Origin of the sequence: Occallatibacter sp. (assembly GCF_035317045.1) — a bacterium.
Lineage (GTDB): Bacteria > Acidobacteriota > Terriglobia > Terriglobales > Acidobacteriaceae > Telmatobacter.
The window spans coordinates 1-82,478 of record NZ_DATHHT010000044.1; the positions used below are offsets into that span (position 1 = coordinate 1).

An 82,478-nucleotide genomic window follows, 5' to 3' on the forward strand; every position below is an offset into this window, starting at 1 on the left:
AAAGGAAGAACTGCTGAATGCGGTGTGGGGCGACGCCGTCGTTACCGATAGCTCGCTGACGCGCACCATTGCGCAACTTCGCCGTCTGCTTGGCGATGAAATCCGCAACCCGCGTTATATCGAAACCGTGGCCACGGTCGGATACCGCTGGATGTGCAAAATCGAAGTCGCCATGGAACCCTCCAAGGATGACGACAAGCTTGCTCCCGATCCAATCGTGCCTGTTGCCGAAGAGAAGAACGAATCGAAGGGCCTCCAGTCTTCGAGGTGGGCGATTCCCAGCGCTGTCGTTCTTGCGATTCTCATCCTGGCGGGCATATGGATCGTCGGACATCGCAAAGGGACGGTCAGTTCCATTCGGTCTCTCGCCGTCATACCCCTCGACAACCTCTCCGGCGATCCACGCCAGGAATACTTCGCCGACGGCATGAGCGACGAACTCATCGCAATGCTCGCCAAGGACTCCACCCTGCGCATCACCTCGCGCACTTCCGTCATGCAGTTTAAAGGCGCTCATCGCCCGCTTCAGGAAATCGCCCGCGCACTCAACGTTGACGCCATTCTCGAGGGCATCAATCTCGCGCTCCGATAAACAAGTGCATATGACCCTGCAACTCATCCGTGCCGACACGGACGCTCACCTCTGGGCCGAAACCTACGACCGCGACCCTAACGACATAGCTTCTTTGCCTGATGATGCTGCCAAAGTCATTGCCGTTCGCTTGAATAGCTCGCCGCCGCCGCACGCCGTCCGCTACATCAATCCGCAAGCGCACGACGACTATTTGCGAGGCCACTATGATTGGGTCATCGGACGGAATGAGGATGCGCGTAAGCATTTCGAGCGCGCCGTCCAGATTCAGCCTGACTATGCACTTGGCTGGACCGGGCTTGACGAATATTACGCAATCGAGGCAATAACCGGTGAAGTCAATCCGCTTCAGGCACTGCCGCAGGCGGAAGCCGCGGCCCGGAAAGCGGTCGAACTCGACGACAGTCTCGCACGAGCTCATGCCGACTTCGGAGCCGTGATCTTTTTCAACCGAGGCGATGGCGTGCAGGCACTCAGGGAATTCACCCGGGCGACAGAATTGGATCCTCAGGATAGCGAGTCACTCCACCTGCAAGCCAAGATTCTCTGCGCTCTAGGCCGCTATGACGAAGCTATCGCTGTGCAGAAACAATCGACGGCGATCAATCCTTTCGAGCATCCCGGGGCGATGGCGGAAGTCTACGTGTGCACCCGACAGTTCGACGCCGCGATCCGTGATGGTGAGATGCGCTTGAAAGATTTTCCTGCCGCTCCCGATATTCTCCAGTTCCTCGCTACGAGCTATCACTGGAAAGGCAGGGACAAGGACGCTGTTGAGATGCTTACCCGCGAGCTTGCTGCTGAACACGATCTTCCTTTGGCCAATGCCGTGCGTCACGCGTATGACACCGACGGATACGCTGCTGTTATCCGCTGTCGCCTGGCAGCATTGGAGAAGAAAGCCAAGTCCGGGAGAGTTTCTACATTCGATCTCGCGGAATTGCATGGCATGCTTGGCGAACAGGACAAGACGTTGGCCCTGCTGGAACAGGGAGCACGTGAAAGAGATCCCCAATTGCGGATCTGGATTCAAGCGGATCCGGCATTCGACTCTCTCCACGCCAACTCTCGCTATCGCTCCGTCATCCAGACCATGGACCTTCCGCCTTCATACTGAAGAGATCAAAGCTCCCGGCAGTTCACGAACCTAAAACTGATTCCCCCGGAGCGCCGAGGAGACTTTTCAAAATGCCCCTCACCCGCGTATCCCGATCACGCTCATCATGCGCCCGGCATGGCCCTGCGATGCGCGATGAGAGAAGAACAAATCTGTATGGCAACTGGTGCATCCGCCCGTCACGCTAATCGCTGAGGCCTTCACTCCCGCATCGAGGAGTTGCCTGCGATTCGCCTCAATCAGATTAAGATGCAGCGCGGGCTCGATCGGCGAGTGCCCCGGCGCCCGTTGCGTAAGAAACAGCATCGGATACTTCTTGCGCACCGGATCGGAATCGAAAGCCTCCCGAAAAAGCTCCCGCCCATAGCTGAATTGCGATTCAAACTCAGAGACCACCTCTTCGCCGACCGCATAGCAACACTGCCCCACACCGGGACCGATCGCTGCGATCAGATCTCCCGGCCGCGATCCAAATTCCATTCGCATCCGCCCCACGCCCAGTTCCACAATCCGCTTCACCGTTCCCCGCCAGCCCGCATGGAAACCTGCCACCACTCGGCGCTTGCGGTCCGCCACCAGAACTGGAATGCAGTCGGCCGTCTGGATCGCGATTAAAAATCCCGGCTCGGCGGAGATCGCACCATCCGCCTTCCGTGGCCGCCCCCGCTCGGCGTCCGCTGCGCTCGCAACAATTACCAAATTCGAGTGAAATTGCCGCAGCGCGACAATCGGCGTAGCGGCATCGCCCGTAACAGCCTCCGCGAGCAGCCGGCGATTCTGCGCAACGGCTTCGCGGTCATCGGCGTCGGTAAAGCCCAGATTCATTTCACCGGGAGCATCCTCACCGCAATAAACCCTGCTCCTGCCGCCCCGCCGCGTACTGAACCCATGCCAAAGCCACTTGCTCACAGCTTTCCGCTCGCCCCACGCGGCAACCTGCAGCAACCCCACTCCGTTGCGCGCCAACGTTAAAGTCGGTGCTGCCACAGCCAGTTCCTGCTTCGTAGCAGCATCCTGCCGCAATGCGCGCAGCCGCGTCGTGACCCCCGGCGGAGATTTGCGCCGGTTTCGTATCAGCCCCGCATTTCGGAGCAGGTCGTCAATAGGCTGCAGGTTTTGTTCGGGTTTTACGCTTGGAGAAGGAAAAGACCGCTTCACAGGTCGATTGTAGCTGGACGCCAATCTGTCCGGTGAAGAGCAGATGGGCCCACCTTCCGGTGAGCCCGCTCGAGAGGCATTTTGTATGGAGGGAGGTCCTGAAGGGGTCGTGAGAAGGGGTCTAATTTCAGACCCTCAAAAGGAGTAGTTACCTTTCTTGGAAGGGCCAAATTCGGGGAAGCCTCTGCTAATTACTAAGTCAGATGCGCCAAGTGCCGAAACGTTGCCCTCCGGGCAAAGAATTATTCGGCGCACTCATTTATCTGTGGAAATCCCCTCCGAAAAGCCGGGCTTACCTCATCGATTCCCTTTTTTTGCCCCAAATTCAGTGCAACCCCACGCCACTCTTGCCGCAAACCCTTAATATCCGTAAATTTACTGGCTTGGACCCTTCGGCGCTTCTTCCTCCTGCTTTACTACCGGACCCTCATCCGGGAATGGCCATTTCGTGTCCAGCAACAGTTCCTTCTCGCGTTGCGCCTTCGGAACCTTGTCCACTTTCAGGTTTTCGATGAAGTGCACCCCCGTCTTGCCGGCCACGACGATATCAATGTCGCCGTCCTTATCCATGTCCTCGGTCACAAACTGCGTCCCCGTCCCAGCCGTCCCGTTCACGCTGATGGGATAGCGGTTGAATACCCCCGTCTTCCTGTCGATCTTGTAGTAGTAGATAACCAGCGGATCGTATGAGCCGGGATCTTCGCCATTGTGTCCGCGATATCGCTTCCCCGCCAGCAGTTCAGGCTCGCCATCGCCGTCGATATCCACCAGCTTCAGCGCGTGCACCTGCGAGAAAGACTCATCGATCGCCCGGCGCACCCAGTGCCGGTTGTCCCCGTCGCCGATCTGCTCGAGCCAATAGAGTCCGTAGCTGTGCCCCTGCCCGTAGATCACGTCCATCTTGCCATCGTTGTTCACGTCATAGCCGATGATCGGAAATCCCGCATCCCCCAGCTGCCAGTCAGGATGCCACTCCCAGTCATTCTTGCTGGCGTCGACCTGCTTGAGCCACCCATTCGGCGTAAGAATATCGGCCAGTCCGTCGCCGTCGATGTCGGCCACGCCCACCCCGTGCCCATCCTGCTCAGCGGTGCCAGCATGATGCACCTTCGGCTCAGGACCCGCAAAGTCAATCCAGATAATGCCCGAGTGGTTGTAATGCGCAAAAACCAGGTCCGGAACTCCATCGCCATTCACATCGGCCATCACACCGCCCTCGGTGTCATAGCTGTCGGTGATCAAGTGTTTCTTCCACATCACGCCGGGCTGCTTCGGGTTCTCGTACCACCAGATACCGTTGGTCTGCCAACCCGCCGTCACCACATCCGGCGCGCCGTCGTGATTCACATCGATCGTCCACTCGCCGCTGTCGGCAACAAACTCACCTACCGTCCCTGCCTCGCGATACTGGTGCCGTTTCCACTCGCCGCCGTTCGCGCCGGGATTCTCATACCAGTACGCGCCGCTCAGAACATCCAGATAACCATCGCCATTCATGTCCAGCGTGGTCACGCCTTCCGCGTGATCAGTTCCAAGACGATGTGCCAGAAACGTAACCTGCGGCAACGCACCCGGCCCGGCGCCCGGCGCAGTCTTCCGTTCGGATTGCGGCGAAGCCGGTGCGATGAGAGAAACAAGCACAACCCCGAGAATCGCAAAACGCACGCTGAGTGTCATGGCACAGACCTTTCGACTGCGTGAACACGGCTCCCTGCTGCCTTGAAGAAAAGGAATGTATCTCGTTCGCCATTCTCAATCGCGAAGGGGTAACTGCGCAAGCCGACCATGTGCGAAGCGCACGCCGGGACAGGGTGTATCTACATTGTCGACAGAGTAGAAAGCAGTCGCAGCAGAGTCTCGCGTGCAAGAAATGGAGTTTCGCGCAGCTGCCTCCACCGGCGTTTCCGACCGCGAGAAATGAAACGCACTGGAGGCGCACTGTTAAGAGATGAAGCGAGCCGGAAGCGAACTGTCCATGAAACGCGTTCGAGGCCCGCGTTTCGCGCGGCGGAGGCGCATTGCGAGAGATGAAGCGCGCCGGAAGCGCATTGTTCGCTGGCCCCGCGCTTCAGCGTGGGGGGAAAATCGGATCCTCCGAAGACCGCACGTCCCGTAGGGACGGTGCCTTCAGTCGATCAGCCCGTAGCGCTTCTTCACGCTCTCCAGCATCTCGGGAGTCGTAAGCCGCGCGCGCATCTCTGCTTTCCGCCGTTTATCCAGCAGGATGATCTCCGGCGTCTTGGTGCTCGCGGCGCTGCGCCTTCGGGCAGCATTCAGCGCACCAAGGCGCGCATTCTGATTCTTTTCGATGCGCAGCTTCCAGGCGGAACGCAACGCACCCCTCAGAATGTCTTCGCTCACCAAGGCAAGACGCACGTGGGTCGCACCATTGCGCCCCCACGTGCCGGAAACCGGAAGAAACACGTCCGGCTGGTCGGCAATAAAGGCCGCCTGCTGCTCGAGATTCAACATCAGATTGCCGAAGCCCTGTCTTTCGGATGCCAGGGTTGCAAAGATCCTTCCGCCGACGCGAAAATCCGCCGCCCCCATGTGCGAGCCTTCCTCGGTTCCCTCGAGCATGAGAGCGATACGACGAAAATCTGATGCAGTCACAGTAGGTACTCCTCTAAAAATCTCTTGGGGCGCTCGATTGCGGGGATTCTCAAAAGCAGTATCGATCCTGCGACCCTGCGACGCCGCGTGATGCGATTTCCCAGCCTCGACTTCCGTGCTCCAGAACTGCTTGCATAAATAGGCTTTGAAAGTGCACAGCTATCCGTGGTCCCCGCAGACGGCGGGTACCCTCTGGGTATGTCCATGGGGCGGCTTAAGTCATCCCGCAAAAGACCAATAAAGCTGCGGGCTCTTAGCCCCTGACGGATGTCCTTCTTGTTTGCGAACGAGAATTATGCGATCAGTTCCACACACAGAACGACATTGCCTTGCCGTTCAGCCTTCTTTCGGCATACGGGATTAGATGCTTGAGTCTCACATTGAGAAGCCCGGCAGTAATCAAATTCAAACGCTTTGGTAAGAGACTTACCGCACAGGCACGCGCAAACGCGGTTCGCGGCGATTTTAGAGAGCCGCAAACGGCCAGAAAGCCAGCCCGTCAACGGCCCGCTCAAAGTCATCGCTCAGCGAAATCACCAACTGGCCCCGATCCCTAGTCCCTGGTCCCTAATCCCTGCACTTCAAACTCTTCATTCAGCCACTGCGAAAACGCCGCAAACTCCTCATCGCGCCCCAGAAAATCGCGCACCATCGCGCGCCCCGGCTTCGACCCTCCCTGCTCCAGCACCAGCTTGCGATAACGCGCTCCCGCATCGCAGCCCAGCGGATCGGCCGGATCGAACTGCGCGAAGAAATCCAGCGCAATCACCTTGTCGAAGGCATACGTGTAGTAGTTCGACGAGTAGCCCGTCAGGTGCCCGAAGCTTGCATACATGCGATTGCCCTCAAGCCACGTCCACGGCACCAGCGACGTGTACAGCCGCTTCGTGATCTCGTCGAAATCAATCTGCGCCGGATCCTGATCGTGCAGATCGAGCGAGAGCGTCGTGTAATACAGCTGCGTGCGTGTCCAGTCGGCGCGGCCAAACGCTCCCGCCGTTTTCATCTTGCGAATGATCTCCGCCGGAAGCACCTCGCCCGTCTCGTAGTGCTTCGCAAAACTCTGCAGCAATTTTTCATCGCGGAAAAACTCCTCCAGCATCTGCGAAGGCACTTCGATGAAATCGCCTTCGGTCGCGAATCCCGAAACCCCCGCCCACTCCGTCTGCCCTCCAAGAATCGCGTGCATCAAATGACCAAACTCGTGGAAAAAAGTCACCACATCGCTGTACTGCAGAAGTCCCGGATCATCCGCCGTTCCCCCGGGGAAATTACAAATCAGCGCCGCCTCCGGCATGTACCGTCCCCGCACGCCCGTCACCACCGGCGCCGCGGAAAACCACTTGTCCTTCCCTTCGCGCGGATGCATGTCGAGATAGAAACGCCCGACCTGAATTCCCTCTTCAAACACATCGAAGACACTCACCGCCTTATCCCACGCAGTCGCCGACGACTTGCGAAACTCAATCTTGAACAGCTTCGCCGCCGTCTCCAGCACGCCCGCCTCGACCTTCTCGTACGGGAAATACGGCCGCACCGACTGAGAATCGAAATCAAACGCCGACCGACGGTACTGCTCGTACCAGTAGCCCCGGCTCGTGATGTCGATGGCCTTCAACCCCGGCTGCCTGCTCCGCACAAATTGCATCACCTGCTCATGCTCGCGAACTGCACCCTCCCGGCTCGCCTCCTCCAGCTTCGCCAGAAACGTCCGCACATTCGCCGCCGAACCCATCATCTGATCCGCAGTCGCCAGGTCGGCCCAACTGCGAAACCCGAGCACCGAAGCGATCTCCTGCCGCGTCGACAGCAGGTCGAGCAAGATCTGCTTGTTTTCCGGGTACGCGCGCGTGTTGTACGCCACAAACATCCGTTCCCGCAATCCGGCATTTGATGCAAAGCTCATCACCGGCTGCATGTCCGGCTGATCGGTTGTCAGTGTGATCTGTCCGCCCGCATCCGGCTGATGCCGCCCCAGGTAATCCGGTGGCAGCCCATCCAGTTCCGCCTGCGTCGCCATGATGGTCTTCGCACCGTCTTGAATGTTGCGGCTGAAATCCAGCGAATGCCGTGTCGCCTTCTCGTGGAGCGCCTGCAGGCGGTCGCGCGTCTCCTTGTCCTTGTCCACGCCAGCCAGCCGATAACCTAACAAGGTCCGCTCGACATAGTGGCGCGTAGCGGCGCTCGCGCCGGTCATGTCCATCGCAGCCAGAGCATCGTAAACGCCCCGATTCAGGCTCAGTGCGCTCCCCGTCATCGCCACGCGTTGCGCTTCCATCTGCGCCTGGTCGCGTACCGCCCTGTCCGCAGCCACTGAATTCAACACGCCAGCCTGCGCACCCGCCAGCGCAAGGTGCTCGATGGCCGCATCATAGAGCCGCAGCGTGTTCTCAAGGTTGCGCTCACCTTCAACAGCCAGCAGTGCGGCCAGCGCCGCCTCATGCGCCGCAAGCCGTGCGCTCACCCACGCCGCAAGCGCCTCCGGAGACGACGCTCCGCCTGCATCCCAGGAATGAACATCATTAGTGACTTGAGCGGCAGCGACAGTTTCAACCGGCATAGGGTGAACAATCCTCCAGTTCCTAGGTTGCCACATCCGCCCAAGATCTTTCTTGGTCGGCACAATCATTCCCAATCTCCCCGATCCACCACTCTCATTCCGAATCGACCCCAACAACACCGTCATTCCGAGTCTTCAACTCATCACCACTGTCATTCCGAGCGACCAACGTGAGTCGAGGAACCTGCAGTTGCTCTTTCACGGCGCAACCTCAACGCGAATGAAGGGCATTGCCGATGTACGACCCGGCCAGCCAACCTGGATAAGCTGGAGCCTACGTTGAACTTTTCCCCTGCCGCTCGCGTCTGTTCAGAAATGGACATTCCGATACGTCGGACGCGCATCGGTTTAAAAACCTTCGCGCTCAATCCATTTGACTTCCAGCAACATCCGATTTGGCAACCGGAATGCTTCCTTTGCTGTTGATGCCCTCGGGAGGTCTTCGTGATGCGCTCTCTCGGTCAAAATCTTCGCTTCGCTCTGCGCCAACTCGCCCGCAACCCCGGTTTCACGGTGACAGTCGTCATCACGCTGGCCCTCTCCATCGGCGCCAACACCGCAATCTTTTCCGTCGTGAACGCGCTGATGTTGAAGAGCCTTCCCTACCCGCAGCCCGACCGCATTGGAACCCTCTTTCAGCACGAACAAGGCCCTTACGCCTCCGACGATTTGCGCTGGATCGACGGCACCCAATGGGAGCACCTCCGCGACAACGTGCCCTCGCTCATCTCCGCCGTCTCCTCTGCGCTGGCCGCGGGAGCGAACCTCGAAGCCGACCACCGCATCGATTACGTCCACGACGGCCGCGTCTCTGCGCACTACTTTGATGTCCTCGGCATTCGCCCTGCTCTCGGTCGCACCTTCAGCGAAGAAGAAGACCGCCCCAGCGGACCCAAAGCCGCCATCCTGAGCTACAACCTCTGGCGCAATACCTTCGGCGCCGATCCCAACCTCGTCGGCCAGGTCATCCATCTGAAGGGCGAGCCGTATGCCGTAATCGGAATCCTGCCCCAGGGCCAGGTCACGCCGCTGAATGCCGATCTCTATACCTCACTGCAGCCCAGCCCCACCGGCGAAGGCAACGGCACCAACTACGAAGCCATATTCCGTCTGAGAGACGGCGCCACCTGGCAGCAGGCAGATGCCGAGATGAACCGCGCCTGGGCTTATCGCATATCGCAGATCGAAAGCAAAAATCCTGGAACCAAAATCCTCTATTACACCGTCCCCCTGCAGCGTGGAATGACCGCCGCGTTGCGGCCGCGTGCTGTCGCTCTCATGCTTTCCGCGGGATTCATCCTGCTGATCGCCTGCGGCAATCTCGCCGGACTCACGCTCGTCCGTATGTCGCGGCGCCTTCCTGAAATCGCAACCCGCTTGGCGCTCGGCGCCAGCCGCTGGCAGATTCAGAAGCAGCTCTGGCTCGAAAATCTCCTGCTCGCCTGCCTCGGAGGCGCTGCCGGCATCGGCGTGGGATTCGCCGCATTGCGTGGCCTGCTTTCCCTGTTGCCCAAAGGCTTTCTCCCCATCGCCAGCGTTCCCCTCGATGGTCCGGTGCTCGCGTTCACCATGGCGGTATCGCTTCTCACCAGCGTCCTCTTCGGCATGCTGCCGGCATTCGCCACCAGCCGTATCGACCTCCGCTCCTCTCTCGCCAATCGCATCTCCTCCTCTGTTCAGTCCCTCCGCATTCGCCAGATCCTTATTGCCGGCGAGGTCGCACTGACCGTTATGCTCCTCGCCGGATCCGGCCTGCTCATCCGATCGCTGATCCATCTGCAGACGCTGCCTCCCGGTTTCAATCCCAACGGCGTCATGACCGCCAAGGCCTCCCTCGACGACGCCCGCTACCATGACCCGGTCGCGTTTCGCCGCCTCATGAGCGACAGCATCTCCGCCATGCAGCGCATTCCCGGCGTCCAATCGGCCGCAGTGGGATTGACGCTGCCCTACGAACGCACGCTTAACGATGGAGTCGTCCTCCACGATGGTCCGCAAACCGGCAAGTCCGTCGGCACCGATGCTGTATATATCACTCCACGCTTTTTCGACGTGCTCCAGATGCCGATCATCCGCGGGCGCGCCTTCACCACTGCAGATTTGCCGAACACGCAACCGGTGGTGATCATCAACTCCACCTTCGCGCAAAAGTTCTTCCCGGGTCTCAATCCGGTTGGCTTCGTCATCGGCAAGAACGCTCTGATCGTAGGCGTCGTCTCTGACACCCAGCTCTCCTCTGGCCTGAATGCCACCGCCCCCATCCAGAGCGAAGAAACCATATACGTTCCCGCCACTCAGGTTGCTGCGCCGATGCTCGGCGTTCATGTCTGGTTCCAGCCGAGCTGGGTGGTCCGCACTGCAGGACCAGTGGAAGGATTGACCGGGCAAATGCAAAAGGCACTGGCCAACGTCGATCCGGCGCTTCCCTTCTCCGGCTTCTATCGTATGAGCGATCTTCAGGCCGAGGCTCTTTCCGAGCAGCGCGTCGAAGTTGCCCTGCTCGGCACTATGGCGGGTCTCGCTCTTCTGCTCAGTGCCGTGGGCATCTTCGCGCTTGTGGCCAGCCTGGTAACGCAGCGGACCCGCGAGATCGGCATCCGCATCGCGCTCGGCTCGACCATCCGCCAGGCAATAACGCACGTCTCGTCCTCCGGAGTTCGCGCTGCGGGCGTCGGCCTTGTGCTTGGCCTGGTCCTCTGCTTCCTCGTGTTGCGAACGATGCGCAGCGTCCTCTACGGCGTAGGCGTCTTCGACGCGCCCAGCCTCTTCGCAGTCGTCGTAACTCTGGCAGCTGTAACCCTTATGGCAGCAACCATCCCGGCCCTCCGCATCGCCCGAATCGACCCGGCGACCACGCTTCGCGAAGAGTAGGAGAACTGGTCCCTGCAAAACTCGGCCCGCGACACCAAATGGTGGCAAGTCCTGAATCGCAGCACCGCTAGCTAACTGGCTCAAAACAAAGGACGAATGTTCGCCCATTTTTTGCAGGTAATTTCGCCGATTAGACTAGCCTGAATCTAATGCAGAGGACCTCGACTGCTTTATCCAGTTACCAGGCCCGCCGCAGTTCCACAGATCTCTCTTCGTATAAACTACACAGGCAGAGGACTTTGCGGCGATTCACGTCGCTGTGAGCCTCTGAAATTGCCGAACTTATCGAGAGAGTATGGGTGGGGGACCCAGCACCATAGCCACGCGAGAAAGTTACGAAAGGGCCTATCTTGCTGTTGCATACGAAACCCAAAGCCATCTAAGATGCGTCAATTGAACGAGAATGCCGCAAGCCCTCGCCATTCCGCCACCCCCACCCCTTCCTCCGGCAGCTCAGCGTCTGAGAGTCGGGAAACTGTGCGTTGCCATTCAGGGCACCTCGCCGGCGGAATTGTTTGACCGGGCCGAGTCGGCTGTTAAGAACTTCAAGTTCCTCGAGCTGAGACTCGATTCCCTGTCGAAGCCCGCCAATGCCTTCTCTTACCTGAAGCAATTCTTAGGCGAACACAAAGACGCCACAGTCATCGCCACCTGCCGTCGCAAGTCGCATGGCGGAGGATTCGACGGGCCGCTCACCGCTCAGCTCGAAATCCTGACCAAGGCGGCCCAGACGGGATGCCAGATCATCGATCTGGAAGTTGAATCCGCCGAAGAAGCCAAGACAGCCCAGCTAACCAAACTGCGAGCGGCTGGCGCGGCTCTGCTGATCAGCTTTCACGACTTTAGCCGTACGAAGGGCCTGGATCAGGCAGCCGACCGCATTGAAGCCTTCAAGCCCGATTTCGTGAAAGTGGTGTCAACTGCGCGCACCCTCGCCGACAATCTTGCGGTCCTGCGAGTCATCGAAGATCACTCCCTTGCCTCCCACTTCGTGGGCATCGCGATGGGCGAAGAGGGACTTGTAAGCCGCGTACTTGGCCCGCGCGCAGGCGCAGCCTTTACGTTTGCGTCTTATTCTGAAGACACCGAGACAGCGCCTGGACAGGCGACAGCGGAGACCCTCCGCGACGTCTACCGGCTCGAGCATCTCGACCAGGCGACCCGCGTCTTTGGCGTCGCTGGAAACCCTATCGCCCATTCTCTCTCGCCTCTGCTGCACAACGCAGCCTTTCGCCGCGAAATCGTGAATGCCGTACTCCTTCCATTGAAGGCAAAGTCGGTGCAGGACCTGCTAGCCCTCGCGCTGGAACTGCCGCTGGCCGGCTGCGCCATCACCATGCCGCTGAAAACTGAGGTCTTGCCGCACCTGGCGAACATGGACCCGCTCACCGCGCGCATCGGTGCCTGCAATACCCTGCGCATGGGCGCGGATGGAAAACTCTATGGATTCAACACCGACGTAGCCGGAGTCATCCGGCCCCTGGAGCGCCGCCTCAGGCTGAAAGGCGCTCGCGTTGCGGTCCTCGGAGCAGGTGGCGCTGCGCGTGCGGCTGTCTTCGGCCTCGTCGAGCAGGGCGCGGAGGTTCTGGTCGTCAATCGCACTCACGAACACGCCGTGACTTTGGCGCGCCAGGCGAAGGCAAAATCTCTCAAACACGAGTTGCTGGCTAAACAGCGCTTCGATGTCATCATCAACGCCACACCCTGTGGCATGCCGGGGACAAAACAGGTGCTTCCCATCGCTGAAAACGAGCTGAATGCAGGCCTCGTTTTTGACATGATCTATAACCCGCTTGAAACGCCGCTTTTGAAGCTGGCGAAATCGCGCGGCATCCCGGTCATCAGCGGAATCGAAATGTTCGTACAGCAAGGTGCGCGTCAGTTCGAGATTTGGACAGGCAAACCCGCTCCCGAATCGGAGATGTTCCGCGTTGTCGAACATGAACTCCGCAAGCGCGGCTGAACCACCGTTGCGTTTCCAAAATTTCCCTAAGTCTCGTTCCGGCAACCAATTCTGCGCGGTCTGCGGAAAAATTCCAACCCTGCCAGGCACCCTTCTCGTGGCTGCGTCCGTCAATAGCTTCAGCACTGGTTCCGTTGTATTTGACTGAGACTTCCCCGCCTTTATAGGTTGTGAGTGGCTGATGAGAACTTCCCCAACGTTCGGCCGCAATCAACTGTGCTGCCAGAGCGCAGTCTTGCGACAGGTTGAGCGACGGTGGCTGTTCTCACCCGCTCACCTTCTCGTCTTTTGTCTTGCCCCTCTCTTATCCGGTTGTGGCTACTTCATCAACCCGAACGCAGTTATCCCCAGCGGACCCGGCACTCCCATCCAGAGAGGGTCTGTCACGATTTCCCCGACATATGTCGCACTTTCGCCGGGACAAAAATTCCAATTCACCGCGACCGCAGCGGGAGGCGGCACCATTGAGTGGCTCGTCAACAGTGTCGTTGGCGGAATTCCGGCAACGGGCCAGGTCGATACCGCGGGCAACTACACCGCACCGGCCGTGATCACGCAGACTGAAAACATCTCGGTCACGGCTGCGCTTGCCTCTTCACCGCAGCAGAATTTTGCGACCGCCATCGCCGCCATCGTTCCCGCTGGCCAGGTAGCGTGCCCCGACGCGACCGGAAGTCCGCTTGTGGCGGCATACACCATGAGTCTCCCCTCATCCGGCAAGGTGTCAGTTGAATTCGGGAAGACCACCGACTATGGCCTGAACACCTGGCAGGTCCCGAGCGGCGCCAGCGGCGGCCCGGTAAAAGTGCTGGTTGCCGGAATGATGGGCAAGACTCTCTATCACATGCGGGCAAAGGTCGCGCTCGATAACGGCGCGACCTACAACGATGCTGACCACACCTGCACCACCGGAACGCCGCCGCCGACCCCGGCCGTCCAGATTTCCTCTCCCAATGGCGGAACGCCTCAACCGGGCGTCGAGATTTGGAATACGGTGATCCCGTCAAACGTGATCCAGGCCTATGCCACGGATCTGCAGGGCAACATCATTTGGTCGTATCTCTACCAGGGCTCGACTGTCGATCTGATCCAGGGCATTCAGCTTCTGCCCGACGGGAACATGCTGATGCTCATTTCATACCTTTCCTCAACCACAGTGAACGGGACACTGGGCTTGGTCAATGACGTTCGCGAAGTCGACCTCGCCGGAAACATGGTTCGCGAGATCACCATGGACACGCTGAACCAGAAACTCGCTTCGTCCAATCTGCGCGATGCAGGCGGAAATGTCTACGCCTTCAAGAGTTTTCATCACAGCGTGATCGCATTGCCCAACGGCCACTGGGTGATGCTGGCCGCATATAACAAGACCTACACCAACCTTCCAGGCCAACCGGCAACGACATCGGTGATTGGCGACGCCATTATCGATGTGGACGCAAATGGCAATCCCGACTGGGTGTGGAACACCTTCGATCATCTCGACGTCAACCGGCATCCCATGAACTTCCCTGACTGGACTCACTCGAACGACATGGTCTATTCGAGCGACGACCACAATCTGCTGCTGTCAATCCGCCACCAGAACTGGATCATCAAGATCAATTTCCTCGACGGCACGGGCTCCGGCAATGTGATGTGGAGACTGGGTGAGGGCGGCGATTTCAAGCTCGCGGGCGGCGTTGATCCCACCGACTGGTTCTATGCGCAGCACGGTCTGAGCTTCTTTTCGTCGAATACTTCCGGCGTGTTTCGGCTAGGCTTGCTGGACAACGGCAACGACCGGATGTTTCCATCCGGGCCGGTGTTGTGCCAGCCGCTCAAGCCGCCCGTTCCGACCTGTTATTCCACAATCCCCGTGCTCGAGTTGAACGAAGGAAACATGACCGCGACGCTGGTAACGCACTACGAGCCGCCGCCGAGCTATTTCTCTTTCTTTGGAGGCAACGCGGATCTCCTGCCCAATGGGGACATCCATGCAAACTTCAGCGCCGCAGTGACGGGCGCGATCGTGCAGGAGCTGAACCCGCAGGCGACGCAGGTAATCTGGCAGGGCACCACCCCCAACGCCTACCAATTCCACGCATATCGGTGGCCCAGCCTGTATCCGGGAGTTCAGTGGTAATCCCTATTTCAGATGTTCACGGGCTGAAAACTGATCCGATTGCGAAACAATTTGCTGAAATCAGCATTACATTTCGATGACACCATCCGCCCCCCATGAATCTAAGAATGTCTAGAGCGATTATTTCGCGACCGAGGTAAAGCGTGACTTCTGCCTATATCAATCGCATCGCAACGTCGGTGCCGCCGCACGATGTGCATCGCCCATTCGTCGAGTTTGCCGAGGGCATGTTGCAGCAAGGAACCATGCGGTCGCTTTTCCGGCGCATGGTGCGAATGTCGGCGATTGAACACCGCTTCTCATTCTTGCAGGCGATCCCGGGCGACAACGGAACCTGGAGAGACTCTGAAGATCTGTATGCTACCGGACGCTTTCCGGGGACCGCCCGCCGCATGCAGACCTTTGAAAAGTTTGCGCCGCAACTGGCCGCGTGCGCATTGAACAAGCTTGGATTGACCGCCCAGGAGCGCGCGAAAATTTCGCATGTCATTGTCACGTCCTGCACCGGGCTTTATGCCCCCGGGCTCGACTATGACATTGTGGATCATCTTGGATTGAATCCCTCGGTGGAACGAACCATGATCGGCTTCATGGGCTGCTACGCCGCTATCAACGCCCTGAAATCCGCGCATCACATCGTACGATCGGTGCCCGATGCTCATGTTCTGATTTTGAATCTTGAGCTCTGCACCCTGCACATGCAGGAGACGCAGGAACTCGAGCAGTTGCTGTCATTCCTGCTCTTCGCCGATGGCTGCGCAGCTTGCCTGGTTAGTGCCAATCCCGCCGGTCTCTGCATCGACAGCTTTCGTGCCCTGCGCATTCCGGAGACCAGTCACCTGATCACCTGGAAGATTCGCGAAATGGGATTCGACATGCATCTTTCGGGACACGTGCCGGCCGAGATTTCCAAGGCCATGAAAGAAGTGGGACCCTTGATCACGCCAGGAAAGGACCCACTGGACATTGATCTCTGGGCAGTGCACCCCGGCGGAAGAACGGTACTCGATGCTGTCGAAAAAGGACTCGGTCTGCGCGAAGATTCTCTGCAACAATCGCGCGAAGTTCTCGCTTCCTTCGGCAACATGTCGTCTGCCACGGTAATGTTTGTCTTGCACAGCATCTTGAAGCAGGCGCGCTCGGGGCAGCACGGGTGCGCCATGTCGTTCGGGCCCGGCGTGACTGCGGAGACGATGCTCTTCCATGCCGCCTGATGCGCTCGACTTCAGCAAGCGCGCCGATCTGACGGAGCTGATGGACGCTCCATGCAGTCGGGAAGTGATGCAGGCCTGCCTCCGCGATCTCAGTAGAGTCAACCGCTGGTTTCTGGGGTACAGGCCCACCCTCAACTGGCTTGAGTCTCTTGAATTGCAGCGGTTTCAGACGCCGGTACGGATCTTGGACGTCGGCTGCGGATTCGGCGACACTCTTCGGCGAATTGAGACCTGGGCACGGGAGCAGAAGATCCGCGTGATGTTGACAGGTTGCGATCTCAATCCCGAATCGGTAGCAGTGGCTGCTGGCGCCACCCAAAAGACGAGCGCTATCGAGTGGGTGGCCTCCGACGTTTTCCGTTACCGAAACACGGGACCCATCGATATTGTCCTGAGCTCGCTCTTCACCCATCACCTGATCGAAAGTGATGTTGTCCGCTTTCTCCAGTGGATGGAGGAACACGCGCGCGTGGGGTGGTTCATCAACGACCTTTCCCGCGCACCGATTCCCTATCATCTCTTCAAGGCGTTCTCGCGACTGGCGGGTCTGCATCCCTTTGTCCAGCATGATGGCCCCGTTTCCTTCGCCCGCGCATTTGTGCCGGAGGACTGGCGAAACATGTGTGCCGCTGCCGGCCTTCCTGAGCGCGAAATCGTAATTGAAGGATTCACACCGGGTCGACTGTGCGTCGGGCGAAAGAAGCCGCACCGATGACCCGCGCTTCCGTAGAGAACCTCGTAATTGGCGGAGGCCTCGCAGGGTCAACGGTAGCGATGCGCCTTGCCGCCGCCGGCCGCGAGGTCCTGCTGATCGAGAAAGAGCGCGAGCCGCACCACAAAGTCTGCGGCGAATTCCTGAGCGCAGAGGCCATTCATTATCTGCGCCAAGCCGGAATCGAGCCCCTCGATCACGGCGCTCATACCATCCAGCGCGTGCGATTCCATTCCGGCGCGAGGACCGTTGAAGCGCGTCTTCCATTCACCGCACTGTCCCTGTCCCGGCGCATTCTGGACGAATCGCTACTCGTCAAGGCACAGGAGGCGGGATGCACAGTGCGCCGCGGCGCATGTGTTGACCGACTCGAAGCGTCCGATGGCGGCTGGTCCGTTCGCCTTCGCGGAGGAGAGGCGATCCAGGCCGCGACCATCTTTCTCGCAACCGGAAAACATGACGTGAATGCATGGGAACGCAGCGGAGCGACCCAGGCAGACCTTGTCGGTTTCAAAATGCACTGGCGCCTGGCTCCGGCGCAATCCGAGATTCTTCGCGGAACCATGGAGCTGTTTCTGTTTCGCAGCGGCTACGGCGGTCTTGCGATGGTCGAGGATGGAACAGCTAATCTATGCCTCGTAGTGCGTCGAAAAACATTGCGCCTCCTCGGCGGCTGGGAAGAGTTGTTGCAATCCATGCAGAACGAATTGCCAGCCCTTCACGAGCGACTGACAAGCGCCGCGCCACGCTGGCAGAAACCGCTGGCAATCTCTCCGATTCCCTACGGCCATCTTGGCGGCCCTGCAAATGGCATATGGCGGGTGGGGGATCAAGCGGCTGTGATCCCCTCGTTTACCGGCGATGGGATGTCGATCGCGCTGCACACCGGCGTTCTCGCAGCGGAGATGTATCTCGACGGCAGGAGCCCGGGCGATTACTTACTCCGTGTGACCGATCAGCTTCGAACGGGCATGTGGTTTGCATCGGGGCTTTCGCGAGCGATGGTAACTCCCTTGGCTCGGACCATTGCTCCCGTCCTGCTGTCGCTGATTCCCGGGACGATGAGCCGGATCGCGCTTTCGACGCGTATCCCCAACCGTGCCCTGCTAACGACACGAATTGCAGCGGCCGTGCACATAGTTCAACAACCCGCACCCATCGCGCAACGCTAATTCTCCCGCGTTGTCATTCCGACCGACCAACGGGAGTGGAGGAACCTGCAGTTGCTTTTTTTGCCGCACTGCTATCAACGTCATCGTTCTGCAAGTGCCGAGATCAACGCCGAAGTTTTGCGCACCAACCTACCGGCGCCTCTTCTTCCCCGCCGCGCCCGATTTTGATTTTTCTCCCGGCACATGCGATGTAGGGATCGCGGCCATGTCGGGGCCAATCCGGCGCACCAGGTTATCGCGCATCACGTAGGTGATGGTTCGCGGATTTACAGGCTTGGTGATTCCCGTATCTGGATCGACGGACACATTGGGGGAGCCCGAAATTCGAAAGCTGAACACAGGTTCAGTGCCACTCTGCCCCGGCTGGGTCAAGACCTTCACCGGCAGAAATCCCTGGATTGGACGGACTCGGAAGGCCGTCTCATACCGGTGATGCTTCACGCTCCACGTGAAAACGCGGATCTGGTCGAAATCGAAAGGCAATCCTGACTTCGGTGGACTCAGCGCGGTTACATATTCCGGAACCTGGTGATTGGGAACGTCTGCCTCGGCATCGTTCACGTGGGTCAGGACGTAAGCGCCCACGATGCGCTGGCCTTCAGCATATTGGCCGATCTCATCGGGCACATCGACATCCACGCGGCTCGACAGCAGCCAGCCGGTGCGCCCCTGGCCGTCGCGAATCAGCCACCAGTCTTCCATGGGGACTTCGGGCTCTTCCGCCTTCGCGACATCCCCCAAATCGCGCGCGTTCGCCGGCGTCGACGATCCGGATTTGGCTGCCGGTGCTTGCTTCGAAGTTGAACCAGATTTGAGCGCGTTCGCAGGAGGGCGAACGGGATGTTTCTTGGGCTCGATCGGTTCGCCGGGTGCTGCTTTCGGCACCGAGGCACGCACCAGCAGTTGCACCTTGTCATTCTCGGGCAGCAGATAGAAACGGTCGGTATTGCGGCCGGGACTAATGTGCAGATAGATATCGTCCCGCAGCATTCCCGTCGCGACCACCGGATCCTGTTTGTGTTCTGTTCCCATATGCGCAAACGCGTCATAGGCCTTGGAATCAATCACGGCGCGCTCTTCAATCCAGCCGATTTCGTTCTTGTCGGTCTTGACGCGGAGAAACCGGCGACCGTGTTCCAGGACTTCGAGCTGCTGCCCATTGACAACTTCTCCCACACGGTTCGATACGGCGGCTACGCGGTCTTTAAGGTACATCTGTCTGGCGGAGACGTAGACCGTCTCATGCGCCTGGCGATGTAACCGGCCGCATCCCGAGGTCAGCAGAAGAGAAACACACACGACCAGCGCGGAAATTCTTGCCACAGCGCAACGGACAGATGAGACGGAGGGATTTGGCAATCGAATGAACACAGCCAGGAGGATCTATCTGAGGATACCAGCAATGCTCGTTCGCGCGACAGGCGACCCATCAATGAAGGGCTGCAACAGCGCCGGCCTGCACCGGATCTGTCCCCGTCGCATTGGAGATCACAGGGTCAAGATTGCCTGCCTTGGTGGCGTCGAAGTTGTACCCGATCAGGTCGGGACTGCCGCCGAAGTCTGCGGCGAAAACGAACGTGTGTGTACTGTCTTCCACAAGTGCCTGGGGATTGGCGCCCGTAGCGAAGCCGCTGCTTAATGCCGTCAGGGTGAGCGCGCTGTTCGCACTCGTAATCGAGAATCCCGCGATGACTCCAGTTGCGCCGCTGCTGGTCTGCTTGCTCACCACATACACGAAATCACCGGTGGAAAGCGGCAGGATGGAAGAGGGGGCGAGCCCGCCAATCGCAAACGGCGAGCCTGTGATTTCCTTCACCGTGCTGAAGTTGAAAGCCCGCAAACCGCCGGTGTTCGATCCCGAGGTTGCCACCGTTTCTCCGATATAAAACAGCCGGGGCGCCGTGGAACCCGTAACAACCGGATCGAAGGCAACGGAAAGCGCGGCGCCGTTCGCGTTCTTGACGTTGATGGTTCCCACAGTTCCGAAAGGGTTGGCGTTGTTGGGATTGAAGGGGACTGTAGCCGTGCCGGCTGAGCCTATGGCTGCCAGGACGAATGTGTTGTCCGGAGAGATTGCAACCTGCTCGAGCGTCGTCGATGGCAGCACTACGGTTTGTTCAGTGTTCGAGGCCAGCAACCCGGTAGACGCACTCACGTGGATTGCAAATAAGTTGGAAGCTCCAGAAACACCTTCCACGAGCCACGTGCTGGTGGAATCCACCTGCATGCTTGTTGCAGGATCCGATGAGATGGGCTGGCCTGAATTCCCAATGGTCAGCTGCCCCGTCGAAGTGTCGATGTTGTACACGAAGATGCCGCCCAATGTGCTGACGTAGAGAGAGGCGTCATTCGGCGCAACCGCGATGGCGATCGGAGCAGCAGAGAGCGTGTACGGGCTTCCAGGCAGAGTCGTCAGCTTTCCGGCGTTGACGAAGAGACCGACCATCTGGCTCGTCGCGACATTCAGGACATAGATGTCGCCGCTGCTGAGAGTTGTCGTCCCCGTTCCACCACCACCGCCGCCTGTACTTGGCAACGCATCAAAAAAACCTTTGCAGCCTGTCAGGCAAAATGCCGCCACCGCCAGACCTGCCCAATAACGAGTCCTCATGGCCGTCACTCCAAAACCGGGGTTGCCCTATGCCGTTCTAAGGTTAACCTTTCCCGGCGCATCTGTCCCATTTCAGCTTAGGACAGAGTGGTCTTATTTTCCCATCTGCCAGCAAGGACGCGGGAAAAGGCTAATTCGCTCAGCCGATCCTCTGTTCCAGCCGAAAGCCGCTCCGGTTTCCATTTTTCAATGAAAGAATGTGCCTCAGTCGCGTCGAGCATAACGCCGATAACGTGGATGACGGAAGAGGATGCACACAGAAATCACCAACACTTCTGTGGCATCTTTTTGCGATGCGGATAAGACTTAGAGTGCTCAGGAAACTTCGGCCGGAGGGTCAACCCTCCAGCCGAAACTTTGGGACACTGTCATCAAAAACCTCGCAGGAATTGGGTTGGATCAGTTTCCTGTTTGCTGACCATTGTCCTGTTCTGCAATTGCGAGGGCCAGTTCGCTTCCCGCTGCGAGCTTTACAACGCTATGCTTCTTCGCGACCAAGACGCCAGAGTTCGCGTCGGCAATTTCGCTGTGCAGATCTGCGCCTGACGTTGCGTTAATTTCATCAACTGTGAGAATCTTCTCCGTCCATTCGTTTGCCTCCTCTTCACCCGGCGCCACGGCATACCCTTGAGCAGTTTGGCTCTGCGGACCCCACACGCCGACGATGGTTGCCTTCACCGGAATGGTCTCTCCGTTCTTCAGATGCGCTTGTGTAATGTTCAATGCGAACCTTGATGTTCCATCGGCTTGCACGTTGTTCGTTGCGACAGTGCCGGCAAGTTGCGTACCGCGAGGTAATTTGGGGCCGTTCTCAAGCTGGACACTTTCGCTAAGGCTCGCGATGAATGACGCGCCAGGCTGAGCGTGTTTCGAGTCGAGTTTGTTTATCAGATAAGCGCGCGCAGGCACCATTCGCGCCGCTTGCTGTGCTGCGAGATCGTCGGACTGACTAACTGAGTCTTGCGCGGATTGTGAATTCACAGTGCTCTGGGCATACGTGAGCCTGGGCAAAAGCAGTGCAATCGACAATGCTGCAACGGGGAAAGAGATGAGTCCAGTATTCTTCAACGTAGTTACTCCAATGTTTGAGTTCAATCGCGCTCTGCAAAAACAATATGCAGAGTCGGCTTACATACGATTAGACGAAATGGGCCAGGGCGGGATTCATGTTTCGAAGAAAGAGACATAGGTCGTTTTATCTCATCAATTCCTGGATGTCATCGCGGCAGCGCGGATAGAGCACGCTTATAGAAAGCGAGGCACTTCTCTTCTCCAAGAGATAACCCGCATGCAATCGATACCATAACTCGATCAGTTAGTGGTTTGCGCTCGTCTGTTGCGATTGCCACACGATACGCGCCGCGGTGATGTCTTCAATAGCCATTCCAACCGACTTGAAGACGATGCGCTGATCGCGTGGAATCTTTGCAGTTGAAGGGTCCGCAAGAATCTCTCCAATTTCAGCCCGGACCTTCGCACCCGAGAGGATCACATCGCCGGATTCCCGTTCGACGCACGATCTGCCTTCCGCAACGACATAGCTGGAAAGCATGGCTTCATCATCGAGTTCGCGCACACTCGCACCACTGGCGCCAACAGCAAGCACGAGCGCATTCGGCTTCAGCCACTTCCCCTGCAATACAGGCACAGGCGAAGTTGTAGCCGTTAGCACCACGTCGGCAGCAGCAGCCTCCTCGACGGGGACTGCGCGCGCACCCATCTCTTCCGCGAGACGCGTTGCATTCGAAGCCTTGCGGCTCGCGATGCGAATCTCACACATCTCCGGCCACACATGCCCGAGCGCGGCAATATGCGCTCGGGCCTGCACACCCGAGCCGATGATGCCAAAGCTTGTGGGCGCGGACTCAAAATGCAGCAGTGCAATGCCCGCAAACGCCGCCGCAGACACCGCCGCCGTGCGCATCTCCGTGATCAGCCGGCCATCCATCAGCGCCAGCGGCTCTCCGGTCTCGCGTCGAATGAGCTCGACGATCGCCATGTGTGTGTGAAGGCCCAGTTCATCGTTACCCGCATAGAACGTAACAGTCTTGACGCCCATCACGTCACCCGCAACGACAGGCATGACGCCGAACCAGCCATTGCGATGGCCTTCCGCATTGCCTGCGCGAAGAATCATGCGCGGCGGCTGATTCACGCGGCCCGCGGAGTAGTCGATGAGCGCCTCGCGGATCGCCGGAATCAGGGCTTCATAGGTAAGAACTGCGCGAACCTCTTGCTCGGAAACGTACATAGAGGCTGCCAGTTTACAGCGCCGGCAAGGCGCAATTCAGTTTGGGCGGTTGTTGCTTGAGTTCGATCGGCGCCGGAAACGCTCATCCACGGGCTTGCGCCCCTTGAAACCGTCCTCAACCGTATGCCAGTGCTCGATTGCCGTCTCCCCCATGCGCCAGCAGAGCAGCACCACTTGGTCATCGACACGGCAGGGGAAATCGAGCAGGCCCGTTTCGACATCCTTCACCTGCACGCCGATCGAATCGATCTCGGCAATGCTCTCGCGTACTCGCTGCAGGTGATCTTCCATCTCAGTGCGCTGCCTCCCTACCTCCGCTACATTTACGCGCATGCCTCCGGCCAGGTAGATCCGCCGTCCCAGCTCGGCAATCTGCGCTTCAATCTCCTGCGCGGCACGCTTGCCCTCAATGGCGCGCTTCAACAACGACTCCATCAGGGGCAATAGCGATTGCGCTTCGTCTATGGTGAAAGTTTTCAATAGAGTTTCCTAGGTTAAGGATACGACGGACGCGCTGGCTCGACCAGCATCTTCGGTAACCGGACTAGTCACTTTCGTCGCATCTTAAATAGCATCAAAAAATTGTGCCCCCAGTCCTGTGCGACTGCTACCCTGATCTCCCTGCTAATGCTACCGTCCGACGGAGAATCCATCATGGCCAAACTCACCCGCCTTGCACCGGAACTGCCTTCCGCAAACCTCGACGACGCCCTCACCTACTATGAACGGAAACTTGGATTCGAAGTCGTCATGCGATTACCTGAAAATGAATATGCCATCGTTGAGCGCGATGGCGTAGCAATTCACTTGTTCGCAAACTCAGTGACAAAGCCCACCGCGGTGGGTGTTCATATTTTCACCCCGGACCTCGATCAACTCTTTGCCGAATTGCAAGCCACAGGCGCGACCATCACGCAAAAAATTGAGCAAAAGCCATGGGGCAATCGCGATTTCAGAGTGCGCGACGAGTTCGGCAACGAATTGAAATTCACCGAACCGCGCGAGAACGCATGAGCGTAGCGGCCTGAGGTAGAGATCTGCTCAGCCGATCTCAAGCATCCGATCAAGCGCGACGCGGGCCCACCCCTTCACGCCAGCACGCACCTTGATGCGATTCACAACGCGGCCTTCAACCAGGTTTTCCAGCGCCCACGCCAGGTGCTGCGGGCTGATGCGATACATCGTCGTGCAAAGGCAGCCATGATCGTCGAGACTCAGAATGCGCTTGCCCTCCGCCGCAAATCGCCGTGCGAGTCGATTCACCAGGTGGATCTCGGTTCCAACCGCGAACGTCGTGCCCGTTGGAGCCTCCTCGACAATCTTGATCAGCCCTTCCGTCGACCCCATCGCGTCCGCCTTCTGGCAAACCTCCCAGCGGCACTCCGGATGCACGATCACCTTGACGCCCGGATGCTTGGCGCGAATCTCGTCCACGTGGCTCGGCAGAAATCGCTGATGAACCGAACAGTGTCCCTTCCAAAGCAGAATCCTGCTGTCGGCGAGCGTCGATGCCGACTGCCCACCCTGCAGCCCCCACGGATCCCACACCGCCATCTGCTCCAGCTTGATCCCCATCGCAAAGCCCGTATTGCGCCCCAGGTGCTGATCCGGCAGAAACAGGATGCGCTTCCCGCGCGCAAATGCCCACTCAAAGGCCGCCCGGCAATTGGATGAAGTACACACCAGTCCGCCACGCTCGCCGCAAAAAGCCTTGATCGCCGCTGTCGAATTCATGTAGGTAATGGGCACAATCTCGTCCGAAAGATGAAAGTGCGTGAGCACTTCCCAGCAGGCTTCCACCTGCGATATCTCCGCCATGTCCGCCATCGAGCAGCCGGCGTTCAGGTCCGGCAAAATCACCTGCTGATTGTCGCGCCCAAGCACGTCGGCGCTCTCCGCCATAAAATGCACACCGCAAAACACGATGTAGTTCGCGTCCGTCTCGGCAGCAACCTTCGACAGCTTGTAGCTGTCACCCGTAAAGTCGGCGAAGCGAATCACCTCGTCGCGCTGGTAGTGGTGGCCCAGCAGAATGGTGGTCGCGCCAAGTCGTTCGCGAGCCTTCGCGATCCGTTCATCCATGGTGTGGTCGGGAAGAGCCAGGTAGTTTTCCAGGCTGCAGGAATTGCCAGTCTCCGGCGCCGCCGCCGTTTCTTCGTCAATAATCAGATTCACCTTGGTCCGCCTTCAGTCCGCCCGGCTCAATAGCGCCAGCGAACGGGGATGTTGAAAGCAATCAGCGGCTGCAGCGGATGCGCATTCTCTGCGAACTTGCCCGGCAATTTCCACCAGACCTGCTCCGCAGCGACCCACCCACGGGGATGTTGCAGCCCTCTACTCAATGGATGCGCCCGGTCTCCGGCGGACTCACAATTCAGCCCGCGCTGGGCGCTACCATCGCCTACGATTTTACCAAAGCTGCATCCATGCGCAGCCGTGTCGCGTAAAAGGGATGACGCCAAACGGCGGATGTTTGTGAGTACCGTGCACATACAGTTATCATTGGCCTTCATGAGCGCATACCCTCCAATCCTGCTGGGCACCGTGTCGATGGTGGACTCCCTCATCCTCATGGTGATGGCGCTCGTGGTGTTTGGGCCCAGACGCCTGCCCCAGATCGGCCGCCAGATCGGCAAGCTCATGTACGAGTTCCGCAAAGCCTCCAACGACTTCAAGTTCCAGATGGAAGAGGAGTTACGCAACTCCGAGGAGGCCGAACGCCGCAAGAAGGAAGAGGAACGTCAACGCTCCCTGGCCGCTCTTGCAGCAACAGAACAGGCTTCGGTTTCGGCCGATCCGCCCGCAAAGTCACTTGAGCTGCCGTCTTCGACCGCCGGCTCTGAACCCGTGCTCAGCCCAACGGATACATCGGACCCAGGCGCAAGCATCGACTCCGCCCCCCGCATCATGCCGCCTTCCACTGGCGAGACAGTTGCAGCCGCGCGCCCTAACCACGTATCAGAACCGTCAGCGGAAACGCCGCCAGCCCCCTCCCCGGCAATACCGCCTCCGCCGGAAACAAGTCCTGTTGAATCGAAAACCCTCCTCAACCAATCAGCCGACCCCGCCGAGGCTCTGAACCAGCATGGTTGATGCCACCGAAGCCATCGGCAAGGCGCGCGCCGCCGTCTCCGAGCGCGCCGAACTCCCCGGCATGAGCCTGATGGAGCACCTCGACGAGCTCCGCAAGCGCATCGTCCACTCCGCACTTTACCTCGCCGCCGGATTCATAGTGGCATGGATCTTCAAGGATGTGCTGCTCAACTTGCTCCAGAGGCCCCTCCTGAAGATCGGCAAAAACCTGGTATTTACCCATCCCATGGATGCGCTCAACCTGTATCTGCAGGTTGCGCTGCTGGCCGGGGCCATCTTCGCAAGCCCTTTCATTCTCTTTCAGGTTTGGCTATTTATCGCGCCCGGTCTCTACCAGAAAGAAAAACGCTTTGTCTGGCCCTTCATGCTGGCCACAGTGGGACTGTTCATGGCTGGCGCGAGTTTTGGCTACTTTTACGTTCTGCCCGGCGCCATGGAGATCCTCATCGTTAAGATGGGGCACAACTTCACGCCCATGATCACCATTGAGGACTACAGCAGCTTCTTTCTGTCCATCATCCTCGGCCTCGGTATCAGCTTCGAGTTGCCGATTCTGATCTTCTTCCTCGCCATGTTCGGCATCGTCAGCCCCAGGTTCCTTTGGAAGAACATCCGCTACGCCATTCTCGCCGTCTTTATCGTGGCTGCTGTCATCTGCCCCAGCCCTGATCCGTGGACGATGTGCATCTACGCCATCCCCATGCTCGCGCTCTACCTTATCGGCATCGGTGTTGCATGGTGGGTCCATCCCTCGCGCAGAAAGGCCAAAGAGGCCGCGGTATGACCCCATCGCTCTGGAAGCGCATCGCGATCAGACCCTGGGTGCCCCCGGTCTCGCTTCTGACCGGGGTCCCCGGCGACAGGTCTTCGTCGCTGGGGTGGTTGAGACCGGGGAAAGCGAAGATCTGGCAATGGATCGCAGCCCTCTCCATCCTCTTCATCCCCAGCACCCTCCCCGCCCAGCAACACTTCAACGGCGGTAACGCCTACGAATACGCGCGTACCTTCGCCGCCATCGGTCCACGCTGGCCCACCGGCCCCGGCCACGTGAAGGCTGAGCAGTTCCTCAAAGCCCATTTCCAGCACGATCAGCTTGAAGAAGACACCTTCACCGCCAACACCCCCATCGGCCCGGTCATCATGCACAACTTCATCGTGCGCTTTCCCGGCAAAAAAGATGGAGTCATCGTCCTCGGCTCCCACTACGAAACCAACTACCCCCTGCGCAACATCAACTTCGTCGGCGCCAACGACGGAGCAGCAACGTCCGCCTTGCTGATGGCAATCGCCGACGAATTGCGCGGCAAAAAACTTGAAGGCTACTCGGTGTGGCTGGCCTTCTTCGACGGCGAAGAGGCCATCGAACACTGGTCCGCATCCGACTCCACCTATGGCAGCCGTCACCTCGCAGCCAAATGGAGCGGCGATGGAACCGCGCACCGCATCAAGGCCTTCCTGCTCGCCGACATGATCGGCGACAAGGATCTCGACATCCAGCGCGAAACCCGCTCCACCGGCTGGCTAGTCGATCTGGTGCGCCAGGCCGCAAAAAAATTCGGCGATGAGCGTTACTTCTTCCAGAAGGAAGAAGCAGTAGATGACGATCATCTTCCATTTGTCGATCGCGGCGTACCCTCCATCGACGTGATCGATCTCGACTACGGCCCCAACAACAGCTACCACCACACCGTGCAAGACACCATCGACAAAGTCAGCGCCCGCAGCCTCGCCATCGACGGCGACGTCTTCATGGAAACCATCCGCCTCATCAATCAGCGGTAAAACCAGCGGTTGATCCTTACACTTGTGCGTTTCCTATCGCAAGCGGCGCAGCCGACCCTTCGCGAACTAAACAAGCCTGTCATTCCGACCGACCCACAGCGCAGCGAAGGGGAGTGGAGGAACCTGCAGTTGCTTTTGACGCCCTGTGTGAAAGCAACAATCTCCATCCGTCTCCGACAAACTCCATCCGTCATACTGAGCAACCGCAGGCAGTCGAAGGACCTGCTTTTCTTCATCCCCAATGCAGTATCATCCTGAACGCAGCGTCTTGGGGGCCCCGCGAACGCAAGCGCTCGTGGGGTAAGCGGAGCGAAGGACCTGCTTCTCCCAACCAAATGGCGAATGGCCCACCCTTGGCTCACCTTCACCCTTGGGTGCCCCATCCTTGCGTAGCAAGGGTGGGAAAGCACAATGAACTTGAATCGAGATCTCTCCCCAGGAAAGGCTGAATCCGTGCAGCTTCAAGTCGTTCCCTGAGCCCCGATCTCTGAGAGGCTGCAGACGGTCGGCAGCTAACTTCAATCCGCAGAAACCTCTACAGCTAACCCCCATCGACACAGATCTTTAGCGTTACCCCTCTTGGTAATCCATGAAAAAGAGCACTTATCCCAAAGAGGCCCCATAATAGGGGGGCCTGTCAAGAGCGTTCCGATCAGGGCACGATGCCCGAACAAAAACCACCGATCCCATTCTTTTGTTCTCTTGTTGTTCTCTTGGTCCCTGTTCACTGTCCACTATCCACTGACCACTGTCCTATAGCATTCAAAGAATGATCGCCGGCGCGTCCTGGGGATGGTGGCTTGGTTTTCACGGCGCAGTCCTCGTGCTGCTGCTCGTAGACGCCCTCTTGCCGGCGCATCGGAAAGATGAGCCCCGCACACAGGCGACCGCATGGATATGGACCGGCGTCCTGGTGGCCGCAACAGCAGTGTTTGCCATCTGGATCGCTCTCGGGCAAAGCCATCACAAGGCGCTAGAATTCGTTGCCGGCTATGCGATAGAGACCTCGTTAAGCGTCGACAATCTCTTCGTCTTCCTCGTCCTCTTTCGCGGATTCCGCATCAGCGAAAAGCGGCAACACACCGCCTTGCTCTGGGGAGTCGCGGGAGCAATCATCCTGCGTGCCCTGTTCATCGCCGCCGGCGTCACACTGATCCAGCGCTTCGAATGGATCACCTGGGTCTTTGGCCTGTTTCTGCTCTACGCCGCATTCAGGCTGGTCCGCGGCGGATCCGCCCACGCAGCCATTCCAGAGTGGATTCGCAAGCTGCAGCCATCCAAGGGTTCCCTGCTCCCGGTAATTCTCGCCGTCGAGGTCACTGACCTCTTGTTCGCCGTCGATTCGATTCCCGCGGTGCTGGCAGTCTCGCGTGATCCCTTCGTCGTCTACACCTCGAACATCGCCGCGATTCTCGGCCTGCGCTCGCTCTACTTTGCACTCGCCGCTCTGCTCGATCGCCTGCGCTACCTCCACTACGGCCTCGGCGCAATGCTCGCGTTTGTCGCCTTCAAGATGCTGGCATCGCACTGGCTCGAAGTCCCCATCACGATCTCGCTCGCCATCATGGGCGCGATCCTCGCAATCTGTGCTGTAGTTTCCTGGTTCGCTGGCCCCGCCGAATCCGCAACCGGCAACCATCCGTCACCCTGACCATCCTCACAAAGACTGAAATGTGACGATTCCATCCGCCGTGTAGATCGAGTGTCTCTCAGAGAGCTCATCCTTCCGCTGCGGATAGTCACTGCGGAAATGCGCTCCCCGGCTCTCTTCCCGAGCTAGTGCGGAGCACAGAATCGCCCGAGCCACGCGCGCCAATGACCGCGCCTCGAAAAGCTGCCGACTGCTCTTCCCCTGCTGCTCGAAGTAAGCGAGACCAGATTCGCATTCCGTCTGTGCGCGCAGTCCACTCTGGAGAGTTGAAGCAGAACGCAGCAGTCCGCCGTCAACCCACATCGCGCGCCGCAAAGCGCGAACATGGTCCGCAACGAGCACCGCATCCCCAGCGTCCGGCGTCACAGTCTCAGAGACATCTCCGTCCACCGCCACTAGCGGCTGCGAATCTCCAATCATCGCCTCCGCAGCCCGTGCACCGAATACCAATCCCTCCAGCAGCGAATTGGAAGCCAGTCGGTTCGCGCCATGCACGCCCGTGCAAGCAACCTCGCCCGCCGCATACAGTCCGCGCACCGTCGTCCGCCCCATCAGATCGGTTCGAATGCCGCCCATCAGGTAATGCGCAGCCGGCCGCACAGGAATCAGATCCCATGATAGCTCCAGCGAATACCGCGCCAGAAACCGGCCGATCCCCGGGAATCTCTGCCGCAGATCGATGCCCTTCACATGCCGCATATCGAGGTAAACCGCGCGCGCTTCCCCCGCTTCACCCAACCCCTCCCGCGTGATGGCCCGCGCAACCACATCGCGCGGAGCCAACTCAAGCAGCGGATGATACCGCTCCATGAACCGCTCACCACGATCGTTGCGCAGGGTTGCCCCTTCCCCGCGAAGCGCCTCCGAGATCAAAAAGCGAGGCGCGCCTTCGAGCGAAAACGCTGTCGGATGGAACTGATAAAACTCCATGTCCGCAAGCTGTGCGCCCGCTTCCAGAGCCAGCGCGAGGCCGTCACCCGTAGCAACCTCGGGATTCGTGGTATCGCTGTAAACCTGCCCAGCCCCGCCCGATGCAATCAGGACAGAGCGGGCGCTGACCCGCTTCCGTTCCTGGCTCTCACCGTCCGCAAACTTCGCTGTAGCCAGCTCCGCGCCGATCACGCGACCATCTTCCGCCAACAGCTTCGTCACCATCGTCCACTCGGCAAAACGGATGCGCGGGTGCGCATGAGCATATGCCACCAGCGACCGACTGATCTCCGCGCCGGTAGCATCGCCATTGGCATGGAGTATGCGAGGCCGCGAGTGCGCGCCTTCCCGCGTTCGCAGCAGTCTGCCGGCTTCGCTGTCAAATTGGGTGCCCCACCCAATCAGTTCGGCAACGCGCTCCGGCCCTTCGCCGACAAGCACGCGAGCCGCCGGCTCAAATACCAGCCCGTCTCCGGCCGAAACCGTGTCTTCAAAATGAAGCTTTACGTCCGCCTGATCTTCTTGGGCGGCAACGGCAATGCCGCCCTGCGCGTAGTGGGTATTCGACTCACCGAGCGATTCTTTCGTGATCACCAGCACTTCGCCGTGATTCGCCAGTTCAATAGCGGCGCGCAATCCGGCTACGCCCGCGCCCATCACCAGGTAGTCCACTGAAGACACTGGAACCATCATTTTCGAGGCTATCATTCAACACGGCATCGACGAAGCGAGACGGAGCCGATACGCGCTTCATTCCGTTAGGATGGAAACAGCGTGCAAACCATACGAGTTGACACTCCTTCGGCAAAATACGATGTGGTAACGGGCGGCGGGCTGATCGGCTCGCTCGCTCCGCGCATTCAACGCTTAGCGGGAAAACTGCCACGCCGTGTCTTTGTGCTCACATCACCGGAGATCTGGGCACTGTGGGGCAATGCGTTTCTCAAATCATTCTCCGAGCCTCCGGTCACGCTGTTCTTGCCTGCCGGCGAAAAGCACAAGACGATGCAGAGCGTTGACCGGCTGTTGCGCCAGATTGTGGCTGCGGGCGGCGACCGCGGTTCGATGTTGATCGCCTTTGGCGGCGGCATCGTTGGCGATGTCGGCGGATTTTTGGCCGCGATTTTCATGCGCGGAATCCGGTACGTTCAGGTGCCGACTACCTTTCTCGCTCAGGTCGACTCGTCCGTTGGCGGAAAAACGGGAGTCAATCTTCCCGAGGGCAAGAACCTCGTGGGCAGCTTTCACCACCCTGTTGCCGTTTTTGCGGACATCGACGTGCTCGGTACGCTGCCTGATCGCGAACTGCGCTCCGGCCTCATGGAAAGCATTAAGGCGGGAATCATTCGCGATCGCGCCCTCCTGCGCTTTATGGAAGAACACGCCGATGCGGTTCTCGGCCGCGATCCTAAGGCCCTCGAAAAGGTGATCGCCGCTTCGATGCGCATGAAAGCCTCGGTCGTAAATCGCGATGAGCGCGAAAACGGCCTGCGCATGATCCTCAATCTCGGCCACACGGTCGGCCACGCCATCGAGCAGGCAACGCGCTACAAGGCATTGCTGCATGGCGAAGCGGTGGGCTGGGGAATGATTGCCGCACTTTACGTCGCGCATCGTCGCAAGAGCATCACCGGCGCACAGGCCGCGCGTCTTGAGAACCTCATTCACCTTTACGGACCATTGCCGACGCTCAAACTTCGCCCTGCAAAATTGATTGCGGCAACTGGCGCCGACAAGAAAAACATCGGTGGCGTCCGCCGCTTCGTACTCCCGATAGGGATCGGAGACGCCGGCGTTATCGAAGATCTGGAGACCTCGGAGTTGCAGGCCGCAGTCGGCTATATGCTTTCGCAGGCCCGGGAGCCGCGCGCGCAATGACCGTGACGGGTGCCAAGCCAATGGGAGCCGAGAACGAAGCCCATGCGGCCGAGGCCGTGCAGCAGATGTTCAACGCAATCGCTCCCCGCTACGACCTGCTCAATCATGTTCTCTCAGCGAACGTCGATCGGCTTTGGTGGTCGCGAACGGCAGCAAGATTCCGCTCTGTGCTGGTCGATCCGAATGCGGCAGTGCTGGATATCTGCTGCGGCACCGGCGATTTAACGATGGCCCTGCTGAAGCACCGCGCCCCTGAGGCACGCCCGATTCTCGCTGCCGATTTTGCGCACGGCATGTTGAGCCGCGGCGCGCAGAAATTCAGCCAACCCCGGCCGAATAAGTCTTGCGCAATCGCGCTTGAGGCCGACGCGCTTCACCTCCCGCTCCGCTCCGAATCGCTCGATCTGGTTGTCACGTCATTCGGCTTCCGCAATCTGGCGAATTACGAGGCAGGCCTGCGCGAGTTTCATCGCGTACTGAAGCCCGGTGGTCAGCTAGGGATCCTCGAATTCAGCGAGCCTGGCGGTTTCATCGGAAAAATTTACGCGCTTTACTTCCGCCGCGTATTGCCTTCAATTGGGCGCATCATCTGCGGCAACGACGGTCCGTACAACTATTTGCCTGCCTCTGTTGGCGCATTCCCCCAACCACCTGAAATGCTCGCCATGATGCGAAGCTCCGGGTACTCCAGCTGCGAATGGAAACCCTACACTTTCGGGATCGCCGGGTTGTACACGGCGGTGCGCCCGACTGTAGTCTAGGAGTCGCAATGACTTCAGCCACCGAGAGCCCCGCCGCATTCAGCCCGATAGAAAGCTCGGCTTTGAAGCGGCGCGTCGCGCTGAAGTCGATGCTGGCTGCCACCTGCATGACCACGCTGAAACTGGCGGCAGGCCTCATCTCGGGCTCACTCGGCGTAATGTCCGATGCAGTTCACTCGGGACTCGACCTCGCCGGGGCCGGTATAACATTTTTTTCAGTGCGCGTTTCCGACAAGCCCGCCGACGAGGATCATACTTACGGCCATGGAAAGGTCGAAAATCTGTCGTCGTTCTTCGAAGCCGGTCTCATGGCCATTTCCTGCGTATGGATCATCTGGGCGGCAATTCAAAGAATCCGGCATAACACCTTCGAACTCCGTTATTCCCTGTGGCCCATCCTGGTATTGCTCGTCTCGATTGCTGTCGATTTTTGGCGATCGCGAGAGTTGCGCCGTGTTGCCGAGCTGACTGGATCGCCGGCGCTTGCCACGGACGCATTCCACTTCGCATCCGACATCTGGGCATCGCTCGCAGTGCTCGCCGGATTGCTCGCAACGTGGGTGGGAATCGCATTCCATGTCGACTGGTTGCGCTACGCCGACCCGGTCGCCGCCATCTTTGTATCGCTGATGATTCTTCGCATCACCACACATCTGACAAAAGAAACCATTGGCATCCTGATGGATCAAATCCCGGCAGAGACGCGTCTCCGCGTGATTCTCGAAGCCGAGGGCGTGCCCGGTGTGCTGGCGGTTGAACAGGCGCGGGTTCGACGCTCCGGACCCAACTATTTTGCCGACCTCACACTCGCTTTGCCGCGCAGCTATACCTTTGAGCACACCGGCGAACTGGTGCGCGCGGCCACCGAAGCGGTGCATCGCGCTCTTCCTACTGCCGACGTTGTGATCCATACGGTTCCGCGACAGGCGAGGGCTGAGAGCATCTTCGACCGCGTGCGTGCAGTCGCCGCCAGAAACAATGTGGCCGTGCACGATCTCAGCGTCCAATCCCTTCACGGCAAGCTGCACGTTGAGCTCCATGTGGAGCTCGACGAAAAGATGAAGCTGCTCGAAGCACACAGCTTTGTAAGCAGTCTTGAAGCGGAGATCAAGCGCGAAACTCCGGAGATCGATTCCATCCTCACGCACATCGAGAGCGAGCCCGCCACCATCGAGCAGCCGCAGGAGCTGGTGGAAGAGGACCGCAGAATCGAAAAGGCGATGCGCGATGCCGCATCCCACTATGGAGAGATTGTCGATGTGCACCAGATCATGGTGGGACGTACCGCTGAACACATCACCCTGTCCTGTCACTGCACCCTGCCTGACGACCTGTCGATGAATCGTGTACATGAATTGATCACGTCGCTCGAGGACCGATTTAAGCTCGAATGCCCCGAGGTACACCGTGTCACAATTCATCCCGAACCGGTCACGGATAACACTCGCTGAATTAAATCAATCAAGCTGCCGGCGAAACCCGGCCACCTTCTTTGCCGTCTAAACAGGCATCACTGGAGGATGACGAATGGCCAGTTTTGTCCCGGCCAGAAACAGACAGGTTTCCGGTCTGTCGACCACACTTTTTACCGCTTCATTGTTTTGCATGTTTCTGGCCGAAGCATTCCTGATTCGGAGACTATGGTTCGGACCCGCTCCAACCGATCATCCCCATCGGGGATTCGACCTGCCGTTTCTTGTCTGGATTCCAGCCTTTTGTGCCTTCGTCTTTCTGCAGATTCTTCGCCGGCAAACGAGAGAAGGCCGCATCAATCCCGCACTTGCAGACAGTCTGTGCACAGGTCTGACGTTCCTGTTGTTGGCGGCATACCTCCTCATCACACGATTCGCCCAGATTGCGTTTCGTTAACCTTCCGCCGGGTTTTGCCTGCCGAGACCCTTGCCTTGCGCCAATGCCGGATAATGGAATCAACGGCCATGGAGGGCTGCGTTCTTGATCGCTCACAGCGAGTGGAAGCAAGACGAGGTTTTTGAGGGCATCGCCGAAAACGGCAATACCATCACAATCGATGCAGATTCCGCCCACACGCACGGACCGAGCCCGATGGAAGCCGTTCTGATGGCGCTATGCGCATGCACCTCCGTCGACGTGGTCAGCATTCTCCAAAAGAAACGCCAATCCCTGACCGGACTCCGTGTAACTGCAAACGCCACGCAGGCACCTGCTCCTCCGCGGGTCTTTACGCACATCAGCCTTACCTATGCGGTTCGCGGAAAACTCAGCCGCAAAGCGGTCGAAGACGCGGTCTCGCTCTCCAAAAACAAGTACTGCTCCGTATCGAAGATGCTCGAAAAGGCGGCGACCATCGATTACCAAATCGTCTATCCCGATGGAGTACCCGAGCCATGAGCAAAGGCTTCATCATCCGATTTTTCCGCATGGCTTCTGTCGTGATGCTGCTCGTTGCCATTGCGCTTTTATCGGCAATTACAACCATGCACTTTGCGATTCATGGCGCCGAAGTCAAGATTCCCGAATTGAAAGGCATGACCGTTGCCGAGGCACGTAGCCAGGCCGCCGGAATGGGCCTGAACCTCGATGTCGACAACCGCTATTACTCGGCAGACGTTGCAGCCGGGCATATTCTTACTCAGTCGCCCTCGCCGGGTTCTGTGGTCCGTCGCGAATGGCATGTACGCGTTGCCGAGAGCCTCGGCCCACAAAAGGTAGATGTTCCTGATACGGTCGGTACCGATGCCCGGGTGGCCGCGTTGCGGTTCCGCCGCGCCGGACTTGAAGTTGGCGTTAACGCAAAGATTCCCTGGGGCAACGCGCAAGACGGCACGGTCCTCGCTCAGGATCCGCCCGCTCACTCTCAGGGAATCGCACAGCCGAGCGTCAACATCCTGGTCGCTGGTCCCGACAATGCATTGCCCGATGGGTATGTCATGCCGGACCTCACGGGAATTCCTGTCGTCTCCGCGCAGGCAATGCTGAACAAGATTGGGTTGAAGGTGGACACTCCAGCCTATGCCGACGTATCTGTTCCTTCCGTAGGCACTGGAACCGAGCAGCCGAAACCTCCGATTCCCCCTGGGGCCATCATCGCTCAGCAACCGATGGCTGGCGCACGTGTCGACCAAACGACCATCATCAAGGTCACCGCGGCGAAATAGACGGGGTCGATACCCTCGATCGAACATCCAATTCAGAGACGCATGACGCTGGATCCGCCCAACGCTCAAGAGGAGTCGACGGCTGCACCCGCCGCCCGCGATTTTTCTCACGCCTGGCGGGCGCTGCGTCATCGCAACTTCCAACTCTTCTTCGGCGGCCAGAGCATCTCGCTTATCGGCACCTGGATGACGCGCATCGCGACCTCATGGCTTGTTTACCGGCTAACGGGGTCTGCGCTACTTTTGGGCACCGTAGGCTTCGCCGGCCAGATACCGACGTTCCTGCTCGCTCCCATCGCTGGCGTCCTTGTCGATCGCATCGACCGCCGCAAAGTTCTGGTGTGGACGCAGACGCTGGCCATGGTGCAATCGCTCGCACTGGCGTGGCTGACGCTTTCGCACCGCATCACCATCGCCGAAGTGCTCGCGCTGAGCGCCATGCAGGGAGTCATTAATGCCTTCGATATGCCGGGTCGGCAATCGTTCATGGTCAAAATGGTCGAGGACCGCGCCGATCTCTCCAACGCCATCGCCATCAACTCCTCCATGGTGAATACAGCAAGACTCATCGGCCCCTCGCTGGCCGGATTGCTGATTGCTGCGACCAATGAAGGTTGGTGCTTTCTCGTCGATGGCATCAGCTACATCGCGGTGATTGTTTCTCTGTCGATGATGCAGATCACCCCAGACCAGGCTCAGCGCGCAACGACATCCATGATCGGTCAATTGAAAGAGGGCTGGACGTACGTCGCCAAATTCGCGCCCATTCGCTCCATCCTGCTGCTGTTTGCACTCTTGAGCCTGATGGGCTGGCCCTTCATGGTGCTGATGCCTGTATTCGCAGCACAGGTTCTGCACGGCGGCCCGCACACGCTCGGTTTTCTGATGGGGGCCGTTGGCGTCGGCTCCCTCATTTCCGCGTTCTCCCTGGTGATGCGCCGTTCTGTCCGCGGCCTGACCAAAATGATTCCGATTGCGGCAATGATCTTTGGCGTCGGATTAATTTCTTTCGGCTTCTCTGATTTTTTGTGGCTCTCCATGTTGATGATGCTTGTAACAGGATTCGGCATGATGCAGGGCATGACCGCCAGTAACACTATCGTGCAAACGCTTGTCGACGAAAACGTGCGCGGACGCGTGATGAGCTACTACACCATGGCCTTCGTCGGCATGGCCCCCTTCGGCAGCCTGCTCGCCGGCGCTCTCGCCCACGCCATCGGCGCGCAACGAACGGTAATCGTGAGTGGCGTGGCCTGTATCCTGGGGTCCATTTGGTTTACGACCCGCCTCAGAGCAATTCGCAAGGAAATGCGCCCCATTTACGAACGCCTGGGTATTGTGCCGCAGCGAATCCAAGCGGAAGAGGCCACTGAGAGTTGAGCTTTACGCGCTATGATGGCAACGCGAGAGGACGCAACCGATGGGCCAAAGCGAAGACCTGGAACGAATCGCGCTGCAAGAGAAAGAACTCCCATTGCCGCGTCTAGATGCCGAGACGGCGTGGAAACTTGGATCGAAGCTGCGCGCGATGGCCGCCGAACGCGACCTCGCGGTCGTGATAGACATTCGCCGATTCGGCCAGCCGCTCTTCTACGCTGCCATGGATGGCACGACACCGGACAATGTCGAGTGGGTGCGCCGCAAGAGCAACGTCGTCGCTCGCTTCCATCGCAGTTCCTACGCCGTCGGTCTGCACGAAAAGCAAAAAGGCCAGACGATCTATGAAAGTCAGGGGCTCTCCCTCGCCGACTACGCAACCCACGGAGGCTCCTTCCCGCTGAGTGTGCACGGCGCAGGGATCGTCGGCAGTGTCACCGTTTCCGGCTTGCCCATGCGTCAGGATCATGAACTGGTGATCGAAGCGCTCTGCGCACTGCTCGGTCGAGACTACGAGACGCTGAAGCTTTCGCCGGAATAGAGCCTTCCGGAACTACGGCTTCATACGGCTTTCTGAATCATCGCCACAAAGAACCCATCACTCTCAAACACGCCCGGCAGAAGCCGCAAATTGCCCTCGGGAGTGATCGCGGTAAGTAAATCCTCCGCTCCCCCGGCAGAAATCACGCCCTCCCCGCGCAACTCCTCAATCCGCGCACGAAGCGGAACCAGTCGCACATTCGAGTCTTCCGCAAGCACTGCCGCGACAACTTCTTCGTTCTCCTCCGGCTCAAGAGAACAGGTGGAATAGACAACAAATCCGCCGGGCCGGGCGGCACGCAAAGCTGAGCGAAGAATCGCACGTTGCCGTTCTGCCTGCCGTACCAGTTCCGATAGCTTCAGCCGGTGCCGAATCTCGGGATTGCGCCCCAGCGTCCCCGTGCCGCTGCAAGGCACATCGGCCAGCACAACATCGAACTCTGCCTGCTCTTCAATCGCGGCGACATCGGCGAGACGGCTTTCGACCCGCTCCCCCAACATCGCCAGCCGCTCCCGCATTTGCGCGAGTCGCTGCGGGCTCGATTCGCAGGCCACGATGTGTGCATCCGGATTTCTCTCCGCGAGAATCAACGTCTTTCCACCCGGAGCAGCGCAGCAATCGAGAATCGCCTTGCCGCGTGGCACAAGCTCCGCAACCAGTTGCGAACCCTCATCCTGAAGCCGAACGCGGCCTTCGCAAAAGGCTAAGCTAGCTGTGACATCTCCTGAAGCCATAGCGAATACATTCGTGAGAATTCGCCCCGGCTCCAACTCAATTCCAGCAGATACTAGTTCATCTCGCGTTGCTGCGCTGTCCACGCGCACCGTGAGCTTCGGTTGGCTCTGACCATAACGACAGATTCCGTAGGCCGCATCCTCACCGTAATTGGCCGTCCAGCGCGCAACCATCCAATCAGGAAATCCGCGCAGCCAGTTTTCCTCAACCGGCGCCTTGCCCTCTCGCTGCTGACGAGATGCCGCAACTTTGCGAAGCACCGCATTCACCATGCCCGAAGCAAATCGGTGACCAGCCTGCTTCGTGATCTCGACGCTCTCATCGATCGCCGCATGCGCCGGAATGCGGTCCATGTGCAGCAACTGAAATGCGCCGAGCCGCAATGCAATCAGAACTTCTACGTCAACCTTGGCATTCGGATGTTTCAGGAGAATCCGGATGCGGTGATCGAGATTGATCTGCCAGCGCAAAACGCCGAGCACGAGAGCGGTGGCTAGGTGACGATCTGCTTCGGAAAGAGCTGAGACATTCTTGCCGCGCAGCAAGTCATCCGAATGGCCTTTGCCCTTCTCGATGGCTTTCAGAACACCGTACGCAATATTGCGCGCTGGCGAGACTTCACTCATAGCCTTAACCAAGTCGAATCCCGGAATGCAGCCCCGCGCCCCGCAGAAAATCGGAAGCTGCCATGCGCTTCTTGCCTTCCAATTGCAACTCCGTGATCTCGACCCAGGTATTGTGCGCGCAAGCAACAAGAAGACGGTGGTCTGCGAAATCAACAGTCCCCGGCATCCCTGGTGCGACTTTTTCAGCCACCTGCACCCTATGGGCAATCAGTTTCTTGTTATCGAGGGTCGTGTATGCTCCCGGCCACGGCTGAAAACCCCGCCATCGATTCCAGATCTCCGTTGCGGTGCGGCCCGCAAAATCCATGAGCCCATCTTTGCGATCGAGAATCGGCGCAAGCGTTGCCCGTGCATGGTCCTGCTGCTTCGGCACAATCGTTCCATCCTCAAGTCCGGCCAGCGTCTCGACCACAAGCGGCGCACCATCCCTCGCGAGCAGATCGAACAAGTCTGCCGCTGTCTGTTCGGGCCTGATCGCAATCTCGCGCTGCAACAGAATCGGTCCGGTATCGAGACCCTCTTCGAGAAGCATGGTCGTGTTGCCCGTAACGGATTCACCCATTGCCACAGCCCACTGGATCGGCGCCGCTCCGCGATACTTCGGCAACAAAGAAGCATGCAAATTGATGCAGCCCAACCGCGGCATCGCCAGCATCCATGGCGGAACGATGCGTCCGTAGGCCACCACGACTATCGCGTCTGGCGCGATCGCTTCAAGCTGCTGCCGAAACTCAGCATTGTTCTTGATTTTTTCAGGCTGCGTGACTTCGAGACCCGCGGCCAATGCTGTTTCTTTCACGGGAGGCGCGGTCAACACCTGCGAGCGCCCAACCGGGCGATCCGGCTGCGAAACCACCAGGGGAATCTCGTGCCCCGCTGCAATCAGCGCCTGCAACGTCGCCACGGCGAAGTGAGGCGTTCCGCAGAAAACAAGCCTCACGGTCTTACCATGTGCCTTCACGCTGCATCTTGCGAATCTTGCGCAGCACAAGATCTCGCTTCAGCGAGCTCATGCGAAAGATGAACAGCATCCCATCGAGATGATCGATCTCGTGCTGAAATGCGCGCGACAGCAGTTCCTCTCCATCCGTCTCAAACCACTTGCCCTTCAAATCCTGGGCACGGATGCGCACCTTCCCGGCGCGCTGCACCTTCTCGCGAATCTCAGGAAAACTCAGGCAGCCTTCCTCTTCGTACTGCTTTCCTTCGCGGAAGATGACCTCGGGATTGATGAGCACCAGCTTCTGCGCCGGATCCTTGCCCAGGCTCAAGTCGATCACCGTCACACGCTTCGGTACGGCCACTTGCGGCGCCGCGAGTCCAATGCCCTGCGAGGCATACATGGTCTCGAACATGTCATCGACCAGCTTCTTCAGCTCGGCATTGAATTCGGTGACCGGTTCGCCGGGTTGCGAAAGCACCGGCTCAGGATACTTGACTACTTTCAAAATCATCTCTGACTAATAGCTCCGTATCTGTTCGATGTAACCAAGGAAATTTCGTTTCATCTCGCCAGCCGAGTCGCCCCCGAACTTCTCCTGCGCAAGCCCCGCAACCGTCAGTGCCACCATGGCCTCGGCGGCCACCCCCGCCGCTGGTACCACGCAAATATCGCTACGCTCATAACTTGCGCTCGTCGCTTCGCGCGTGTCAAAGCGCACCGATTCGAGCGGACGTCGCAATGTCGAAATCGGCTTCAGATATCCACGAACCACGATGTCCTCACCGTTCGAAACGCCGCCTTCCACCCCGCCGGCATTGTTCCGCTCTCGCGTAAAGCGCGTCGGCTTGCCGATATCTTCCTTGGCGTAATGGATGGCATCGTGCACCGCCGACCCAAACGACTCCGCCGCCGTAACGCCACGCCCGATCTCGACCGCCTTCACTGCCTGCAGGCTCATGACCGACCACGCCAGTAAACCATCGAGCCGCTCATCCCAATTGGCGTAGGTTCCCAGTCCCGCCGGCGCGCCATGCACCACCACCTCAAATACGCCGCCCACGGTATCGCCGGTGCGCGACGCGTGCTCAACCTCTTCCTTCATGCGCCCTTCAGTCGCCTCGTCCACACAGCTCAACACGATCTCCGGACGCTCTGCGACAGCTGCAATTTCTTCCCAGGTGGCCGAACGCTCAAGTTCCACACGCCCTACCCGGATCACGTGGCTGCTGACCTCGATCCCCAGGTACCGCAACAGCAGCTTGGCAAATGCTCCGCCGGCAACGCGAGCCGCGGATTCTCGCGCCGACGCTCTCTCAAGCACATACCGCGCGTCAGGAAAGTCGTACTTCAGGGCGCCAGCAAGATCCGCATGGCCCGGCCGCGGCGATGCCACCGGCTGGTGTTTGGCCGGGTCCCCGGTTTCGACCGGCAGCTTCTCTTCCCAATTCTTCCAGTCGCGGTTCACAATCTCGATCGCGATCGGCGAGCCTATCGTCTTCCCGTGGCGTACTCCGGAGAGGACATGCGCCTTATGCGTCTCGATCTTCATCCGCCCGCCGCGCCCATACCCCTGCTGCCGGCGCCAAAGCTCGCGATTGATAAATTCGAGATCGACCGGCAGACCTGCAGGCAGCCCGGAGACAAGCGCAATCAGAGCCTCGCCGTGGGACTCCCCTGCTGTTGAAAAGCGGATCATGTCCTTTTGATTGTAATGGAAGCGACGCAGCCCTTTCCCGATGGCAATGCCCCCACGAGCTGCCTACACTCCGGGTCATTCTCCAGTGAGCAACCCGATCCGCCGCCTGCTTTCCGCAACACCCGCTTCAATGCCAGTCAGCTCATAAAGTTTCCCGGCCTCCTGCCACAGGCAAACAGCCTGTTCGCGGTCGTCCTGGTCCTCTTTCAGCAACGCAAAGCCGCGAATCGCATTGGCAAGATCAAGAGGAGGAGTTTTCTGGTCGTTGCGATAGATTTCCAGCGACTCGGCATACAAGAGCGCGGACTCATCCCGCTTGCTTTGCTCGCGCAGGATATCCGCCGCGTGCCGTATCGTGTGGGCTACTTTCAGAGGTCTATCTAGGCCGCGATAGATTTCGCTCGCTTTGCGGTAGTGCTGCTCCGCAGCGACCAGGTCGTCCAGGTTTCGCTCCACGTACGCCAATTCTTCGTAGATCGTCGCAACCAGTGGCCCGTCCTCGCTGTGACACTCCGACAAGGCTTCCCGGTAAGCGTTCCTCGCGTCTTCAGGGCGACGCTCGCTCTTGGCATTGCATCCCTGCTCGAGCAGCGATTCCGGAGTACGTTGCTCCATTGGGAAAGGCTAGCACGACAAATCTGTATTCAAATTCCCCATTCCCACATCCCCGCTCCCTCGCTTACGATGAACCGCATGGCCTACTTCCTCTTCAAGACGGAGCCCGGTGTCTACTCCTTCGACGACTTCCTGCGCGACAAAGAGACCAACTGGGATGGCGTGACCAATCCCACCGCCGTCAAAAACCTCCGCGAGATGAAGCCCGGAACAAAGTGGATCTTCTATCACACCGGCGATGAACGCACAGCCGTCGGAACCGGGACGGTTGTCAGTGTCGACGCCAAGGATCCGAAGGTTCCCATCGTGCGTGTGAAGGTTGGCCAACGGCTCAAGCATCCCAAGACCTTGGATGAGGTCAAGGCCGACTCCGCCTTCGCCGATTCCCCGCTCGTGAAGATCGGACGGCTCTCCGTAGTCCCGCTCACCGAGAAGCAATGGGATTGGTTCCTAAAATAACTTCCCGGGTTCAGGCCTGGCATCGCCTTTCAGCCACTCGCGTGTATTCAGCATCTGCCGCTGATCCAGTGCCCATATTCGGCCCGTCATCTCGTCAGCGGCCTTGCCTTCTCGCGCGGACTTCTCGAACTCGCTCGCGACAGCCTGCATCTTCGCATCGAGATCATCCACAAAGTTCAGCACCAGTGCCTCGGGAATCATGGGCAGCTTGGGCGATCCAAACTCAAGCTTGCCGTGATGCGAAAGAATCAGGTGCAGCACCAGCGTTCTCAACCTTGGCGGAAAATCTGGAAGACCGTCTATCGTCTTCGCGACCAGTTCAAGGCCCATCTCAATGTGGCCGAGCAAAGTGCCTTCCACCGTATATTCAAATCCGATGTCCCACGCCAGTTCGCGCACCTTGCCGATGTCGTGCAGCACAACGCCGGTGAGCAGCAAATCTCGATGCAGAATGGGATAATGTGGCGCCACGCGATCGGCCAGTGTCAGCAGGCTCACGACATGCTCCAGCAAGCCCCCGAGCCATGCATGATGCAGCTGCTTGGCAGCGGGCGCTTCGCGATACGCCTGCGCCAGTCCCGAATCAGCCAGTAGTGTATTCAGCAGCAACTTCAGATGGGTATCGGTAAAGCTCTCCACAAATCCCAGGAGCTTATGCCAAAGCTCATCCACGTCACAGGTTGTGCACGGCAGCAAGTCACTCTTCTCAACTTCACCGGCAGCGGACTTCCGAAGATGCTCGACCTTCATCTGCAATCGGTCGTCAAAGCGCGAAACACTCCCGCGGACTTTGACAACGTCTCCCCGCTCAAATTCCTTCGCAACCCGTGAGTCGCCCGGATCCCAGACGCGACCCTCAACTTGTCCCGTCTTGTCTCCAAGGATCAAGTTCAAATAAGGCTTGTTCGTCTTTGTGGTCCGCTGTTGCTTGTGCAGCACCAGAAAAAATGCGTCGAAGTTTTTGCTCTCTTCGAACCCCGCCAGATCGGCAATGTAGATGTCCTTCATGCTGCGGGAAAGCATACAGCAACCAGCGGAGCGCTTCCAAAACACCGGCCTCTCCGTGAGAACATGTGATCGTGAACGGTCATTCCGCAGAAGAATCTGCCAGTCTCACGATCCGCCCCATCGAACTGAGCGACGCGGCGGCAGCTTGCGCCCTCATTCAGCAGCTTGGCTATGAGCGCCCCTTCGACGATGTCGCAGACTGGATTGAATCACTCGCGAAAGGTGCCGAAAGCCAGGCCGCTTTTGTAGCCGAGGTCGCCAACCATGTAATCGGCTGGATTGAAATATCAATCCAGAATCGGCTGCAGTCGGCTCCTTACGCCCTGATCGGCGGCTTAGTGGTGAAAGAAGGCTTTCGCAATCAAAGAATCGGCCAACGCCTTTGTGAACATGCCGAAGCGTGGAGTTGGACGACCGGCGTTGCGATCGTTCGTGTAACCTCACGCAATACACGACTCGATGCACACCGCTTCTATGAGAACAATGGATATCGTCTGACGAAGGTCTCGCACATATTCGAAAAGAACCGGCCGGCATAGATCGGGCCGATCCATCAAGCCGCTCCATCGCATCGCGTGCAGCGCCAAAAATCAAACGGGCCCGAGATCAAGTCTCAGGCCCGCCAACTCAGGAATTATCCCGATCTACTGCGGTGGAACTGTGGGTACGCCCGATTGCGGCGGCACCGGAGTGGTTCCATTCGGAGCCTGCTGCTGCGTAGGTTGCTGCGGAGCATTCCCAAGCGGCTTGTCACCCGTATCTTCCGTGCTGTCTGAATTCTTCTTCTTCTCACTCAGACGTGTCTTGTCGCCGGTCGTTGTGTTCTTCTTTTTCTTCTTGCTTGGAGTCTGGTTCCCTCCCAACCCGAGCGCCCCGGATTGCGCCGCACGATCTGCCACTTCGGCTGCATCCGCCGCCGCGGGTGCCTCGGGATCCAACTGCGGCCCTTTCGCCTTGGGCTGCTTCGGCAGGCGCGCGCGGTCGCTAAAGCGCGACTTTTTCTCGGGCTTCGAATTGTTCAGGAGCGGGTTGTCCGGCTCAGCAGCCGCGTTCGCGGCAACCTGTTCGCCCGCACCGGCGTCTTCCGTCTGGCTCGAGGGCGCTTTCGGCAGAGTCTCTTGCGGTGCCTTGCCGAAGCGAATCTTCTCCTTTTTGCCGGGCTTCATCGATGCCTGCTCGGTCTCCTTCTTCGTCGGCGCCTTCTCAGTTTTCGCCGGAGCTGTCGTTTTCGCCTGATCCGATGTCGCCGCCGGTGCCGACTTCTGCCGGAAGCTGTGTGTCGTCTCGCGGAACCGGGTCCGCTCTACTTTCCGCTTCTTCTTCGCCGAGGGTGGCGTGTAGGCGCTGAAGGTGATGCTCGGATGTTTCTCGGCCACCGTCGCTGCGCTGTCCTCATATCCCGGCTTGACATAAATTGCAGCTTCGTCGCGCAGCTCCGCAAGGTACTGACGCATTGCCGGACCGGCTTTGGCCTCGAAATAGTTTTGTTCAACGTCGGTTTCAACATCCTTCATTTCCGGAACGCCCCCCGGAATATGCTGGATGACCTTCAGGATCACGTATCCCTGCTTTGTCCGGATCGGATCGGTAACATCCCCGGTCTTGAGCGCGAAAGTCTTCTCTTCAAAGAGCTTGTCGAGCTGCCCCCGCTTGTACTGTCCCAGGTCGCCGCCCTCAGCCGCGGTTGTGCCGTCGCTAAAGCTCCGCGACAATTGGCCGAAATCGCCCCCTGCGTGCAGCCGCGCTTCAATGTCGTCAGCCTTCGCCTTGGCGTCTGCCAGCTTTTTCTCATCATCCGGCTGCGTACCGGTCGAAATCAGAATTTCGCCCAGCTTTACGCTTTCCGGCTGCGCATATTCCTGCTTGTGCGCCTCAAAATACCGTTGAACCTCACCTGGCGTTGGCGCAATCTTGCGCCCGACCTGGTCGCGCATCACGTCCTGGGTGACAATCTGGTTGCGGATATTGGCCTTGAAGTCCTCAAACGATACTCCTTGTTCCTTCGCCGCCTTTTCCAGATCCTCCATCGTGGCCAGGTTGTACTGTTTGCGGATCTCATTGAGCCGATTAACTAATTCGGTCTCGCCGGTGATGCCAAGTTCCTTACCCTTGGCCAGCCACAACTGCTGGTCGATGAGGTTACGCAGCAAGTCCTTGTGGGCGTCGGACGTCTCCTGCATCGAGGAGCCCCGCTGGTGCATTTCCTGGTCCAGTTCGGTCTGCGCACGCTCGTAGTCAGACCTGGTGATGATCTGATCGTCCACGCGCGCAATGATCTCCTCAACCGTCGTGCCGCCGTAAGGGCTTTCGGGATTCGAGGGTCGGGCTTGCGCCAGTGCAAAGCCGCTAAGCAGGAGTGCTGTGAGCGAAACCGCTCCGGGGATACAAAGTGTTCTCAGATTCATAAATTGGCACGCTTCTGGAGGTCGGCAGACTCCCACCATAGGCATAGACGTCATTGTAAATCCCTGGGCAGCAAACGCGGCGGCAGATCAGCCGATTCCCTTGGCAAACCCAGCCTTGGCCCAGCTCACAAATCAGTCACCAAGTCTCCCCACGACAGTAACGGGCTACCCGAAGCCGTCAGGACTTCGTCAAATAACCCAGTGCTATACTTTAGCCCAGGTTTGGCCTGCGAGGTCCCTCTCAGGCGCCTGGTGCAGTTGCACTCCGGAGGTTCCTTCCGCCTATGACTCCCCCTGCCCGCAGGGCAATTTTCAGCCTCATCGTCTTTTTCGCCGTATGCGCCGTTGCCGGCACGTTTCTGCAGCGCAGGGTGGGAGCCCAGTCCTCGCAGGACGAAAGCCAGATTCGCGACAGTCTGAAGTCGTTCACTGACGTCTACGCTATCGTCGAGCAGAACTACGCTGAGCCTATACAGGGCGACAAGGCCGATACCGCCATCTACGACGGTGCCATTCCTGGCATGTTGCGCGTCCTCGATCCTCACTCCAACTTCTACGATCCCAAGTCCTATGCCAAAATGCGCGAAGACCAGCGCGGCCACTACTACGGTGTCGGCATGGTTATCCAGCAGCAGAACAGCAAGGTCTACGTGATTACTCCGTATGAGGGAACGCCTTCCTTCCGCGCCGGCCTGCGTCCAGGCGACATTATCTCCGCCATCGACGGCAAATCCACTGACGGCATGACGTCGGATGTCGTAGCTAAGAATCTGAAAGGCCCCAAAGGAACCCACGTCCAGGTCTCCGTCATTCGCGAAGGCCAGTCGAAGCCCCTCACCTTTGACCTCGTTCGCGATGAGATTCCGCATCCGTCGGTCGATCTCAAATATGAGATCCGCGCGGGAGTCGGCTACATCCACCTCACCCAGTTCCAGGAAACGACAGCCCAGGAAGTCGACGACGCAATCGACAGCTTCCCTAACCTGAAGGGCCTCGTGTTCGATCTCCGCGGCAATCCGGGCGGCTTGCTTAGCCAGGCAGTCGAAGTATGCGATCACCTTCTTGCCAAAGGCCAGAACATTGTCTCGCAACGCGGCCGCGCTTATCCTGACCAGAACTACACCGCGACCCACGGCAACGACGGCAAGACCTTCCCCATTGTGGTCCTCGTCAATCGAAATACGGCTTCGGCCGCTGAAATCGTCTCCGGCGCACTGCAGGATCACGACCGCGCCCTCATCGTCGGCGAGACCACTTTCGGCAAGGGCCTGGTGCAAACGGTCTACAACCTGAGCGAGAATACCGGTCTGGCACTCACCACGTATCACTACTACACGCCGTCGGGCCGCCTCATTCAGCGCAACTACTCCGGCGTTTCGCTCTACGACTATTACTACAACCACGCGGGAGCCAGCGCTCCGAACTCAAGCAATCGTGAAGTCAAGTTCACTGATTCGGGTCGGACCGTTTATGGCGGCGGCGGCATCACACCCGATGAAAAAATCGACAGCCCCAAGAGCAACAACTTCCAGGACGTACTCGGCCCGTTTGAAAAGAGCGCGTTTTTCCATTTCACGGCCCACTATCTAGCGAACCGCACCGTCGACAAAAATTTCCAGGTCGACGACGCTGTCCTGAGCGAATTCAAGCAGTTCCTCACCAGCCAGGACATCCAGTGGTCTGAAAAAGATATCAACGACAACATGGATTGGCTGAAAGTCAACATCAGGAAAGAGATCATCACTAGCCAGTTCGGTCAGCTCCAGGGTCTGCGTGTCATGGCCGACTGGGACCCGACGATTCAAAAGGCTCTCACTTTCCTGCCGGAGGCACAGGCACTGGAAGACACCGCACACAAGGTGCTCGCCCAGAAAGCAGAGGCCCGCAACGGAGCAACCGTCCAATAAAAGCAGCATCATCCAATAAGACACAAAAGGCCATCCGTTGAGGGTGGCCTTCATGCTTTCAGCATCCGAAATTGTACCTATCGCTGGCTAGCCTCGCCGGTCGCCACCTTGCGATTGAACTCCCCTGACTTGTTGCGCGCGACGCTGAGCGTCTGCCATTGCTCGCCGGCATAGTGTTTCGCCAGAAGAACGATCTGACCCACGTGCTGCGGATAGTGCGCCAGCTGCCGGTTGATCGCCTGCATCACCGAATGCGCCTCTCCGCGAATCGTGACCACTCGCGCCAAGTCCTCATCGGTCAGCGGTTCGATCGCGCCGAATACGCGGGCCCAGCCATCTTCCCATTCGCTCAGAAGCGCTTCGCGCGTGGCTGGCGGATCGACAAATTCGCAGTCGCGGTTGCGATCCGGCTTTTCTCCATCCGTCGTGAGAAAATCGGTCCACCTCGATCGCATGTTGCCGGTGATGTGCTTCACGATAATTGCAATCGAATTCGACTCCTCATCGAGCGATGCAAACAGTTGCGCATCCGAAACCTGCGCCATCGCCCGCTCCCCAAGCAGCTTGTACTGCCTGAATATCGCCAGTGCATCTTCAATGTGCGAGGTGGTGAATTTCAAAGCCATGCGGAAAGTGTAGATGACCCGTGTTATCGAGGCGACCCTTGCATGCGCGCGCGAGCCTCATAGCGGCCGGCTTCGTCCCCGGTCCTTCCCGGCAAAATACGCGCAATGCGAACTGACCGGGCATTCCTGGCATTTCGGCTTGGTGCGTTTGCAAAGTGTTTGCCCATGTTCCTTCAGCAGCAGATAGGCACGCTGCCGGGGGTGAAACTGCTTCGGGATCTCCGCCTCAATCAGCGACTGGGCCTCGCCATAGGTAACTGAATAGTTCTCCCGCTCCAGCCCGAGTTGAACGCGAACCAGCACATGCGGGCAGTTCGAAGGAACCGCCGCCACCGGCGCAATCTTTCCGAAAAGGAGGATCCGATCCGCCCCCGGTTCGGCGATGCCCGGAAACTTCTTCAGCTTCTTGCGAACATCTTCGATCCGGCCCACGAACGCATTGCGGAGATCGCCGCCAAATTCATTCTCTACGCGCTCGGCGATCTGCTGCAGCCGCATTGCCCTCACTTCCGGCACCATCCCGCCGGCCTTCAGTGCGTGTGCTAACTTCGCCTGCGTCGCGTTCAAAATCTGGCGTGGCTCAACTCCAACTTCCTTCTTGAGTGCAGTCCATCCCTTCGTGCAGGTCACATCGCTCGCCGGGTAACCGCAGTGCCACCAGATCAGAAACTCATATGGTTCAACCGGCCAACACGGCTTCTGAGCGCCATAAGACGCCTCCAGCTTGTCGAGCAGCGAGGGAACACTGAGAGGCTTCAAGGTCACGTCATCTCCTGCGGCAAGTGAAGGCGCGGAGAGTATATCGCCGCCCATCAAGGCTCGTCGCGGTAAATCCCCATCTGCACCTGTCCGCCTTCCACCAGCCGTGCGCGAAACATCCCAGGCGTATTGAAACTCCAGGCCAGTTGCCCATCCGGTGTTATCGCAATCACCCCGCCGTCGCCATGCAGCGCCTCCAGTTCCTTGTGAATCACCTCATCGACGGCATCCTGCAACTTCATGTGCCGGAAGTAGACGAGGTTGCAGACTTCGCGCGCGACGCCGAGCCGGATGAAGTACTCTCCGGTGCCCGTGCCCGACACAGCACACGACTGGTTCGACGCATACGTGCCCGCGCCGATGATCGGCGAGTCGCCGATACGCCCCGGCATCTTGCCCTGCATTCCTCCCGTCGATGTACCCGCAGCGATATTGCCATTCCTGTCGAGCACGACGACGCCGGTAGTTCCATGAACTCCCGAACCCTCTGACTCGTCGAGCACTGCGACCGGAATCTCCTCTCCTGCTGGCGGAACCCCCGCAGGACGCGGTGGAATCGGCAGCCCCTGCTTTTTGAGTTGCTTCACTAACCCCTGCCAACGGCTCTCGGTAAAGAAGTAGCTCGGCTCTTCCATCTTCAGGCCCACGCTCGCGGCAAACTCATCGGCTCCCCGGCCGGCAATCATCACGTGCGGCGACTTCTCCATCACAGCGCGCGCTGCACTGATCGGACTATGCACCCGCTGAACACCGGCAACAGCGCCTGCCTTCAAGGTGGCTCCGTCCATGATGGATGCGTCCATCTCGTTCTTTCCTTCACGCGTGAAGACCGCACCCTTCCCCGCGTTGAAGTGCGGATCTTCTTCGAAGACGTGAAGCGTAGCTTCCACCGCATCCATTGCCGATCCACCCTTATCCAACACCGCGGCACCGGCATGGATCGCGCGGTCCAAACCTTCGCGGTAGGCCTTGTCGCCCTCAGGTCCCAGCGCCGACTTCTCAATCACCCCCGCGCCTCCATGCACCACAATCGCCCAATGGTGTGCCGGCTGCTGCGCAAACGCCCCTGCTCCGCTCCCCGCAACCATACCCATCAACGCGCACATGCCAACCGCCATTCTCATTGCAATGACCTCCATTTGAGTTCGTGTCTCACCTATCAAATCGGACTCATCGAACATGGTATAACCCGCCAGCGCCACGTTCCTCGATTACTGTTCACAGTCCACTGTTCCCTGTTCACTGCATTTTCGTTACCATCGCATGCAATGATCCTTCGCATACGATGGCTTACCACCCTGCTGGCCCTCATCGCTGCCACAGTCACCCTCGCCGCCGCGAAGCCCCGCCCCATCCAGGTCAAGGTCGTCATCGTCGCCATGTTTGAAATCGGCGAGGACACCGGCGACCAACCCGGCGAACTCCAGTACTGGGTCGAGCGCGATCATCTCGATCGGGTTTATCCACTCCCCGCCGGTTACCACGCCGCCCGCATGAACTCGAACGGAGAGATGGCCATCCTCACGGGCCAGGGCACCGCGCACGCCGCTGCGACCATCATGGCCCTCGGCCTCGATCCCCGTTTCGACTTCTCCCACGCCTACTGGCTCATCGCGGGCATCGCAGGCGGTAATCCCGATCGCATCTCGCTCGGCTCAGCCGCATGGGCGCGCTGGGTCGTCGATGGCGACCTCGGCTACGAAATCGATCCGCGCGAAATGCCGTCGGACTGGTCCACTGGCTACGTCCCACTGCGCAAGACGCGCCCCTTCGAGGTGCCCGCTGCTCCGCTCGACGGCCAGGTTTACGAACTGAATGCCGGCCTCACCCAGTGGGCCTGCGACCTCACTCGCTCGATACCGCTCGCCGATTCCGCCGCGCTCCAGGAAATCCGCAGCCACTTCGACGGCCCCACTGCCCAGCGTCCGCCCTTCGTCACCCTCGGCGATGAAATCTCCTCATCCACCTACTGGCACGGCAAACTCTCCGACGCCTGGGCCACAGAGTGGGTCAACTACTTCACAGGCGGCAAAGGTCAGTTCGCAACCACCGCCATGGAGGACACCGGCACCCTTCAGTCCCTCAAATACCTCGCGAAGGCCGGCCGCATCGACTGGCAGCGCATCCTCGTCCTGCGCACCGTCAGCAACTTCGACCAGCAACCGCACGGCATGACCGCCGCAGACAGCCTCGCCCATCAACGCATCGGAACCTACAGCGCCTACCTGCCCTCGCTCGAAGCCGCCTATAGACTGGGTCACGAAGTCGTAAGTGCCCTGCTCCTTCACTGGCCAAGTTACCCAGCACTCGCAAACTCAGGAGGTCTTCAATGAAATTGAACCTCGCCACTCTCGCGATTCTCCTCGTCTTTGCCGTTCTGTTTATTCTCCAGGCATCCCGCATGCCGTGGACACCGGCCCATATCATCGGCATGTCCATCGCGGTCCCCGCCTTCCTGCTCCTCATCATTGCGCGCCTCCAGTTGGGCAGCGCCTTCAGTGTGCAGGCAAAAGCCTCCACCCTCGTCACCAGGGGACTCTACGCACGCATCCGAAATCCGATCTATGTCTTCGGAGCCCTATTCATCGCCGGAATCATTATCTGGGCCAACAAGCCCTGGCTCCTACTCATCTTCGTCATTCTCATCCCATTGCAAATCAAGCGCAGCCGGAAAGAAGCAAAGGTCCTTGAAGAGAAATTCGGACCGGCCTATCTTGCATACAAGCAAAAGACCTGGTTTTGATTTCTCTGGAGCTGCGTTGCGCGGCCTGCCCTTCATCTGCGACACTCAATCCACTTTTTTGGGAAAGGTTCTATGCACTCTGCTTGGTTCGGCGAATTCATGGGTACCCTCGTTCTCATCCTCCTCGGCAATGGAGTCAACGCCGGCGTCACCCTGCGCAAGTCCTACGCGGCAGATGCGGGCTGGATGGTCATCACCACCGGCTGGGCCATTGCCGTTCTTTGCGGGGTGCTTGTGGCTCAGGCCTTTGGCAGCCCCGGCGCAAACCTCAACCCCGCGATCACCCTGTCTACCGCAGTCTCCAGTGGCAACTACTCCCAGCTGCCCTCGTTATGGTCTGCGCAGATGCTCGGAGCTATCTGCGGCGCGGCTTTGATGTCGTTGCACTATGCACCTCACTGGTCGCTCACGCCCGATCCAGCGGCCAAGCTCGGCGTCTTCTGCACCAACGGCGCCGTCCACCATCCCGCAGCCAACTTCGTCAGCGAAGTCATCGGCACCATGGTGCTGGTCATCGTAGCGGGAGCGATCTTCTCCCACGGCGTCTCTGACAACGGGCCCGCCGCCGGTATGTGCCAGTGGCTCGTTGGCAGCCTCGTGTGGGGCATCGGTCTATCGCTGGGTGGCACCACCGGCTACGCCATCAATCCCGCGCGCGACCTTGGCCCGCGCCTCGCGCATGCCATCCTGCCCATTCCCGGCAAAGGCGGTTCCAACTGGAGCTATGCAGCCATCCCCGTTCTTGGACCTCTCACCGGTGGCGCGCTGGCAGGCGTGCTCCTCCACTTCGCGAAGCTTTGAGTCGGTTGCTCAGCACGGCTAAATCTGGAGTCAGCTTCAGCTGACCTCAACCATGATCTTGGTAAATCGCGCCGGATCCCGGCTCCACTCTTCCAATATCCTCGGAGTCTCTTCGAACGCCACCACGTGCGTCACCGCCGCATCGACCGGAAAGCGCTTTGCCTCGAGCATCCCGATCACCGCGCGAAAATCTTCCGGCATGGCATTGCGCGAACCGAGAATGTCGAGTTCCTTGTGCACGAAGGGCCGAGTCTCATAGGCAACATCCTCCTTGGCCCACCCGATGTACACCACCCGCCCCGCATACGCCACTTCTTCCACTGCCGCTCGATAAGTCGCCGGCGATCCGATCGCCTCAATCACCACATCCGGCCCACGCCCATTCGTCAGTTCCATCAGCCTTGCATGAACATCGCTGGTCTTCGAATTGATGACCTCAGCCGCGCCTGCCTTCCGCGCCGTCTCCAGCTTCGCGTCATCTAGATCGACTCCGATCACCCGCGCGCCTCGATACGCCGCCCCGGCCACCACGCCCAATCCCACGCCGCCGCAACCAAACACGGCCACCGTATCCTCTGCTGTCACCCGTCCGCGTCCCGCCGCGTGAAAGCCCACCGTGAGTGGCTCAACCAGGCACAACTCCTTGAGCGAGAGATTCGCTCGAAACAGCTTCTCCGCTAGCACCGTAATCCGCTCGGTCAGCGCTCCATCGCGCTGCACACCCAGCGTCTGGTTGTCGCGGCAGGCATTAGGACGGCCTCGTTCACAAGCCGCGCATCGTCCGCAGGCCGCATATGGCGACAACGTCACCTGGGTGCCCGCAGTCCACTCCTTGTGCGAACCTGGATCGATAACCGTCGCCGCAATCTCATGCCCCGGAACACGCGGATAGCTCACCAGTGGATTTTTGCCCCGATACGAATTCAAATCGCTTCCGCACAATCCAACCCTCCGCACCTGAAGCAGAACCTCGTCTTCCCTGGCCCGCGGCTCTTCAACCTCTCTCACCACCGCGCGCCCCGGCTTCTCCAGCACAATCGCCTTCATTCCCAATTCCTCTCCGCATTTGCTGCGAACCCCTGATCATAGCCGAGCACATCCCTTGAGCGGCCCCTAAGCGATATCCTTGGCAAAGGCAGATTGCTCGCATGCCTCCCTCAAGGAACTGCCCCGATGCCCGATACCGCCCTTCAAATCGATCCCCGCGATAACGTCCTTGTCGCTCTGGTTGCCCTTGCAGCCGGAACCACAGTACCCTCCGGGTCCGGTTCCTGTCCGGTCACCGAGAACATTCCTCCCAAGCACAAGCTCGCGCTCATCGACATGAAGCCGGGCGACCTGGTCATCATGTACGGCATGGTCGTGGGCGAAGCAACACAACCCATTGCACGCGGGGGTCTCCTCTCCACGCGCAACGTCCGCCATCGCACCGGCGGATATACCGCTGAACGCCATCCCGTTTCGTTCGCATTACCCGATGCCTCTTCCTGGTCCGCCCGCACCTTCATGGGCTACCGCCGCGCCGATGGCCAGGTGGGAACCCGCAACTACTGGCTCGTCCTCCCGCTCGTCTTCTGCGAAAACCGCAACGTCGATCGCATGCGCGAGGCGCTCGAAGAAGAGCTCGGCTATGGAGGTTCACATAACAGCTATCGTCCCCTCGTCCGCCAGTTGGTCTCGCAGCAGGCACCTGGAGACGGCATCGCACATGAAGCGCCCTCGCATGCCGGCCGCATCTTCCCCAATGTCGACGGCATTCGCTTCCTCACACATCAAGGCGGCTGCGGCGGCACACGACAGGACGCACAGGCGCTCTGTGGCTTGCTCGCCGGCTATATCCACCATCCCAACGTCGCCGGCGCCACCGTGCTCAGCCTCGGCTGCCAGAACGCTCAGTCAAGCATGCTCATTGACGAACTCCGCGCCCGCGACCCCGGGCTCACCAAGCCAGTCCTCTTCTTCGATCAGCAACGCTCCGGCCGCGAAACTGTTCTCATGACCGGCGCTCTCGAGCAAACCTTTGCCGGCCTCATCGAAGCCAATCGCGCAACCCGTGCACCCGCGCCGCTCTCCGCACTCACCATCGGACTCAAGTGCGGAGGCTCCGACGGTTTCAGCGGCATCTCCGCCAATCCCACTCTTGGCTATATCTCCGATATGCTCGGCGAACTCGGCGGCAAATCCATCCTCAGCGAATTCCCCGAGCTTCACGGCGTCGAACAGGAACTCATCAATCGATGCGCCACCGATGAGATCGCTCAGCGCTTCTTTGACCTAATGCAGGCTTACTCCGCGCGCGCCAAGGCAGTGCACTCCGGGTTTGAGATGAACCCATCGCCCGGCAACATCGAGGATGGCCTCATCACCGATGCCATCAAGTCCGCCGGGGCCGCGCGTAAGGGCGGCATCGCTCCCGTGCGAGATGTGCTCGACTTTCCGCAATACGCCACCACGCCGGGTCTCACCTTGCTGTGCACGCCGGGCAACGATGTCGAGTGTGTGACAGCTCAAGCCGGCGCAGGTGCAAACCTCGTGCTCTTCACGACCGGCCTCGGCACCCCCACTGGCAACCCCGTCGCACCCGTCGTCAAGATCTCCACCAACTCGCAGCTCGCTGGCCGCATGGGCGACATCATCGACTTCGACGCCGGCGGCATCGTCACAGGCGAAACGACAATTCCCGAATGCGCCGACCAACTCCTCGATTTGTGCATTGATGTCGCCAGCGGCAAACGCCACACCAGGGCCGAAGAGTTCGGCCAGAATGACTTCATCCCCTGGAAGCGCGGCGTATCCCTCTAGCATCACTGAGTCTGCGCGCGTAGCTCGCATCACTTGAACGTGGGTGCCCCGGGTCTCGATTCTGAGACCTGGGTTTTGTAAATCACTACTCCAGCATCGAAGCCACCACCGCCAGCGCCGCGATCGCTGCCGTCTCCGCGCGCAGTATCCGCGGCCCCAACGACACAGCCTGCCATCCATGCGCATCAAGCAGCGCCTCTTCCTCGGGCGCCCATCCACCCTCCGGCCCGATGGCGAGTTCCAATTCCGGCATCTCAGCACCTGCTGCTGCAATTACCTCAGCGAGAGCTCCGCGCAGAGTGGTCGAGCGCTCTTGCTCCGCCAGCACAAGGCGCTTACGGTGCGAGGTCGCCTTCACGTGATCGGTGAGCTTCGCGGGATCGTGGATCACCGGCACATCCGACCGCCGCGACTGTTGTGAAGCCTCAAGCGCGATACGTCTCCATCGCTCCACGCGCTTCATCGCAGCCAATGCGAGATGCTTTTCAGTGCGTCGCGCGATCACCGGTGCAACCGAAGCGACTCCCAGTTCCGTCGCCTTTTCGATCGCCCACTCCATGTGATCGAACTTGAAAATGGACATTACCAGCGTAACGGGCATCCCCGGCTCAGCCTCGACCTCGGCGACCAGATTGAACCTCACCTCCGCCGTCCCATCCTGTCCCTCATCCAAAATTCGAGCCACCACCGAATGGAACACCCGACCCCCTGCAACGACGTCGGCTTCCACTCCCGGCAGAGTTCGCAGCACGCGAATCATGTGTTCCGCTTGCGCGCCCTTCAGCGTCGCTGTCGCTTCATCCCATTTATCCGCAATCCATCGACGTCGCGTCATCGCCTGTATTCATGCACCTTTCCGCTTATGCGCACAAACACTTCGGGGGACGCTGTTGCGTCCCCCGAGGTGTTGCCTTTTTGGTTGGATGACCCGTTACTTCTTCTTCGCGGTTTTCTTCGCGGCCTTCTTCGCGGGTGCTTTCTTGGCTGCTTTCTTAGTTGCCATTTGCCTATTCTCCCTTTTCGATGGTTTGCATCGAGTTCTGCAACATTTGTTGCAGTTGAGGAATGTATAGATTCATGCGTCGTAAGTGTCAAGAAAAAAACGACGATGAGGTGGAAAAAGTGGCAACAATTTCTTCGGGGCGCGACCCGACCTCCCTTCGGTCCCATTCACAAAAGATGCCGCGCGTGGAGGAACGCGACCACCAATCCCGCGATTGCATCGTGCCAGCTATGAGCAAAAATTCCTGCGCGCAGGTTTCTTCTGAACAGTGCGAGCAGACTGAAAAGCGCACCGAACACCGCCAGAAGAAACATCCTCGCGCCCCTTCATACCCGTGCGCGGCACCAAACATCAGCGCCGAGAAGACCACACCCCCAGCCGCCGCGCCGCGAGTCCATGCGGTGAACTGCTGCTGCAGATACCCGCGAAACACAAGCTCTTCCGCGATCCCGACCAGCACACACAGCAATAGCCAGCTCACGATCTCTTTGCCGTTGCTCGGCGCCAGTTGCACCACGGCGCGCGCTGCCTGGTCTTGCGGCAAATGTGGCTCAGCGCTCTTTCCGCTTTGCCGCGTCTCAATGGGAATGGGCTTGTGCGTAATGACCGACTCGATGCTGATCCACATCAGCGCAAGCGTTGCCAGGGCCATTAGCGAACCCATCCAGAACAGAATCGCGATGCCCGCATCGACGGCAATCGAGCGAAAACCGATCGATGCCTTGCCGAAGAGCGAGCGAAGCGGAACCCCTCTGAGCCGCACCCCGAAGGCAACCCAGCCAATCAGCACAACTTCAAGTCCCGCGGTCAGGGCGTAGGTGTGCATGCGATTCGCGGCTCCCACTCCCCGTCCACCAGGATGCCGATATCCACCTGAGAGCGAAACGGCAAGTATCCCGAAAATCAGCACGACCGTGTGCCAGGCCGGAGCAATCGAGGTCGCTCTCGGTGTGGCAGGCTCGCCGCTTGTTGCGGCAGAGATCTGCGTTTCTGTTTCCGATTGTCCCTGAGATTCGTTGACTGGATCCATTGTGAATGGATATTAGACGACCGCGTGGTCTCCCAACAAAGACGAAGGCCTGATGCTCAGCACTCGATCACATTCAGAGCAAGCCCCGCGAGACTCGTCTCCTTGTAGCGCGACTGCATATCGAGCCCCGTCTGATACATCGTCTTGATCACCTGGTCGAGCGACACCTTGTGCTCTTCTGAGTCGCTCTGCGCGATCCGCGACGCATGCACCGCCTTCACCGCCCCCATGGCGTTTCGTTCGATGCACGGAATCTGCACCAGCCCGCCAATCGGATCGCAGGTCATCCCCAGGTTGTGCTCCATTGCGATCTCTGCCGCATGCTCGACCTGTCCGTTGGTGCCCCCCATCGCCGCAATCAGCCCACCGGCCGCCATCGAACAGGCAACGCCCACCTCGCCCTGGCATCCAACCTCCGCTCCACTGATCGAGGCATTCTCCTTGTAAAGAATCCCAATCGCTGCCGAGGTCAGAAAGAATCGAATGATCCCTTCGTGATCCGCTCCGGTCACGAAGCGTTCGTAAAATCGCGCCACCGCCGGCACCACACCCGCTGCTCCGTTGGTTGGCGCCGTCACCACGCGCCCGCCCGCCGCATTCTCCTCGTTCACCGCCATCGCGTACACCGTCACCCAGTCCAATGGCGCCAATGGATCGCTCGCCTGGCCCGTCGCTTCCTTCTCCGTCAGCCGCTCTGCCAGCCGGTGCGCTCTGCGACGCACATTCAACCCTCCCGGCAAAATTCCTTCCGTCGCAATCCCGCGCTCGATGCAACCCTTCATCGTCTCCCAGATTGCATCGATCCCGTCGCGTACTTGCGCGGCCAGAGCTTCATCTCTCGCACTTGGATCATGGACGCGCATGCGAGCGCATTCGTTCGCCATCATCACTTCGTCAATGGATAACCCGTGTGCATGCGCCATCTCCAGCAGCTCCGCCGCGCTGTGAAAGGGATGCGGCAGACGTACCTCTGTCTCGCTCGCTGCAGCTGCCTCGGCGTCGTCCTCGACAATGAATCCGCCGCCGATGGAAAAATATGTGCGCTCCACGATCGATGCTCCGACAACGTCGTAAGCTGCAATCCGCAATCCGTTCGGATGCTGCGTGCGCGCTCCCGGTGGAAACATCGTCTCGCGCTCGAACAGAAGATCGCGCACCTCATCGAACCCGATGGCTCGCTTTCCGGCGAGGGTGAGTTTCTTGGTCTTGCGGATCTCCGCCACCGTGGCCTCAATCACCCCGGGATCAATCGTCGCCGGTTCGTTCCCCGACAGACCCAGCAGCACCGCACGATCCGTACCGTGACCCTTGCCAGTCAAGGCAAGCGAACCGTAGAGTCGCGCCTCGACCCGATTCACGCGTTCCACTTCGCCCTTCCGCTCAAGTTCTCGAGCAAAGCGGCACGCCGCGCGCATCGGACCCATGGTGTGCGAACTCGAAGGTCCAACGCCAAGCTTGTAAAGATCAAAGAGACTCGTCGTCACGCAGAAGATTGTAGGACAGTCAGCCGCATGCAGTGAACAGTGGTCGCAAGTCAGCGGAACTTCAAACGCTGTCCTTGCTCGATCATGTTGAAGATTCCAAAGGCATCTCGATGCCGGTCCGTCTTCAAACATGCATCTGTGTACAAGTCGTTTGTAACTACTGTTCACTGATCACTGACCACTGATCACTATCGTCTGCTACACTCCAGCCGAAATTACTGCCATGCTCTTTAAAGCTCTGAGTGCAGCCGTATATGGAATCGACGCTAATCTAATTGACGTAGAAGTTGATTACAGTGGCGTGGTCACCGAAAAAGATATCCTCCACACCGTCGGCCTGCCCGATGCAGCGGTTCGCGAGAGCCGCGATCGTGTGCGCGCAGCCATCAAGAACTCCGGCTACTCGATTCCGCCTACACAGATCACCATTAACCTCGCTCCCGCCGACCTCAAGAAAGAAGGTTCAGGTTTCGACCTTCCCATCGCCCTCGGAATCCTCGGAGCCTACGGCGCGCCGCGCATCGATAACGTCGATCAGTTTCTGATGGTCGGCGAGTTGGGGCTCGACGGCAGCGTTCGACCCATCCCCGGCATGTTGCCCGTCGCCATCCTCGCCCGCGAGAAAAAGATTCCCAATCTCATCCTGCCCGCTGCCAACGCTGCCGAAGCTGCCGTTGTCGAAGGTGTCAATGTCTATCCCGTCGCGTCACTTCTCGATGTCATCGATCTGCTCAACTCCACGGTGGTCGGCCAGGTTCAGCGCGAGCCGTTCAGGGTGAAGACGGAAGAACTCCTCGGCGAACTGCAGCATTTTTCCGTCGACTTCAAAGACGTTCGCGGTCAGCAGACCGCCAAGCGTGCTCTCGAAGTCTCCGCCGCCGGCAGCCACAACATCCTGATGATCGGCCCCCCCGGCTCCGGCAAGACGATGCTCGCTAAACGCCTTCCCTCGATCCTCGCGCCGCTTTCCCTTGAAGAAGCCCTCGAGACCACCAAGATCCACTCCGTCGCCGGAGTCCTCGACGCTGCAGCCGGACTCGTCACGCAGCGACCCTTTCGTTCCCCTCATCACACCATCTCCGATGCTGGACTCATCGGCGGCGGAATCATTCCGCGTCCCGGCGAAGTCTCCCTCGCTCACAACGGTCTGCTCTTCCTCGATGAATTGCCCGAGTTCCCCCGCAATGTCCTCGAAGTCATGCGCCAGCCGCTCGAAGACCACACCGTGACCATCGCACGCGCCTCCATGTCGCTCACCTTCCCGGCGCGCTTCATGCTCGCCGCCGCCATGAATCCTTGCCCCTGTGGATATTTCAACGACAAATCGCGTGAGTGCCTCTGCACCCCGCCCATGATCCAGCGCTATGTCGCCAAAATCTCCGGTCCGCTCCTCGACCGCATCGATATTCACATCGAAGTCCCAGCCGTCCAATATGAGGAGCTGCGCGGAGGAGCCGCCGCCGAAGGTTCCGCCGAAATTCGCGCCCGCGTGCTGGCCGCACGCGATCGCCAGCGAGCCAGGTTCAAGATTTCCGGCGAAAAAATCTTCTCCAACGCCCAGATGTCCACACGCCAGATTCGCGTGCACTGCGAACTCGGCCCCGACGCCGAACGCCTGCTCGAACGAGCCATGCAGCAACAGGGGCTCACCGCCCGTGCTCACGACCGCATCCTTAAGGTTGCGCGCACTATCGCGGACCTCGAAGGCGCAGAACGGCTCGCCGTTTCCCATCTGGCCGAAGCTATCCAGTACCGCACTCTGGACCGCAGTTATTGGGCCTGAAGACCAAATCCACAGCACATGCGTGATGCATGTCACGTAGCGGGGATAACTCCAATGGTTCGTTCATTTGAGAAAATGACGATTCGAATCCCGATCACTCTCTCCCGCTCGGTTCATGAATCTAGTAAGCGCATCAATATAAATAAGTTAATCCGCATCAGAACCGTCGCAATTGGCCCGATTTCTGCGAACAAAACACTCAAAAAAGATGTTGACCCGAAATCAGACCCGTTGTACATTCATGAGTGCCATCCATAGGGGAAGATTGCAAAGCGCGACCGCGCGTTTTTCCGCTTTTTCCGCCTCAAACTCCAGGCCCGAACTCATCCACAGGTGGCAGGGTGTGTCTGGGGTTCCAGGGGGCTGAAATTGTCAAGCGCAAAGCTCGCCGCAGCAGTCACTTCTATCCTTTACAGGGCAAGCTGCCTGTTCCCACCGAACGCTGCTTTGCGGCAAAAAGTTTTTTGAACTCGATGCCCGATTCGTGCGTCTAAAGGGGAGAATAGGCTGTTTGGGGCAACAGCTCGACCTTATATCTAGCCAATGACTGTATCGCCGGTGCCAGGTAGTACCAGCGAACAGGTTTTGAAGGAGATTCACGTTATGCGTTCTGATTTGGTCTTTGGGGCACTCTCGCACGTGTCCAATCGCTACCAGCTCTGCCAGTTGGCGAGCAAGGCTACCCGGATGCTGCACAAGCCCACCACTCGGTTGCAGGACACCACGAACGAAGTTCTCGTCCGCTTCCACTCCACCAACCCCGGCACCCTGTCGCAGGTCAGCATTCCAGCGGCTCGGCCCATTGAAACGCGGCGCGCCGCGTAACAGCAATTCCTGTATGATTAAGTGAGTTAAGCAAACATTTCTGGGCGGCCTTTTCGCTCACATGCGTGATTGGCCGCTTTCCATCCTGTGTCAAAGCCCCCTTCTTAACTAGGTTTCTTGCTTTGATGCAGTCTGCACATTGACCGCAACTCTTAAACCCCGCCTATCGATTCTGGAGTACATCCCCTCTTGGGTCCCTCACTTACCCCCTTCCGCAGGTGAACATGACGATCGCCGAACTCAAAGAAAAAAACATCACTGAACTGAGCCGTATTGCGCGCACCCTGGAAATCCCGGGCGCCAGCGGCCTCCGCAAGCAGGACCTGATCTTCAAAATCCTTCAGGCCCAGAGCGAAAAAGAGGGCCACATCTTTGCCGAAGGTGTGCTTGAGATTCTGCCCGACGGCTATGGCTTTCTTCGCTCTCCCGACTACAACTATCTGCCCGGCCCCGACGACATCTACGTCTCGCCTTCGCAGATTCGCAAGTTCGACCTCAAGACCGGCGACTCCATCAGCGGCAACGTCCGCCCGCCCCATGAAGGCGAGAAGTACTTCGCCCTGGTCAAGATCGAGGCCATCAACTTCGAGTCTCCCGAAGAAACACGCAACAAAATTCTCTTCGACAACCTGACTCCGCTCTATCCGCAGGAGCGCATCAAGCTCGAAACCATCCGCGAAGCCGTGAGTGGCCGTGTCATGGACCTGCTTACCCCGGTCGGCAAAGGTCAGCGCGGTCTCATCGTCGCTCCGCCGCGTACTGGCAAGACGATGCTGTTGCAGTCGCTCGCAAACTCCATCACTGCAAATCAGCCTGAAGTCGTGCTCATCGTCCTGCTCATCGACGAGCGCCCCGAAGAAGTCACGGACATGCAGCGCTCGGTCAAAGGCGAAGTCATCAGTTCCACCTTCGATGAGCCGGCAGCGCGCCACGTACAGGTCGCCGAGATGGTCATCGAGAAGGCCAAGCGCCTCGTCGAGCACAAGCGCGACGTCGTCATCCTGCTAGACTCCATTACTCGTCTCGCCCGCGCCTATAACACCATTGTTCCTCCATCGGGCAAAGTGCTCTCAGGCGGCGTCGATTCCAACGCCCTGCAGCGTCCCAAGCGATTCTTCGGCGCGGCCCGCAACATTGAAGAAGGCGGCTCGCTCACCATCATCGCCACCGCCCTCGTCGACACCGGCTCCCGCATGGATGAAGTCATCTTCGAAGAGTTCAAGGGCACCGGCAACATGGAAATCATCCTTGACCGCAAGCTCGTCGACAAGCGCGTCTTCCCGGCCATCGATATCCAGCGCTCCGGAACCCGCAAGGAAGAGCTCCTCATTCCCAAAGAGGATTTGGCCCGCATCTGGATCCTGCGCAAGGTACTCAACCCGTTGTCACCCGTCGAAGCGATGGAACTCCTCATCAGTCGCCTCGAGAAAGTCCGCAACAACGCCGAGTTCCTCGCCAACATGAACCAGCTCTAACGCGGATCGGCGCCGAAGGCGCAATTGGCCGCACCGCAGGTGCCTCTGGGGTCTAGGTGGTACTGGTTTCCAGAGGCTGGCAAAAGGCCGGGGCAGCGTCCCCGGCCTTTTTGTTTGGCACTGGATATGAAAGATCGAACGCCGCTCGACCGATCGGATCCTCGTAGCGAGTGGAGGGGTTCTCCGTGGGCTACACCTCGAACGCCGTCCTTTATTGGGTGCCCTTGATCCAACGTTCCGTCCCTGCGGCCTCGTCCACCGCGTTCTCCAGGTCGGTAATCACGAGCGGCATTCCCACCTGCTCACCCACATAGTCCGTAACCCTCTTCGTTTTCCCACCTACAGTCAGCGTCAGCGTGTACGTCGGATTGTCCGTCACCGAGGCGACATATTTGTCTCCCACCGCGAAGAAACGTGCGCTTTCGAACCGGCGCACCAAAGACTTCACCGCTTCGGTAGGAATCTGCGCGTCATGCTTGCCTGGAATCGCCACAAACGATTCTCCATCGAAATGGATCTTTCCATCTCCCTGGATCGTGACCGAATACGCAGGGCATCTCCCATAACATACTGTGCGCGAAAGCTCGATCTTCACACCCTGCAGCTCCCACTTCTCCGGAAAGTTGGCCGGATGCAATGCCCACCGCTCCGGCGGCAGCAAAGACACATAATCCGTTACCCGCACGCGAAGGTTATCGCCGTCCTTCGTCCACGGCTTGAACCGGCGCGCCATCTCAATTGCCCGCCCCTCCTCAATTAGCCGCTTCTCTTCTCCAACCGGCTTCGCCGACTCCACATGACCATCGGCTGCAACCACAATCTCGAAGGTCAGGTAGCTCTCAAATCCAAGCGTGCGCGCCTCAACCGTATTCACATGGATAGCAGTGGCCGGCCCCAGCCTGTGTTTCCACACTTGTGCCTCACCTTCTTCCAGCGCTACCACGTTCTGTCCTGCAGACGTCGGTTGATCGGCGGACTGCGCACGCGACGCTCTTGCCCCCTGCAACGCGAAACATGCGGCCAGAATGGCCCATCCACGCACGCTCATCAACCCGCCTCGCTCCCTTGACTCCGCAAGTCTACGCCCCATTGCGCCATCTCATTTGACCTGCAATTCTCCGGGCAGTGATCAGCGGTAATCCTTGATTTCCCTTTCCGCGTAGTGCATTGTGAACATCAACCACCATGCACTCTCCTGCCAAGCTCTGCAATGGCGTCTCCTGCGCACTCATCGCGCTTCTTCTCTTTCTCAGCATTCACTCCGACGCCCTTCCTCATCCGCAGGGCCGTCTCGCCCCGTTGCCGCGCCTCACCCTCTGGGCCTGGGAGCGCCGCGAAGATCTCCACACCATCGATACGCGTCGCTTCGCCGTCGCCTATCTCGACAAGACACTGACGATCGGCCTCACCGTCCACGCCCAGCCGCGACGCAATGCGCTCTTCTTTCCGTCATCAGCCACGCGCATCGCCGTAGTCCGCATCGAAGCACCGACGACAGCGGTCCTCAATGACGAAAATCGCAACGATGCCATCCAATCGATCCTCGTCTCAGCGCGTGAGCCCGGCATCGCCGCCCTTCAAATCGACTTCGATGCCACACGCTCGCAGCGTCCCTTCTATCGAGATCTGCTCGTCAACCTTCGTCGCCAGATTCCTGCCAATCTTCCTCTCTCCATCACCGCCCTCGCCTCGTGGTGCAGTTGGGACAACTGGATCCGCGACCTTCCCGTAGATGAAGCCGTACCCATGATGTTCCGCATGGAGCCCGATCATCGCCGCGCTTCCCCCTTCGTCGGCGACTTCCAGATCCGCGAACCGCTCTGCCAGACCTCGACCGGCGTTTCTACCGGCGAGCCTTGGCCGTCTCATCTCGCCGGTAAACGCATCTACATCTTCCCCGACCACGGCTGGCACAACGATCCGCCGGCCGATCTCGCTCGGAGGCTCCCATGAGAACCCGCCTGCTCGCCATTGCCGCCCTCACAGCTGTTGTCTTGTTTTCGCCCATCGGCAATGTTGAAGCCTGCGGTCCGTGGTTTGAAGACGACGTCTTTGTCAGCACCACCAGCCCCGACGACACCGCCGCATTCGCCAAAGGCCAGCTCGGCATCCTTCAGGCCGGCTTCGATTCAAATGAATACGCCGTCGCCTACCGATACCTCAATGGCGGCAAGCTCTCCGACGCCGAACGGCAGTTGTATGCACCATCGACCAGCCTGCCCAAGGCCGACCAGCAAAACCGAATTCTCTCACCCGATGAAATTTACGAAGCGCAACAAGCCGAACTGCAGAAGCAGCAGAACACACAGCCCGCCGCACATTGGCTCACCGAACGCGGCAAGTATCTCCCGGCAATCGCACCAGCAGGGCAGAAGTCTTCATTCCCCACTGACTACAATGGCAACATCGTCTTCGACGAGAGCTATCTCAACTGCCCCGATCCCGCATTCGTCAATGCAACGCTCACGCTCACCAGGCGAGCCGACACATGGGGAAAGCAGAATCCATGGCTGCTGGATTGGATACACGCGCAGGATGTAGTTTTCGCAAATTGCGCAGGCAAGACCGTTACGATTCCGGGCTCCGGCGCGTCTGACAGCCCAGCCCTGCTTAAAGCCGATCGCGCCTATCAGATCGCCTCCGCCACCTTCTATGCAAAACAATTCGATGACGCCGCCCACCAATTCGCCGCCATCGGCGCCGACAGTAACTCCCCGTGGAGCGCATGGGGACCGTACCTCGCCGCCCGCGCCACCGTGCGCAAGGCCTTCGCCATGGGCAACGCAACCGATCCCTACAGCGGTGATCTGGCAAGCTACGACAACGACACCATGCGGCGCGCCCAGCAGATGCTGGAGTCGCTTCTTAAACAGCCAAACCCCAAACCATCGCGCGCCATTGTTCAGGATGAGCTCAACTTCATCCGCATCCGCACCGACCCGACTCAGCGCGTTGCCGAGATCTGCTCCTCGCTCGCAGGCCCCGGCCCTGACCCACGCTTTCACCAGGATCTCGCCGATCTCAATTGGATCATGGTGAAGCACGTCAAAATCGGCGGCACCTCACCGCTCCTTGAATGGATTGAGGCCTGGCGAGGCGGCGATACTTCTGCCACTGCCTTTGCCAAGTGGCAGCAAAGACGCGAACTCCCCTGGCTCGTCATGGCTATGGTCAAGGCCGACGCATCCAACGCATTCGCACCCGCACTCATCGACGAAGCTGCCAAAATCGCGCCTGGCACACCCGCCTACGATACCCTCTTCTTCCACCGCGTTCGCCTGCTCACCGGACTTAAGCGTGCCGATGAGGCGCGCGCGCTACTCGATGCTGCACTTCCCTCATTGCGAAGTCAGAAACCCAGTTCCAGCCTGAACGCGCTGCTCGGCGAACGCATGGAAGTCGCTCGCAACTTCAGCGAGTTCCTCGCCAATGCACCGCGCCCTACCCTTAGAACCGGCTCGCAAGGCGCAGAGGACTTGCAAGGCCAGTGCAATGAGAAAGCCCACGCCGTAAACGAACAGGCCGATTGCCCGGAACTTAAGGACCCGCAATTCTTCGCTGACGCCGTCACCGTCCTGAACCAGCAAACGCCCATCAGCCTGCTCATCGCCGCTGCAACTTCGCCAAGTCTCCCCGCCAATCTGCGCCAGGATCTCGCCATCGCCGCATGGACGCGTACCGTCCTCCTCGAGGATGCAGCCGGCGCCGCGAAACTCGCGCCGCTCCTTCCAAAGTCGATCCGCGACACCGCCGGCAGCAGCATCGGATTCCCGGCCAATCTCACCATTCTGCGCAATCCGGGCATCCGCCCCTATCTCGAATCCGGCATTCCTCGCGTGGCCAGCCTCAGCTACTTCGATGACTTGCGCAACAACTGGTGGTGCAAACCGTGGGGCGAACACCAGAATTTTGACGAAACGAAACCAAAACCTGTTCCCATCCCCGACTTTATGTCTGCGGATGCTTTGGCCCGGTCCAACTCCGAGTATCAGCAACTCCAACAGCTTCCCGACTCCGTTGCCGTCATTGGCCAGAGGGTTGTCGACTACGCCAAAGACCACCCTGACGACTCGAACATTCCGGAAGCCCTTGCTCTCGTCGTGCGTGCGGGACACTATGCCTGCCAGCCCTATAGCGGATCTGACAAATCCGAATACACACCGGTGAGCAAAGCCGCTTTCGAACTGCTTCACCGCAGCTACCCCAAATCCCCCTGGGCTCTCAAAACCCGCTATTACTACTGAATCGAGCCTCCCTTGCCCTCCAACCAGCTCCAAAACGTGAAAGCGCGGAGCGCCGCCCGCCTTTCGCGAATCCCGGCTCGCTGGTAAACTAAATAAGTCGTGGGGCTGTAGCTCAGCTGGGAGAGCGCCTCGTTCGCAACGAGGAGGCCAGCGGTTCGATCCCGCTCAGCTCCACCAATTCCCTCAAATCTCTTTCTGACTTCCCCAATTGGCACGGTATAGTGCCTGCATGACCCGCAAGTTTCTCTGTCTGCTGCTCACCGCTGTTCTATGTCTGGCCTGCACCACGCTCCTCGCCCAGGACAAAGACCCGCGTGTTCGCCTCACCGCCGCCCACACCCTTTATTACACGCCAACGGCAAGCGGCCTTAAATCCTTCCATTGTGACGCTGCAATCGATTGGAAATCGATGCTTACGCGCCTCAGCGGTGTCGATATTCCCGACGACAATCCAGCGCTGAAATTCCTCCAGACCGTCCATCTCTCGATCGATGATGAACTCAAAGGCAATGGTTCGCTAGGCTGGACCAGCGAAAGCAATGCACCCGAGGACAAGGCCGCCGCGATTAAGCAAATTCAGGATGGACTGAAAACTTCAGTCGCAGGATTTTTCCAAACTTGGAATGTCTATATGAACGGCAGCATGGTGCCAATTCCCGACTCAACGGTGACCATTACCAACGCCGGAGACGGCCTTCACCTGGCCGGCACGTCAGAAGGTTCGAGTTTCGATGAAGACTTCGACAAAAATATGCTGCTTACCGCGGTCCGGGTCGTCAACCCGAACATGAAGGTTCTCGCCACACCGACCTACGCCTCCACGCCCGACGGACTTCTCGTATCCGCCGTCACGTCCCAGGTTAGTCAGCCATCCACGGCTCCTCCGGCTGAAGCCATTTTTCGGATCGACTACGTGAAGGTCGAAACTTTTCAAATCCCCTCGCGCGTCGTATTCGACATCAAAAATACCGGCGTCATCGAGATCGCCTTCAATTCCTGCACGGTCTCGGTCGCGGATTGGGCGAAAAAACCACCGGCACAATAACCGACCAGTTCGCTCTACGGCTGAATCCAGTCCAGCGCATAGATGTCCTGAGTCCCGCGATCACGCAACACCAGGGGTGAACCGTCCGGCGCTACAGAAACTGCGCCCCCGCCAAGTCCCGTCAGCACAACATCCTTCAAGTCCACGATCCGATCGGCCTTTCCGTCCGGCACGTGAAAGCGCTCGACTGAACCTTTGCCCGCGCTATCTTTCAGGTAAATGAACTTCCCATCGGGCGACCAGTTCAGCCAGCTTAGCGTACCGCTGCCGATCTGCTTCCAGCTTTTGGTTTCGAAATCAAACAGCATCAGCTTGCTCGAATCGCTCGTCATCGCGGCGATGTAACGTCCATCCGGAGACCACCGCGGCGAAAACATCCCCTGCGAACCCGCCAGCGATGAAACCTTGCCCGTCTGCACATCCAGGATCTTGATCGCTAGGCCGCTGTTCCTTACGTTCGCATCGTTCGCGTCCCCGGCAAATGCGATCTGCTTGCCATCCGCCGACCACGTCGCATCCTGCTCGTTCTGCTTGTCATCCGGAATCAGTTCGTGGGGAGTTCCTCCCGATCCCGGAATCTCATACATCTTTCCCGGCTTGTTCGGTCCGTCCGGAAAATCGAAGAAGAGAATCGTCTGGCTGTCCGGCGACCAACGCGGCAACACAGGCTTGATCGGACTGAAGGTCAGTTGCACGCGATTCGTTCCGTCCAGATTGCTCTTCCACAGATCCCCTTGCGGATAAGAAACATAAACAACCTGCCGGCCATCGCGGCTTGCATCGACCCAGTCTGCTGAAATCCCGCCGAGAAAGACCGCCGGCTTGCCAGTCTTCACATCGAAGGAAGTCAACTCGCCTCGAAACGTCATTCCCACCACAAACAGCTTTTTCCCGTCCTTGCTTGGAAGCGGGGATTGCAGTTGCATCGGACTGAAGGTCAATTGGATCGGCTTCGCTTTTCGTTGCAGGAAGTGCCTTTCTCCCGCCAGAGCCCATATCTGCCCACCCGACTGGAAGACGAAGTAATTCCCGTCAACCGTCCATCGCCCGCAGCACTCATTCACCGTGTTTTGCCATTCGGGAATCAGTGATCGCGGATTCGATCCGTTCACCGAAATCTCCGAAATTGTTCGCTCGCCCACCACAACGCTGGTGCCGCTCTGCGTAATCTCTTCGGTCTCGACCTGCACGCGAGAACCATCCGGCGAAATTGCCAGGCCGGATACTGAATTCTTCATCGTCGCAATCTTGCGGATGTCCGTTCCATCTCCGTTGGCCAGATAGACCTCTGCGCGTTTCCCGATTGCCAGTTGTTTTCCATCTGCCGACCAGGCGCCGACGTTTCCCGAAGCATCTCCCACTCGTCGCGGAGAACCACCCCCGAGCACCGGCAAGCTCCATAGCGGACCGGTCACCGGATATCCGGTTCCATCCACCACAAGGAACGATGAACCGTCAGGTGAAACATCCAAAGGAAGCATGCCTGGACTCGGCAATGAGATCCGAGTTGGTTCGCCGCCTGTGATCGGAACTGCCGCCGCGTCCTCGACTCCCGAATTAACAACCGTCAGAAAAAGTCTTGACCCATCGGTCCCGATAAGCGATTTCTGTAGTCCATCGTGCGTCAACTGCAGGTAGTTGCCGACCTGCGGCTCCGGCACCGGCCGCAACCATGAATACGCGACCATAACAAGAATCACAGTGATAGCACCGGCGATCATCAGAAGAAATCTGCGCGACCGTGCCGGCCGCTTTTCTTCAACCCTGTAGTTCGAGGTGTACACCGACTGCATCGGCCCCGCTGCTGCCTCTAGCGCAAAACCCAAATCCGATGCCGACTGAAAACGTTGCTCCGGGTTCTTCTCTAGTCCGCGCTGCACGACTCTCTCAAGTCCCGGAGGTGGATTGGGCAACAGTTGTACGAGCGGCGTCGGCTCCTCGTTCAGGATCGCGCTCATTGCATCGATTGACGTTGCCTTCTGAAATGCCCGTTGCCCCGTCAGCATCTCGTACAGAACCGCGCTGAACGTGAAGATGTCCGATCTGTGATCTGCCACCTGTCCCCGTACTTGCTCCGGCGACATATAGCCCATCGAACCCATCAACATGCCTGCCACGGTCTGCACTTCGTGCGCAGACTGCGCCGGTATCGCCTCGTTCACTTGCGTCAAGCGCGCTAGTCCGAAATCCAGAATCTTTGCGTGGCCATCGTTTGTCAGAAACAGGTTTTCCGGTTTCAGATCGCGATGAACAATGCCCTTTTCATGCGCCGCAGCCAGTCCCTTCGCAATCTGGACTCCGTAGTCAACGACCTTCCGGATTGGCAGCGGACCGCGCTTCAACCGGTCACGAAGCGTTTCGCCCTCCAGAATCTCCGAAACCAGGTATGGCGCCCCCTGGTGCAGTCCCATCTGGTAGACAGCCAAAATATTCGGATGATTCAGGGCCGCCGCCGCACGCGCCTCCTGCTCGAAGCGGCGCAGCCTCTCAGGCTCGGACGTCGTCAGCCCCGGCAATACCTTGATAGCGACGTCGCGATTCAGCCGCGTATCCCGGGCGCGATACACCTCGCCCATGCCCCCCGATCCAATGAGCGAGATTATTTCGTAGTGATCGATGGACTGGTGTGGATTGAGCGACATTTGGGCGATTATATCGTCCCAACCGCATTACGCGATTGTGAGCGGACCCGAGTCAACCATCCAAATTGCGGCAATGACGCATGTTCGAGCCGTTGGCTGAAGCTTCCATTCATGCTGCGCCTCTCCCTCGTTGATTCTGTTTGCTTCGTCGCGGTTGTATACTTGACCCGTTCGCCCGGCATTAAGTTCATTAATTTCGTCGCACCAGGCAGGCGACAAGCACACGCATCGAGATCGCGATTGCCCGACTTCTTGCGCTTTCGCACGCGAGGTTACGGTTGCCCCAAATCCAGCAGACGGAATCCGGAACGGCACAGCTCATGCCCCTCTGCGTCGACTTGGATGGAACGCTGGTCAAATCCGACACTCTGATCGACTCGTTGCTCGTCCTGGCGCGCACCCATCCTTTGCTTCTCTTGCGCCTGCCCGGCATGGCTTTTCGCGGCAAAGCACCCTTCAAGGCATTTGTGACCGAGAATGTCGCCCTCGACGTGGCGCATCTCCCATACAACCGAAAACTACTTCAGTTTCTTCAACAGGAAAATGCGCGGGGCCGCCAAATCTATCTCGCCACCGGCGCCGACACCCAACTCGCGCGCCGCGTTGCCGATCATCTCGGATTCTTCCATCAAGTCCTCGCGAGCGACGGTACTCACAACCTGACCGGCAGCAGAAAACTCTTGAGCCTCCGCCAGAGCCTCGGCGGAATCGACTTTGCCTACATCGGGAACGACACGCCGGATCTTCCGGTGATGGCAGGCGCCGCGGAATCCATGGTCGCGAATCCGAGTCGAAGATTGCGCACGAAGTTGCGCGCACAAGGCATCGTTCCCTCACGCGCCTTTGAAGAACGCAGCCAGCCCCTGAATTCGCTCGTCAAAGCACTTCGACCTCATCAGTGGGCCAAGAATCTTCTCGTCCTGCTCCCCCCTCTCCTCGCCCACAATCACTCAGTTCGACTATTCGCCTCGGCCCTCCTGGCCTTCTTCTGCTTCTGCGCCGCCGCATCGGGCACCTATCTCGTCAATGACCTTCTCGACATTGAGGCCGACCGCCGCAGTCCGAAGAAACGCCTGCGTCCGTTCGCCTCAGGCGATCTGGCCCCTTCCATCGGACTCGTCGCCATCGTCCTGCTGCTCGTCATAGGCTTCGCAGCAGCACAGTTCCTTCCCGCAGCGTTTTCATTCTGGCTGCTGGTCTACGTGGGTTCGACCCTCTTCTATTCCTTCTATCTGAAAAGAATCGCTCTCGTAGACGTGGTCGTTCTTTCTGGCCTCTACACCTTGCGCTTGCTCGCGGGCGGTGCCGCCACCACCACGCCCATCTCTCACTGGCTCGCTGGCTTCGCGATCTTCCTGTTTCTCTCCCTTGCCATCGTCAAGCGGTTTGCGGAACTGGAGAGTCTGCGCATGAGCGGCACGCAACTCAAAAACGGCCGCGGTTATCTCATGAGCGATATCGAGCAGATCCGAGCCTTCGGAACCGCCAGCGCTTTTGCGGCAGTCGTCGTTTTTGCCAACTACATCAGCAGTCAGGACGTTACGACCCTCTACCACCATCCGCAGCGCCTGTGGCTGATCGTTCCCTTTATGGTTCTCTGGTTATGCCGGGTATGGCTTCTGGCCGCACGTGGAGAGCTCGACGAAGATCCGGTCGCGTTTGCTCTCACCGATGCTGCAAGCCTGGTGATGGGCGTAGCTGTCGCGATCATCGTACTCTTGGCAATCTGAGTTCTAGCTGAACAGGTCCTTCATCTTGTCCAGCAACCCCGGCGAAGTCGGCTTATTCTCCACCGACATCGAGCTAGCCAGCTCCGTAATTAGATCGCGTTGCGCGCGACTCAGCTTCTTCGGAATCTGCACCACGAGCTTCACGATCAGGTCGCCGCGTCCCTTTTCGTTGAGATACGGCACACCCTTGGCGCGAATGCGCAGTTCCTTTCCGCTTTGCGTGCCCTCAGGGATCTTCAGCATGACCGGCCCATCGACACCCGGAATCTCGATATCCGCCCCCAACGCCGCCTGCGGAAAGCTGATGGGAATCACGCAATGCAGGTTCTGCCCGTCACGTTCGAAAAAGTCGTGCCTGCGAATCGAGAGCACAACATAAAGATCACCGCTCTGCGCGCCGCCGCGGCCCACATCGCCCTCGCCCGTATACCGAATCCGCGTCCCCTCTTCGACACCTGGCGGCACTTTCACTGCGAGCTTGATCTCCTTCGTCACCCGCGTCTCTCCGCGACACGTCAGGCAGGGGTCGCCAATGATCGATCCGCGTCCCGCGCATGAATTGCACGTACGCGCAACCGAAAAGAATCCCTGCTGATAGCGAATCTGCCCGCGTCCATGGCATTGCGGACACACCGACGGCCCACGTCCCGACACGCTTCCCGTCCCCTTGCACGTTTCGCAGGCCTCGAGCCGCCGAATCTTGATTTCTTTCTCGGTTCCGAAAATCGCTTCTTCAAATTCGATCGCAAGATCAAAGCGCAAGTCGTCGCCGCGCAGCTGACGTCCACTCCGCTGCTGTCCGGCATTCATGTTGAACATCTCGCCGAACAGGTCGCCGAAGATATCCCCCAGGTCTACGGAACCCGAGAAGCCGCCGAATCCGCCCGGCCCTCCGCCGCTCACTCCTGCATGGCCGTATCGATCATAGGCCGCGCGTTTGTCCGCGTCGCAAAGTACCTGGTAGGCTTCGCTTGCCTCTTTGAATTTCTCTTCGGCCGCATGATTCCCGGGATTGCGATCCGGATGGTACTTGAGCGCAAGCTTGCGATACGCGCTTTTCAATTCCTGGTCGCTGGCTTCCCGCGATACTCCCAGCACCTCGTAATAGTCTGCTTTAGCCACTCTCGTATTCAAACCTTGTACAACCCTCTCTCGATGTAGGCGCGGGACTCGTCCCGCGCGTCATAGGTTCGCCGCCCCGGTTCACATGACCCGGAAACGTCCGCATCCTGAGCGCCACTCGCGTTCACTCGCTCGTCTGTTTGGGGTTGGATACTACCCGCACCAGCGCAGGCCGCAACAGCTTCTCGCGCAGCCGATACCCGCGGCGAATCTCCTCCGCCACGTGTTGATCCGGCATATCCTCGCGCTCTACCGAACCCATTGCCTCGTGATGACGCGGATCGAATTCCTCGCCCACCGTCGCCACCGGCTGCACTTGCAGTCCGCGCAGAATCTCCTCCATCTGCTTCACAATCAGTTCCACACCCGCACGCAACTGCTCGAGCGAACCGGTCGACTTGAGCGCCAGTTCGAAGTTGTCCAGCACCGGCAAAAACTGCTCCACGACGGAGCCAACAGCGAAGTCTTTGAAGTCCGCCTTCTCTTTCTCTGCTCGTTTGCGTGCATTCTCAAACTCCGCCTGCAGCCGAGCCAGCCGGTCCAACAGCGCATCGCGCTCTTTCTTCAGCTGGTCATACTCGGCCTTCAGTTGTTCAAGCTCCGCTCGGCCAACCGTGGTCTCTTCACCCCGAGCTTCGGCCCCAGGTGCCTCGGCTATATCCGCCGACCTGTTCTCGGCGCCAGCCGTCTCCTCGTTTTCCAGTGCAGTCAAATCCGCTTCCTTCTTTGGCATATCTCTACGAATTCCCCAAATATTTCTCTTCTTAGTCAATGATAAATTCCTCGGCAAGTGCCGCCTCATTTCAGCGGCCCCTCGCGGCGCAAAATCCCATCGCTTGCGGATTCGCATCCGCGCCAACCCCGGCTCGTTATCCGGGCCCTTTACTGAGTCGGAATCTCCAGGATGCGCTCCGAGAGCCTCGCCACATAGCGCACCGCCTGGATCATCTCCTGGTATTGGATGCGGGTCGGCGCAATCACTGCCACCGTGCCCAGGCTCGTGCCACCCAGCCGGGCTGGCGATCCGATCAGCACCAGGTCCTGCATCGCCGGGGAAGCCTCATCCAGTCCTACCACTACGCGCACTTCCTGCTGGCTGCCACTCACATAAGCCGTCAGCAAATCCACCAGTCGCTGCTTGGCTTCCAGCGCCAAAAGCATCTGTTTCAGCCGCTCCCGATCCACCTCAACCGCAATCAGATTTGCCATCCCCTCCACGTAAAGCACGGATGCCGCGTCGCCCACCGCCAGCGCTCCTTTGCGACAGAGTTCCTCCACCGATGTCAACAACTGGTTATAAGCCGCGCGTTCCTCATCCATGCGGCGCGTCACTTCCGTGCGAATGCGCTCAATCGGCCACCCGTGAAACGTCTCATTCAGATACCGCGCTGCCGTCTCCAATTCCAGATGCGTCAACTCGCGGTCAAGCACCAGGACTCTGTCCAAAACCGCGCCGGCGCGCGTTACCACCACGGCCAGAACGCGCCCGATCGACAGCCGGGAAAAATGAATGTGCTCGAGCACCTGGTCCGCCGCAGCGCTCGCCAGCGCCACCCCCAGCCCGCTCGAAATCAGCGCCAGTACATGCGACGTGCGCTCAAGGTATTCATTCGAACTGGTCACGCCGGAGAAACTCTCCTCGATCTGCCCGCGACGCTCTTCGCTCAGCGGCATTGAAGCCTGCGGCAGCGATGCAAATGCGGCTCCGCCCACGCCGATCCTTCCCATCGGTGCATCCGGCCTAGTAATCTGCTCCACATAATAACGAAATGCCGCCGCAGTAGGCACGCGTCCTGAGGAGGTGTGAGGCTGCTCCAGTAGTCCCGCCTCACTCAGCGACACCATCACATTCCGGATCGTCGCCGAGCTCAAACCTTCCTTGTGCGCAAAATGATCTGCAACCGTCTGCGAGGCCACAGGTTCTCCGGTAGCGATGTAGAGCTCGATAATCGCCGTAAGAACCAGCCGCTCTCGCGGACTCACGCGCGTCTCAGGCATCGGGTCAGCTACCTCGATGGACTGCCACCGGTCCACTTCAAACCGGCTATGGCAGTTTCGGAATTGGTGTAAACCGAATGCACGCGCTCTGGTGGCTTTTTCATCAAGAATAAGCTACCCATTATTACCCTCAAAAAGACTGCGTGTATTCCGAAACTGCTTCTAATCCTCCCATAATGAGATGCTTAGAGATTCAAATGGGTAGGATTGTCCCTCTTAATTCTAAAAATCTCACAGCAACACTGTCAAGTTGCCGCGAAGCCCTCAACCCCATCCGACACAGTTCCGGGCGCTTAGAGCAACCGAATCAACCCCGTAGCTCTCTCAGCTTGCAGGATGACAATCTCCGAATCAAGAGTGCGGAACACACTATGACAAAAAAGGCTGCCAAAAGTATGGCAAATCCCGTCCTGCTCCAGCCAGTGTACAAAAGTGACGGAATTATCCAGGTCATTATCGAAACCCCCAAGGGCAGTCGCAATAAATTTGCCTTCGACGTCCAACAGAACATCTTCACCGTCAAGAAAGTTCTTCCCGCCGGCATGAGTTTCCCTTACGACTTCGGATTCCTGCCCCGGACCCTCGCGCCGGACGGCGACCCAATCGACGTCCTCTTGCTTATGGATGAACCCGCCTTCCCCGGCATCGCCGTCCGCGCTCGCCTCATCGGCATCATCGAGGGCGAGCAGACTGACGGAAAGAAGAAGATCCGCAATGATCGCCTTATCGCCGTGGCGGAAATGAACCACGAATATGCCTACCTCAAAAAGCTGGACGACTTGCCCAAAAAATTCCTTCGCGAACTCGAAGAGTTTTTCGTCAACTACCACCGCCTTGAAGGCAAGAAATACACACTCCTTGGCTGCAAAAAAGTCGATGCCGCCATGCGCATGATCCACAAAGCGCAGAGAGCAGCTTGAGGGCTACTTTTCGTGCATCATGAGATCGGAGAACTTCTCGCCCGCTTCCTGATCGGCGGCATCATCGTCAGCTTCTTCGCCATGCTGGCTGAAATGGTTCGCCCCAAGAGTTTTGCCGGTCTCTTCGGCGCGGCTCCCTCCATTGCGCTAGCCACGATCGGCATCACCATCGCCGGCCACGGCAAGGCCTACGCAGCCATCGAGGCGCGCTCCATGATCTTCGGTGCGATCGCATTCCTGCTGTATGCCGCATGCGTAAGCAGGATGCTGATTCGCCTCAAGGCACGCGCTCTCACGGCAACCATCGCTCTCATGCCCGTGTGGTTTGCTGCATCGTTCGCATTCTGGCTCGTGGTGAGATAGCCGCCATGATTGTGCATGCCAGGCTCTCCGCAATCAAAGGCATCAAGCTCCACGAATGGATCATCCGCTTCGTATTCGGCGGAGCCGTATGCGTGGTCGCCGGATTGATCGCACAGCGCTTCGGTCCGGTGATCGGCGGCTTTTTCCTTGCCTTTCCAGCAATCTTCCCCGCCAGCGCAAGCCTTGTTGAAGCACATGAAAAACAGCACAAAGCTGGCGCCGGTTTCGATGGAACCAGTCGCGGCCGCATCGTCGCTGGCATCGATGCTCTCGGCGCCGCTATGGGCTGCATCGGCCTTGCCGGATTTGCATTTGTCCTTTGGATCTGGCTGCCGCGCGCCGGTCTCGCTCAGACCTTTATTCTCGCCACGTTAGTCTGGCTCACGCTCTCCATCGGAGTCTGGTTGCTGCGCAAGAAACGTGTACTTCACCGTTAGATCGCGCGTCCCAATGGGTCCGCTTCAACGCGCCGTCGGTTCGTTGTAGTATCCGGTATCCGTCCGAACCGCGACTCCCGGCTTGTTCACTACTACCTTCAGATCGTGGTACTCATCCGCCTTCGCGGCCGGTGGCGGCATCAGGGCGATCGTGTAATACTCGCCGATCTCTCCGACGCAGGAATCAATCTGCGCCTTTACATCATTGCTGGGGTCCAGCACGCGTCCACCCGAATGCAGCGCCAGGACCTGCAGCGCCATGTCGCCGATTTCCATCTTCCGCACTTCGCGCACCGGCTTCAAATACTTCTCATACAGCGTGTTCGTAATCCCGGAAATCGCGAAGAGACTATATAGTGTTATGCGCGCTTCGCGTAGTTTGTTTTGGAGTGCCGCAATCTGACGAAAATACGTTTCGCGCGAGACATCGGTCTGGATGAAGAAGCGCTCTGTTAGAAGCGGCCAGCCCGGTCCTAGCCAGATCACAACCTTCCTTCCCGGTTTGTGCGAAAGATTCTCGGCGATCCCGTCGATCGTCTTGTAGGACGATTGAAACTGCTCCTGGAGCGAATAAACCCCACCGGATATATCTCTGGCCCGCACTGTTCCGGTCGATGCATCCAGCATCGCAGCCAGTGCGTTTCCGTCTTTCGAGGGAGCAGGCTGCACACGCAATCCTTCGCTTGCGAACATGTAAATCGAAACCGGCTGTGCGAGATGACCGCCATTCTCATGCAGGAATTTATCGATTTCCAGTCGAAGCCTCGTCGCCGCCTGGTAAGGCAGGTTCACGGCGTCGAGCACGATGATCACTTCCACAGGCGGATCCAGCTTCGATCCAACCGCCCCATCTGTACGCCGAAATCCGATGACCTTGCGTGGTTGATTTTCGTCCAGAACGGAGAAATCGAAAGGCTCCAGATCCGGGATCAGCTTCCCCGCGCTGTCGGTCACCAGAACATCCAGAAAAATTGGCCGCTGTTGTGCGGGTGCGGCCATCGGAGACGAGGCCGTATTCCCGGGACTGCCGCTCTGTTGTGCGCGCATAGGAGTGGAAACAGCAAGGAGCGAAAGAAGACACATCCAAAACGACTTGCCCATTACCCAGCTCACCCTTCAGCTTCAGGAAGATTTGCAAAGTAACTTTACGCTACTTCCCAGCCGGCTCATTGTAGTATCCCGAATTCGTCCGTACAGTGAGGCCGGGCTTGTCCACAACCACTTTCAGATCGTGATATTCGTCCGCGTGCTGTGCCACCGGCGGATCGAATGAAATCCGGTAAAAATCATTCGCATCCGCAATGCATTTCTTGATCTGGTTCGCTACATCGTTATTCGGTCCCAGAATCCTCCCGCCCGTCTGAGTAGCCAGCACCTTGAGCGACAGGTCGCCGGAGTCCGATTCACGCGGCCATCTTACCGGCTTCAGATAGTCCATGTACCGAATCGAGTATGTCGCGTCCGCGTTTGTTGAGGGAGCAACGCTGGAGACAACCATGCGCGCCTCTCTCAGCTTGGTTGAAAGCTCAACGATTCCGTCGAAGTATCGCTGCTGATCCTTTTCGGAATAGTACCCAAGGTCCGGGCGGTTCAGCATGGGCCAGCCCGGTCCCACCCATATCAGCAGTTTCCTGCCCGGCACGCGCGCTTCGTTCTCGGCAATGGCCGTCATCTGGTGTGAGCATCGCTGAAAGCGCTCCAGCAGGCCCTCGCCGCCCATGGCCGAATCAAGTGTTCTCACTCCGCCCTTGATCTGGTTCACAACGCTCAACAACGCGTCCCCGTCGATCGAAGCCCTCGGTTGCACCCGCATTCCCGCATCCGTAAGCAGAAGCAGCCTCACCGGCTGCTTCAGATGTCCGCCATCCTGCTGGAGAAACTCCGCGATCTCCTGCCGAGTGAAAGCCACCTGCTGAAATGGCAGGTTCACCATGTCGATGACAAGCATCACCTCAACGGGCGGATCTGGTTTCACCTCTGCATCGCTGAATGCCCGAAACGACATCACCTTGCGCGGCTGGCCATTGTCCAGAATTTTGAAATCCCAGGGCTGCAATCCCTGCACAGATTTTCCTGCCCCGTCATTGACCACCACGTCCAGCTTGATCTTTCCTTCCGGACTCAACTGGCTATTCGGCTTCGGCGGCGGTCGATTCGTAAGCACCGGATCACTGCTCTCCTGCCGCCGCCCCGGCTCTGCCCCAGTCGCTGGACTCGCCTGCGCAGCCGCGCCCGGATTGAATCTCACAATGACGGCGAACAACCCGACCGCAACCCCGACTAAATACCTGTGGCTGATTGTCGCCAGGTCTACATGACCCATGATCTTCTCCCGGGCGCCGCATCGATACGCGCTTCACTCTAACTCTAAGACGGTCCGAACTAGGTGACAGGCTGCACATAATCGTGTCCGTCATCGGCAGGCAACACAGGGCTTCCAACATCGGATCGCTTACTATGGATGGTTGTAAGGAGCCGCCCATGGTCACGCTGGAACTCACTAAACAGCAACGCACCGATGCCATCGCATCCATGCAGCGCTACTTCGAAGAGAACCTCGAGCCCATCGGCGACATGCCGGCAGGCCTCCTGCTCAACTTCTTCCTCGAAGAGCTCGGCCCCGCCATCTACAACCAGGCCATCTCCGATGCACAAACCCGCCTCACCCAGCGCGTCGCCGATCTCAATGGCGAACTCTACTCTGACGAATTCCAGTACTGGCCACGCGCCGACGCCAAACGCAAAACCCGCCGCTAGCGCCCTCTCCGCTTGATGCAGGCGATGTGCACGGAATGCCGATCGGCAAACCGAGTCGAAACCCAAATTACTTGTGTACATGGCTGCACACCTTACGTACACTCGTGGGACTTTCTATCTCAACTTGCTCGGAGGTCTCTCTGTGAAAAAGACTTTGTGTCTCGCTGCGGCAGTCATTGGTCTGTCGCTTGTTGCCCCAGCCACCGTTTCTGCCCAGGTTCCCTACAGCGAAGGGGTCGTCGAACGCGTCGTCCTCTTCCACGTCAACGCGGGCCACAACGACGCATTCATCGCCGATCTCAAAGCCAACCTCGTTCCCATTTGGGATGACCAGAAGAAGGACAGCCTGATCCTCGACTACCACATCTTCATCAACACCACCACCTCCGGTCCCGATGATTGGACCCTCGGCTTCTCGATCATCTACAAGAACATGGCATCGCTCGATGGGCTCGCCGATAAAGCCTACGAAGTCCGCATGAAGCATTATGGCGACCACGCCGCGGAACAAAAAGTTCTCGAAAAGCGCGCTGACAATGGTCACATCGTTAACAGCATGCTCCTTCGCGAAATCACCCCGCGCTAGCCCTTCCAGCAGGATCCCGGCGACGCAAGCAACTTGCGTCGCCGCGTTGTTTGCCACCCTCAGGCGCAGCCCTCTGCGCAGTCGCGCCAATGCTCGCCCGCCGGTGTTCGCTCGGCCAATGCTGATAATCTGAAAGAAAGTTTAAACAGATTCTCGCTTTCCTGAATTCCCGCGGTACAGCAAGCACCCTATCAAGCAGACCCCATGAATCAAGGCATTGAAGACGTTCGCATCCAGTGGACCAAGGTAGTCCTCCCCCCGGTCTTCCTCGAAGAGGAACGACCCATGAGCGAGGAGGCAATCGCCACCATTTTCAATTCCCGCCTCGACATTTCCCGGATCCTCGCCCATCGCGATCCGCGTCTCCTCGTCCTCGTCGGCCCCTGCTCCATCCACGACACCAGGGCCGCTGTCGAATACGCCGCCCTCCTCAAATCCGCCATCGCCGAGTTTTCCGCCGATCTCCACATCGTCATGCGCGTCTACTTTGAGAAGCCCCGCACCACCGTCGGCTGGAAAGGCCTCATCAACGATCCGCATCTCGACAGCTCCTACAAGATCAATGACGGCCTCCGCCTCGCGCGCCATCTGCTCCTCGATCTCGCCGAAATGGGCGTCCCCTCCGGCACCGAATTCCTCGACATGATCTCGCCGCAGTACATCGCCGGCCTCGTCAGTTGGGGAGCCATCGGCGCCCGCACCACCGAGAGCCAGGTCCACCGCCAGCTTGTCTCCGGTGTCTCCTGCCCCGTCGGATTCAAGACCGGCACCTCCGGCGACATCCAGATTGCCATTGACGC

74 protein-coding genes and 1 tRNA gene are annotated in these 82,478 nt (G+C 58.9%); 43 read left to right on the forward strand and 32 right to left on the reverse strand.

Annotated features, from left to right (window positions below; all coding sequences use genetic code 11):
* Positions 1-592 (forward strand): winged helix-turn-helix domain-containing protein (locus VK574_RS21790; RefSeq protein WP_472801993.1); only part of this gene is annotated, 592 nt, incomplete at its 5' end.
* Between the two features lie 10 nt (positions 593-602).
* The gene (locus tag VK574_RS21795; RefSeq protein ID WP_472801994.1) at positions 603-1,709 is read left to right on the forward strand and encodes a tetratricopeptide repeat protein; all 1,107 of its coding nucleotides are present in this window, start codon (positions 603-605) and stop codon (positions 1,707-1,709) included.
* Between the two features lie 78 nt (positions 1,710-1,787).
* Here the strand turns inward: VK574_RS21795 and pgeF are convergent, their stop codons facing one another.
* The 4 genes from pgeF to VK574_RS21815 form a co-directional block, all read right to left on the reverse strand.
* Complete coding sequence (pgeF, locus tag VK574_RS21800; RefSeq protein WP_472801995.1) at positions 1,788-2,696, reverse strand: peptidoglycan editing factor PgeF; 909 nt, start codon at positions 2,694-2,696, stop codon at positions 1,788-1,790.
* Positions 2,697-3,242: 546 nt separating this feature from the next.
* On the reverse strand, positions 3,243-4,544 hold the full coding sequence (locus VK574_RS21805; RefSeq protein WP_472801996.1) for an FG-GAP repeat domain-containing protein: 1,302 nt from the start codon (positions 4,542-4,544) through the stop codon (positions 3,243-3,245).
* 450 nt (positions 4,545-4,994) lie between these two features.
* Positions 4,995-5,480 carry an MmcQ/YjbR family DNA-binding protein gene (locus VK574_RS21810; protein WP_472801997.1) on the reverse strand — a complete coding sequence of 162 codons (486 nt, stop codon included), beginning with the start codon at positions 5,478-5,480 and terminating at the stop codon, positions 4,995-4,997.
* Positions 5,481-6,033: 553 nt separating this feature from the next.
* Positions 6,034-8,040 (reverse strand): M3 family metallopeptidase, encoded by a 2,007-nt coding sequence (locus VK574_RS21815; RefSeq protein ID WP_472801998.1) that lies wholly within the window; start codon positions 8,038-8,040, stop codon positions 6,034-6,036.
* Positions 8,041-8,487: 447 nt separating this feature from the next.
* On the opposite strand from VK574_RS21815, the gene VK574_RS21820 reads away from it, so the two are divergent.
* The 6 genes from VK574_RS21820 (at position 8,488) to VK574_RS21845 (ending at position 18,097) form a co-directional block, all read left to right on the forward strand.
* Complete coding sequence (locus VK574_RS21820; RefSeq protein ID WP_472802066.1) at positions 8,488-10,911, forward strand: ABC transporter permease; 2,424 nt, start codon at positions 8,488-8,490, stop codon at positions 10,909-10,911.
* A gap of 403 nt (positions 10,912-11,314) precedes the next feature.
* A complete protein-coding gene (gene aroE, locus VK574_RS21825; protein ID WP_472801999.1) occupies positions 11,315-12,874 on the forward strand; it encodes a shikimate dehydrogenase in 1,560 nt (519 codons plus the stop codon).
* 181 nt (positions 12,875-13,055) lie between these two features.
* On the forward strand, positions 13,056-14,999 hold the full coding sequence (locus tag VK574_RS21830; RefSeq protein ID WP_472802000.1) for an aryl-sulfate sulfotransferase: 1,944 nt from the start codon (positions 13,056-13,058) through the stop codon (positions 14,997-14,999).
* Positions 15,000-15,142: 143 nt separating this feature from the next.
* Positions 15,143-16,213 (forward strand): type III polyketide synthase, encoded by a 1,071-nt coding sequence (locus tag VK574_RS21835; RefSeq protein WP_472802001.1) that lies wholly within the window; start codon positions 15,143-15,145, stop codon positions 16,211-16,213.
* Positions 16,203-16,928, forward strand: a complete 726-nt coding sequence (locus VK574_RS21840; RefSeq protein WP_472802002.1) for a methyltransferase domain-containing protein — start codon at positions 16,203-16,205, stop codon at positions 16,926-16,928. Before VK574_RS21835 ends, VK574_RS21840 begins: the two co-directional genes overlap by 11 nt.
* Positions 16,925-18,097: an NAD(P)/FAD-dependent oxidoreductase gene (locus tag VK574_RS21845; protein WP_472802003.1), complete on the forward strand. Its 1,173-nt coding sequence runs from the start codon at positions 16,925-16,927 to the stop codon at positions 18,095-18,097. Before VK574_RS21840 ends, VK574_RS21845 begins: the two co-directional genes overlap by 4 nt.
* A 129-nt stretch (positions 18,098-18,226) precedes the next feature.
* Here VK574_RS21845 and VK574_RS21850 read toward each other — a convergent pair whose 3' ends face one another.
* The 5 genes from VK574_RS21850 to VK574_RS21870 form a co-directional block, all read right to left on the reverse strand.
* Complete coding sequence (locus VK574_RS21850; RefSeq protein WP_472802004.1) at positions 18,227-19,420, reverse strand: GW dipeptide domain-containing protein; 1,194 nt, start codon at positions 19,418-19,420, stop codon at positions 18,227-18,229.
* A 106-nt stretch (positions 19,421-19,526) separates the two neighbouring features.
* On the reverse strand, positions 19,527-20,708 hold the full coding sequence (locus VK574_RS21855; protein WP_472802005.1) for a lactonase family protein: 1,182 nt from the start codon (positions 20,706-20,708) through the stop codon (positions 19,527-19,529).
* A gap of 399 nt (positions 20,709-21,107) precedes the next feature.
* Positions 21,108-21,776, reverse strand: coding sequence for a hypothetical protein (locus tag VK574_RS21860; protein WP_472802006.1), 669 nt, complete (start codon positions 21,774-21,776; stop codon positions 21,108-21,110).
* Between the two features lie 247 nt (positions 21,777-22,023).
* Positions 22,024-22,959, reverse strand: a complete 936-nt coding sequence (locus VK574_RS21865) for an ornithine cyclodeaminase family protein (protein ID WP_472802007.1) — start codon at positions 22,957-22,959, stop codon at positions 22,024-22,026.
* Between the two features lie 36 nt (positions 22,960-22,995).
* Entirely contained in the window at positions 22,996-23,439 is a 444-nt protein-coding gene (locus tag VK574_RS21870; protein WP_472802008.1) for a DUF2203 domain-containing protein, read from the reverse strand.
* A 174-nt stretch (positions 23,440-23,613) separates the two neighbouring features.
* On the opposite strand from VK574_RS21870, the gene VK574_RS21875 reads away from it, so the two are divergent.
* Positions 23,614-23,973, forward strand: coding sequence for a bleomycin resistance protein (locus VK574_RS21875; protein WP_472802009.1), 360 nt, complete (start codon positions 23,614-23,616; stop codon positions 23,971-23,973).
* Positions 23,974-24,000: 27 nt separating this feature from the next.
* Here the strand turns inward: VK574_RS21875 and nadA are convergent, their stop codons facing one another.
* A complete protein-coding gene (nadA, locus tag VK574_RS21880; RefSeq protein ID WP_472802010.1) occupies positions 24,001-25,134 on the reverse strand; it encodes a quinolinate synthase NadA in 1,134 nt (377 codons plus the stop codon).
* A gap of 77 nt (positions 25,135-25,211) precedes the next feature.
* On the opposite strand from nadA, the gene VK574_RS21885 reads away from it, so the two are divergent.
* From VK574_RS21885 to VK574_RS21905, 5 genes are all read left to right on the forward strand, one after another.
* Positions 25,212-25,406, forward strand: coding sequence for a hypothetical protein (locus tag VK574_RS21885; protein ID WP_472802011.1), 195 nt, complete (start codon positions 25,212-25,214; stop codon positions 25,404-25,406).
* Positions 25,407-25,470: 64 nt separating this feature from the next.
* On the forward strand, positions 25,471-26,052 hold the full coding sequence (locus tag VK574_RS21890) for a Sec-independent protein translocase subunit TatA/TatB (RefSeq protein ID WP_472802012.1): 582 nt from the start codon (positions 25,471-25,473) through the stop codon (positions 26,050-26,052).
* Positions 26,045-26,836, forward strand: a complete 792-nt coding sequence (tatC, locus tag VK574_RS21895; RefSeq protein ID WP_472802013.1) for a twin-arginine translocase subunit TatC — start codon at positions 26,045-26,047, stop codon at positions 26,834-26,836. Before VK574_RS21890 ends, tatC begins: the two co-directional genes overlap by 8 nt.
* Positions 26,833-27,834: a M28 family peptidase gene (locus VK574_RS21900; protein ID WP_472802014.1), complete on the forward strand. Its 1,002-nt coding sequence runs from the start codon at positions 26,833-26,835 to the stop codon at positions 27,832-27,834. Before tatC ends, VK574_RS21900 begins: the two co-directional genes overlap by 4 nt.
* 769 nt (positions 27,835-28,603) lie before the next feature.
* Complete coding sequence (locus VK574_RS21905; protein WP_472802015.1) at positions 28,604-29,485, forward strand: TerC family protein; 882 nt, start codon at positions 28,604-28,606, stop codon at positions 29,483-29,485.
* Between the two features lie 6 nt (positions 29,486-29,491).
* Here the strand turns inward: VK574_RS21905 and nadB are convergent, their stop codons facing one another.
* Entirely contained in the window at positions 29,492-31,108 is a 1,617-nt protein-coding gene (gene nadB, locus VK574_RS21910; RefSeq protein ID WP_472802016.1) for an L-aspartate oxidase, read from the reverse strand.
* Positions 31,109-31,189: 81 nt separating this feature from the next.
* On the opposite strand from nadB, the gene aroB reads away from it, so the two are divergent.
* The 8 genes from aroB (at position 31,190) to VK574_RS21950 (ending at position 38,109) form a co-directional block, all read left to right on the forward strand.
* Positions 31,190-32,293 carry a 3-dehydroquinate synthase gene (aroB, locus tag VK574_RS21915; RefSeq protein WP_472802017.1) on the forward strand — a complete coding sequence of 368 codons (1,104 nt, stop codon included), beginning with the start codon at positions 31,190-31,192 and terminating at the stop codon, positions 32,291-32,293.
* Positions 32,290-33,054, forward strand: a complete 765-nt coding sequence (locus VK574_RS21920; RefSeq protein WP_472802018.1) for a ubiquinone/menaquinone biosynthesis methyltransferase — start codon at positions 32,290-32,292, stop codon at positions 33,052-33,054. Before aroB ends, VK574_RS21920 begins: the two co-directional genes overlap by 4 nt.
* 8 nt (positions 33,055-33,062) lie before the next feature.
* Positions 33,063-34,505, forward strand: coding sequence for a cation diffusion facilitator family transporter (locus tag VK574_RS21925; RefSeq protein ID WP_472802019.1), 1,443 nt, complete (start codon positions 33,063-33,065; stop codon positions 34,503-34,505).
* Positions 34,506-34,581: 76 nt separating this feature from the next.
* Entirely contained in the window at positions 34,582-34,923 is a 342-nt protein-coding gene (locus VK574_RS21930; RefSeq protein ID WP_472802020.1) for a hypothetical protein, read from the forward strand.
* An 84-nt stretch (positions 34,924-35,007) separates the two neighbouring features.
* Positions 35,008-35,424: an OsmC family protein gene (locus VK574_RS21935; protein ID WP_472802021.1), complete on the forward strand. Its 417-nt coding sequence runs from the start codon at positions 35,008-35,010 to the stop codon at positions 35,422-35,424.
* Positions 35,421-36,191, forward strand: coding sequence for a PASTA domain-containing protein (locus VK574_RS21940; RefSeq protein ID WP_472802022.1), 771 nt, complete (start codon positions 35,421-35,423; stop codon positions 36,189-36,191). Before VK574_RS21935 ends, VK574_RS21940 begins: the two co-directional genes overlap by 4 nt.
* A 42-nt stretch (positions 36,192-36,233) precedes the next feature.
* Positions 36,234-37,571, forward strand: coding sequence for an MFS transporter (locus VK574_RS21945; protein WP_472802023.1), 1,338 nt, complete (start codon positions 36,234-36,236; stop codon positions 37,569-37,571).
* A gap of 40 nt (positions 37,572-37,611) precedes the next feature.
* Complete coding sequence (locus VK574_RS21950; RefSeq protein ID WP_472802024.1) at positions 37,612-38,109, forward strand: heme-degrading domain-containing protein; 498 nt, start codon at positions 37,612-37,614, stop codon at positions 38,107-38,109.
* Positions 38,110-38,129: 20 nt separating this feature from the next.
* Here VK574_RS21950 and rsmB read toward each other — a convergent pair whose 3' ends face one another.
* The 5 genes from rsmB to VK574_RS21975 form a co-directional block, all read right to left on the reverse strand.
* Positions 38,130-39,470 carry a 16S rRNA (cytosine(967)-C(5))-methyltransferase RsmB gene (gene rsmB, locus VK574_RS21955; protein ID WP_472802025.1) on the reverse strand — a complete coding sequence of 447 codons (1,341 nt, stop codon included), beginning with the start codon at positions 39,468-39,470 and terminating at the stop codon, positions 38,130-38,132.
* 4 nt (positions 39,471-39,474) lie between these two features.
* Positions 39,475-40,431, reverse strand: a complete 957-nt coding sequence (fmt, locus tag VK574_RS21960) for a methionyl-tRNA formyltransferase (RefSeq protein ID WP_472802026.1) — start codon at positions 40,429-40,431, stop codon at positions 39,475-39,477.
* Complete coding sequence (gene def, locus VK574_RS21965; protein ID WP_472802027.1) at positions 40,415-40,924, reverse strand: peptide deformylase; 510 nt, start codon at positions 40,922-40,924, stop codon at positions 40,415-40,417. The genes fmt and def overlap by 17 nt, the downstream gene beginning before the upstream one ends.
* A gap of 6 nt (positions 40,925-40,930) precedes the next feature.
* On the reverse strand, positions 40,931-42,109 hold the full coding sequence (aroC, locus tag VK574_RS21970) for a chorismate synthase (RefSeq protein ID WP_472802028.1): 1,179 nt from the start codon (positions 42,107-42,109) through the stop codon (positions 40,931-40,933).
* 75 nt (positions 42,110-42,184) lie between these two features.
* Positions 42,185-42,724 (reverse strand): tetratricopeptide repeat protein, encoded by a 540-nt coding sequence (locus tag VK574_RS21975; protein ID WP_472802029.1) that lies wholly within the window; start codon positions 42,722-42,724, stop codon positions 42,185-42,187.
* A gap of 78 nt (positions 42,725-42,802) precedes the next feature.
* On the opposite strand from VK574_RS21975, the gene VK574_RS21980 reads away from it, so the two are divergent.
* The gene (locus VK574_RS21980) at positions 42,803-43,183 is read left to right on the forward strand and encodes an EVE domain-containing protein (protein WP_472802030.1); all 381 of its coding nucleotides are present in this window, start codon (positions 42,803-42,805) and stop codon (positions 43,181-43,183) included.
* Here VK574_RS21980 and VK574_RS21985 read toward each other — a convergent pair.
* Positions 43,175-44,206 (reverse strand): 3'-5' exoribonuclease YhaM family protein, encoded by a 1,032-nt coding sequence (locus VK574_RS21985; RefSeq protein WP_472802031.1) that lies wholly within the window; start codon positions 44,204-44,206, stop codon positions 43,175-43,177. The genes VK574_RS21980 and VK574_RS21985 overlap by 9 nt on opposite strands.
* Before the next feature lie 56 nt (positions 44,207-44,262).
* Between VK574_RS21985 and VK574_RS21990 the strand changes: the two genes are divergently transcribed.
* Positions 44,263-44,730, forward strand: a complete 468-nt coding sequence (locus VK574_RS21990) for a GNAT family N-acetyltransferase (protein WP_472802032.1) — start codon at positions 44,263-44,265, stop codon at positions 44,728-44,730.
* A 105-nt stretch (positions 44,731-44,835) separates the two neighbouring features.
* Here VK574_RS21990 and VK574_RS21995 read toward each other — a convergent pair whose 3' ends face one another.
* Positions 44,836-46,596: a peptidylprolyl isomerase gene (locus VK574_RS21995; RefSeq protein WP_472802033.1), complete on the reverse strand. Its 1,761-nt coding sequence runs from the start codon at positions 46,594-46,596 to the stop codon at positions 44,836-44,838.
* A gap of 284 nt (positions 46,597-46,880) precedes the next feature.
* Between VK574_RS21995 and VK574_RS22000 the strand changes: the two genes are divergently transcribed.
* Entirely contained in the window at positions 46,881-48,503 is a 1,623-nt protein-coding gene (locus VK574_RS22000; RefSeq protein WP_472802034.1) for a S41 family peptidase, read from the forward strand.
* 77 nt (positions 48,504-48,580) lie between these two features.
* Here VK574_RS22000 and VK574_RS22005 read toward each other — a convergent pair whose 3' ends face one another.
* From VK574_RS22005 to VK574_RS22015, 3 genes are read right to left on the reverse strand one after another with little or no spacing between them, the layout of a single operon-like run.
* A complete protein-coding gene (locus tag VK574_RS22005) occupies positions 48,581-49,129 on the reverse strand; it encodes a DUF1572 family protein (RefSeq protein ID WP_472802035.1) in 549 nt (182 codons plus the stop codon).
* A gap of 57 nt (positions 49,130-49,186) precedes the next feature.
* On the reverse strand, positions 49,187-49,894 hold the full coding sequence (locus VK574_RS22010; protein WP_472802036.1) for an endonuclease III domain-containing protein: 708 nt from the start codon (positions 49,892-49,894) through the stop codon (positions 49,187-49,189).
* A 47-nt stretch (positions 49,895-49,941) separates the two neighbouring features.
* Positions 49,942-51,012, reverse strand: a complete 1,071-nt coding sequence (locus VK574_RS22015; protein ID WP_472802037.1) for an isoaspartyl peptidase/L-asparaginase family protein — start codon at positions 51,010-51,012, stop codon at positions 49,942-49,944.
* A 144-nt stretch (positions 51,013-51,156) separates the two neighbouring features.
* Here VK574_RS22015 and VK574_RS22020 point away from each other — a divergent pair, with 144 nt between their 5' ends.
* The 3 genes from VK574_RS22020 to VK574_RS22030 all read left to right on the forward strand — a co-directional run bounded on the left by VK574_RS22020 (position 51,157) and on the right by VK574_RS22030 (position 53,432).
* Entirely contained in the window at positions 51,157-52,221 is a 1,065-nt protein-coding gene (locus VK574_RS22020; protein ID WP_472802038.1) for a purine nucleoside permease, read from the forward strand.
* A complete protein-coding gene (locus VK574_RS22025) occupies positions 52,218-52,631 on the forward strand; it encodes a methyltransferase family protein (RefSeq protein ID WP_472802039.1) in 414 nt (137 codons plus the stop codon). The genes VK574_RS22020 and VK574_RS22025 overlap by 4 nt, the downstream gene beginning before the upstream one ends.
* A gap of 72 nt (positions 52,632-52,703) precedes the next feature.
* On the forward strand, positions 52,704-53,432 hold the full coding sequence (locus VK574_RS22030) for an MIP/aquaporin family protein (protein ID WP_472802040.1): 729 nt from the start codon (positions 52,704-52,706) through the stop codon (positions 53,430-53,432).
* A gap of 36 nt (positions 53,433-53,468) precedes the next feature.
* Here the strand turns inward: VK574_RS22030 and VK574_RS22035 are convergent, their stop codons facing one another.
* Positions 53,469-54,479 carry a zinc-binding alcohol dehydrogenase family protein gene (locus VK574_RS22035; protein WP_472802041.1) on the reverse strand — a complete coding sequence of 337 codons (1,011 nt, stop codon included), beginning with the start codon at positions 54,477-54,479 and terminating at the stop codon, positions 53,469-53,471.
* Between the two features lie 126 nt (positions 54,480-54,605).
* On the opposite strand from VK574_RS22035, the gene VK574_RS22040 reads away from it, so the two are divergent.
* The gene (locus VK574_RS22040; RefSeq protein WP_472802042.1) at positions 54,606-56,234 is read left to right on the forward strand and encodes a UxaA family hydrolase; all 1,629 of its coding nucleotides are present in this window, start codon (positions 54,606-54,608) and stop codon (positions 56,232-56,234) included.
* Positions 56,235-56,319: 85 nt separating this feature from the next.
* On the opposite strand, the gene VK574_RS22045 is transcribed toward VK574_RS22040, so the two are convergent.
* From VK574_RS22045 to VK574_RS22055, 3 genes are all read right to left on the reverse strand, one after another.
* Positions 56,320-57,069, reverse strand: coding sequence for an RsmE family RNA methyltransferase (locus tag VK574_RS22045; protein WP_472802043.1), 750 nt, complete (start codon positions 57,067-57,069; stop codon positions 56,320-56,322).
* Positions 57,070-57,325: 256 nt separating this feature from the next.
* Positions 57,326-58,267: a lysostaphin resistance A-like protein gene (locus tag VK574_RS22050; RefSeq protein ID WP_472802044.1), complete on the reverse strand. Its 942-nt coding sequence runs from the start codon at positions 58,265-58,267 to the stop codon at positions 57,326-57,328.
* A gap of 56 nt (positions 58,268-58,323) precedes the next feature.
* A complete protein-coding gene (locus VK574_RS22055; RefSeq protein WP_472802045.1) occupies positions 58,324-59,751 on the reverse strand; it encodes an L-serine ammonia-lyase in 1,428 nt (475 codons plus the stop codon).
* A gap of 223 nt (positions 59,752-59,974) precedes the next feature.
* Here VK574_RS22055 and VK574_RS22060 point away from each other — a divergent pair, with 223 nt between their 5' ends.
* The 3 genes from VK574_RS22060 (at position 59,975) to rho (ending at position 63,834) form a co-directional block, all read left to right on the forward strand.
* Positions 59,975-61,534 carry a YifB family Mg chelatase-like AAA ATPase gene (locus VK574_RS22060; RefSeq protein WP_472802046.1) on the forward strand — a complete coding sequence of 520 codons (1,560 nt, stop codon included), beginning with the start codon at positions 59,975-59,977 and terminating at the stop codon, positions 61,532-61,534.
* A 603-nt stretch (positions 61,535-62,137) separates the two neighbouring features.
* Positions 62,138-62,359: a DNA-directed RNA polymerase subunit omega gene (locus tag VK574_RS22065; protein ID WP_472802047.1), complete on the forward strand. Its 222-nt coding sequence runs from the start codon at positions 62,138-62,140 to the stop codon at positions 62,357-62,359.
* 224 nt (positions 62,360-62,583) lie between these two features.
* On the forward strand, positions 62,584-63,834 hold the full coding sequence (rho, locus tag VK574_RS22070; RefSeq protein WP_472802048.1) for a transcription termination factor Rho: 1,251 nt from the start codon (positions 62,584-62,586) through the stop codon (positions 63,832-63,834).
* Positions 63,835-64,045: 211 nt separating this feature from the next.
* Here the strand turns inward: rho and VK574_RS22075 are convergent, their stop codons facing one another.
* Entirely contained in the window at positions 64,046-64,882 is an 837-nt protein-coding gene (locus VK574_RS22075) for a DUF6438 domain-containing protein (RefSeq protein ID WP_472802049.1), read from the reverse strand.
* Between the two features lie 137 nt (positions 64,883-65,019).
* Here VK574_RS22075 and VK574_RS22080 point away from each other — a divergent pair, with 137 nt between their 5' ends.
* The 4 genes from VK574_RS22080 to VK574_RS22095 all read left to right on the forward strand — a co-directional run bounded on the left by VK574_RS22080 (position 65,020) and on the right by VK574_RS22095 (position 69,123).
* On the forward strand, positions 65,020-65,787 hold the full coding sequence (locus VK574_RS22080; protein WP_472802050.1) for a DUF3142 domain-containing protein: 768 nt from the start codon (positions 65,020-65,022) through the stop codon (positions 65,785-65,787).
* Positions 65,784-68,078 (forward strand): hypothetical protein, encoded by a 2,295-nt coding sequence (locus VK574_RS22085; RefSeq protein ID WP_472802051.1) that lies wholly within the window; start codon positions 65,784-65,786, stop codon positions 68,076-68,078. Before VK574_RS22080 ends, VK574_RS22085 begins: the two co-directional genes overlap by 4 nt.
* A 101-nt stretch (positions 68,079-68,179) precedes the next feature.
* Positions 68,180-68,255: transfer RNA gene (locus tag VK574_RS22090), tRNA-Ala, on the forward strand.
* Between the two features lie 52 nt (positions 68,256-68,307).
* A complete protein-coding gene (locus tag VK574_RS22095) occupies positions 68,308-69,123 on the forward strand; it encodes a hypothetical protein (RefSeq protein ID WP_472802052.1) in 816 nt (271 codons plus the stop codon).
* 14 nt (positions 69,124-69,137) lie between these two features.
* Here the strand turns inward: VK574_RS22095 and VK574_RS22100 are convergent, their stop codons facing one another.
* Positions 69,138-71,765, reverse strand: coding sequence for a protein kinase domain-containing protein (locus tag VK574_RS22100; protein WP_472802053.1), 2,628 nt, complete (start codon positions 71,763-71,765; stop codon positions 69,138-69,140).
* A gap of 278 nt (positions 71,766-72,043) precedes the next feature.
* Between VK574_RS22100 and VK574_RS22105 the strand changes: the two genes are divergently transcribed.
* A complete protein-coding gene (locus tag VK574_RS22105) occupies positions 72,044-73,495 on the forward strand; it encodes a UbiA family prenyltransferase (protein ID WP_472802054.1) in 1,452 nt (483 codons plus the stop codon).
* 3 nt (positions 73,496-73,498) lie between these two features.
* Here the strand turns inward: VK574_RS22105 and dnaJ are convergent, their stop codons facing one another.
* The 3 genes from dnaJ to VK574_RS22120 all read right to left on the reverse strand — a co-directional run bounded on the left by dnaJ (position 73,499) and on the right by VK574_RS22120 (position 76,615).
* A complete protein-coding gene (gene dnaJ / locus VK574_RS22110; protein WP_472802055.1) occupies positions 73,499-74,617 on the reverse strand; it encodes a molecular chaperone DnaJ in 1,119 nt (372 codons plus the stop codon).
* A gap of 124 nt (positions 74,618-74,741) precedes the next feature.
* The gene (locus VK574_RS22115) at positions 74,742-75,350 is read right to left on the reverse strand and encodes a nucleotide exchange factor GrpE (RefSeq protein ID WP_472802056.1); all 609 of its coding nucleotides are present in this window, start codon (positions 75,348-75,350) and stop codon (positions 74,742-74,744) included.
* Between the two features lie 149 nt (positions 75,351-75,499).
* Positions 75,500-76,615, reverse strand: coding sequence for an HrcA family transcriptional regulator (locus tag VK574_RS22120; RefSeq protein ID WP_472802057.1), 1,116 nt, complete (start codon positions 76,613-76,615; stop codon positions 75,500-75,502).
* A gap of 371 nt (positions 76,616-76,986) precedes the next feature.
* Here VK574_RS22120 and VK574_RS22125 point away from each other — a divergent pair, with 371 nt between their 5' ends.
* Genes VK574_RS22125 through VK574_RS22135 form a run of 3 tightly spaced genes read left to right on the forward strand, consistent with a single transcriptional unit; the run spans position 76,987 to position 78,335 of the window.
* Positions 76,987-77,535: an inorganic diphosphatase gene (locus VK574_RS22125; RefSeq protein WP_472802058.1), complete on the forward strand. Its 549-nt coding sequence runs from the start codon at positions 76,987-76,989 to the stop codon at positions 77,533-77,535.
* Between the two features lie 12 nt (positions 77,536-77,547).
* On the forward strand, positions 77,548-77,898 hold the full coding sequence (locus VK574_RS22130; RefSeq protein ID WP_472802059.1) for a DUF3147 family protein: 351 nt from the start codon (positions 77,548-77,550) through the stop codon (positions 77,896-77,898).
* Positions 77,899-77,903: 5 nt separating this feature from the next.
* Positions 77,904-78,335, forward strand: coding sequence for a DUF3147 family protein (locus tag VK574_RS22135; protein ID WP_472802060.1), 432 nt, complete (start codon positions 77,904-77,906; stop codon positions 78,333-78,335).
* 24 nt (positions 78,336-78,359) lie between these two features.
* On the opposite strand, the gene VK574_RS22140 is transcribed toward VK574_RS22135, so the two are convergent.
* Both VK574_RS22140 and VK574_RS22145 read right to left on the reverse strand, forming a co-directional pair.
* Positions 78,360-79,436, reverse strand: coding sequence for a VWA domain-containing protein (locus VK574_RS22140; protein ID WP_472802061.1), 1,077 nt, complete (start codon positions 79,434-79,436; stop codon positions 78,360-78,362).
* Between the two features lie 49 nt (positions 79,437-79,485).
* Complete coding sequence (locus VK574_RS22145; protein ID WP_472802062.1) at positions 79,486-80,658, reverse strand: VWA domain-containing protein; 1,173 nt, start codon at positions 80,656-80,658, stop codon at positions 79,486-79,488.
* A gap of 158 nt (positions 80,659-80,816) precedes the next feature.
* Here VK574_RS22145 and VK574_RS22150 point away from each other — a divergent pair, with 158 nt between their 5' ends.
* The 3 genes from VK574_RS22150 to VK574_RS22160 all read left to right on the forward strand — a co-directional run.
* Positions 80,817-81,092: a DUF2164 domain-containing protein gene (locus tag VK574_RS22150; protein ID WP_472802063.1), complete on the forward strand. Its 276-nt coding sequence runs from the start codon at positions 80,817-80,819 to the stop codon at positions 81,090-81,092.
* Positions 81,093-81,234: 142 nt separating this feature from the next.
* Positions 81,235-81,678 carry a hypothetical protein gene (locus tag VK574_RS22155; protein WP_472802064.1) on the forward strand — a complete coding sequence of 148 codons (444 nt, stop codon included), beginning with the start codon at positions 81,235-81,237 and terminating at the stop codon, positions 81,676-81,678.
* 204 nt (positions 81,679-81,882) lie between these two features.
* Positions 81,883-82,478 (forward strand): 3-deoxy-7-phosphoheptulonate synthase (locus VK574_RS22160; RefSeq protein ID WP_472802065.1); only part of this gene is annotated, 596 nt, incomplete at its 3' end.

Excerpts from the sequence above, each read along its gene's own strand:
- nadB (WP_472802016.1), bottom strand. The coding sequence starts at position 31,108 with ATGATGGTTCCAGTGTCTTCAGTGGACTACCTGGTGATGGGCGCGGGC.
- VK574_RS21925 (WP_472802019.1), top strand. The coding sequence starts at position 33,063 with ATGACTTCAGCCACCGAGAGCCCCGCCGCATTCAGCCCGATAGAAAGC.
- VK574_RS22065 (WP_472802047.1), top strand. The coding sequence starts at position 62,138 with ATGCGTTCTGATTTGGTCTTTGGGGCACTCTCGCACGTGTCCAATCGC.
- VK574_RS21885 (WP_472802011.1), top strand. The coding sequence starts at position 25,212 with ATGCGCATTCTCTGCGAACTTGCCCGGCAATTTCCACCAGACCTGCTC.
- VK574_RS22015 (WP_472802037.1), bottom strand. The coding sequence starts at position 51,012 with ATGAGAATGGCGGTTGGCATGTGCGCGTTGATGGGTATGGTTGCGGGG.
- VK574_RS22050 (WP_472802044.1), bottom strand. The coding sequence starts at position 58,267 with ATGGATCCAGTCAACGAATCTCAGGGACAATCGGAAACAGAAACGCAG.
- VK574_RS22080 (WP_472802050.1), top strand. The coding sequence starts at position 65,020 with ATGCACTCTCCTGCCAAGCTCTGCAATGGCGTCTCCTGCGCACTCATC.
- rho (WP_472802048.1), top strand. The coding sequence starts at position 62,584 with ATGACGATCGCCGAACTCAAAGAAAAAAACATCACTGAACTGAGCCGT.
- aroC (WP_472802028.1), bottom strand. The coding sequence starts at position 42,109 with ATGATCCGCTTTTCAACAGCAGGGGAGTCCCACGGCGAGGCTCTGATT.
- VK574_RS21820 (WP_472802066.1), top strand. The coding sequence starts at position 8,488 with ATGCGCTCTCTCGGTCAAAATCTTCGCTTCGCTCTGCGCCAACTCGCC.
- VK574_RS21845 (WP_472802003.1), top strand. The coding sequence starts at position 16,925 with ATGACCCGCGCTTCCGTAGAGAACCTCGTAATTGGCGGAGGCCTCGCA.
- VK574_RS22040 (WP_472802042.1), top strand. The coding sequence starts at position 54,606 with ATGCCCGATACCGCCCTTCAAATCGATCCCCGCGATAACGTCCTTGTC.
- aroE (WP_472801999.1), top strand. The coding sequence starts at position 11,315 with ATGCCGCAAGCCCTCGCCATTCCGCCACCCCCACCCCTTCCTCCGGCA.
- VK574_RS21875 (WP_472802009.1), top strand. The coding sequence starts at position 23,614 with ATGGCCAAACTCACCCGCCTTGCACCGGAACTGCCTTCCGCAAACCTC.
- VK574_RS22140 (WP_472802061.1), bottom strand. The coding sequence starts at position 79,436 with ATGGGCAAGTCGTTTTGGATGTGTCTTCTTTCGCTCCTTGCTGTTTCC.
- VK574_RS21950 (WP_472802024.1), top strand. The coding sequence starts at position 37,612 with ATGGGCCAAAGCGAAGACCTGGAACGAATCGCGCTGCAAGAGAAAGAA.
- VK574_RS21940 (WP_472802022.1), top strand. The coding sequence starts at position 35,421 with ATGAGCAAAGGCTTCATCATCCGATTTTTCCGCATGGCTTCTGTCGTG.
- VK574_RS22120 (WP_472802057.1), bottom strand. The coding sequence starts at position 76,615 with ATGCCTGAGACGCGCGTGAGTCCGCGAGAGCGGCTGGTTCTTACGGCG.
- VK574_RS22115 (WP_472802056.1), bottom strand. The coding sequence starts at position 75,350 with ATGCCAAAGAAGGAAGCGGATTTGACTGCACTGGAAAACGAGGAGACG.
- VK574_RS21815 (WP_472801998.1), bottom strand. The coding sequence starts at position 8,040 with ATGCCGGTTGAAACTGTCGCTGCCGCTCAAGTCACTAATGATGTTCAT.
- VK574_RS22150 (WP_472802063.1), top strand. The coding sequence starts at position 80,817 with ATGGTCACGCTGGAACTCACTAAACAGCAACGCACCGATGCCATCGCA.
- VK574_RS21890 (WP_472802012.1), top strand. The coding sequence starts at position 25,471 with ATGAGCGCATACCCTCCAATCCTGCTGGGCACCGTGTCGATGGTGGAC.
- VK574_RS22085 (WP_472802051.1), top strand. The coding sequence starts at position 65,784 with ATGAGAACCCGCCTGCTCGCCATTGCCGCCCTCACAGCTGTTGTCTTG.
- VK574_RS21930 (WP_472802020.1), top strand. The coding sequence starts at position 34,582 with ATGGCCAGTTTTGTCCCGGCCAGAAACAGACAGGTTTCCGGTCTGTCG.
- VK574_RS22030 (WP_472802040.1), top strand. The coding sequence starts at position 52,704 with ATGCACTCTGCTTGGTTCGGCGAATTCATGGGTACCCTCGTTCTCATC.
- VK574_RS21995 (WP_472802033.1), bottom strand. The coding sequence starts at position 46,596 with ATGAATCTGAGAACACTTTGTATCCCCGGAGCGGTTTCGCTCACAGCA.
- VK574_RS21795 (WP_472801994.1), top strand. The coding sequence starts at position 603 with ATGACCCTGCAACTCATCCGTGCCGACACGGACGCTCACCTCTGGGCC.
- VK574_RS22145 (WP_472802062.1), bottom strand. The coding sequence starts at position 80,658 with ATGGGTCATGTAGACCTGGCGACAATCAGCCACAGGTATTTAGTCGGG.
- VK574_RS21900 (WP_472802014.1), top strand. The coding sequence starts at position 26,833 with ATGACCCCATCGCTCTGGAAGCGCATCGCGATCAGACCCTGGGTGCCC.
- VK574_RS21905 (WP_472802015.1), top strand. The coding sequence starts at position 28,604 with ATGATCGCCGGCGCGTCCTGGGGATGGTGGCTTGGTTTTCACGGCGCA.
- VK574_RS21920 (WP_472802018.1), top strand. The coding sequence starts at position 32,290 with ATGACCGTGACGGGTGCCAAGCCAATGGGAGCCGAGAACGAAGCCCAT.
- VK574_RS22095 (WP_472802052.1), top strand. The coding sequence starts at position 68,308 with ATGACCCGCAAGTTTCTCTGTCTGCTGCTCACCGCTGTTCTATGTCTG.
- VK574_RS22005 (WP_472802035.1), bottom strand. The coding sequence starts at position 49,129 with ATGGCTTTGAAATTCACCACCTCGCACATTGAAGATGCACTGGCGATA.
- VK574_RS22135 (WP_472802060.1), top strand. The coding sequence starts at position 77,904 with ATGATTGTGCATGCCAGGCTCTCCGCAATCAAAGGCATCAAGCTCCAC.
- tatC (WP_472802013.1), top strand. The coding sequence starts at position 26,045 with ATGGTTGATGCCACCGAAGCCATCGGCAAGGCGCGCGCCGCCGTCTCC.
- VK574_RS21980 (WP_472802030.1), top strand. The coding sequence starts at position 42,803 with ATGGCCTACTTCCTCTTCAAGACGGAGCCCGGTGTCTACTCCTTCGAC.
- VK574_RS21985 (WP_472802031.1), bottom strand. The coding sequence starts at position 44,206 with ATGCTTTCCCGCAGCATGAAGGACATCTACATTGCCGATCTGGCGGGG.
- def (WP_472802027.1), bottom strand. The coding sequence starts at position 40,924 with ATGATTTTGAAAGTAGTCAAGTATCCTGAGCCGGTGCTTTCGCAACCC.
- VK574_RS22125 (WP_472802058.1), top strand. The coding sequence starts at position 76,987 with ATGACAAAAAAGGCTGCCAAAAGTATGGCAAATCCCGTCCTGCTCCAG.
- VK574_RS21805 (WP_472801996.1), bottom strand. The coding sequence starts at position 4,544 with ATGACACTCAGCGTGCGTTTTGCGATTCTCGGGGTTGTGCTTGTTTCT.
- VK574_RS22025 (WP_472802039.1), top strand. The coding sequence starts at position 52,218 with ATGAAATTGAACCTCGCCACTCTCGCGATTCTCCTCGTCTTTGCCGTT.
- VK574_RS22020 (WP_472802038.1), top strand. The coding sequence starts at position 51,157 with ATGATCCTTCGCATACGATGGCTTACCACCCTGCTGGCCCTCATCGCT.
- VK574_RS22060 (WP_472802046.1), top strand. The coding sequence starts at position 59,975 with ATGCTCTTTAAAGCTCTGAGTGCAGCCGTATATGGAATCGACGCTAAT.
- VK574_RS21865 (WP_472802007.1), bottom strand. The coding sequence starts at position 22,959 with ATGTACGTTTCCGAGCAAGAGGTTCGCGCAGTTCTTACCTATGAAGCC.
- VK574_RS21975 (WP_472802029.1), bottom strand. The coding sequence starts at position 42,724 with ATGGAGCAACGTACTCCGGAATCGCTGCTCGAGCAGGGATGCAATGCC.
- VK574_RS22035 (WP_472802041.1), bottom strand. The coding sequence starts at position 54,479 with ATGAAGGCGATTGTGCTGGAGAAGCCGGGGCGCGCGGTGGTGAGAGAG.
- VK574_RS21945 (WP_472802023.1), top strand. The coding sequence starts at position 36,234 with ATGACGCTGGATCCGCCCAACGCTCAAGAGGAGTCGACGGCTGCACCC.
- VK574_RS21830 (WP_472802000.1), top strand. The coding sequence starts at position 13,056 with ATGAGAACTTCCCCAACGTTCGGCCGCAATCAACTGTGCTGCCAGAGC.
- VK574_RS22000 (WP_472802034.1), top strand. The coding sequence starts at position 46,881 with ATGACTCCCCCTGCCCGCAGGGCAATTTTCAGCCTCATCGTCTTTTTC.
- rsmB (WP_472802025.1), bottom strand. The coding sequence starts at position 39,470 with ATGAGTGAAGTCTCGCCAGCGCGCAATATTGCGTACGGTGTTCTGAAA.
- VK574_RS22075 (WP_472802049.1), bottom strand. The coding sequence starts at position 64,882 with ATGAGCGTGCGTGGATGGGCCATTCTGGCCGCATGTTTCGCGTTGCAG.
- VK574_RS22100 (WP_472802053.1), bottom strand. The coding sequence starts at position 71,765 with ATGTCGCTCAATCCACACCAGTCCATCGATCACTACGAAATAATCTCG.
- VK574_RS21855 (WP_472802005.1), bottom strand. The coding sequence starts at position 20,708 with ATGAGGACTCGTTATTGGGCAGGTCTGGCGGTGGCGGCATTTTGCCTG.
- VK574_RS21840 (WP_472802002.1), top strand. The coding sequence starts at position 16,203 with ATGCCGCCTGATGCGCTCGACTTCAGCAAGCGCGCCGATCTGACGGAG.
- VK574_RS22045 (WP_472802043.1), bottom strand. The coding sequence starts at position 57,069 with ATGACGCGACGTCGATGGATTGCGGATAAATGGGATGAAGCGACAGCG.